Origin of the sequence: Cognatilysobacter tabacisoli, from assembly GCF_003586305.1 — a bacterium.
Taxonomy (GTDB): domain Bacteria; phylum Pseudomonadota; class Gammaproteobacteria; order Xanthomonadales; family Xanthomonadaceae; genus Cognatilysobacter_A; species Cognatilysobacter_A tabacisoli.
Map to the genome: position 1 here is coordinate 788,773 of NZ_KZ987400.1, position 114,928 is coordinate 903,700.

The following is a 114,928-nucleotide window of genomic DNA, read 5'->3' on the forward strand; positions in this document are numbered from 1 at the left end:
CGAACTCAGCGGCGCGCCGCGCAAGGCGCTGTACGGCGGGGAATGAGTGCTCCGGCCCTTGATCGCCGCGACTCCAGCCCGTCACCGCGTGGCCTAGGGGCTGGGAGCCCCCCTTGGTAAAGGGGGCGCCGCGACAGCGGGGGGGATCCGGAAGGTGCGGAGCGGGGCCCGAAGTTCGCGCCGCGAACTTTTGGGGGCAATTCTGCTGCGAAGCAGTAGAATTACCACGGCGGAGTCGGCCAGGCAGTCGCGTCATCCAGACCCACTTCGGTGGGAACGGATGCCGAGGAAAGTCCGGGCTCCACAGGGCACGGTGCCAGGTAACGCCTGGGCGGCGCGAGCCGACGGAAAGTGCAACAGAGAGCAGACCGCCGAACGGCGTCGCAAGACGCGCGTGGCAAGGGTGAAACGGTGCGGTAAGAGCGCACCGCGAGTCCGGCAACGGACCGGCACGGCAAACCCCACCGGGAGCAAGACCAAATAGGGAGGCAATGCCGCGGCCCGCGGTGTCTCCGGGTAGGTTGCTCGAGCGTACCGGTGACGGTGCGCCTAGAGGAATGACTGTCCACGACAGAACCCGGCTTATCGGCCGGCTCCGCCACCTCCTTCGCGCGATCGGCCAGCCGGCCGGCTGCCCCGTGGCCGTGCGCCGCTCATCGGTGTGCGCGGCTTAACGCGAGCGCCGGTGGCCCGGGTGCGGCGCCGCCCCGCTCGTGATGCCGTTTGCGGGCGCTGGAGTCGGACTCCGCTTCGGATCGACGGCTCCGGCCGCATCATGCTGCACCGCCGCATGGCGCGTACGGCGACCTGGGCCGGCGATGTGAGGAGGGCGTGACGAAGGCCTCAATCTCAAAATATGAGACGAAACAACAGTTAGTGGATAAGTCTTGAATAAGACTCTGAAGTATCTCTTAAGCCTTTGATGCCATTGGTGAAATTCCCCCTGCAAAGTTGTTGACAACCCTGTGGGCCGTGCCTAAGGTGGGCCTCGGAGGGAAAACCGGGATTTTTGTGGTTTTTCGTGGCCGAGGGCCCCCCGCAGGACGACCGTACCGGTCGGCCGGCGAGGGCGATTCCACGAGCAGGGCAGACCCGTCCGAAGAGACGGGCTGACACGGGTGCAGGATGTTCCAGGGCGAAACCGCCATCACGATCGACGACAAGGGCCGGCTGGCGGTGCCCACCGCCTACCGCGACGTCGTCGCGCGCGAGTGCGCCAACCGCCTCGTCGTCACCTACAGCCCGTTCGACGCCGGCTGCCTCTATCTCTACCCGCAGCACGTCTGGGAGCGCGTCCGCGACCAGGTCAACGCGCTGCCGAAGACCAAGAGCACCAGCCGCCTGATGCAGTTCAAGCTGGTCGGCGCGGCCGCCCACGTGGAGCTCGACGGCAACGGCCGCATCTCCATTCCGGTGAGCCAGCGCGCGGCGATCGGCATCGACAAGCGCGCCGTCCTGCTCGGCATGGGCGACAAATTCGAGTTGTGGAGCGAGCACGCGCATCACGAACAGGTCCGTCAGGTCTTGACCGACGGCGACCTGGGCGACGAGCTGCTCGGCCTGCAGCTGTGACGGCCGGTGGCAGCGGGCACGACGACGTGCCCGGCCACCTCCCGGTGCTGTACGCGCAGACCCTGGACGGCCTGCGGGTGACCGAGGACGGAACGTATCTGGACGGCACGTTCGGGCGCGGCGGCCATGCGCGCGGCGTGCTGGGGAAGCTGGGGGCCGGAGGCCGGCTGCTGCTGATGGACAAGGATCCCGAAGCGATCGCCGTCGCCGAACGCGAGTTCGGCGCCGATCCGCGCGTGTCGATCCGCCGCGGCAGCTTCGCCGGGATGGCCGACTGGGACGCGACCGCCGGCGGGCTCGACGGCGTGCTGCTCGACCTCGGGGTGTCGTCGCCGCAGCTCGACGTCGCCGCGCGCGGCTTCAGCTTCGGCAAGGACGGCCCGCTCGACATGCGCATGGACCCGGACGCCGGCGAAAGCGCCGCGCAGTGGCTCGCGCGCGCCGACGAGCGCGAGATCGCCGACGTGCTGTTCACCTACGGCGAGGAGCGCCAGAGCCGGCGCATCGCGCGCGCGATCGTCGCGCGCCGCGCTGAGCAGCCGCTGGTCCGCACCGCGCAGCTGGCCGAGCTGATCGGCTCGGTGATGCCGCGCGGCGACAGCAAGACGCACCCGGCCACGCGCAGCTTCCAGGCGATCCGCATTTTCATCAATCGCGAGCTCGGCGACCTCGAGGACGGCCTGCAGGCCGCCTATGCGCGCCTGAAGCCGGGCGGCCGGCTGGCCGTGATCAGCTTCCACTCGCTCGAAGACCGCATCGTCAAGCAGTTCATCGCGCGTTACGCCAAGGCGCCGCCGGGCAACCGCCGGACGCCGGTTGCGCAGGCGTTCACGCCAACGCTGCTGGCGGTGGGCGACGCGCAGAAGGCGACCGACGACGAGCTGGCCGCCAACCCGCGCGCCCGCAGCGCCGTGCTGCGCGTCGCCGAAAAGCTGGGAGCGGCCGCATGACGCTGCGCGTGCTGCTGACGGCGCTGCTAGTCGCCAACCTGGTCTCGGCGCTGGGTGTCGTGCACGCGCGCCACCAGCACCGCCAGCTGTTCGTGCAGGCGACGCGGCTGGAAGCGGCGCGCGACGAGCTCAACATCGAGTTCGGCCGGCTGCAGCTCGAGCAGGCCACGTGGGCCGAAAGCAATCGCATCGACCAGGTCGCGCGCGACCGGCTCGGCATGAAGTTCCCCGAAGGCGGCGAAACCGTCGTGGTGCGGCCATGATCGACCGCAAGCCGCCGTCGCGCCGCAACGCCCCCGCCGCCCGCACCGGCGCACCGGCGTGGCTGAAGTCGCTGTTCGCCGGCGACGGCGGGCGCTCGCGCAATCGCGTGCAGTACAACCCGCGCCAGCGCCTGCTGCTGGTCGGCGGCGCGCTCGGCCTGTGCGGGCTGGTGCTGGTCGGTCGCGCGTTCGCGCTGCAGATCGTCAACAAGGACTTCTACCGCCAGCAGGGCGACGCGCGCTTCCTGCGCGAGATCCCGATCCCGACCTCGCGCGGCATGATCACCGACCGCAACGGCGAGCCGCTGGCGGTGTCGACGCCGGTCGAGTCGGTGTGGGGCAACCCGCAGGAGCTGCTGAAGAACCCCGCGCGGATCCCGGAGCTGGCCAAGGCGCTCGGCGTGCCGAGCGACTACCTGACGCGCAAGCTCAGCCAGCGCGCCGGGAAGGAGTTCGTCTACCTCAAGCGCCGGATCAACCCGGACGAGGCGCGGCGGATCCTGGCGCACCAGATCCCCGGCGTGTTCAGCCAGCGCGAGTTCCGCCGCTTCTACCCGCAGGGCGAAGCGATCGCGCACGTGCTCGGCTTCACCAACATCGACGACCGCGGGCAGGAAGGGCTGGAGCTGGCGTTCGACGAGTGGCTGCGCGGCAAGCCCGGCGCCAAGCGCGTGATCCGCGACCGCCAGGGCCGCATCGTCGAGAACGTGGACCTGGTCCGCGCCGCCGAACCCGGCCAGGACCTGACGCTGACGATCGACCGGCGCATCCAGTACCTGACCTTCCGCGAGCTGCGCAGCGCGCTGCTGCGCACCGGCGCGAGCAGCGGCTCGGCCGTGGTCGTCGACGTCGCCACCGGCGAGGTGCTGGCGATGGCCAACCTGCCGGCGTACAACCCGAACGCCCTCGGCGCGGGCAACAGCGACACCCACCGCAACCGCGCGGTGACCGACGTGATCGAGCCGGGCTCGACGATGAAGCCGCTGACCGTGGCCGCCGCGCTCGAGGCCGGCGTGATCACCCCGACGACGCGCTTCGACACCAACCCCGGCTGGATTCCCAACGGCCGCTACCGCACCACCGACCACCACAACTACGGCGTGCTCGACACGACCGGCGTGATCACCAAGAGCTCGAACGTCGCGTCGGCGAAGATCGTCGCGCGGCTGCCGAACGACACGTTCTACGAGTTCCTGCACCGCTTCGGCTACGGCCAGAAGCCCGGCAGCGGCTTCCCGGGCGAGTCGTCCGGCGTGCTCGCGCCGCCGTCGCGCTGGAGCGGCACGACCAAGCAGACGATGTCGTACGGCTACGGCCTGTCGGCCACGCCGCTGCAGATTGCGATGGCCTACGCGGCGCTCGGCAACGGCGGCCGCCTGCTGACGCCGACGTTCGTCAAGGGCGGCGAGCGCGCCGAGGGCCGGCAGGTGCTCGACCCGGCGATCGCCGGCGAGATCATGCGGATGATGCAGACCGTGACCGAAGAGGGCGGCACCGCGACGCAGGGCGCGATCCTCGGCTACCACGTCGCCGGCAAGACCGGCACCGCGCGCAAGTTCAACGACACCGGCGGCTATTCGCGCCGCTACATCTCGTTCTTCGCCGGCGTGGTGCCGGTGCAGAACCCGCGCTTCTCGATGGTCGTCGTCGTCAACGATCCCGACCCGGCGAAGGGCTATTTCGGCGGCCTGGTGTCCGCGCCGGTGTTCAAAAACGTCATGGAGGGCGCGCTGCGCCTGATGGACGTCGCGCCGGACGACATCGACACGTGGCTGGCCGCGCAGGCCGACGCGCAGGCCAAGCGCGCCAAGGCGAACGGCGGCAAGCCGCCGGCCGACGCGCCGGTGCTGCCGTCGACGGCCGTCGCCGCGAGCACGACGGCGCCCGCGTCTGCGTCGGTGCAGCCGCCCGCCGGACCGCCGCTGCCGATGCCGGTCGGAGGTGCGCCGTGAGCCGCAACAAGCGCCTGGCCGAGCTGCTGCCCGACGTCGCCGGCATCCCCGGCGACCTGCGCATCGGCGGGCTGGTGATGGACAGCCGGGACGTGCGCCCGGGCGATGCGTTCGTCGCGATCGCCGGGTTCGGCGAGCACGGCCTCAAGTTCGCCGCGCAGGCGCGCGCCGCCGGGGCGGTCGCGGTGCTGTTCGAGCCGCCCGCGCCGGCCGCCATCCCCGCGCCGGCCGACGCGATTGCCGTGCCGGGGCTGCGCGCGCGCCTGGGCGAAATGGCCGACGCGTTCCATGACCGCGTCACCGACGCGATGACGGTCATCGGCGTCACCGGCACCAACGGCAAGACCTCGACCGTGCAGCTGCTCGCGCAGGCGCTGACGCTGCGCGGCACGCCTGCCGCGACGATCGGCACGCTCGGCGCGGGCCTGTACGGCGCGGCGGTGCCGACCGGCTTCACCACGCCGCTGGTGCTGCGCCTGCACGCGCTGCTGGCGCAGCTGCACGACGCCGGCGCGCAGGCGGTGGCGATGGAAGTCAGCTCGCACGCGCTCGACCAGGGCCGCGTCGACGGCGTGCACTTCGACGTCGGCGTGTTCACCAACCTCACCCGCGACCACCTCGACTACCACGGCGACATGGAGGCCTACGGCGCCGCCAAGGCGCGCCTGTTCGCGTGGCCTGGCCTGCGCGCAGCGGTGATCAACCGCGACGACGCCTATGGCGCGCGGATCGCCGCGGCGCTGCCGGCGGGCGTGCGCGCGATCGGCCTCAGCTCGCGCGGCGACGCCGCCGCCAGCGTCCGCGCCGACGCGCTGACGCTCGACGAGAGCGGGCTGCGTTTCGATCTCGCCATCGACGGCGCCGTCGAGCCGGTGCAGTCGCCGCTGCTCGGTCGTTTCAACGCCGACAACCTGCTCGCGGTCGCCGGCGCGCTGCACGCGCTCGACGTGCCGGTGGCGGAGATCGCCGACACCCTCGCGCGACTGCAGCCGATCCACGGTCGCATGAACCGGCTCGGCGGCGACCTCGCGCCGAGCGGCAACCGCCGCCCGCTGGTCGTGATCGACTACGCGCACACGCCCGATGCGCTCGAACAGGCGCTCGCGTCGCTGCGCGGCCACGCGCGTGCGCGGCTGGTCTGCGTGTTCGGCTGCGGCGGCGAGCGCGACCGCGGCAAGCGCCCGCAGATGGCCGCGATCGCCGAGGCCGGCGCCGACGTCGTGATCGTCACCGACGACAACCCGCGCGGCGAGAATGGCGACGCGATCGTCGCCGACATCGTCGCCGGTTTCGCCCGCCCCGCCGCGGCCGTCGTGCTGCGCGACCGCGCAGCCGCCATCGCCCGCGCGATCGGCGAGGCCGGCCCGCACGACATCGTGCTGGTGGCCGGCAAGGGCCACGAGCCGTACCAGGAAATCGACGGCGTCCAGCACCCGTTCGACGACACCCAGGTCGCGCGGGCCTGCCTGGAGGCACGAGCATGAACCCGCTGCTGCTCTCGGAGATCGCGCGGATGACCGGCGGCCGCCTGCACGGCGACGACCGGCTCGTCGACGCGGTCGCGACCGACACCCGCTCGCTCGGCGGGCTGGGTTCGGCGCTGTTCGTCGCGCTGAAGGGCGAGCGCTTCGACGGCCACGACCACGTCGCTGCGGCCGCGCATGCGGGAGTAACCGCCGCGCTGGTTTCGCGCCACGTCGACGCGCCGCTGCCGCAGGTCGTCGTCGCCGACACCGAGCGCGCGCTGGCGGCGATCGCGACCGCGGTGCAGCTCGGCCGCAGCGCGACGGTGGTGGCGATCACCGGCAGCAACGGCAAGACCAGCGTCAAGGCGCTGACCCAGTCCATCCTCGAGCGCGCCGGCCGCACGTACGCGACCCCCGGCAACCGCAACAACGAGATCGGCATGCCGCTGGCGGTGATCGACGCGCCCGAGGACGCGCGCTTCGCGATCTACGAGATGGGCACCGGCAAGCCCGGCGACATCGCCTACCTGACCGCGATCGCGCGTCCGGACATCGGACTGGTCAACAACGTGGCGCCGGCGCACATCGAGCGCATGGGCAGCCTGCTGGCGATCGCCGACACCAAGGCCGCGGTCTACGACGACCTCAGCAGCAACGGCGTCGCGGTGATCAACGCCGACGACGCCTTCGCCCCGTACTTCGCCGAGCGCGCGCACGGCCGCCGGCTGATCCGGTTCGGCCTCGATCACGGCGCCGACGTCAGCGCGCGCGACATCGAGCTCGCCGACGAGGGCTCGCGCTTCACGCTGGTGACGCCGCAGGGCGACGCGCCGGTCGCGCTGGCGATGCCCGGCCGACACAACGTGCGCAACGCGCTGGCCGCCGCGGCGATCGCGATCGGCGCCGGCGTACCGCTGGCGACCATCGCCGAGGGGCTGGCCGCCGCGCGCCCGGTCGCCGGTCGCTTGGTCACCCACGTGCTGCCCGGCGGCGCGCGGCTGATCGACGACAGCTACAACGCCAACCCCGGTTCGCTGGCCGCCGCCATCGACACGCTGGCCGAGTCCAGCCGCGGCGCCGGCGACGCGGCCTGGCTGGTGCTGGGCGACATGCGCGAGCTCGGCGCCGACGGCGCGGCGATGCATGCGGAGGTGGGTCGCCGCGCCAAGGCCGCCGGGCTCGCGCGGCTGTTCACGCTCGGCCCGCTCAGCGCCAGCGCTGCGCAGGCCTTCGGCGACGGCGCCGCGCATTTCGAATCGCACGACGCGCTCGCCGGCGCGCTGCGCGCGGCCATCGCCGACAGCGGCGGCGCGCTGCGGGTGCTGGTCAAGGGCTCGCGCGGCAGCGCGATGGATCGGATCGTGACCGCGCTGCTGCCCGACGGCGCGGCGCACGGGGGACACCATGCTGCTTGAACTGACCCGCTGGCTTGAACAACTGCAGAGCCTGTTCGGGCTTTTCAACTACCTGACCTTCCGCGGCATCCTGGCGGCGCTGACCTCGCTGATGCTGTCGCTGTGGTGGGGGCCGGCGGTGATCCGGCGCCTGGCCCAGCTCAAGGGCGGCCAGCCGATCCGCAAGGACGGGCCGCAGTCGCACTTCTCCAAGGCCGGCACGCCGACGATGGGCGGCGCGCTGATCCTGCTGACGGTGCTCGCCTCGGTGCTGCTGTGGGGCGACCTGCGCAACCGCTACGTCTGGCTGGTGCTGGCGATGATGGTCGCGTTCGGCTGGATCGGCTGGTGGGACGACTGGATCAAGATCGTCAAGCGCGATCCGAACGGCATGAAGTCGCGCTGGAAGTACCTGCTGCAGTCGCTGTTCGGCCTGGCCGCCGGCCTGTTCCTGTACTACACCGCCGACGCGCCGGCGGCGACGACGTTCTACATCCCGTTTTTCAAGTCGATCGCGCTGCCGCTGGTCGGCTTCAGCTTCGTCGCGATCGCCTACTTCTGGATCGTCGGCTTCTCCAACGCGGTCAACCTGACCGACGGCCTCGACGGGCTGGCGATCATGCCGACGGTGCTGGTGGCCTGCGCGCTCGGCGTGTTCGCCTACGCGTCCGGCAACGCGGTGTTCTCCGAGTACCTGCAGATCCCGCAGGTGCCGGGGGCCGGCGAGCTGGTGATCATCTGCGCGGCGATCGCCGGCGCGGGGCTCGGGTTCCTGTGGTTCAACACCTACCCGGCGATGGTGTTCATGGGCGACATCGGCGCGCTCGCGCTCGGCGCGGTGCTAGGCACCGTCGCGGTGATCGTCCGCCAGGAACTGGTGCTGGTCGTGATGGGCGGCATCTTCGTCATCGAGACGCTGTCGGTGATGATCCAGGTCGCGTCGTTCAAGCTGACCGGCAAGCGCGTGTTCCGGATGGCGCCGATCCACCACCACTTCGAGCTCAAGGGCTGGCCCGAGCCGCGGGTGATCGTGCGCTTCTGGATCATCTCGGTGATCCTCGTGCTCGTCGGCCTGGCGACCTTGAAGGTGCGCTGATGGCCGACTCCGCGCGCCAGGCGACACGACTCGATGCGATCGGCGGCCGGTTCGACCCGTGGCTGGCCGGCCTCGCGATCGCGCTCGCGTGCCTGGGCGTGGTGATGGTCGGCTCCAGCTCGATCGCGCAGGCGGCCGACCCGTTCCACTACCTGACGCGCCACGTGGTGTTCCTCGGCGCCGGCGCGGTGCTGGCCGTCTGGCTGATGCGCACCGAGCTCAAGGCCATCGAGCAGCGCAGCCAGTGGCTGATGCTCGGCTGCTTCGTGCTGCTGCTGCTGGTGTTCGTGCCGGGCATCGGCCACACCGTCAACGGCGCGCGCCGCTGGCTCAACCTCGGCGTGTCGAATTTCCAGGCGGTCGAGGCGGTCAAGCTGCTCTTCATTGTCTGGCTGGCCAGCTACCTCAAGCGCTACAGCGAGGAAGTCACCGCCACCTGGGGCGCGATGCTCAAGCCGCTGGGCGTGGCGTCTGCGCTGGTCGTGCTGCTGCTGCTGCAGCCGGACTTCGGCTCGTCGTCGCTGCTGCTGGCGATCACCGCCGGCATGCTGGTGCTGGGCGGCGTCAACATGCCGCGGATGTTCGGCCCGGTGCTGGTCGGCCTGCCGCTGCTGGCCATCGTGGCGATCGCCGAGCCGTACCGCATGCGCCGGCTGACCTCGTTCGTCGACCCGTTCGCCGATCCGTTCGGCTCCGGCTACCAGCTGGCCAACGCGCTGATGGCGGTCGGCCGCGGCGAGTGGTTCGGCGTCGGGCTAGGCTCGTCGATCCAGAAGCTTTCGTACCTGCCCGAGGCGCACACCGACTTCATTCTGGCGGTGATCGCCGAGGAGCTCGGCTTCTTCGGCGTGTGCCTGGTGATCGCGCTGTATGCCGGCCTGGTCGGGCGCGCGCTGTGGGTCGGGCTGAAGTGCGTCGAGATGCGCCGCCACTTTTCCGGCTACATCGCGTTCGGCATCGCGCTGTGGATGGCGCTGCAGAGCCTGGTGTCGATCGGCGTGAACCTCGGCCTGCTGCCGACCAAGGGGCTGACGCTGCCGCTGATTTCTTCCGGCGGCTCGAGCGTGCTGATGACCTGCGCCGCGCTGGGCCTGCTGCTGCGCGTGTCGTACGAACTCGACCGCGCCCAGCGCCAGGTCGCGCGCCTGCGCGGCGACGGCGCGCAGGCGTCGGCCGGGTTCATCCCGGCGACCGCGCAGCCGCTGCCGCCGACCTCGCCGTCGGCCAAGCCCGGCGACGCCGCGCGCGGCACCAGCCGCCTGCGCCAGCGCGTCGAACCGACGCTGGGGCGCACCGCATGAGGCCGTCGATGCCCGCCACCGACAGCGACCTGCACCCGGTGATGATCCTCGCCGGCGGCACCGGCGGGCACATCTTCCCGGGGCTCGCCGTCGCGCACGCGCTGCAGACGCGGGGCGTCCCGGTGTCGTGGCTCGGTGCCGACGGCGGCATGGAGACGCGCCTGGTGCCGCAGCACGGCGTGGCGATCGACACGATCGCGGTGCGCGGCGTGCGCGGCAAGGGCATCGCGTCGCTGCTGGCCGCGCCGTTCCGCCTCGTGGGCGCCGTGCGCGCCGCGGCGCAGACGCTGCGCCAGCGCCAGCCGCGCGCGGTGGTCAGCTTCGGCGGCTACGCGGCCGGGCCCGGCGGGCTGGCGGCGCGGCTGCTCGGCGTACCGCTGTTCGTGCACGAGCAGAACCGCGCGCCGGGCATGACCAATCGCGTGCTCGCGCGGTTCGCGCGCCAGGTGTTGACCGGCTTCCCGGACACCTTCCATACCGTGGCTGAAACCGTCGTCGGCAACCCGGTGCGCGCCGAGATCGCCGCGGTGGCGCCGCCGGCGCAGCGCTTCGCCGGCCGCGACGGCGCGCTGCGCGTGCTGGTGCTCGGCGGCAGCCAGGGCGCGCGCGCGTTGAACGCCGCGGTGCCGGCGGCGATCGCCGCGCTGCCGTCCCACATCCGTTGCGACGTGCGCCACCAGTGCGGCGAGAAGCTGCGCGACGACGCCGAGCGCGCATACGCGAAGGCCGGCGTACCGGTGTCGCTGGAGCCGTTCATCGCCGACATGGCCGCGGCCTACGCCTGGGCGGACCTCGTCGTCTGCCGCGCCGGCGCGCTGACGCTGGCCGAACTGTGCGCGGCCGGCGTCGGCAGCGTGCTGGTGCCGTTCCCGCAGGCGGTCGACGACCACCAGACCAAGAACGCGCGCTACCTGGTCGAGCGCGGCGCGGCGCAGCTGCTGCCGCAGGGCGACGGCAGCGACCTCGCGTCGCGGCTGTCGGCCACGATCGAAATCCTTGCCGAGCGGGGGCTGCTGCTGCAGATGGCCCAGTCCGCGCGGGCCCTTGCCAAACCCGACGCCGCCGAGCGCGTCGCCGACGCCGTGCTGGCCGCCGCGCACGCCGGGCCGGCGTCCCAGGAGACCCCACGATGATCATGGCCCTGCGCCGCCGCCTGCTGCACACCGGCGAGCTCGCCCGTGCCGGCTTCGACGAGTCGAGCACGCGCGTGCACTTCGTCGGCATCGGCGGCGTCGGCATGAGCGGCATCGCCGAGGTCATGTGCACGCTCGGCTACCAGGTGTCCGGCTCGGACAACGCCGACAACGCGGTCACCCGCCGGCTGGCCAAGCTCGGCATCGCCGTGCACCGCGGCCACGCGGCCGCGAACGTGCTCGGCGCCGACTGCGTGGTCGTTTCCAGCGCGATCAAGCCCGACAACCCGGAGCTGATGGAGGCGCGCTCGCAGCGCATCCCGGTGGTGCCGCGCGCGGAAATGCTCGCCGAGCTGATGCGCTTCAAGCGCGGCATCGCGGTCGCCGGCACCCACGGCAAGACCACGACCACCTCGCTGCTGGCCAGCGTGCTGGCCGAAGGCGGCATCGACCCGACCTTCGTCATCGGCGGGCAGCTCCTCGCCGCCGGCGCCAACGCGCGCCTGGGCAAGGGCGAGTGGCTGGTGGCCGAGGCCGACGAGAGCGACGGCAGTTTCCTGCGGCTCAACCCGCAGATCGCGATCGTCACCAACATCGACGCCGACCACCTCGAGAACTACGGCGGCGACTTCGCCCAGGTGCAGGCGGCGTTCGAGGAGTTCCTGCACCGGCTGCCGTTCTACGGGCTGGCGGTGCTGTGCATCGACGACCCGGAGGTCGCGCAGCTGGCCGCCGGCACGCCGCGGCACGTCATGACGTACGGCTTCCAGCCGGAGGCCGACGTGCGCGCCGACGACGTGACCCAGCAGGGCGGGCGCATGCGCTTCACCCTGTGCCTGCCGGAAGGCGCGCGCCAGCCGGTGACGCTGGCGCTGCCGGGCCGGCACAACGTGCTCAACGCGCTGGCCGCGTCCGCGGTGGCGTGGCAGCTGGGCGTGGCGCCGGACGCGATCGCGCGCGCGCTCGAGCAGTTCGCCGGCATCGGCCGCCGCTTCAACCTGCTGGCGCAGGTGCCGCTGCCGCGCGGCGGCATGGTCACCGTCGTCGACGACTACGGCCACCACCCGAAGGAGCTCGAGGCCGTGTTCGCCGCCGCGCGCGGCGGCTGGGCCGACAAGCGCCTGGTCGTGGCGTTCCAGCCGCACCGCTACAGCCGCACGCGGGACCTGTTCGACGAGTTCGCCGCGGTGCTGTCGAGCGTCGACGCGCTGGTGCTGACCGAGGTCTACCCGGCGGGCGAGGCGCCGATCGCCGGCGCCGACGCCAAGGCGCTGGCGCGTGCGATCCGCGCGCGCGGCCGCATCGACCCGGTCGTGGTCGGCGGCGCCGGCGAACTGTCGGGCGTGCTCGGCGACGTGCTTCGCGACGGCGACCTGCTGCTGATGATGGGCGCCGGCGACATCGGCGCCGCCGCGCAGGGCGTCGCGACCAAGGGATTCAAGGGAGACACCGCGTGAGCGCCGCCACCATCCAGCTCGATACTTCGATCGCCCCGCCGCGCGTCAGCGACCCGGCCGTGTTCGGCCGCGTCGCGGTGCTGATGGGCGGCACCAGCGCCGAGCGCGAGGTCTCGCTCGACTCCGGCCGCAACGTGCTCGACGCGCTGCGCGCGCGCGGCGTCGAGGCGTTCGCGGTCGACGGCATCCCGGCGCTGGTCGAGGCGGTGCAGGCCGGCCGCGTCGACCGCGTGTTCAACATCCTCCACGGCAACAAGGGCGGCGGCGAAGACGGCGTGCTGCAGGGGCTGTGCGAGGCGCTCGGCGTGCCCTACACCGGTTCGGGCGTGCTCGGCTCGGCGCTGAGCATGGACAAGATCCGCACCAAGCAGGTGTGGCTCAGCGTCGGCCTGCCGACGCCGCGCTACGCGCGCCTGTCGCCCGGCGACGACGTGCTCGCCGCCGCGCGCGGGATCGGCCTGCCGGTGTTCATCAAGCCGTCGAGCGAGGGCTCCAGCGTCGGCGTGTCGCGGGTGATGGGCGAGTCCGACCTCGCCGCCGCCGTCGAGCACGCCGCGCGCTACCCCGGCGAACTGCTGATGGAGCAGCTGATCGTCGGCGACGAGCTGACCGTGCCGGTGCTGGCCGGCCACGCGCTGCCGTCGATCCGGATCGTGCCGAAGGGCGAGTTCTACGACTACCACGCCAAGTACATGGCCGACGACACCCAGTACCTGTGCCCGGGGCTGGAAGGCGACGACGAGGCGCAGATCCGCCGGCTCGCGCTGGAGGCCTTCGTCGCGGCCGGCTGCCACGGCTGGGGCCGGGTCGACTTCATGCGCGACCGCGCCACCGGCGAGTTGACCCTGCTCGAGGTCAACACCGCCCCGGGCATGACCAGCCACTCGCTGGTGCCGAAGGCGGCGGCGCAGGTCGGCATCGGCTTCGAGGAACTGTGCTGGCGCGTGCTCGAGTCGAGCCTCGCCCCCGCCGCGGACGACGGAGGTGCGACCGCGTGAGCGCGATGCTGCGGCTCGTCGGTTGGCTGCTCGCGGTGGCGCTGGTCGCGCTGCCGGTCGTCGCCGTGCTCAACGGCTGGATCGGCGCGGGCCACTGGCCGCTGACCCGCCTGCGCGCGAGCGGAGAGTTCGAGCGGGTCGACGCGGCCGCGCTGCGCGAGACCCTCCTGCCGTACGCGCGCAGCGGTTTCTTCGCCGTCGACCTGGCCGCGGCGCAGGCCGCGGTGTCGACGTTGCCGTGGGTCGAAACGGCCGAAGTGCGCAAGCGCTGGCCGGACGTGCTCGAAGTGCGCGTCGTCGAGCACCGCCCGTTCGCGCACTGGGGCCGCGACCGCCTGCTGTCCGAGCACGGCCGCCTGTTCGCCGCGAAGGGCGCATCGGTGCCGGGCAACCTGCCGCAGTTCGACGGCCCGGACGCACGCGTCGGCGAAGTGGTCGCGCTCTACAACGAATCGCGCGCGCTGCTGGCGCCGGTCGGCATCGACGTGCGCGCGGTCGAGCTCGACCCGCGCGGCAGCTGGAGCCTGCGGCTCGACAACGGCGCGCAGGTCGTCGTCGGCCGCAGCGAGGCGCGCGCGCGTCTGGCCCGCTTCGTGCGGCTGATGCCGCAGCTGCTCGGCCAGCAGGAGCAGCGCCTCGTGCGCGCCGATCTTCGCTACACCAACGGTTTCGCGCTGTCGTGGACGGCCGCCCCGGCGCCGGCGACGGACAAGCAAGTGCAAGGACAGTCATGAATCGCAAGGGTGACAAATCGCTGATCGTCGGCCTCGACATCGGCACCTCGAAGGTGGTCGCGCTGGTCGGCGAGTACTCGCCGGGCAACCCGATCGAGGTGATCGGCATCGGCTCGCACGAATCGCGCGGCCTGCGCCGCGGCGTCGTCGTCGACATCGAATCGACCGTGCAGTCGATCCAGCGCGCGATCGAGGAGGCCGAGCTGATGGCCGGCTGCGAGATCCGCTCGGTCTACGCGTCGATCTCCGGCAACCACATCCAGTGCCGCAACTCGCAGGGCATCGCGCCGATCCGCGACGGCGAGGTCAGCTTCGCCGACCTCGACCGCGTGCTCGAGGCGGCCAAGGCCGTGGCGATCCCGGCCGACCAGAAGATCCTGCACGCGATCCCGCGCGACTACGTGCTCGACGACTCGCAGGAAGGCATCCGCAACCCGGTCGGCATGACCGGCGTGCGCCTGGAGGTGCACGCGCACCTGGTGATCTGCGCGCAGTCGGCGGCGGCCAACATCAGCAAGTGCGTGCAGAAGTGCGGGCTGCAGGTCGACGACCTGGTGCTCGGCGTGCTCGCGTCGAGCACCGCGGTGCTGACCGGCGACGAACGCGAGCTTGGCGTCGTCCTCGTCGACATCGGCGCCGGCACGACCGACATCGCGGTGTTCGTGCAGGGCGCCATCGCGCACACGGCGAGCCTGCCGATCGCCGGCGACAAGGTGACCGAGGACATCGCGCACATGCTGCGCACGCCGACCCCGGAGGCCGAGCAGATCAAGGTCCGCTACGCCTGCGCGCTGGCGCAGATGGCCACGGCCGAAGAGTCGATCCAGGTGCCGAGCGTCGGCGACCGGCCGCCGCGGCGCATGCCGCGCGCGTCGCTGGCGCAGGCGGTGCAGGCGCGCTACGAGGAAATCTTCGAGATGGTCCAGGCCGAGCTGCGCCGCAGCGGCTTCGAGCAGCACGTGCGCGCGGGCATGGTCCTGACCGGCGGCGCCGCGAAGATGGAAGGCGTGGTCGAGCTGGCCGAGGAAATGCTGCAGATGCCCGTGCGCGTGGGCATCCCGCAGCACGTGACCGGGCTGGGCGAGGTGGTCGGCAACCCGGTGCACGCGACCGGCGTCGGCCTGCTGCTGATGGGCAGCCAGATCGAGAACCCGCGGCGGCCGACGATCGCCGCCGGCCGCGCGGGCAGCTTCCTGAGCAAGCTCAAGAACTGGTACCGCGGCGAATTCTGATTACGAGGCGTGGCCGCGACGGCGCGGGCATGGGCGGGCAGGGCAGGCGACTCGAGCAATGCGGTGCGATTGGCGGTTTCCCGATTCGAACGACGAGCAACACATAACAACGGAGGACACGGACATGGCGCATTTCGAACTGGTTGAAAAGATGGCTCCCAACGCCGTCATCAAGGTCATTGGCGTGGGCGGCGGCGGCGGCAACGCCGTGGCGCACATGGTCAGCAGCAACGTCGACGGGGTGGAGTTCGTCACCGCGAACACCGACTCGCAGGCGATCAAGAACTGCGGCGCGAAGCTGCAGCTGCAGCTCGGCGGCAACGTCACCAAGGGCCTGGGCGCGGGCGCGAACCCGGAGGTCGGCCGCCAGGCCGCGCTCGAGGACCGCGAGCGGATCATGGACGCGCTGACCGGCGCCGACATGGTGTTCATCACCGCGGGCATGGGCGGCGGCACCGGCACCGGCGCCGCGCCGGTCGTGGCGCAGCTGGCCAAGGAGATGGGCATCCTGACCGTCGCCGTGGTCACCAAGCCGTTCCCGTTCGAGGGCCGTCGGCGCATGCAGGTCGCGCTGAAGGGCATCGAGGAGCTGAGCCACCACTGCGACTCGCTGATCACGATCCCGAACGAGAAGCTGATCACCGTGCTCGGCCGCAACGCGACGATGATCCAGGCGTTCCGCGCCGCCAACGACGTGCTGCTCGGCGCGGTGCAGGGCATCGCCGACCTGATCGTCCGCCCGGGCCTGATCAACGTCGACTTCGCCGACGTCCGCACCGTCATGTCCGAGATGGGCCTGGCGATGATGGGCACCGGCGCCGCCCGCGGCGACGACCGCGCCCAGGCCGCCGCCGAGGCCGCGATCCAGAACCCGCTGCTCGACGACGTCAACCTGTCCGGCGCCAACGGCATCCTGGTCAACATCACCGCCGGCCCGGACTTCACGATGGCCGAGTTCGACGAGGTCGGCCGCACCGTCGAGGGCTTCGCCTCCGAGGACGCGACCGTGGTCATCGGCACCGTGCTCGACCCGGACATGCAGGACGAGGTGCGCGTCACCGTCGTCGCCACCGGCCTGAACCGCGCGGTCGCGCGCCAGTCGGTGCGCGGCAGCGAGCGCGAGTTCCAGCGCCCGCCGGTCCAGCTGGTCCGCAACGCCACCACCGGCCAGCCGGAGTTCCCGGTCGACTACACGGCCCCGTCGGCCCCGAGCTTCGGCAGCGCGCTGCGCGGCAGCGCCTCGTCGTCGCGGGCGGCCGAGCCGGCCTCGACCCCGGCCGTGGCCGATTTCGGCGGCGACAGCTACCTGGACATCCCGGCGTTCCTGCGCCGCCAGGCGGACTGACCGCCAGAAGCGTCCCCACCACCGCGTCCGAAGTGTCCGTAAGCCACCTTGCCCCGGGCTCTGGCCCGGGGGTTTCGACCGGTCGGCCCCGTGCCGACCGGTCCTTTACCTGACGCCGACGGCGCCGGCAGGACGATGCGTCCTTTCCGTTAAGATTCAGCGAACTGCGTGCTAACCTGCCCTCCGCCCCGCGGCGGGGCATGCCGTGCACGCGCTGCGCGACGGGCCTGTCCCAGCGACCCGCCAGCGTGCCCGACTCCCGCCAGCCACCCCCTTACGGCCCGGTCCGACCAATCGCCCCGATGCTGCGCCAACGCACCCTCAAGAACGTGATCCGCGCGACCGGCGTGGGCCTGCACAGCGGGGAGAAGGTCTTCCTGACGCTGCGCCCGGCCCCGGTCGATGCCGGCATCGTGTTCCGGCGCGTCGACCTGGATCCGGTGGTCGAGATTCCCGCGAACGCCGAGCTCGTCACCGAAACCATCCTGTGCACCGGGCTGAGCTGCGGTCCGGCCAAGGTCCAGACCGTCGAGCACCTGCTGTCGGCGCTGGCCGGGCTCGGGATCGACAACTGCCTGATCGAGCTGTCCGCGGCCGAGGTGCCGATCATGGACGGCTCGGCCGGCCCGTTCGTGTTCCTGCTGCAGTCTGCCGGGATCGCCGAGCAGGACGCGCCCAAGCGCTTCATCCGGATCCGCCGGCCGATCGAGGTCCGCGACGGCGACAAGGTCGCCCGCTTCGAGCCGTACGAGGGGTTCCGCCTCGGCTTCACGGTGCAGTTCGACCACCCCGCCATCCCGTCGACGCAGTCGCGCGCCGAGGTCGAGTTCTCGACCGAGGCCTACGTCAAGGAAGTCAGCCGCGCGCGCACGTTCGGCTTCATGCGCGACCTGGAGTACATGCGCGAGCGCAACCTCGGCCTAGGCGGCTCGATGGACAACGCGATCGTGCTGGACGAGTTCCGGGTGCTGAACGAGGACGGCCTGCGCTACGCCGACGAGTTCGTCCGCCACAAGATCCTCGACGCCGTCGGCGACCTGTACCTCGCCGGCCGGCCGATCCTCGGCGCCTACGAGGGCTACAAGTCCGGCCACGCGCTCAACAACAAGCTCGTCCGCGCCGTGCTGGCCGAACGGTCGGCCTGGGACGAGGTCACCTTCCCGGACGCCACCGCCGACGCGCCGGTCGCCTACGGCACCCCGGTCGCCAGCTACTGACGCGACCCCGGCGGCACACCGCCGACCCGAACCTCCGCTCCGCGCGCGCCACGGCGACCGTCCGTCGGCCCGATCCCGCTCGCTGCGACCGCTTCCGGACCTGCGTCGGGCGGCCTTCGAGACGCGCTTCTGCGGCAACGGTGCCCCGTGTCACAGAGGTGAACGTTGGGTGACGAGTTAACGGATTCCTAACGGTTTTATTGCATAACGCTTCCCCCTTCTTAACAAATTCAGGGGGTTAGGCCGTTACGATGCCGGCCGGCCTGGGGTCCTGGCCGTCTGGCCAAGACATGTGCCAGCCGGGTTGGAGCTCAGGTGGCGTCGTCCGACCCGCAGGGGACGGGCGCCTCGAGCGACGCCAAGGCAGCCCGCAGCTCCCGCTGCGCGGCTTCCGATATCGGAGGCTGGGTCCGACGGTCCTGCGCTTGCAGCGCCATCGGAGCCAACGCGGTCTTCACGACCAGCTCCACTGCATCAAGCCCGATGGATCGGGCCGCGTCGAGGATTTCCGGGGCGGCAAACCGCAGTTTGGTTCGCCACACCGGGGCATCGACCACGAAAACGAGCCGGCCGCGCTCAACATTCGCCAGCTGCGCGTGCGCGGCAAGCGAGGGCGGCAGGTGGGGGCGTAACCGACGGTCCAGTTCTTCGAGCCAGACGGCACGACGAATCGGGTTGCCAGCCGGGTCCGCGAGCAGCGCATCGAGCGCGGCTTTCGGGGCAGGTGGGCGGCGCGGGGATCGGGAATCAGACATCGGACATATGACCTATCCAACCATCGTAAACAAATCGCTGCATCGGTCGCGTTCACGCGTGGCCACCGCCGTCGACCACGTCGCCCACCTCGGCAGCCGCCGCCCGGGACTGGTCATTGCCAGCCTGATCGGCGTCGGCCTGCTGCTCGGCGGCGGCGCCGGCATCGCCGCCACTGCCGGCCTGCGCGCCCAGGTCGCCAGCCAGCAGGCCGAACTCGCCACCGCCCGGCGCGATTCGCAGCGCGAACTCAACGCGCTGGCCGCCCGCCTCGGCGAACTGCAGGCCCAGGCCAACCGCCTCAACGCGCTCGGCGAGCGCCTGACCCGCATCGGCCAGCTGCAGGACGGCGAGTTCGATTTCGAGAAGCCGGTCGGCGTCGGTGGTGCCGGCCCGGTCCGCGACATCGAAAAGGACGAGGTCGAGGCGACCCTCAAGCACGTCCGCGACCAGTTCGTCAGCTCCGGCGAGCAGCTGTCGGTGCTCGAGTCGCTGCTGTTCAACCGCCAGCTCGACATGAACGCCGTCCCGTCGCGCGAGCCGATCGCCGGCAGCTACATCACGTCCGGCTTCGGCGGCCGCGCCGACCCGTTCGGCGGCGGCAGCCAGAACCACAAGGGCATCGACTTCGAGGCCGACGTCGGCGATCCGGTGCTCGCGGTGGCCGACGGAGTGGTCAGCTACGCCGCCGCGCGTTCGGGCTACGGCAACACCGTCGAGATCGACCACGGCAACGGCTACGTGACCCGCTATGCGCACAACTCGCGCCTGACCCGCAAGGTCGGCGAACTGGTCCGCGCGGGGCAGGAGATCGCCAAGGCCGGCTCGACCGGCCGCTCGACCGGCGCCCACGTTCACTTCGAGGTGTGGGAGCGCGGCCGCGTGGTGAACCCGCGCAAGTTCCTGAGCCAGCAGTCCCCGCTGAAGGGCTGATCGCGGCAAGGTTGTTGCGTAGCGAAGAAAGTGAACGGCGCGGCCTGCGGTCGCGCCGTTTTCGTTATGGGGGGGCCAGAGCGGCTCGAGTGCTGATTTCGCCCCGTCAACTCGTCCAGCGGAGGGCGGTTGAGGGGCATGCAACGCGGCGGGGCGCTGCGTTCCGGCCCTGCGCGGCACAGCCGCTCCGGGCGCTCAGGCGGCTACAAGCCAGCGGCTTGTGAGCAGCCGCCTTCGTTCCGGCCCTGCGCGGCACAGCCGCTCCGGGCGCTCGGAGGGGCACAAGCCAATGGCTTGTGAGCGCCCGTCCTCGCCCCCAGCTACAATCGGGGTTGCCAACAAGGGCGCCCCGCGCCCTTTTTTAATTGTCGGGAGCCGCTCCATGGACCGGTTCCGTTCCCACCCCTTTCCGGCCTGATCAATGCTCAACAGTTTGCTTACCCGCGTCTTCGGCAGCCGTAACGAACGCCTGCTGCGCCAGCTGCAACGCTCCGTGGTGAAGATCAACGCCCTCGAGCCGGAGATGGAGAAGCTCAGCGACGCGCAGCTGCAGGCCAAGACCCCCGAATTCCAGCAGCGCATCCGCGACGGCGAATCGCTCGACAAGCTCCTGCCAGAGGCCTTCGCGGTCTGCCGCGAGGCGTCGCGCCGCGTGCTGGGCATGCGCCACTACGACGTGCAGCTGATCGGCGGCATGGTCCTGCACCTGGGCAAGATCGCCGAGATGCGCACCGGCGAGGGCAAGACCCTGGTCGGCACCCTGCCGGTGTACCTGAACGCGCTCGAGGGCAAGGGCGTCCACGTCGTCACCGTCAACGACTACCTGGCGCGCCGCGACTCGGCGTGGATGGGCAAGCTGTACAGCTGGCTCGGACTGAGCGTCAGCGTCGTGTACCCGGGCATGCCGCATGCCGACAAGCACGCCGCGTACGCCGCCGACATCACCTACGCGACCAACAACGAGATCGGCTTCGACTACCTGCGCGACAACATGGCGCTGTCGAAGGACGATCGATTCCAGCGCGGCCTCAACTTCGCGATCATCGACGAGGTCGACTCGATCCTGATCGACGAGGCGCGCACCCCGCTGATCATCTCCGGCCCGGCCGACGAGTCGCCGGAGCTGTACATCAAGGTCAACCGGATCGTCCCGTCGCTGAAGCGCCAGGAAGTCGAGGACGGCATCGGCGACTACTGGGTCGACGAGAAGAGCAAGCAGGTGCACCTGTCCGAGGCCGGCCAGGAGCACGCCGAGGCGCTGCTGCGCCAGGCTGGGATCCTGCAGGGCGAGGACGACGGCCTGTACTCGGGCCAGAACATCGGCGTCGTTCACCACCTCGGCGCCGCGCTGCGCGCGCACGCGATCTACCAGCGAGACGTCGACTACATCGTCCGCGACGGCGAGGTCATCATCGTCGACGAGTTCACCGGCCGCACGCTCGCCGGCCGCCGCTGGTCCGACGGCCTGCACCAGGCGGTCGAGGCCAAGGAGGGCGTGCCGGTCCAGCGCGAGAACCAGACGCTGGCCAGCATCACCTTCCAGAACCTGTTCCGCATGTACGGCAAGCTCGCCGGCATGACCGGCACGGCCGACACCGAAGCCTACGAGTTCCAGAGCATCTACGGGCTCGAGGTCATCGTGATCCCGACCCACCGCCCGATGGTGCGCAAGGACCACCCGGATGCGGTGTTCCTCAACCGCGCCGGCAAGTACCGCGCGGTGATCAACGAGATCAAGGACGCCCACGCGCGGCAGCAGCCGGTGCTGGTCGGCACCACGTCGATCGAAGTCTCCGAGATGCTCAGCGAGCAGCTGCGCGAGGCCGGCATCACCCACGAGGTGCTCAACGCCAAGCAGCACGAGCGCGAGGCGCACATCGTCGCGCAGGCCGGCCGCCCGGGCGCGGTCACCATCGCCACCAACATGGCCGGCCGCGGCACCGACATCGTGCTCGGCGGCTCGCTAGAGGCCGAGCTGGCGCAGATCGAGGCCGACACCGGCGCCGAGGTCGATGAGGCCACCAAAGCGCGCCTGAAGGCCGAGTGGCAGGCCCGCCACGACGCGGTCAAGGCCGCCGGGGGCCTGCACATCATCGGCACCGAGCGCCACGAGAGCCGCCGCATCGACAACCAGCTGCGCGGCCGCGCCGGCCGCCAGGGCGACCCGGGCAGCTCGCGCTTCTACCTGTCGCTCGAAGACAACCTGATGCGGATCTTCGCCGCCGACTGGGTGCAGCGCGTCATGGCGCGCATGGGCCTGAAGGAAGACGACATCATCGAAAGCGCGATGGTGACCAAGCAGATCGCCAACGCGCAGCGCAAGGTCGAGGCCCACAACTTCGACATCCGGAAGAACCTGCTCGACTACGACGACGTCAACAACGACCAGCGCAAGGTGATCTACGGTCAGCGCGACGAGCTGCTCGAGGCCGAGTCCGTGCAGGACAACGTCGACGGCATCCGCGAGGACGTGGTGGCGGACGTGGTGGCCCGCTTCGTGCCGCCGAACTCGGTCGACGAGCAGTGGGACCTGCCGGGCCTCGAAGCGGCACTGGCCGAGGACTTCGGCGTGCAGCTGCCGCTGGTGCAGATGGCGCAGAGCGCCGAGGAGCTCGACGCCGAGGGCGTCGCCCAGCGCGTGACCGATGCGGTCAACGCGCACTTCGACGTGCGCGAGCAGCAGCTCGGCGCCGAGACGATGCGCATGCTCGAGAAGCACATCATGCTCAACGTGCTCGACGACAACTGGAAGCAGCACCTGGCGCGCATGGACTACCTGCGCCAGGGCATCCACCTGCGCGGCTACGCCCAGAAGCAGCCGAAGCAGGAGTACAAGAAGGAAGCGTTCGAGCTGTTCAGCGACATGCTCGACAAGGTCAAGCGCGAGGTCGTCACGATCCTGGCCCGCGTGCGCATCCGCAGCGAGGAAGAGATCGCGCAGATGGAGGCGGCCGAGCGTGCCCAGGCGCAGGCCCAGGCGCAGCAGATGCAGTTCCAGCACGCCGACGCCGGCGGCTTCGGCGCCGACGAGGAAGCCGAGGCCGTCAGCGAGGCGGCGTTTGCCAACGTCGGCCGCAACGACCCGTGCCCGTGCGGCAGCGGCAAGAAGTACAAGCACTGCCATGGGCAGCTCGCCTGACCGAAGTCGGCCCGTGCCGGTCGCGACGCGACCGGTCGGCCCGTGGCGCACGCGCCCGTGCTGACGCCGGTGCCAGCGCAGTCCGCTGCGCCTGACCGGGATCACCTCGGTCTGCGCCACGTCGAGGTCGTCGCCGGCGTCATCCGCGACGCGCGCGGGCGCATCCTGCTGGCCCGCCGCACCGAGGGCCGCGACCTCGCCGGCCTGTGGGAATTCCCCGGCGGCAAGCGCGAGCCCGGCGAGTCGGCCGAAGCCGCGCTGGTGCGCGAGCTGCACGAAGAGCTCGGCATCGACGTCGAGCCGGGCGATCCGCTGATCGCGGTCCCGCAGGCGTACCCCGACAAGCGCCTGACGCTGGACGTCCGCGAGATCCGCGCCTGGCGCGGCACCGCCCGCGGGCGCGAGGGGCAGGCGCTGATGTGGGTGCCGCTCGACAAGCTGGCGCGCTACTCGATGCCGCCGGCCGACCGCCCCGTCGTCGCCGCCCTGCAGCAGCCCGACGCCTACCTCGTGACCCCGATGCCCGGTGCCGACGACGCCGCGTGGCTCGACGCCCTGTCGAGCGCGCTCGCCGGCGGCATCCGCCGCGTGCAGCTGCGCGCGCCGGGTCTCGATGCGGCGCGCTGGCGGCGGCTGGTCGAGCAGGCCGTCGCGCGCTGCCGCGCCGTCGGCGCCCAGGTGCTGGTGAACGGCGACGCGTCACTTGCGGGCGAGTTCGGGATCGGCCTGCACCTGCGGGCATCGCAGCTCGCCGGCGCGACGCGCGACGCGCTTCCCCGAGACGTGGCCCTGGCCGCGTCGTGCCACACGGCCGACGAGCTGCAGCTGGCCGAGGCGCTGGCCTGCGACTTCGTGGTGCTCGGCACGGTGCGGCCCAGCGCCAGCCATCCGGGCGGCGCGACCCTCGGATGGGGCGGCTTCGCAGCGCTGCGCGAGGGCGTATCGCTGCCGCTGTACGCGATCGGCGGGCTGACGCCGGCCGACCTGCCTGCGGCGCGCCGGGCCGGCGCGCAGGGCGTGGCCGCGATCACCGGGCTGTGGCCCGCTCGCTAGCGCGCAGCCGACCCGTTATCCGAACGTGGCGTGCAGCCACTGCCCGAACAGGTAGCCGAGCACGGCGACCGCGATTCCCGCCAGCCCCAGCAGCAGCAGCGGCTTGCGAGCGCGGGCAGGGCGGGATTCGGGCGGCATCGGACGCTCCGTTGAGCCGGTGACGGCGACAGCGTGCCCGCCAGCGGCACGCCCCGCGCCTGCTTCAAGTCACGTGACCGCGGTCATGGCCAGCGCCCGATAGCGCCGGTCGAGCGCCGCGACGTGCGCGTCCAGCGCGTCCAGCGGGCCGTCGTTGACGATCACGTCGTCGGCGATGGCCAGGCGCTGCTCGCGGGTCGCCTGCGCGGCGATCATCCGCTCGGCGAGCGCGGCATCGATCGCGTCGCGGCGCATCACCCGCGCGCGCTGCACGTCGGGCGCGACGTCGACGACGAGGATGCGGTCCAGCCACGGGTAGTGCTCGCGGCCGCCGCTCTCGGCAAGCAGCGGGATCGCGGCGATCGCGTACGGCCCGGGCGCCGCGGCGCAGGCCTCGTGCAGGTGCGCGCGCACGCGCGGGTGGATGATCGCTTCGAGCTGCCGGCGCGCGGCGGGGTCGTCGAACACGCGCTGGCGCATCGCGGCCCGGTCGAGGCCGCCGTCGGGGAGCAGCACCGACGGGCCGAATGCCGCGACGACCTCGGCCAGGCCGGCGCTGTCCGGCGCGACCGCCTCCCGCGCCGCGACGTCCGCATCGACCACGACCGCACCGAGCGCCTCGAAGCGGCGGGTGACCTCGGACTTGCCCGAGGCGACGCCTCCGGTAACGCCGACGATGTAGTCGCTCATGGGGCCCGCGTCGCAATGGAAGTGGCGGTGATGCTACCGGGGCCGGCGCGCGGGCGCGCGAGACGCGCCGAAGCCATGGGCGATGGGCTCATCGGCCGTGCATGCAACGTGGTCATGCCCCACGCGCGGCCCGCGACCCGGGCGGTAAGGCGCTTCTGCGTGTGCGGGCCACGCTGGGCGCAAAGCTCAGCACGCCGCCGCGGTCAGGGCCCCGACAGCCCCGAGTAGCGCATGTACCCGTCGACGATCTGGTTGCCCCAGAAGAACGTGATCCAGCCGGCGATGGCCAGGTACGGGCCGAACGGGATCGGCGTGGCTTTGTCGCGGCCCTTCATCGCCAGCCAGATCGAACCGACGATCGCGCCGACCAGCGACGAGAACAGGATGGTCGGCAGCACGCCGCTGAGCCCGGCCCACGCGCCGATCGCGGCGAGCAGCTTGAAGTCGCCGTGGCCCATGCCTTCCTTGCCGGTCAGCTGCTTGAACACCCACCACACGATCCACAGGCTCAGGTAGCCGGCGACTGCGCCGAGCAGCGCGGGCTTCACGGGCATGTAGAGGTTGTCCGCCGCGGCGATCAGGCCGAGCCACATCAGCGGCAGCGTCAGCTGGTCGGGCAGCAGCTGGGTGCGCAGGTCGATGCCCGACAGCGCGATCAGGAACGCGGTGAACACCATCGCGCCGAAGCCCTGCCAGCCGAAGCCGAAGCGCCACACGCAGGCGACGAACAGCAGCATCGTCAGCAGTTCGACCAGCGGGTACTGCGGCGAGATCGGGGCACGGCAGTGCCGGCACTTGCCGCGCAGCGCCAGCCAGCTGAACAGCGGAATGTTCTCGTGCCAGCTCAGCTGCGCCTTGCAGTGCGGGCAGTGCGAGCGCTCGACGACGATGCCCGGCGGCGGCGGGTCGTAGTTGTCCGGCTCGCCGAGCATCTCCCGGCTGTCGCGCTTCCACTGCCACTCCAGCCGCTTGGGCAGGCGCAGGATCACCACGTTGAGGAAGCTGCCCACCAGCAGCCCGAAGCCCGCCGCCATCGGGAAGCCGATGGCGGGGTTCTGGTCGAGGAATGCCATGCGTCGTGCGGTCTGCGCTTAGATTGCGCCGGCGAGCTTGAAGATCGGCAGGTACATGCCGATCACCATGCCGCCGACGACCACGCCGAGGAAGATCATGATCAGCGGTTCCATGAGGCTCGCCAGCGCATCGACCGCGTTGTTGACCTCCTGCTCGTAGAAGTCAGCGACCTTGAACAGCATCGCGTCGAGCGCGCCGGCCTCTTCGCCGATGGACACCATCTGCGTGACCATGTGCGGGAACAGGTTGACCTGCTTCATCGCCATGTTCATCGAATAGCCGACCGCCACGTCGTCACGGATTCGGTAAACGGCCTTCTCGTACACGACATTGCCCGTCGCGCCAGCGACGCTGTCCAGCGCCTCGACCAGAGGCACGCCCGCCTTAAAGGTCACGGCGGTCGTCCGCGCAAAACGGGCAATAGCCGAGTTGTGCATCACCTGCCCGATCACCGGGATCTTCAGCATGGTGCGATCTAGAAAGTGAGCAAATGCCGGCGAGCGATTCTTCGCCATGATGAAAGCAATGATTGAGCCCACAACGATCAGCAGGATCAGCCACCACCAACGCAGCATGAAATCGCTCATCGCGACGATCATCTTGGTAAAGGCGGGCAAGTCCGCACCAAAGCTCTGGAAAACCTGTTCAAACTGAGGAACAACAAAGATGAGCAGGATGGAGCTAACGATGAGCGCCACGGCAACGACGGTCGCAGGATAGAAAAGGGCCTTCTTGATCTTGCCCTTTAGGGTTTCGATGTTCTCTTTATAGTTGGCGATCGTGTCCAGCACGGTTTCGAGTACGCCTGCTGATTCGCCGGCTTTCACAAGATTCCGGTACAGCTCATCGAACTGCACCGGGTACTTACTGATCGCTTCCGAGAGTGACGAGCCGCTCTCAATGTCGGCGCGCAGCGCGTTGACCATATCCCGCATCTTCGGGTTCTTCTGCCCGCCGCCCATGATTTCCAGCGCGGTGACGATTGGCACACCCGACTTCATCATGGTCGCCAGCATGCGACTGAACACTGCGATATCAAGCGGGGTGATGCGCTTGCCCGCGCCGCCGAACAGGGGTTTGGGCTTGGGCTTCACAACGCCGGGCGTTATCCCCTGTTTCCGCAGTTCGGCGCGGATCATGTTGGCGTTCTTGGCGGGCTGCTCGCCCTTCATCGTTACGCCGCGTTTGTCCTTGCCTTCCCACACAAAGACGGGCATGGCGTCCGGTCGGCGGACCGGCACTTTGGGCGCACTGGATTTCACGGAAGGGCGAGTAGCGGACATGGCTTAGTCCTTGGTGACACGGTTGATTTCGGCAAGGCTGGTCACGCCGTTGCGCACTTTCATCAGGGCGGAGGCGCGCAGGTCGTTGATGCCGGCCTTGCGTGCCGTCTCGGCGATCAGCATGGCGTTGCCGCCGGCGAGCACGATCTCCTGGATCTCCTCGGACATCGGCATGACCTGGTAGATGCCGGTGCGGCCCTTGTAGCCCTCGGTGCAGTCCGGGCAGCCGACGGCGTCGTAGATCTTCAGGCCCGCGGCAATCTCTTCGTGGGTAAAGCCCTCGGCCAGCAGCGCATGCTCGGGCAGGTGGACTTCCTTCTTGCAATCGTGCAGCCGGCGCGCCAAGCGCTGGGCGATGACAAGGGTGACCGACGAGGTGATGTTGTACGGCGCCACGCCCATGTTCATCAGGCGCGCGATCGTCTGCGGCGCGTCGTTGGTGTGCAGCGTCGACAGCACCATGTGGCCGGTCTGTGCCGCCTTGATCGCGATTTCGGCGGTCTCGAGGTCGCGGATTTCGCCGACCATGATCACGTCCGGGTCCTGGCGCAGGAAGCTGCGCAGCGCGGCGGCGAACGTCATGCCGCGCTTGACGTTCATCTGCACCTGGTTGATGCCCGGCACGCGGATTTCGACCGGGTCCTCGACGGTGGAGATATTGCGCGACTCGTCGTTGAGGATGTTCAGCGCGGTGTACAGCGACACGGTCTTGCCCGAGCCGGTCGGGCCTGTCACCAGCACCATGCCGTAGGGCTTGTCGATCGCGTCGACGAAAAGCTTCTTCTGTGCTTCTTCGTAGCCGAGCTTGTCGATGCCGAGCTTGGCCGCGCCGCCATCGAGGATACGCAGCACCACCTTTTCGCCGAACAAGGTCGGAAGGGTGCTGACGCGGAAGTCGATCTGCTTGCTCTTCGACAGGTTCAGCTTGATGCGGCCGTCCTGCGGCACGCGCTTCTCGGCGATGTCGAGCTGCGCCATGACCTTCAGGCGCGCAGCGATCCGCGCCTGCAGCTTGACCGGCACCTTCGCGACTTGCTTGAGGATGCCGTCGATGCGCACGCGCACGCGGTAGTCGGTCTCGTAGGGCTCGAAATGGATGTCCGAGCCGCCGCGGCGGATCGCATCGACCAGCACCTTGTTGATGAATTTGACGACCGGCGTGTCGTCGCCCTTCGCGTCGACGCCGCTGTCTCCGGCCGTGAGATCTTCCTCGCCCCCGCTGACCTCGAGGTTCTCCATCCCATCGCCGTCACCCATGGACTCATTGAGTGAGTCGGCGCTAGCGAGCCATTGGTCAATCGTGCGGTGGATGCGGTCCTCGTCGACCAGCACCGCCTCCACCGCGAGGTTGGTCGCGAACTTGATCTCGTCGAGCGCGCGGGTGTTCGTGGGGTCGGCGAGGCCGACGAACAGCTTGTTGCCGCGTCGGAACAGCGGCAGCGCGCTGTGCTTGCGCACCAGCTCCTCGCTGACCAGCTTGATGGCCGACTGGTTGGCATCGAGGGACGCGACGTCGAACAGCGGCACGCCGAATTCGATCGAGTTCGCCGCCGCCAGCTGCGCGGGGTTGACCAGCTTTTTCTCGATCAGGTAAGCGGCGAGCGGCTTGCGCTCGACGGTGGCCGCGGCCATCGCTTCGCGCGCCGGCTGCTCCTCCAGCGCTCCGTCCAGAACCAAACGCCGGGCGATGCCGGTGATGCCAACTAGATTGGCCGTAACTGCGCTCATGCGCCCCCCGTCAAAACGCCCCGCAAGACTGTACCCCAATACCCGGCAGCCGCGAACGTGATGAGGTCCGAGGATTGGCCCTGCAGCCTGCGCCGCTGGCTTCAACTCGGCCAAAAAAAAGACCCCGGCTCGTGGCCGGGGCTTTTCTACCACTTTGTCGCATTAAGCCTTAGCGGCACTCGGACGGCAGGTACTTGGCCGGAATCGTGCTCGCGCAGTCCCACTCCAGCTGACCCGTCGAGACGCCGACCGGGGTCGGGGTCAGCGTGATGGTACCGGCTGCGTCAGCCGGCAGGCCGGCGCCCGCCATCGTCACAGTGATGACACCCGTGGTATCCGTGATGGCGATGCCGGAGACGAAGTCGGTTGCACCCGGGAAGGTGTAGCCGCTGTTGGCGGCCGTCACGTTCGCGAGGCCGCCCTCCGACGATGCGGTTTCAGCAACGGCGAGCTTGGCCGGCGCGGCCATCGACACGCCCTCGGAGATCTTGGCGCGGGTGGTGTAGTCCTGGTACGCCGGGATGGCGATGGCGAGCAGGATGGCGATGATCGCGATGACGATCATCAGCTCGATCAGGGTAAAGCCCTTCTGGTTCTTCATGGTGTTTCCCCTAGGTGATTGGATTTTCACGTGCCTGCAGGGCCGGCTCCCCGGTCCGTCGGCTTGCCGTGCGAGCTGCACGTGCAGGAAGAGAGTACGCAACTCGCGTGCCAACGCCAGCCTCGTGGCGGCCTAGTGCGCAAAGTGAACACCCAGTCACGTTTGCAGGGTCGGCGTGCCGCAAGCTCTGCGGCAGTCGCCGGCGGAAGGGGTCCACAAAGTGACGCGTCGTGTCAGTCAGGCTGGGGATAACTGACGCGGCAATGGTTTCAGGTGCAACGGCGCGCTGCGTGCTGGGGTGAGGGCACGTTGTACGGAGCACGGCGCACCGGAGCGCCAACGTCTGTCTCGTCAGCATCCAAGTCCGCGCGGATGGCGGCATGACACGGCGAGGCCGCACCGCGTCAATCGATCCCGAGCTTCTTCAGCTTGTACCGCAGCGCGCGGAACGTGATGCCCAGCGCCGCGGCGGTCTTGGTCTTGTTGAAGCGGTTTTCCTGCAGGGCGTGCTGGATCGCCGCGCGCTCGATCTCCTCGATGTACGAGGGCAGGGCGCTGGTCGCGGTGTCGCGCGGGTTGATTGTGCGCGGGTCGATGCCGGCGGCGGCCGCGGCGGCGTGGGGCGGGTTCGACGTCACGCCGTGGTTGCCGCGGGGCGGCTCGACCGGGTCGAACGGCGAGGTCTCCGGCCACGCGCCGGGGGCGACGGCCGGCGGCGCGTTGCGCGGCAGGCTCAGGTCGTCGACGGTCAGGCGCTCGTCGTCGGCCAGCGCCAGCGCGCGCTCGAGGATGTTCTCCAGCTCGCGCACGTTGCCCGGGAACGGGTAGGCGCGCAGCGCGGCGAGGGCCTCGGCGTCCAGGTGCGGGGCGACGCGGCCCTGCTGGTCGGCCAGCCGCGCGAGGATCCGCTCGGACAGGCCGGGCAGGTCCTCGAGCCGCTCGCGCAGCGGCGGCACGCGCAGCTCGATGACGTTGATGCGGTAGTACAGGTCCTGGCGGAAGCGGCCGTCGGCGACCATCGGCGCCAGGTTTTTGTGGGTGGCCGACAGGATGCGCACGTCGACCGGCACCTCGGCGTTCGAGCCGACCGGGCGGATCGACTTCTCCTGGATCGCGCGCAGCAGCTTGACCTGCATCGCCAGCGGCAGCTCGGCGACCTCGTCGAGGAACAGGGTGCCGCCGTCGGCGGTCTGGAACAGGCCCGGCTTGTCGGCGTGGGCGCCGGTGAAGCTGCCCTTCTTGTGGCCGAAGAACTCGCTCTCCATCAGCTCGCTGGGGATCGCGCCGCAGTTGACCGGCACGAACGGCCCGCCGGCGCGGCCGCCTTCGGCGTGGATCGTGCGGGCGACCAGCTCCTTGCCGACGCCGGACTCGCCGGCGATGTAGACCGGCGCCTGGCTGCGGGCGACCTTGGCGATCGTCTGGCGCAGCGAAGCCATCGCCGGCGACACGCCGTACAGCCGCGACGACACGGTTTCGGCGGTGCTGCGGCGGGTCTCGCCGAGTTCGAGCGCGTGGCGGACCAGGTCGCGCAGCACCGGCAGGTCGACCGGCTTGGCGACGAAGTCGAACGCGCCGACCTTCAGCGCCTCGACGGCGGCCTCGACGTTGCCGAACGCGGTGATCATCGCCACCGGGGTGTTCGGGTACTTCTGGTTGATCTCGGCGACCAGGTCCATGCCCGAGCCGTCGGGCAGGCGCATGTCGGTCAGGCACAGGTCGAAGCGGCCACGCTGCAGCTGGGCCCGGGCGTCGGCCAGGCAGGAAGCGGTTTCACAGCGCAGCCCCATGCGCCCGAGGGTCATGACCAGCAGCTCGCGAATGTCGCGTTCGTCGTCGACTACCAGTGCGCTGCGCGTTTCGGTCATGTAATCCCCCAATGTCGCGCCACGATAGCGGATCGGCCGGGCCGGGGCCAAGGTTGACGCTCCGCGACCATCGTTCAATGGCGGCGGGGGCTGCAGCGCCGGCCGGGGACCCGTTCACGCCGCCAGCCGGAGCCCAAGCGGACCCCAGCCGGCGTTGCCCGGCGGTCCGCCGCGCGACCGGAGGGGCCGGGAGCGGGGTGTTCCGACCCGCGCGCGAGGCTCTGGGGTTCGCGCGCAAAGGTTTTTGCTCCGTGCGCGAGGCTTGTTACTCGGAGCTAGAGGCTTTTGGCTTCGTGCACGAAGGTTTTTGCCCCGAGCGCGAGGCTTTTTGCTCCGCGCGCGCAGGTTTTTGCTCCGCGCTCGAGGCTTCTTGCTCGGCGCCCGAGGCTTTTTGCTCCGTGCGCGGCGCGTTCTGCTCCGGGCTCGAGCGTTCTTGCCCCGCGCGCGGCCCTTTTTGCTTCGCGCGCGGAGCCTGGGGGCTTGCGCGCGAGGCGTTGTGCTCGGCGCGCGATGTTCCCCGCCTGGGGGGCGACGCTGTGATCGGCCGCGCCGGCGGGCTGGTCGCCGGATCGGCTGGGGGTGGAGCGGATCGCGAGGCCGGTGCGTCGGCCCGGCCGTCGACGGACCTCAGCGGCGCAGCAGCGCGTTCGGCATGGCCAGCCGGATGCGGAAGCAGCCGCCGCCGGCCGGGACCGGCACGTATTCGAGCGTCGCCTGGTTCGCCCGGCACAGCTCGCGGGCGATGTAGAGGCCCAGGCCCGTGCCGTGGCCGGAGGTGGTGAAGAACGGGCGGAACAGCTGCGAGGCGACCGAGTCTGGGATGCCGGGGCCCCGGTCGAGGATCTCGAGCACCGGCGTGTCGACCTCGTCGGCGTACACCTGCAGGGTCACCCGCGCCGGTTGGCCGGGCATGCGCCCGTACAGCAGCGCGTTGTGGACCAGCGCGGTGACGACCTGGTGCAGCTGGCGGGGGTCGACCAGCGCGTTGAGGGTCGGCCGCGCGCTGGTCGCGCGCAGGGTGTCGTTCTCCAGCGGGTGGCTGGCGGCGTAGTCCTCGATGAAGCGCTTGGCGAAGCCGACCAGTTCGACCAGTTCGGCCTTCGCCGGTTCGCGCCGGGCCAGCCCGAGCACGTTCTCGACGATGCCGTTCATCCGGTTGCCCTGCTGGTGGATGATCTCCAGCAGCCGGCGGTCAGCGGCGGCGATGTCGGTCGACTCCTCCAGCAGCTGCACGGCGTAGTTGATCGCCGCCAGCGGGTTGCGGATCTCGTGGGCGAGGCTGGCCGAGAAGCGGCCGAGCGTGGCCAGGGTCAGCGACTCGGCGTGGCGCGACAGCAGGCTGGTGTCGTCGAGGAACACCAGCACCTGCTCGCTGCCGGCCAGCAGCCGGTTGAAGCGCGGCACCACCTCGGGCATGCCGGCGCTGAGCTGCATCGGGGTGTTGTCGCTGCGGCCGGTCGCGCGCCAGTCGGCCAGCCGCTTGGCCAGCGCCGGCGAGGCGATCGCGAGGTTGCGGTGGTGCTGCTCGCCGACCGGGTCGCCGTCGTCGCCGAGCAGCAGCATCCCGGCCTCGTTGGCCAGCCGCAGGCGGTCCTGGCCGTCGACCACCAGCACCCCGGTCGGCAGGCGGCGGATGATCAGCTCGTTGAGCTCGGACAGCTGGGCGACGTCGGCGCCGCGCGCGCTGGCCAGTTCGTAGCTCTCGCGCATCTGCCGGCCGAGGGCCTGGGTCAGCGTCGCCGAGCCGGCGAAGGCGAGGGCGAACATCACCGGCTCGCCGAAGCGGCGCGGGTCGCCGGTGTCGACGTAGTGGCTGATCGCGAACTCGCCGATCACGCCGATCGCCGACAGCGCCGCGACGGCCATCGCCAGCCGGGTCGGCAGCAGCAGCGACGCGGCGGCGACGTTGAACACCAGCATCAGCGAGATGCCGGTGCCCGCGGACGGGATCGCGTGGATCGCGGTCAGCGCCAGCGCCAGGTCGACCAGCACGCCGACCAGCGCCTGCCGCTGCAGGTCGCTGCCGCGGCCCAGCGTGAACAGCAGCGTCGCGGCGAACAGGTAGGCCAGCGCCACGCCGGCGGCGAGGGTCGGGTGGCGCGGCTCGGCCGACAGCAGGTTGGCCGGGCCGAACATCAGCAGCGCCAGCAGCGCCGCTTCGAGCAGCCGGAACAGGGTCAGGAAATAAAGCTCGCGGCCCAGCGCGGCGTCGGCGTCCGAAGGCGTGGCGGCGCGGTGCGGCAAGCGGAAGTCCCCGTGGATGCTGGCGCGAGTATAGGCGGCGCCCCGCGCCGCCACGGGCGGGAAGCGGCGCGGCCGCGACCAAGGTCGGTTTTGCCCGGGCTGGGGCGATCGGCGACAATACGGCCCCCTCGCGCGGGGACCGGGTCACCGGCACCGCCCGCGCGGGGTTCTCTTTACTCCCCTCGGTGACGCATGAACTTTCACGAATACCAGGCAAAGCAGCTGTTTGCCGACTACGGCATCGCGGTGCCGGCCGGGCGCGTGGCGCGCACGCCGGACGAAGCCGTCGCGGCGGCCAAGGCCATCCCGGGCGACCTGTGGGTCGTCAAGGCGCAGATCCACGCCGGTGGCCGCGGCAAGGCCGGCGGCGTCAAGCTGGCGAAGTCGTACGACGAAGTGAAGCAGTACGCCGCCGCGATGCTCGGTACGAAGATGGCGACCTACCAGACGGCCGGCGTCGAGCTGCCGATCGACACGGTGCTGATCTCCGAGGGCACCGACATCGCCAAGGAGCTGTACCTGTCGGTGCTGGTCGACCGTTCGACCAAGTCGGTGACGTTCATCGCGTCGGCCGAGGGCGGCATGGACATCGAGCAGGTCGCCGCCGAGAAGCCCGAGGCGATCCAGTCGCTGCACGTCAACTACGTGCAGGGCCTGCAGCCGTACGAATGCCGCAACCTCGGCTTCGCGCTGGGCCTGGACGCCAAGCAGGTCGGCCAGCTGACCAAGATCATGCTCGGCCTCTACAAGCTGTTCATGGAGAAGGACCTGGCGCTGGTCGAGCTCAACCCGCTGGCGATCCTCACCAACGGCAGCCTCGCGGTGCTCGACGGCAAGATCGACTCCGACGACAACGCCTCGTTCCGCCACCCGGAGCTGGTCGCGCTGCGCGACATCCGCCAGGAGGACGAGACCGAGGTCATGGCCAGCCAGCACGACCTCAACTACGTGACGATGGACGGCAACATCGGCTGCATGGTCAACGGCGCGGGCCTGGCGATGGCGACGATGGACGTCATCAAGCTGGAAGGCGGCGAGCCGGCCAACTTCCTCGACGTCGGCGGCGGCGCCACCAAGGAGCGCGTGACCGAGGCGTTCAAGCTGATCCTTTCGAGCGACAAGGTGAAGGCGATCTTCGTCAACATCTTCGGCGGCATCGTCCGCTGCGACATGATCGCCGAGGGCATCATCGCCGCGGTCAAGGAAGTCGACGTCAAGGTGCCGGTGATCGTGCGCCTCGAGGGCACCAACGTCGAGGAAGGCAAGGCGCTGCTCAAGAACTCCGGGCTGGCCATCACGCCGGCGGACAACATCAACGACGGCGCGAAGAAGGCGGTTGCTGCCGTCGCCGGCAAGTAAGGAACGACCATGTCCGTCCTGATCAACAAGAACACCAAAGTCATCGTCCAGGGCTTCACCGGCTCGCAGGGCACCTTCCACGCGCAGCAGATGCTCGACTACGGCACCCAGGTCGTCGGCGGCGTGACCCCGGGCAAGGGCGGCAGCCAGCACCTGGGCCTGCCGGTCTTCAACACCGTCGCCGAAGCGGTCGAGCAGACCGGCGCCGACGCCTCGGTCATCTACGTGCCGCCGCCGTTCGCGGCCGACGCGATCCTCGAGGCGGCCGACGCCGGCATCAAGGTCATCGTGTGCATCACCGAGGGCATCCCGGTGCTGGACATGCTGCGCGTCAAGAACGTGCTCAACGGCTACGAGGACGTCGTGCTGGTCGGCCCGAACTGCCCCGGCGTGATCACCCCCGGCGAGTGCAAGATCGGCATCATGCCGGGCCACATCCACCTGCCGGGCAAGATCGGCATCGTGTCGCGCTCGGGCACGCTGACGTACGAAGCGGTCAAGCAGACCACCGACGTCGGCCTCGGCCAGTCGACCTGCATCGGCATCGGCGGCGACCCGATCAACGGCACCAACTTCATCGATGCGCTGAAGTGGTTCCAGGACGACCCGCAGACCGAGGGCATCATCATGGTCGGCGAGATCGGCGGTTCGGCCGAGGAAGAAGCGGCGGAGTTCATCGCCCAGTACGTGACCAAGCCGGTGGTCGGCTTCATCGCCGGCGCCAGCGCCCCGAAGGGCAAGCGCATGGGCCACGCCGGCGCGATCGCGTCGGGCGGCTCGGGCACGGCCGAGGGCAAGTTCGCGGCGATGGAAAAGGCCGGCGTCACCACGGTCAAGTCGCCCGGCGACCTCGGCGCGGCGATCGCCAAGCGCCTGGCCAAGTAAGCCTCGCGTCGCTGCACCAGAAGAAGGCCGCCTCCGGGCGGCCTTTTTCGTGGGCGAAGGGTCGGTTAGTTGCTTCCTCCTTCCGGCCAACCGTCGCTCTCCCTTCTCCCGCGGGCGGGAGAAGGTGCCCGCAGGGCGGATGAGGGGATCGCGCGCTTGCCGGCGCGGATGGGTCTTGCCAACCTGAGCACACTCACCCGGCAGGAGCGCAAGGATGCGCGACGGACACAAGCGCGACTTCGCTCGCCACCTCCGGCGGCAGATGACCGACGCCGAACGTGCGATCTGGTTCCACCTGCGCGACAGGCGCCTGCGAGGATGCAAGTTCAGGCGCCAGCATCCGGTGGGCCCCTACGTCGTCGATTTCGTCTGCATCGAGGCGCGCCTGGTCGTCGAGCTCGACGGCGGCCAGCATGTCGAGGCCCGCGGCGACGCTGTGCGCACGGGTTACTTGCGACGCTGCGGCTACCGGGTCCTTCGTTTCTGGAACAATGACGTATTGGCGCAGGCCGGCGCGGTACTTGAATCCATCCATCGGGCGCTGGCCGAAAGCCGCCCTCACCCCAGCCCTCTCCCGCACGCGGGAGAGGGGGAACAAGCAGGTGGCAGCGAATGACCCTCCGCATCGCGCTCGCACAGTTCGATTTTCCCGTCGGTGCCGTCGAGGCCAATGCCGAGCGCATCGCCGCGATGATCGCCGAGGCGCGCGACGAATACGGCGCGCAGGTGGTGCTGTTCCCCGAACTGACGGTCAGCGGCTACCCGCCGGAGGACCTGCTGCTGCGGCCGTCGTTCCTCGCCGACTGTGCCGCGGCGCTGGCGCGGATCGCCGCCGGCGTGCACGGCATCGTCGCGGTGGTCGGCTGGCCCGAGAGCGCCGGCTCGGTCGTCTACAACGCCGCCAGCGTGCTGCGCGACGGCGCGGTCGAGCGCACCTACCGCAAGCGCGAACTGCCGAACTACGCGGTGTTCGACGAGCGCCGCTATTTCGACGTCGACCCGGACCGCGAGGACTGCGTGTTCGAGGTCGACGGCGTCACCGTGGGCCTGGTCATCTGCGAGGACCTGTGGTTCGCCGAGCCGATCGCAAGCACGGTCGCGTCCGGCGCGTCGCTGGTGCTGGTGCCGAACGCGTCGCCGTTCGAGCGCGACAAGCACGCCCAGCGCGACGCGCTGCTCGAGCAGCGCGCGAAGGACACCGGCGCGGCGATCGCGTACCTCAACCTGGTCGGCGGGCAGGACGCGCTGGTATTCGACGGCGCGTCGGTGGTCTGCGATGGCGACGGACACGTGCACCCGGCCGCGGCGGCATTCACCGACCAGTGGCTGGTGGTCGACTTCGACCCGCACGCGCGCCGGTTCCAGCCGGTGCAGTGGACCGACGACGGCGACGAGAGCCGCGACGCGCTGGCGTGGCGCGCGGTCGTGCGCGGCACCCGCGACTACTGCGCCAAGAACGGCTTCGAGAAGGTCTGGCTCGGCCTGTCGGGCGGCATCGACTCGTCGCTGGTGATGGCGATCGCCGTCGACGCGCTCGGCGCGCACAACGTCACCGCGGTGCGGATGCCGTCGCGCTACACGGCCGACCTGTCGAACGACCTCGCCGCCGAACAGTGCGCCGCGCAGGGCGTGCGCATGGTTACCGTGCCGATCGAGCAGCCGTTCACCGGCTTCCTCGGCGCGCTCACGGAAGTGTTCGACGGCCACGCGGCCGACGTCACCGAGGAGAACCTGCAGTCGCGCACGCGCGGGGCGATCATGATGGCGCTGAGCAACAAGCTCGGCGGGCTGCTGCTGACCACCGGCAACAAGAGCGAGTACGCGGTCGGCTACGCGACGATCTACGGCGACATGTGCGGCGGCTACGCGCCGATCAAGGACCTGTACAAGACCGAGGTCTACGCGCTGGCGCGCTGGCGCAACACCGTCGGCGACCGGGTGATCCCGCAGGGCGTGATCGACCGCCCGCCGTCGGCCGAACTGCGCGAAAACCAGAAGGACCAGGACTCGCTGCCGCCGTACGACGTGCTCGACGCGATCCTGCTGCGCCACGTCGACCAGGAGCAGTCGCGCGCGGAGATCGTCGCCGCCGGATTCGACCCGGCCACGGTCGACCGCGTGCTGAAGCTGGTCCGCACCGGCGAGTGGAAGCGCCACCAGGCCGCGCCGGGGCCGAAGGTCTCGCGCCGCGCGTTCGGGCGCGAGCGCCGCTACCCGATCAGCAACGGCTACCGCGCCTAGGGCGTAGCACGGGCCCCAGCCCGCCGTCGCGCCCGCTGCAACGAAAAACGCCGCCCAAGGGGCGGCGTTTTCGTGTGCGGGTGGCGACGCGGCTTACTCGTCTTCGTCGTTGTCCAGCGCCGACTTCTCGCCCGCGAACGGGTTGAGCTTGCGCAGGTTGCCCGGGTAGTCCGGCCACTCGCCGGCCAGGTACGGGTGGTTCGGCGCCATCTGCTGCAGCTTGGCGCGGCTGTCGGCGGCGAGCGCCTCGTTGCCCAGGCCGGTGTAGGCGGCGGCCAGCGTGGCGACCGCGTCGTTCTCGTACTTCGACTGCGGGTAGGTGGCCAGCAGGTAGGTCGCACGATCGGCGGCGGCGACGTAGGCGGTGCGGCGCAGGTAGTACAGCGCGACGTCGAGCTCGTGGCGGGCGAACAGGTCGCGCAGCTCGTTCATGCGCTTCTTGGCGTCGTCGGCGTAGCGGCTGTTCGGGTAGCGCTCGACGACGATCGAGAAGTCGTTGAACGCCTGCTGCGGCGTGGCCAGGTCGCGGCGGCTGGCGTCGAGGCGCCAGACGCGCTGCAGGAACACCGTGTCGCGGCTGGAATTGGTCAGCCCGCGCAGGTAGTACAGGTAGGCGACGTTGCGGTGGGTCGGGTAGGTGCGGATGAAGCGGTCGATGCTGCTGATCGCGTCCTCGTGCTTGCCGGCCTTGTACTGGGCGTAGGCCGTCTCGATCAGCGCCTGCTCGGTGTACGGCCCGTACGGGTACTGGGCGACCAGCCGCTTGTAGGTGGTCTCGGCGCCGCTCCAGTTGCCGCCCTCCATCAGGGCGTGGCCCTTCTGGAACAGCTGCTCGACCGGCTGGCCCTCGTCGGCATCGTCGTCCTTGAACATCTTGCCGAGCCGGGCGCAGCCGCCGGCAACGAGGACGATCATCAGCACGGCCATCAGGCGCGGCAGCATCAAGCGTGGGGTCATGACAGATTCACGGGCGCCAGGGGCACGAAGCGCCGATAATAGCAGTCCGAGTCGACCTCCCCTGAATCCCTGCCTTCCGGATGAACACTGCCGTGCCCCCCACCGAAACGGTCTCCGCCACCGTGCCCGACCACGCCGCCGGGCGCCGTTTCGATGCCGTGCTGGCCGAGCTGTTCCCGGACTATTCGCGCTCGCGTCTGGCCGCGTGGATCAAGACCGGCGACGCCCGCCTCGACGGCCGCGAGGTCCGCCCGCGCGACCCGGTCCGCGGCGGCGAGCGGGTGACGCTGACCGCGATCGCCGAGATCCAGACCCACTCGGCGCCGGAGGACATCCCGCTCGACGTGCTGTACGAGGACGAGCACGTGTTCGTGATCGACAAGCCCGCCGGGCTGGTCGTGCACCCCGGGGCGGGCAACCCGACCGGCACCCTGGTCAACGCGCTGCTGCACCGCGATCCGCGGCTCAACGAGCTGCCGCGCGCCGGCATCGTGCACCGGCTCGACAAGGACACCTCCGGCGTCATGGTCGTGGCCCGCACGCTGCCGGCGCACACCTCGCTGGTCGCGCAGCTGGCCTCGCGCGGCGTGCACCGCCAGTACGTGGCGGTCGTGGTCGGCGCGCTGGTGTCCGGCGGCACCGCGAACCTGCCGATCGACCGCCACCCGCGCGACCGCCTGCGCATGGCGGTGCGCGACGACGGCCGCGACGCGGTCACCCACTTCCGCCTGCGCGAGCGCTTCCGCGCGCACACGCTGCTGGAGTGCCGGCTCGAGACCGGGCGCACCCACCAGATCCGCGTGCACATGGCGCACCTGAAGCACCCGATCGTCGGCGACCCGCTGTACGGCGGGCCGCTGAAGCTGCCCAAGGGCGCCAGCGCCGAATTGATCGAGCAGCTGCGCGGGTTCCGCCGGCAGGCGCTGCACGCCGAGACGCTGGAGTTCGCCCATCCGGTCAGCGGCGAGCCGGTGCGCTGCACCGCGCCGATCCCGGCCGACCTGCAGGCGCTGGTCCGCGCGCTGCACGACGACGCGCAGGCGCAAACGCCATGAGCCCGGCGCGCCCGCCCGGCAGCGAGATGACGGCCGCGCTGGCGCGGCTGCTCGACCGGCAGGTGCGCGACTCGGTCCTGCTGCATGCCGACTGGCCGGCGCCGCCGGGCGTGCACGGCTTCACCACGCTGCGCCGCGGCCGCGAGGTCGGCATCTCGCCGCCGCCGTTCGACACGTTCAACCTCGGCGGCTGGCACGGCGTCGACGGCGACGACCCGGCGCACATCGACACCAATCGCGAGGCGCTGCGCTGGATCGGCGAGCTGCCTAGCGCGCCGCACTGGCTGCGGCAGGTGCACGGCATCGACGCGCTGCGCTTCGAGTCGCCCGTCGAGGCACCGCTGCCGCCGGCGGACGAGCCGGTCGCCGATGCGTCGGTGACCTCGACGCCGGGCGTGGTGCTCGCGGTGCTGACCGCCGATTGCCTGCCGGTGCTGCTGTGCGCCGACGACGGCCGCGAGGTCGCGGCCGCGCACGCCGGCTGGCGCGGGCTCGCCGACGGCGTGCTCGAGGCGACCGTCGCGGCGATGCGCACGCCGCCGTCGCGGCTGCTCGCGTGGCTCGGCCCGGCCGCCGGTCCGCTGGCCTACGAGGTCGGGGCCGACGTGCACGACGCGTTCGTGCAGCGCGACGCCGGTGCAGAGCATGCGTTCACCGCGACCCGCGCCGGCCACTGGCGCGTCGACCTGTACGCGCTGGCGCGCCAGCGGCTCGCCGCGGCCGGCTTGGTGCCGGCGCACGTGCACGGCGGCGGGCGCTGCACGATCTCCGAGCCCGACGCGTTCTTCTCCCACCGCCGCGACCGCCGCACCGGGCGGATGGCGTCGCTGGTCTGGATCGACAGATTGTCCTGAGCCGGGTCGCGCCGAGCGCGCATCGCGCGCGGCCCACGCGCGCCAGGATCACGCGCGCTACCATCACGCGCCCGCCGCCGAGTGCCGGCCTGCCGTGAGCGCCTGCCGATGACGACCGTCCGTCCCGCCCCGCGCTGGTTCGTCGCCGGCGACCTCAACGGCTTCTTCGGCCTGGTCGTCGACAACCTGTCGATCCTCGGCTTCATCGCCGCGGCGCTGATCGGAATCTTCGGCTTCCCGGCCGACGTGGTGTTCCAGCGCATGTTCCCCGGCACCGCGTTCGGCGTGCTGGTCGGCAACCTGGCGTACACGGCGATGGCGCGGCGGCTGGCGGCGCGCAGCGGGCGCGACGACGTCACCGCGATGCCGCTGGGGTTGGACGCGCCGACCAGCATCGGCATGGCGCTGCTGGTGCTCGGGCCGGCGTTTGTCGGCTACAAGGCGACCGGCCTCGACCCGCAGGCCGCGGCGATCGCCACGTGGAAGCTCGGCATGGCGTCGCTGGTGGTGATGGGCGCGCTGAAGTTCGTGCTGTCGTTCGCCGGCGACGCGGTGACCCGGCTGATGCCGCGCGCCGCGCTGCTCGGCTCGATCGCCGGCATCGCGCTGGTGCTGATGGGCTTCCTGCCGCTGGTCGAGGCTCTGCGCTCGCCGATCGTCGGCTTCACCACGCTCGGGCTGCTGCTGTACGTGCTGGTCGCGAAGGGCCCGCTGCCGCTGCGGCTGCCGGGGGTGTTCGTCGCGTTCGTGTTCGGCACGGTCCTGTACTACGCGCTCGGCGCCGCCGGGCTCGGCGCGCCGGGCTTCGCGTGGCCGCAGGCGGGCGCGCTGCAGCCGGCGCTGCCGTGGCCGACGCTGGGCTTCGTCGACGGCCTGCCGGACACCGTCGCGTACCTGCCGCTGCTGCTGCCGTTCGGCCTGCTGATGGTGGTCGGCGGCATCAACGTCAGCGAGAGCGCGCGCGCCGCCGGCGACGACTACCGCACCCGCGACATCCTGCTGGTCGAGGCGTTCTCGACGCTGGTCGCCGGCGTCTGCGGCGGCGTGGCGCAGACCACGCCGTACATCGGCCAGCCGGCGTACAAGCACATGGGCGCGCGCAGCGGCTACACGCTGCTGACCGGGCTGTTCGTCGGCCTCGGCGGCATGCTCGGGCTGGTGTCCGGGCTGGTGCAGTGGCTGCCGCTGGCGGTGCTCGCGCCAATCATCGTCTACGTCGCGCTCGACATCACCACGCAGGCATTCGAGGCCACCCCGCGCCGGCACGCGACCGCGATGGTGCTCGGGTTCCTGCCGTCGGTTGCGTACCTGCTGGCGATCAAGGTCGGCAACCCGGCGTGGATCGCGCCGGAGCGCTTCGCCGCGCTGATGGCCGCCGACGCCGGGCACGGACTGCCGGAGCTGGCGGTGATCGTCACCCTCGGCAACGGCTTCATCATCACCGCGATGCTGTGGACGGCCGCGGTCGTGGCGATGATCGACGGCCAGCTGCGTCGCGCCAGCGCGTTCCTGCTGGCCGGCGCCGCGCTGGCGGCGTTCGGGGTGATCCATTCGGTCCAGCCGCAGGGCGGGATCTACCTGCCGTGGACGCTGGATGGCCTGCCGCGCCTGATCGCGTGGCAGTTCGTCGGCGCCTACCTCGCGCTGGCCGCGCTGATGGCGCTGCTGTCGTTGCAGCGGCGCGCCGTTCCGAACCCCGCGGCCACCGCGGCCGATTGATCGCGATCAAGGCGCGCGTCCGGCGTCGGTCCACACTGGCTGAACACCGCCAGCCCCACGCTTGAATCGCCGCGGCCACAGCCGCATCTGACGGTCATCGCGGCCGCACGCCGCCCCGTTGGACCTTGAAGTACTCGTTCCCGAGGAATCCCCCATGCGGATGGACAAGCTCACCTCGCGCTTCCAGCAGGCGCTCGCCGACGCGCAGTCGCTCGCGGTCGGCCGCGACCACAGCGTCATCGAACCGGTGCACCTGCTGGTCGCGCTGATCGACCAGCCCGGCGGCAGCACGCGCCCGCTGCTGTCGCAGGGCGGCGTCAACGTGCCGCTGCTGCGCGAGCGGCTCGGCGAGGCGCTGGAGAAGCTGCCGAAGGTGTCCGGCCAGGCCGGCAACGTCAGCATCGGCAACGACCTGGCGCGCCTGCTCAACGTCACCGACAAGCTGGCCCGGCAGCGTGGCGATGCCTTCATCGCCAGCGAGCTGTTCGTGCTGGCCGCGCTCGACGACGGCGGCGAGGTCGGCCGCGCGCTGAAGGCGGCGGGCGCGGCCAAGGCCAGGCTCGACGCGGCGATCGACAAGGTCCGCGGCGGCGAAAGCGTGCAGTCGGAAAACGCCGAGGAGCAGCGGCAGGCGCTGGAGAAGTACTGCATCGACCTGACCGCGCGCGCCGAGGGCGGCAAGCTCGATCCGGTGGTCGGCCGCGACGAGGAGATCCGCCGCACCATCCAGGTGCTGCAGCGTCGGACCAAGAACAACCCGGTGCTGATCGGCGAGCCCGGCGTCGGCAAGACCGCGATCGTCGAGGGCCTGGCCCAGCGCATCATCAACAACGAGGTGCCCGAAGGCCTGCGCGGCAAGCGCGTGCTGTCGCTCGACATGGGCGCGCTGATCGCCGGCGCGAAGTTCCGCGGCGAGTTCGAGGAGCGGCTCAAGGCCGTGCTCAACGACCTGTCGAAGAACGAAGGCCAGGTGATCCTGTTCATCGACGAGCTGCATACGATGGTCGGCGCCGGCAAGGCCGAAGGCAGCATGGACGCCGGCAACATGCTCAAGCCCGCGCTCGCCCGCGGCGAGCTGCACTGCATCGGCGCGACCACGCTCGACGAGTACCGCAAGTACGTCGAGAAGGACGCCGCGCTCGAGCGCCGCTTCCAGAAGGTGTTCGTCGGCGAGCCCAGCGTCGAGGACACGATCGCGATCCTGCGCGGCCTGAAGGAGCGCTACGCGGTGCACCACGGCGTCGAGATCACCGACCCGGCGATCGTCGCCGCGGCCACGCTGTCGCACCGCTACATCGCCGACCGCCAGCTGCCGGACAAGGCCATCGACCTGATGGACGAGGCCGCCAGCCGCATCCGCATGGAGATCGACTCCAAGCCCGAGGAGCTCGACCGCAAGGAGCGCCGGCTGATCCAGCTGAAGATCCAGCGCGAGGCGCTGAAGAAGGAGAAGGACGAGGCCTCCCGCCAGCGCCTGGCTGACCTCGAGAGCGAGATCGCCGTGCTCGAGCGCGAGTTCAACGACCTGGAAGAGGTGTGGAAGGCCGAGAAGGCGACGCTGCAGGGTGCGACCCGGATCAAGGAGCAGATCGAGGCGGCCAAGCTCGAGCTCGAGGCCGCGCAGCGCAAGCAGGACTTCGCGCGGATGAGCGAGATCCAGTACGGCACGCTGCCCGAACTCGACAAGCAGCTGCACGCGGCGCAGGAGGCCGAGACGAAGGGCTTCACCCTGCTGCAGGACAAGGTGACCGCCGAGGAGATCGCCGAGGTCGTGTCGCGCTGGACCGGCATCCCGGTGTCGAAGATGCTCGAAGGCGAGCGCGAGAAGCTGCTGAAGATGGAGGAGCAGCTGCACGCGCGCGTGGTCGGCCAGGACGAGGCGATCAAGGTCGTCTCCGACGCGGTGCGCCGCTCGCGCGCCGGCCTGAGCGACCCGAACCGGCCGTCCGGCTCGTTCCTGTTCCTCGGCCCGACCGGCGTCGGCAAGACCGAGCTGTGCAAGGCGCTGGCCGAGTTCCTGTTCGACTCGACCGACGCGATGGTGCGCATCGACATGAGCGAGTTCATGGAGAAGCACGCGGTCAGCCGGCTGGTCGGCGCGCCGCCGGGCTACGTCGGCTACGAGGAAGGCGGGTACCTGACCGAAGCGGTGCGCCGCCGGCCGTACAGCGTGATCCTGCTCGACGAAGTCGAAAAGGCGCACCCGGACGTGTTCAACATCCTGCTGCAGGTGCTCGACGACGGCCGCCTGACCGACGGACAGGGCCGCACGGTGGACTTCCGCAACACCGTGATCGTGATGACGTCGAACCTCGGCAGCCAGATGATCCAAGACATGTCGGAGCGGAGCGCGGCGGACGCCGATACGCCCGAGGCCTACACGCAGATGAAGGCGGCGGTGATGGGCGTGGTGCAGTCGCACTTCCGCCCGGAGTTCATCAACCGGCTCGACGACATCGTCGTGTTCCACCCGCTCGACAAGGCGCAGATCCGCGAGATCGCGAAGATCCAGCTCAAGGGCCTGGACAAGCGGCTGGCCGAGCGCGGGCTCAAGCTCAAGCTGTCCGACGACGCCCTCGCGCTGCTCGGCAACGTCGGCTTCGACCCGGTCTACGGCGCGCGGCCGCTGAAGCGCGCGATCCAGCAGCAGCTCGAGAACCCGCTGGCGCAGCGGATCCTGTCGGGCGAGTTCGCGCCCGGCGACACCGTGCAGGTCGACGCGGCCGGCGGACAACTCGTGTTCGGCAAGGGCTGATCGCGCAAGGCGGCCGCACGACGCCAGCGCGGCAAACGCGAACGGCCCGGGAATCCCGGGCCGTTCGTCGTTGCGCGGGGCCGTCGTGGCGGGCGCTTACCAGCGGTAGCCGATCCGCCCGTACACGAACGCGCCGTTGAAGCCGTTCGGCGACGACGCCGAGTACGGCAGCTGGCCATTGGTGGCGTTCTGGTAGATCACCTCGTCGGGGTACTCGTCGAGCACGTTGTCGGCGCCGAGCGTGAACGCCCAGCGGTCCAGCGTGTAGGTCGTCGACAGGTCCAGCGTCCACTGCGGATCGAAGGTCTGGTCGCGCGACGTGTCGGCCGGGTTGTTGCCGAACAGCACGCTGAACTCGCCGTAGCGGGTGGCGTTGGCGCCGAAGCGCCAGGCGCCGGTTTCGTAGGTGCCGCCAAGCTGGAACTTCTCGCGCGGCGCGCCGACGGTCAGCCGGCCCACCTCGACGCGGCCGATGCGCACTGCGGCCGGGTCGATCGCGGCCAGCACGGCCGGGTTCGGCGCGATCCGCTCGACGTCGGTCTTGTTGTAGTTGTAGCCCGCGGTCAGGTCGAGCGTGCCGCCGGCGAGGTCGAACCGGTACGTGCCGATCACGTCGACGCCGGTGGTCTTGGTGTCGATCGCGTTGGTGAAGTAGCGGCCGCCGCCGAGCGCGGGATCGACCGTGGCGTTGAGGAACAGCCGCACTGGCGTGGACGTCAGGTTCTCCGACAGCATGATCCGGTCGTCGATGTCGATCCGGTACGCGTCGACGGTGATGTACAGACGCTCGACCGGCTGCAGCACGACGCCGAGGCTGAGGTTCTTGGACTCCTCGGCCTTCAGCGGTTCGGCGCCGAGCGCGATCGCCGCCGGGTCGTTGACCCGGAACGTGCGGATGTCGAACGGCACGCCGCCGATGAAGTTGGTCGCCGTCGAGCGGAAGAACTGCTGCTGCAGCGACGGCGCACGGAAGCCTGTCGACGCGGTCGCGCGCACCGCGAACGCCTCGGTGAACGCGTAGCGCGCCGACAGCTTGCCGGACGTGGTGCTGCCGAAGTCGCTGTACTCCTCGGCACGCACGGCGAGGCCGGCCGACAGCTTGTCGGTCAGGTCGGCCTCCAGGCCGAGGTAGCCGGAGTAGCTCTCGCGGTTGAAGTCGCCGGCGTCGTCCGGGCGGAAGCCGGGGAACACCTGCGAGCCCGACGGTGCGGGCGTGCCGTTGGGCAGCCGCACGCCGCCGTTGACGTACGAGGCGAGCTCGCCCGGGCGCTGCTGGAACTCCTCGCCGCGCCACTCGGCGCCGAGCGACACGGTGACCGGGTACTCGAGGAAGCCGACGTCGAACGCGCGGCTGGTGTCGAAGTTCAGCACGTGCTGGGTGACCTCGAGCGCGCCGGCGTAGAAGTCGGTCTGCGAGGTCGGGCCGAGGCTGCGGTTGAGGCTGTTCTCGACGTCAAACGTCAGGTCGCTGTTGCCGTAGTTGTAGCTGAGGTCGACCTTCCAGCCCAGCGCGGTGTCGCCGCGCAGGCCGGCGACGAAGGCGCGGTCGTTGGCGATGTTGCGGATGTTCGGCAGGAAGCCGTTCGGGTAGATCTCGGGGATGTTGCGGGTGTCGAGCGCGGGGCGGAAGAAGCCGTTCGACAGCGCGTCGCGGCGGCTGGCGGTGCCGAACGCGTAGAACTCGACGCCGTCGGCGGGGCTGAATTCGGCATTGGCCGACACGCCCCACTGCTCGACTTCCGGGTCGCCGTAGCGCTGCACGACCTGCCCGAACGGCGGCGCGGTCGCCGGCCGCGACGTCGTGCCGGGGCCGAGGATGTACGGCCGCGCGCGGTCGGTCTGGTCCTGCTGGCCGGCCTGCGCGGCCATGCGCACGAAGCCGGTCTCGCCGAGGCCGAAACCGACGTCGCCGTCGAGCTGGGCCTGGCGGCCGTCGCCGGCGCTGTACTGGCCGCCGCGCAGCGAGACGCCGCCGCCGTCGGCGCCGCCCTTGAGCACCACGTTGATCACGCCGGCGATCGCGTCCGAGCCGTACTGCGCCGACGCGCCGTCGCGCAGCACCTCGACCCGCTCGATCGCGGCGATCGGGATCGCGTTGAGGTCGACCGGCGACGAGCCGCGGCCCTGGCTGCCGTTGAGGTTGATCAGCGCGGTCGTGTGCCGGCGCTTGCCGTTGACCAGCACGAGCACCTGGTCGGGGGCGAGGCCGCGCAGCTGCGCCGGGCGGACCGCATCGGTGCCGTCGGTGATCGCCGGCCGCGGGAAGTTCAGCGACGGCAGCGCGCGCGACAGCGCGGTCGCCAGTTCGGTCGTGCCGGTCGCCTCGAGCGCCTCGGGCGTGATGATGTCGATCGGCGAGGCCGATTCGGCCACCGTGCGGTCGCTGACCCGCGTGCCGGTGACGATGACCTGGTCGAGCGTGGTCGGGTCGCGCGGCGCGTCCTGGGCGAGGGCGAGCGGCGAGGCGAGGGCGGCGAGGACGGCGAGACTGAGCGCGGTGCGGGTCATGGGGGCCTTCCGAGCGTTGGTGTCCTGCCTGCTTAACGCACTCTTCACGCAAAATCCAGCGCCATCCGGATGGAGCGATATAGACCTTTGGCTATGTCGACCCCCGCGCGGGTGCCGGCGGGCCGGCGCGGTGCACCTGCTAGACTCCGCCCCGCCTGAGGTGACCGCTGGCGAGTCCGGCGGTTGAAACGGGAATCCGGTGCCGCCCCGTCGCGATCGACGCGGGCCATTCCGGAGCTGCCCCCGCAACGGTGGGCGATGGGGCCAGGAAGGCCCGGACGCGGCGAACGCCACTGTGCCCAGCGCACGGGAAGGCGCCGGGTCTGGACGCAGGCGCGTCCGATCGCGAGCCCGGAGACCGGCCTGAGGCTTCGTCGTGACACGCGGTGGGCGTGGCCATGGAACCTCGCGCCCGTGGGCGCGAGCGACCGTGCTCCCGTCGCCGCCTGTCGCCTTTGCCATTGCCATCCGCGCGGGCAGGCGCGGTCCAAGGAGCCACTCCGTGACATCCCGTTTCGTTTCCAACCGCCGGCGCGTGCTGGCGGTGGCGCTGTCGTCCGCGTTCGCGGCCACCGCCTCTCCGCTCCTCGCACAGGACGCGGCCACCGACCTCGACAGCGTCGTCGTCACCGCCGCGCGCACCGCGCAGACCCAGGACGCCACGCTCGCGGCCGTCACCGTCATCACCCGCGCGCAGATCGAAGCGCTGCAGCCGGCCTCGCTGCCGGAGCTGCTGCGCGGCACGCCGGGCGCGGCGATCGCCAACAACGGCGGCGCCGGCAAGGAGAGCTCGCTGTTCCTGCGCGGCACCGAATCCGACCACACCCTAGTGCTGGTCGACGGCATCAAGGTCGGCTCGGCCACCGCCGGCAAGGCGGCGCTGCAGGACATCCCGGTCGAGCAGATCGAGCGGATCGAGATCGTGCGCGGGCCGTTCTCAAGCCTGTACGGCTCCGAGGCGATCGGCGGCGTGGTCCAGATCTTCACCCGCAAGCCGCGCGGGGCGTTCAACCCGAACTTCAGCTTCGGCGTCGGCAGCTTCGACACCGTCAAGCTGTCCGCCGGCCTGTCCGGCCGCGGCGAGCGCGGCTGGTACGCGGTCAACGCCGCGCACGAGGAGACCGACGGCATCGATGCCTGCCGCGGGTTCGGCTTCCCGGTGTTCGCCGGCTGCTTCACCGACGAGCCCGACCTCGACGGCTACCGCAACCGCTCGCTGTCGCTGTCCGGCGGCGTCACCCTGGCGCAGGACTGGGACCTGGAAGCGCGCGCGCTGCGCGGCGAAGGCCGCAACGAGTACGACGGCGGCTTCGCCAACGAATCCGACACCGTGCAGCAGGTGGCCTCGACGCGGCTGCGCTGGCGCGCCAGCGACGCGCTGACGCTGACCGCCACTGCCGGGCGCAGCGACGACCAGAGCGACGACTTCAAGGACCGAGTCGCCACCGGCTACTTCGAGACCCGGCGCGACCAGGGATCGCTGCAGGCCGACCTGCGCGCCGGCGGCGCGCTGCTGACGGCCGGGTTCGACTGGCTGCGCGACGCGGTCGACAGCAGCGAGCCGTACGACATCGGCCAGCGCATCAACCGCGGCGCGTTCGCGCAGTGGCAGCAGGCGTTCGGTGCCCATTCGCTACAGGCCAGCGTGCGCCGCGACGAGGACAACCAGTTCGGCGGGCAGACCACCGGCAGCGCGCTGTGGGGCTGGAACGCCAGCGATGCGCTGCGCGTGACCGCCAGCGCCGGCACCGCGTACAAAGCGCCGTCGTTCAACGAGCTGTACTACCCGTTCTTCGGCAATCCGGACCTGGTGCCGGAAACCTCGCGCAGCGTCGAACTCGGCGTGCGCGGCAGCCACGGCTGGGGTGGCTGGACGCTCAACGCGTTCGACACCCGGATCGACGACCTGATCGCGTACGACTCGACGCCGGCGCCCGGTCGGCCGTTCGGACGGCCGAACAATATTGAGCGCGCGCGCATCCGCGGCGTCGAGGCGACCGCGTCGACGACCCTCGCCGGCTGGACGCTCGCCGGCCACGCGACGTGGCTCGACCCGCGCAACGACAGCGGCGTGAACCGCGACCGGCTGCTGCCGCGCCGCGCGCGCGTCGGCGGGCGCGTCGACGTCGACCGCCGCTTCGGCGCCGTCAGCGTCGGCGCCAGCGTCACCGGCAGCGGCGATCGCTTCGACAACCCGGGCAACAACGTGCGCCTGGGCGGCTATGCGACCACCGACCTGCGCGTCGGCTATGCGCTGAGTCCGGCGTGGCGCCTGCAGCTCAGCGCCAACAACGTGTTCGACCGCGACTACGAGACCGCGGCGTACTACCGCCAGCCGGGCCGCAACTACCTGGTCACGCTGCGCTACAGCGCGGTCGAGTGAGGATTGCTGCGTCATCCCCGCCTGCGCGGGGATGACGACGCGACTGCCGCGAGGGGCGCGACCACCCGCGAAAACGAAGAATGAAGTGCCGTCGCCCCCGGCCATCGGGCGCAGCGCGATGGCATCCATCGACGCGCGAGCCAGCGGCTCGCACGCGGCGCCGCCTCAGCCCGCGGCAGGCGGCAGGTGGCGATCCCCGCGGAACGTGGGCATCGCCATCACCATCTCGGCGAAGCTGTGCGCCAGCTCGCGCTCGGCCATCACCGCCGCATCGGCGCCCTGCTCGAGCAGGTGCTTGACCTCGCCGTCGCTGTGCGCGCGCGACACCACCGTCAGCGTCGGGTTGATCTCGCGCAGCCGGGCGATGATCTCGCCGGCCTCCAGCGCGTTCGGGATCGCGATCATCGCGGTGTTCGCGCGCTCCGGCGCGGCCTCGCGCAGCACGCGTTCGGCGGCAGCGTTGCCGCGGATCGCCGGGAAGCCGGCCGCGCGGGCGCGGTCGATCCGATCGGACTCGTCGTCGACCACCAGCACGGTCACGTCGCGCGCGGCGAGCAGCCGCGCCAGCTCGCTGCCGACCCGGCCGAAGCCGATCACGATCACGTGGTCGTGCAGGTCGTCCGGGATCGGCGGGCTCATGTGTTCGACATCCGCCGCGGCGGTCTCCAACCGCTTGGCGCGGCGATCGAGCCAGCCGAACAGCAGCGGGTTCACGACGATCGACAGCAGCGCGCCGGCCAGCACCAGGTCGTGACCGTCCTGCGGCAGCACGTTCAGCTGCAGGCCGAGGCCGGCGAGGATGAACGAGAACTCGCCGATCTGCGCCAGGCTCGCGGAGATCAGCAGCGCGGTCGAATTCGACTTGCCGAACGCGCGGACGATCGCGTACGCGGCGATCGACTTGCCGAGCACGATGATCAGGAACGTCAGCAGCACGTCGACCGGACGCTGGACCAGGATCGACGGGTCGAACAGCATGCCGACGGACACGAAGAACAGCACCGCGAACGCGTCGCGCAGCGGCAGGGTCTCGTTCGCGGCCTGGTGGCTGAACTCCGACTCGTTGAGCATCATCCCGGCGAAGAACGCGCCCAGCGCGAACGACACGCCGAACAACTCGGCCGAGCCGAACGCCGTGCCGAGCGCGATCGCCAGCACGCAAAGGGTGAACAGTTCGCGCGAGCCGGTGCCGGCCACGCGCGCGAGGATCCACGGGATCAGCCGTCGGCCCACCACCAGCATCACCGCGAGGAATGCGCCGACCTTGAACACGGTCGTGAAGATCGCCGTCCACACCGACGCCGCGTCGCCGGCTTCGCCGGACAGCAGGCCCGACAGCGCCGGCAGCAGCACCAGCGCCAGCACCATCGCCAGGTCCTCGACGATCAGCCAGCCGACCGCGATCTTGCCCTTGCTGGTGTCGACCAGCCGCCGCTCCTCGAGCGCGCGCAGCAGCACCACGGTGCTGGCGACCGACAGCGACAGGCCGAACACGAACGAGGCGCCGTGCGACCACCCGAGCCACCGGCCCATCGCCCAGCCCAGCAGCGTCGCGACCGCGATCTGCACGACGGCGCCCGGCAGCGCGATCGCTTTGACGTCGAGTAGGTCGCGCAGCGAGAAGTGCAGGCCGACGCCGAACATCAGCAGGATCACGCCGATCTCGGCCAGCTGCGGCGCGAGCGTCTGGTCGCCGACGAATCCGGGGGTGAAGGGGCCGGCGATGACGCCGGCGATCAGGTAGCCCACCAGCGGCGACAGCCGCAGCCGCTGCGCGATCGCGCCAAAAATGAACGCCAGCACGAAGCCGGCGACGAGGATGGCGATCAGCGAGGTGTGGTGCATCCGGACTCCTGGCGGGCCGTCCCCAGGTAGGACGGCGTGGGGACGGCGCGTCCGGCCACCGGCGCCGGGCCGGGTGCGGGAAGACGCGCGGGCAGGGCGCGCGTCGCTGCGTGGGAGGCGCCGCCTGAGCCCTTCACCGTACAATATCCGGATGATCGCCTTCCGTGATTTCGCCCTTCGTCGCGGCGAACGCCTGCTGCTGTCCAAAGTCGACCTGACCCTGCAGGCGGGGTGGCGCGTGGGCGTCATCGGCCGCAACGGCACCGGCAAGTCGTCGCTGTTCGCGGCGATCCAGGGCGAGCTCGAATCCGACCTCGGCAATCTCGACATGCCCGGCAAGGTCCGCATGGCCGCGGTCGCGCAGGAGACGCCGGCGCTGGACGACGCGGCGCTCGATTTCGTGCTGTCCGGCGATGCCCAGGTGCATGCGGTGCTGGTCGCCGAGCGCGAGGCGGTCGAGCGCGAGGACTGGGAGGCCGTGGCCGAGTGCCACCACCGGCTCGAGGAGCTCAACGGCTACGACGCCACCGCGCGCGCCGGCAAGCTGCTGCACGGGCTGGGCTTCACCCCGGACACGCATTCGCGCGCGGTCAAGGAGTTTTCCGGCGGCTGGCGCGTGCGCCTGAACCTGGCGCGCGCGCTGATGACGCCGTCGGACCTGCTGCTGCTCGACGAGCCGACCAACCACCTCGACCTCGACGCGGTGCTGTGGCTGGAGCAGTGGCTGCTGAAGTACCCGGGCACGCTGATGCTGATCTCGCACGACCGCGAGTTCCTCGACGAGGTCACCACCCACACGCTGCACCTGCACGACGGGCGCGCCAAGCTGTACGTCGGCGACTTCACCGCGTTCGAGCGCCAGCGCGCCGAGCACCTGCGCCTGCAGCAGATCACCCACGAGAAGGCGCAGGCCGAGCGCGCGCACCTGCAGAGCTTCATCGACCGCTTCAGCGCCAGCGCCGCCAAGGCCAAGCAGGCGCAGTCGCGGGTCAAGCGGCTGGCGAAGATGGCCGGCACCGAGGCGGTGCGCGCCGAGCGCGCGCTGCGCATCGACTTCCCTGCGCCGGCGCGGCTGCCGCACGCGCTGCTGCGCGTGGTCGACGCCGACTGCGGCTACGGCAACCACGTGGTCCTGCACGACGTCGGCTTCATCCTGCAGGCCGGCGACCGCGTCGCCCTGCTCGGGCCGAACGGCGCCGGCAAGTCGACGCTGGTCAAGTCGCTGGTCGGCGAGCTCGACCTGCTCAGTGGCGAGCGCAGCGGCCACCCGGACCTGCGCATCGGCTACTTCGCCCAGCACACGGTCGAATCGCTGCGCGAGGGCGCCTCGCCGATCGAGCACCTGCAGGACCTCGCGCCGGGCGTGTCGAACCAGCAGCTGCGCGACTTCCTCGGCAAGTGGAATTTCCCCGGCGACCGCGCGTTCGAGTCGGTGGACGGTTTCTCCGGCGGCGAGCGCGCGCGGCTGGCGCTGGCGCTGATCGCGTGGCGGCAGCCGAACGTGCTGCTGCTCGACGAGCCGACCAACCACCTCGACCTCGACATGCGCGAGGCGCTGGCCGAGGCGCTGGCCGAGTTCAGCGGCGCGATCGTGCTGGTCTCGCACGACCGGCACCTCATCGGCCTGGTCTGCGACACGTTCTGGCGCGTCGCCGACGGCGTCGCCCAGCCGTTCGACGGCGACCTCGACGCCTACGCCGCGTGGCTGCGCAGCCGCGACGCCAGCGCAGGTAAGCCGCCGGTGGCCGCGGTGCCGGCCGCAGCCGCGCCGGCTGCCGCAGCGAAGCCCGCCGCCAAGCCGGCGTCGAAGATCAACCCGCACAAGCTCGCGCAGGCCGAGGGCCGCGTCGCCGAGCTCGAGTCGACGCTGCACGCGATCGACATGGACCTGGCCGACCCCGACGCGTACAGCGGCGGCGGCACCAGCGCCGCCGAGCTGTCGCGCCGCCGCGACGAGGTCGCCGCGCAGCTGGCCGACGCCGAGTCCGCGCTGCTGGCGCTGTACGAGGCGGCCTGACCGCCCGCGCGGTCAGTCGCGCAGGAAGTACTCGACCGTCGTCACCACCCGCACCTTCTTCACGTGCGGGCTGCCGCGGTCGCGCGCCTCGATCGAAACGACGCCCTGGTTGGCGGTGCGGATGCCGCCCAGGCGCGCGCCGGAGTCCTGCGCGAACTGCTCGGCCGAGCGCCGCGCGTTGGCGGTCGCCTCGGCGATCAGCGCCGGCTTGATGTCGTTGAGCTTGGTGTAGTCGAACTCCGGGCCGCCGGCGGGGTCGCCCTCGCTGCCGAGCATCACCCCGGCGCTGACCAGCTCGCCGCTGCGGCGCAGCGCCGCCAGCGCCTCGCCGACCTTGTGGGTGCGCAGGGTCACCGTGGTCGCGTAGCGGTAGCGCTCCGGCGGGCGGTTCTCGCCGTAGGCCCAGGCCCAGCGGTCCTCGAGCCGCGGCGGCGAGGCGACGATCTCGTCGGGCTTGAAGCCCGCGCGGGCGAAGAAGTCGCGGATCGTCTTCGAGTTCGCGTCAAGCCGGCGCTGCACGTCGGCCAGGTCGTTGCCGCCGACCGTGTGCGCCAGCGGCCACACGACGAGGTCGGCGTCGACGACCTTCTCGGCCGAGCCCTTGACCGTGACGAAGCGGTCCTGCGTGCGCAGCCGGGCCATGCCGTCGGCGGCGAACCAGCCGGCGCCGACCAGGCCGAGTGCGATCACGGCGGCGGCCACCACGTTGCGGGCGGTGCGGGGGCGAGCGTCGTTCATCGGACAGGCTCCGGCAGGCGGTGGGCGGCGGACGTGCGCGCAGCATAAGTCGCGTCGCGGGCTTGAAACCGCCGGGCCCGCGCCCCAAGGTTGGCGCCCGTTCAAACCCCACGGCCTGCCCACGATGCCGATCTACGCCTTCGAGTGCGCCGCCTGCGGCCACGCCTTCGACCGTCTGCAGAAGCTGTCCGACGCCGATCCGACCCAGTGCCCGGCCTGTGGCGAGCCGCAGGTGCGCCGGCAGCTGACCGCGCCGCAGTTCCGCCTCGCCGGCGGCGGCTGGTACGAGACCGACTTCAAGAAGGACGGCGACAAGAAGCGCAACCTGGCCGGCGACGGCGGGCAGGCCGCGCCGGCCGCGTCGAGCGGCAGCGAGGGCGGCGGCGCGGCGTCGGGCGCGACCAAGGCCGCCGAGCCCAAGCCCGCCGCGTCCGCGCCGGCGCCGAAGAGCGGCGACGCCGGCTGAAGCCGGCGCGCCGGCCGCGTTGCCGCCACCGCAACAAAAAAAGCGGCGCCGTCTCCGGCGCCGCCTTGCTGTGCAGCGGTGCGAGGCTCAGTACGTGCCGAACCGGCCGCGGCAGCCGCCGCTGACCCAGATCGCGCTGCGGCCCTGGCGGCCCCAGGTGCGGCCTTCGACGCACGCCGCCCGCGACAGCTGCTGGATCAGTCGCGGCTGGCCGTAGCGCGCATTCCATGCGCACGTCACGGTGCGGCCCTCGACGCTCGAGCAGGTCACCGAATAGTCGTTGGCGTTGCCGCCGCCGCCCCAGCCGCCGCGGCCGGGCGCGAACTCGGCGCGGCAACCCTTCCAGACCGTGATCAGGCCCGGCTGCGAGTTCCAGGTCTGGCCCTCGATGCACGGGCTCTTCGACAGCTGGCGCACCAGCCGGGCAGGGGCTTGCCACTGGGTCGGGCAGCGGCGCGCGTCGCCGTCCTTGCTCTCGCAGCGGACCACCTGGCCGCCACCGGGGTAGCCCGGTCCGCCGGGATAGCCAGGGTAGTTGCCGCCGCCGCCGCTGCCGCCGAGCGAGCGGGCGATGTCGGACTTGATCTGGCTGAAGCCCCAGTTCGAGCGGTTGACCTGGTCGAGGTAGAAGCGCAGCTGGTCGTCGGGAATGCGGCGGCCGTTCGACTGCTCCTGGTATTCGAGGCTGATCACGCGGACCTGGTCGTTGTACGCCAGCCCGCGCAGGTCTTCGGGCGCGTACGCGCGCTCGGCGCGCTGCGCGCCGGCGGGCAGGGCGAGCGTGGCCAGGCACAGGGCGGCGAGCAGGGATTTCCACGAGGTGTTCATGACGGCTCCTTGGTCGGTTCGGCAGTGCGCGGGACACACGGAAGGTCGACTCCCAACGGGATGGCGGCCGTGGACCGATGGCGGCCCGGGCGCGATGCCGGCGGGGCTTACGGTCGCGCGCCCGTCGCGTGCCGGCAAGGGGGCGCCCGCCGGCCGTGCGCCGGCGATTCAGCCAGCCGGCGCGGCCGCCCGCCGGTGGTTGCGCGCTAAACTTGCCGGTTTCGGCGACCGGCCGATGCGACCCCCGGAGCTTTCCCCCATGCGGACCCATTTCTGCGGCCTGATCGACGAGTCGATGATCGGCCAGACCGTCACCCTGTGCGGCTGGGCCGACGTCGCCCGCGACCTGGGCGGGCTGTGCTTCATCGACCTGCGCGACCACGAGGGCATCGTGCAGATCGTCGCCGAGCCGGACGCGGGCGCGGCCGGCAATGCCCAGGTGATCGCCGCCGCGGCGCAGGTCGGCTACGAGGACTGCCTGCGCATCACCGGCACCGTCCGCGCGCGCCACGCGGTCAACGACAAGATCCGCACCGGCAAGGTCGAAGTGGTCGCGACGAAGATCGAGCTGCTCAACAAGGCCGAGCCGCTGCCGTTCCACGCGCACGAGAACCCGGGCGAGGACATCCGCCTCAAGTACCGCTACCTCGACCTGCGCACGCCGGACATGCAGCGCAAGATGCGCACCCGGACGAAGCTGGTGGCCGCGCTGCGCCGCTACCTCGACGAACGCGGCTTCCAGGACCTCGAGACGCCGATCCTGACCAAGGCCACGCCGGAAGGCGCCCGCGACTTCCTGGTGCCGGCGCGCATGCACCCGGGCGAGTTCTACGCGCTGCCGCAGTCCCCGCAGCTGTTCAAGCAGATCCTGATGATGGCGGGCTTCGACCGCTACTACCAGATCGCGCGCTGCTTCCGCGACGAGGCGCTGCGCGCCGACCGCCAGCTCGAGTTCACCCAGCTCGACATGGAGTTCGCGTGGGTCGGCGAGCGCGACGTGCAGGACCTCACCGAGGACATGGTCCGCCACGTGTTCCGTGAAGTGATGGACGTGGAGTTGGCCAGCCAGTTCCCGCGCATGACCTACGCCGAGGCGATGCGCCGCTATGGCTCGGACAAGCCGGACCTGCGCATCGCGCTGGAGTTCGTCGACGTGGCCGAGCTGGTGAAGGGCTGCGAGTTCAAGGTGTTCACCGACGCCGCCAGCGATCCGGACGGCCGCGTCGTCGCGCTGCGCATCCCGGGCGGTGCGTCGCTGTCGCGCAAGCAGATCGACGAGTACGCCGCGCACGCCGCGAAGTACGGCGCCAAGGGGCTGGCCTACGTGAAGCTCGACGAGGCCGGCGCGGTCAATTCGCCGATCGCGAAGTTCTTCGCCGACGACGCGTTCAAGGCCCTGCTCGAGGCGATCGGCCTGCGCAACGGCGACATCGCGTTCTTCGGCGCCGGCGCCTACAAGACCGCCAGCGACTTCATGGGCGCGCTGCGGCTCAAGGCCGGCAAGGACTTCGGTCTGGTCGAGGACCGGTGGGCGCCGCTGTGGGTCACCGACTTCCCGATGTTCGAGTGGGACGACGAAAGCGGTCGCTACGTCGCGTTGCACCACCCGTTCACGGCGCCGGCGGTCGATTCGATCGACGACCTGCGCGCGAACGCGAAGACCGCGGTCAGCCGCGGCTACGACATGGTGCTCAACGGCAACGAGATCGGCGGCGGTTCGATCCGCATCCACAACTCGGCGATGCAGTCGGCGGTGTTCGAGCTGCTCGGCATCGGCAAGGACGAGGCCGAGCTGAAGTTCGGCTTCCTGCTCGACGCGCTGAAGTACGGCGCGCCGCCGCACGGAGGCATCGCGTTCGGCATCGACCGCATCGCCGCGCTGATGGCCGGCACCGAGTCGATCCGCGACGTCATCGCGTTCCCGAAGACCACCACCGCGCAGTGCCTGATGACCGGCGCGCCGTCGCCGATCCCCGACGCGCAGCTGGCCGAGGTGCACGTGGCGGTGCGACCGGTCGCGCCGAAGGCCTGACGCGCGGCGATGCCGGAGCCGCGCGCCCCGCTGGCGATCCGCCGCGCCACCGTCGCCGACGCCGCGACGCTGTCGCGGCTGGCGGCGCGCACCTTCACCGAGACCTTCGGCCACCTGTACCCGGCCGAGGACCTGCGCGCCTTCCTCGACGAAGCCTACGCGGTCGACAAGCAGGAGGTGATCCTGGGCCACCCGGACTACGCGGTGTGGCTGCTCGAGGACGCCGACGGCGAGGCGGTCGGCCACGCCGCGGCGGGCCCGTGCGGCCTGCCGCACCCGGACGTGCAGCCGGGCGACGGCGAGCTCAAGCGCCTGTACGTGCTGGCCGGTGCGCAGAACGGCGGCTGGGGCGGGCGACTGTTCGACGCGGCGCTGCAGTGGCTCGAGCGCGACGGCCCGCGCACGCTGTGGATCGGCGTGTGGAGCGGCAACCTCGGCGCACAGCGCTTCTACGCGCGCCACGGCTTCGTCCACGTCGGCGACTACGAGTTCCCGGTCGGCCGGGTCCGCGACCACGAGTTCATCCTGCGCCGCGCGCCGCGCGGCGCCTGACCGCGACGGGCCTCCGTCCGCGTAGGCTGTCGGCATGACCCGACGCGTCGTCCTGCTGCACGGCCTGTGGATGCCCCGCGCCTCGATGCGCTGGATGGCCGCGCGCCTGCGCGACGCCGGCTACGCGCCGTCGCTCTTCAGCTACGCGACGGTCAGCGGCGGCCCCGAAGCCGCGGTGCCGGCGCTGGTCGCGACGCTGCGGCGCGAGCCGTGCCACGTCCTCGCGCACAGCCTCGGCGGGCTGGTCACGCTGCGCGCGCTGCAGGACGCGCCGCAGCTGCCGGTCGAACGCGTCGTGTGCCTGGGCTCGCCGCTGTGCGGCAGCGCCGCCGCGACCGGCCTGGCGCGGCTGCCGCTGGCGGCGGCGTCGCTCGGGCGCAGCGCCGAGCTGCTGCGCTCGGGCTGCGGCGCGTGGACCGGCCGCGCCGAGGTCGGCGTCGTCGCCGGGCGCACGCCGCTCGGCCTCGGCCAGCTGTTCGGGCGCTTCCGCGGCGACAACGACGGCACCGTCGGCGTCGACGAGACCCGCATCGACGGCCTCGCCGGCCACGCGGTGATCCCGACCAGCCACACCGGGCTGCTGTTCTCGCCGGAAGCGGCGCGGCTGGCGGTGGGCTTCCTGCAGGACGGGCGCTTCCCGGCCTGAGCGGCCTGCGCTGGCGGGATGCCCGCACGCCGGGTCGAGTAGAATTCGCCCCCCGTACCGGACGCCGAAGAACACGCCATGGGTCGAGGCCCTTCGATCGAAGCCCGCAAGAACGCCGTCGACGCGCAGCGCGGCAAGATCTTCACCAAGGTCATCCGCGAGATCGGCGTGGCGGCTCGCGCCGGCGGCGGCGACCCCTCGGGCAACCCGCGCCTGCGCGCGGCGATCGACAAGGGCCTGGCGGTCAACATGTCCAAGGACGTGATCGAGCGCGCGATCAAGAAGGCCACCGGCGAGCTGGAAGGCGTCGAGTACGAGGAAATCCGCTACGAGGGCTACGCCCCGGGCGGCGTCGCGGTGATCGTCGACTGCCTGACCGACAACAAGGTCCGCACCGTCGCCGACGTGCGCCACGCGTTCGGCAAGTTCGGCGGCAACCTCGGCACCGACGGCTCGGTCGCCTTCATGTTCCGCAAGCTCGGGGTCCTGTCGTACGCGCCCGGTGCCGACGAAGACCGGGTCACCGAGGCCGCGATCGACGCCGGCGCCGACGACGTCGTGGTGTATCCGGAGGACGGCGCGATCGACGTGCTGACCGCGCCGGACGCGTTCGAGGCCGTCCGGGCGGCGATGGCGGCCGCCGGGCTGGCGCCGGACCTGGCCGAGGTGACCCTGCGCGCCGACAACGACATCTCCGTCGAAGGCGAGACCGCCGAGCAGGTGCGCAAGCTGCTGCGCTGGCTCGAGGACCTCGACGACGTGCAGAACGTCTACTCCAACGCCGACCTCGGCGATGCCTGAGTCGCGTGCCCGGCCCGCGGTCCTCCGCCGCATCCGGGCGCACCCCGCCATGACCCGCACCCGCCACGGCGCGTCCGCGTGATGCGCATCCTCGGCATCGACCCGGGCTCGCAGCGCACCGGCATCGGCGTCATCGACGTCGCCGCCGACGGCCGCTGCAGCTACGTGCACGCCCAGGCGATCAAGCTGCTCGACGCGGCCGATTTCCCGTCGCGGCTCGGCCTGCTGTGCGAGGTGCTCGAATCCGTGCTCGACCAGTGGCAGCCGCAGCAGGTCGCGATCGAGACGGTGTTCATGGACAAGTCGGCGACGTCGGCGCTGAAGCTCGGCCATGCGCGCGGCGCGGCGCTGGCGACGGTCGTGCGCCGCCACCTGCCGATCAGCGAGTACGCCCCGCGCGTGATCAAGCAGTCGCTGGTCGGCCGCGGCGCCGCCGACAAGGACCAGGTCCAGCACATGGTCCGCCTGCTGCTGAGCCTGCCGGAAGTGAAGCTGCAGGCCGACGCGGCCGACGCGCTGGCCGTCGCGCTGACCCATGCGCACATGAGCGCGACCGCGTCGCGCACCGGCATCAGCACCCAGCTGCTGCGCCGGCGCTAGCGCTTGCCCGCAATGACCACCGCAACCACCACCGCCAGCACCGAAGGGGCATCGTCGTGATTGGACGCCTGAAAGGCATCGTCGTGCACAAGCAGCCACCGTGGCTCGTCGTCGACGTGCACGGCGTCGGCTACGAGCTCGAGGCGCCGATGAGCACGTTCTACGACCTGCCCGAGCTGGGCCGGGAAGTCGCGCTGTTCACCCACTACGCGCAGAAGGAGGACAGCGTCTCGCTGTACGGCTTCCTCCGCGAGTCCGAGCGCCGGCTGTTCCGCGACGTGCAGCGGGTCACCGGCATCGGCGCCAAGATCGCGCTGGCGGTCCTGTCGGGCGTGTCGGTCGACGATTTCGCGCGGATGGTGCAGGCCGGCGACGTGACCTCGCTGACCCGCATCCCCGGCATCGGCAAGAAGACCGCCGAGCGCATGGTCGTCGAACTGCGCGATCGCGCGGCCGACCTGGCCGGCACCGGCGCCACGCTGCCGTCCGGCGGCGTGGCCCACGACCCGCAGTCCGAGGCGGTGATCGCCCTGCAGCAGCTGGGCTACAAGCCGGCCGAGGCCGCGCGCATGGCGCGCGACGCGATGGCCGACGGCGACGACGCCGCCACGATCATCCGCAAGGCGCTAAAGTCCGCGCTTCGCTGACGCCCCCAACGTCCCGCACAGGCAGGCCCATGGCCAGTTCGACCCCGGATTCCAGCAGCGCCGCACCCGTCGGCGGGCACGGCCACGCGCAGGCGGGGCTGGCGGCCCTGATCGTCGGCGCGGTCGGCGTGGTGTTCGGCGACATCGGCACCAGCCCGCTGTACACCATCAAGGAGATGTTCCACCCGCACTTCGGCCTCACGCCCGACGCCGAGACGGTCAAGGGTCTGCTCTCGCTCGGATTCTGGTCGCTGCTGCTGGTCGTGACGCTGAAGTACGTCATCGTCATCATGCGCGCCGACAACGAAGGCGAGGGCGGCATCATGGCGCTGACCGCGCTGGCCCAGCGCAGCCTGCAGAAGGGCTCGCGGCTCAGCTACGTGGTCGGCATCCTCGGCATCTTCGGCGCGGCGCTGTTCTTCGGCGACGGCATGATCACCCCGCCGATCACGGTGCTCGGCGCGGTGGAAGGCCTGGAGGTGATCTCGCCGGTGTTCGGCCAGGCGGTGGTGCCGATCAGCCTGGTGATCCTGTTCGGCCTGTTCGCGTTCCAGCGCTTCGGCACGGCGAAGGTCGGCAGGGCGTTCGGACCGATCATGATCGCGTGGTTCGTCGTCATCGCCGCGTTCGGCGCGTACAACATCGTGCAGAACCCGCTGGTGCTGCGCGCGCTGAATCCGTACTGGGCCTGGCATTTCTTCGCCACGCACGAGTGGCACGCGGTCCTGATCCTCGGCGCGGTGGTGCTGACCGTCACCGGTGGCGAGGCGCTGTACGCCGACATGGGGCACTTCGGCAAGCGGCCGATCCGCTGGGGCTGGTTCGGCTTCGTCCTGCCCGCCCTGACGCTGAACTACTACGGCCAGGGCGCGGTGCTGCTGCGCTCGCCGGAGGCGGTCGCCAATCCGTTCTACATGTCGATCCCCGACTGGGCGCAGATACCCATGCTGGTGCTGGCGACCACCGCCGCGGCCGTGGCGTCGCAGGCGGTCATCACCGGCGCGTTCTCGGTGACCCGCCAGGCGATCCAGCTCGGCTACCTGCCGCGGCTGGCCATCAAGTACACCTCGCGCGACACGATCGGGCAGATCTACGTGCCGTCGATCAACTGGATGCTGCTGGGCGCGGTCGTGCTGCTGGTCCTGACCTTCCGCAGCTCCGGCGCGCTGGCAACCGCATACGGCCTGTCCGTCACCGGCACGATGCTGATCGACACGTTGCTGCTGGCCGTGGTCGCGTACACGCGCTGGCCGGACTCGCGCAAGTGGGTGCTGCCGCTGTGCGCGCTGTTCCTGCTGATCGACCTGGCGTTCCTGTTCGCCAACGGCGCCAAGCTGCTGAGTGGCATCGGGGCGTGGGTACCGCTGTTCATCGGCATCTTCGCCTTCACGATGATGCGCACCTGGCGTCGCGGCCGCGAACTGCTCCACGGGGAAATCCGCAAGGAAGGCATCCAGCTCGACGTGTTCCTGCCCGGGCTGATGCTGGCCCCGCCGGTGCGGGTGCCCGGCACCGCGGTGTTCCTGACCGCCGACAAGACCGTCGTACCGCACGCGATGCTGCATAACCTCAAGCACAACAAGGTGCTGCACGAGCGCAACGTGTTCCTGACGGTGGACACCTTGAACGTGCCCTACGCGGCGAAGGACAAGCGTTTGAAGATCGAATCGATCGGCGATGATTTCTATCGCGTCGTCATCAAGTTCGGTTTCATGGAGACCCCGGACGTTCCGCTGGCCCTGATGCGTTCGTGCGACGCGGGGGGCATCTACTTCGATCCGATGGAAACGACCTACTTCACCAGTCGCGAGACGGTTGTCGCCGGCCGCCACCGCGGCATGCCGATCTGGCGTGACAAGGTGTTCGCGCTGATGCACCGCAACGCCGCGCCGGCGACCGGATTCTTCCGCATCCCGGGCAACCGGCTGGTCGAGTTGGGCGCGCAGATCGAGATCTAGCAGGCATCCGTCGCCGGCCGCCGGCTCGCGCATAATCCCCGCATGACAGACGACCGCCTGATCGCCGCCGGCGCCACCCGCGAGGACGACGCCGTCGACGCCTCGATCCGCCCGAAGCGGCTGGACGAGTACCTCGGCCAGCAGCCCGTGCGCGAGCAGATGAAGATCTACATCGACGCGGCCAAGGGCCGCGGCGAGGCGCTCGACCACGTGCTGATCTTCGGCCCGCCCGGCCTGGGCAAGACCACGCTGAGCCACGTGATCGCCAACGAACTAGGCGTGAATCTGCGCCAGACCTCGGGCCCGGTGATCGAGAAGGCCGGCGACCTCGCCGCGCTGCTGACCAACCTGCAGCCGCACGACGTGCTGTTCGTCGACGAGATCCACCGACTCTCGCCCGTGGTCGAGGAAATCCTCTACCCGGCGATGGAGGACTACCAGATCGACATCATGATCGGCGAGGGCCCTGCCGCGCGCTCGATCAAGCTCGACCTGCCGCCGTTCACCCTGATCGGCGCCACCACCCGCGCCGGTCTGCTGACCGCGCCGCTGCGCGACCGCTTCGGCATCGTCCAGCGGCTGGAGTTCTATAGCGCCGAGGAGCTCACGCGCATCGTGCGACGCTCGGCGCAGATCCTCGGCATTGCGTGCGCGCCGGAAGGCGCGGCGGAGATCGCGCGGCGGTCGCGCGGCACCCCGCGCATCGCCAACCGGCTGCTGCGGCGCGTGCGCGATTTCGCCCAGGTGCGCGCCGACGGCACGATCACCGCCGAGACCGCCGACGCGGCGATGCTGATGCTGAAGGTCGACCCGGAAGGCTTCGACGACCTCGACCGGCGGCTGCTGCGCACCATCGTCGAGTCGTTCGACGGCGGACCGGTCGGCGTCGAGTCGCTGGCTGCGGCGCTGAGCGAGGAGCGCGGCACGCTCGAGGACGTGATCGAGCCGTACCTGATCCAGCAGGGCTACCTGGTGCGCACCGCGCGCGGCCGCATGGCCACGCCGAAGGCCTACCGCCACATCGGCCTGGCGCCGCGCGCGCGCGACGGCGGGCTGTTCGACGCGGCCGCCGTCGCGCCGGGCGACTAGCGATGCGACGCGCCGCAAAGGCGCGCCCTGTCACCGTTTGCGGGGATTCTTAACGGATGTTCAGCCTACCCGTCCGCATTTATTGGGAAGATACCGACGCAGGCGGCGTGGTCTACCACGCGCAGTACCTCGCCTTCCTCGAACGCGCGCGCAGCGACTGGATGCGCGCGCAGGGCCACGGCCAGGAGCGGCTGCGGGTCGAGCACGGGCTGGTGTTCGCGGTGCGTGCGATGACGCTGGATTTCCTCAAGCCGGCGCGTCTGGACGACGTGCTGGCGGTCACCGCGGCGCTGTCGGACTGCCGGCGCGCGAGCGCGGTGTTCGCCCAGCGCATCGTCCGCGACGGCGAGCTGCTGCTGACCGCGCAGGTCCGCGTGGCGGCGCTGGACGCGGCGACGTTCCGCCCGACGGCCATCCCGCCGGCGCTGTACGAACAACTCAAAGCCCTCGAACACAGCGCGCCGGCCCCCCGGCCCGCGCGCACGGAGAACCCAGCATGACCCCACTGTTGACCGCGATGCAGGCCACCGCCGTCGAGCCGCTGCCCGAGGAAGCCGCCGCGTCGACCGTCGACGCGCTGGCCGCCGCCGCGACCGCGCCGGCGAACAGCCTCGACCTGCTCGATCTGGTGCTCAAGGCCAGCATTCCCGTGCAGCTGATCATGCTGCTGCTGGTGGTCGCGTCGGTGGCGTCGTGGGTCATCATCTTCCGCAAGCGCAGCGTGATCCGCCGCGCCGCGCGCGAGGCCGAGCAGTTCGAGGAGCGGTTCTGGTCCGGCGCCGAGCTGACCAAGCTGTATTCCGCCGCGACCGAGCGCAATCGGGACATCGGCGGGCTCGAGGCGATCTTCGAGGCCGGCTTCCGCGAGTTCGGCCGGCTGCGCCAGCGCCGCGGCGCCGACGGCCGCATGCAGCTCGAGGGCGCGCAGCGCTCGATGCGCGCGACCGCCTCGCGCGAGCTCGACGGGCTCGAGCACAACCTCGAGCTGCTCGCCAACATCGGCTCGACCTCGCCGTACATCGGCCTGGTCGGCACCGTGTTCGGGATCATGGTGACGATGCATTCGCTGCTCGCCAGCAGCCAGCAGGTCGGCATCAAGGACGTCGCGCCGGGCATCTCCGAGGCGCTGCTGGCCACGGCGATGGGCCTGTTCGTCGCGATCCCGGCGGTCTGGGCCTACAACCGCTTCGCTACCGCGGTCGAGCGGCTCGCGGTGCGCTACGACACGTTCGCCGAGGAGTTCTCCTCGATCCTGCAGCGCCAGGCCCACGTCGACGAGACCTGACGCGCGCCGGCGAGGGCGAGTGCGCGCACTGCCGCGCAACCCCGTCCCGCCGGTCCGTGCGTTCGTCCCCCCGCACACGAGAGCCCCGCCATGTCCGTCCTGTCCGCGCGCCGCCAGCGCAAGCGCAAGCTCAAGTCCGAGATCAACGTCGTGCCGTACATCGACGTGATGCTGGTGCTGCTGATCATCTTCATGATCACCGCGCCGCTGCTGAACGTCGCGACCGAGATCAACCTGCCGCAGTCGAAGGCGCGCTCCCTGCAGCAGAAGCAGGACCCGGTGGTCGTAAGCGTAGACGCGCAGGGCAACTACTTCCTCGCCGTCACCGCCGGCAAGAACGAGAGCGTGACCGCGGCCGACCTGCGCGCGCGCGTCGGCGGGATCGTCGCGCAGAACAAGGACGTGCAGGTGCTGGTCGGCGGTGACGCCACCGCCAGCTACCAGACCATCACCGACGCGATCGACCTGCTGAAAGAGGCGGGCGTCGACAAGGTCAGCCTGATCAGCGCGCCGAAGCAGGATCCGGCTCGATGAGGGAAAAGCCGGCCGACACCGCCCGGGCGATCGTGCTGGCGCTGCTGGTGCACCTGGCGCTGGCGCTGGTGCTGTTCGCCGGGCTGTGGTGGACGCGCGCCGCCGCGCCCGCGGCGGCGGCCGGCGCGATGTCGGCCGAGGTTGTCGAGTCCAGTTCGCTGTCGAGCGCGATGCGCCGCACGATCGCCGACCGCCCCGAGCCCATCGTCGCGCCCGAGCCCGAGGAGGTCGACAGCGACCCGCTGCCGCAGCCCGAGCCGGAGCCGCGCCCCGAGGACCAGCCGACGCCGGTGCAGCGCGAAGCGCAGGACTTCATCCCGCAGCCGGACGACGTCAACCAGGAGGCCGTGGTCGACGCGCCGACCCCGACGCCGGCGGAGGAGGCGAAGGTGCAGGAGGCCAAGCGCCGGCAGGAGCAGGTCGACCTGACCGAGCAGCAGCGCCAGCAGGACGCCGAACGCCAGCGTCGGCTGTCCGAGATGGAGCAGCAGCGCCAGCAGCAGCTGGCCGAAATCCGCCGCCGCCGCGCGCTTGCCGCGCGCGACGCCAAGGTCGCCGAAGCGCAACTGCGGCAGATCGCCGAGGCCCGCGCCGCGAGCGCGTCGGAAGAAGCCGCCCGTTCCGACGCCGCCGCCAGCCAGCCGGCCGGCGCCGGCGGCACCGACACCGGATTGCAGGCGCGGTATGCCGAGGCGCTGCGCCAGGCGATCGTGTCGAAGTGGACCCGCCCCGAGACCGTGCCGATCGGCGCGCCGTGCCGGCTGGTGATCCGCCAGCTGCCCGGCGGCGAGGTCATGGACGTGCAGGTGGCCTCGCCGTGCTCGTACGACGAGCAGGGCCAGGAATCGATCAAGCGCGCGGTGCTGAAGGCGCAGCCGCTGCCGTACGCCGGCTTCGAGCCGGTGTTCCAGCGCACGCTGACGCTGAACTTCAAGGCGGCGGACCGTTGATTCCCCGGGCCCCGTCGCCCGGTTCAGCTTTGAGCAAGCGTTCACGACCATCCTGTTAAACCTTCGAAGCTGAACGGTTTGCTTTCGCTGCCGTCCCGCGTCCCCCACCGGAGTGCCGATGAACCGACCCCTGCGCTGGCTGCTCGCCGCCCTTGCCTTCACCTTCCCGCTGGCCGCCTCCGCGCAGGCGCAGGGCCTGGAAATCGACATCGTCGGCGGCAACGCCGCGGCCACGCCGATCGCGGTGGTGCCGATGCCGTACCAGGGGAGCGGGGCGGCACCGGCCACCGACGTCGCCGCCGTGGTCAAGGCCGATCTCGAGCGCTCGGGCCAGTTTCGCGGCCTGCCCGACGCGCAGATGGCCGAGCGCCCGACCCGCGGCAGCGAGGTCAACTACCCGACGTGGCGCGCGCTGAACCAGGATTTCCTCGTCGTCGGCCGCGTCGTCGATGCCGGCGGCGGCAGCTACCGGGTCGAGTACGAACTGTTCGACGTGGCCAAGCAGGAGCGGCTGCTCGGCTTCGCCCTGACCGCGCGCAGCAGCGCGCTGCGCGACGTCGCCCACCAGGTCGCCGATGCGATCTACGAGAAGATCACCGGCGTGCGCGGCGCGTTCTTCACCCGCATCGCCTACGTGACCGCCACAGGCACCGGTCGCGCCAGCCGCTACGCGCTGATGGTCGCCGACTCCGACGGCTTCAATCCGCAGACCGTGGTCCGCTCGCCCGAGCCGCTGCTGTCGCCGTCGTGGAGCCCGGACGGCGGCCGCCTGGCCTACGTCAGCTTCGAGGGCGGCAACTCGTCGATCTACATCCAGACCATCGCCACCGGCGCGCGCGAGCTGGTGGCCAAGTTCCGTGGCATCAACGGCGCGCCGTCGTTCTCGCCGGACGGCCGGCGCCTGGCGCTGACGCTGTCGCGCAGCGGCAACCCCGAGATCTACGTGATGGACCTCGGCAGCCGCGCGCTGACCCAGCTGACCAACCATTTCGGCATCGACACCGAGCCGACCTGGAGCGCCGACGGCAGCCGCGTGTATTTCACCTCCGACCGCGGCGGTCGCCCGCAGATCTACCAGGTCGCCGCCAGCGGCGGCGGCGCTACGCGCGTCACGTTCCAGGGCACCTACAACGCCAGCGCCGACGTTTCGGCCGACGGCAAGAAGGTCGTCACCGCGCAGGGTTCGGGCAACACGTACCGCATCGCGATGATGGACAGCAGCCTCGGGAATGCGCGCTGGAGCACGCTTTCGCCGGGCTCGCTGGACGAGTCCCCGAGCTTTGCCCCGAATGGCGTGATGATCCTCTATGCTGCCCGTGAAGGCCGCCGGGGGGTCCTCTACGCCGTTTCCGCCGACGCGCGGGTGCGCCAGCGCCTGGTGCTGGCCGACGGCGACGTGCGCGAGCCGGCCTGGGGTCCGTACCGGACCCCGCGCTGAGCCGCGCCCCGTCCCTCGCGCCCTCTCGCATCCCCCGTAGCCACCTGTCCCACTCCGTAGACAAGGAACCACGATGAACAACTCTGCCCGCATCCTGCTCGCCGCCGTGCTCTGCACCGTCGCCGTGGCGTGCTCCAAGAAGGTCAAGGAAGCGCCGCCGGCCGACACCGCGACCGACACCGCGCCGGTCACCGACACCGGTCCGGTCGCGCCGGGCGCGTACGGCCCGGGCGACCTCGACACCGACGCCTGCCTGCGCCAGCGCGTGGTGTACTTCGACCTCGACCAGGACACCCTGCGTCCGGAGTTCCAGAACATCGTCGCCTGCCACGCCAAGTACCTGCGCGACCGTCCGTCTTCGCGCATGACGATGGAAGGCAACGCCGACGAGCGCGGCAGCCGCGAGTACAACCTCGGCCTGGGCGAGCGCCGCGGCAACGCCGTGTCGTCGGCCGTGCAGGCCAACGGCGGCTCGGGCGGCCAGATCACCGTGACCAGCTACGGCGAAGAGCGCCCGGTCTGCACCGACTCGAACGAGGACTGCTGGGCCAAGAACCGCCGCGTCGAGATCGTCTACACCGCGAAGTAAGCGGCTCCCGCCCGGGTGCGCGCTCGCGCGCCCGACGCGACCCGGCATGGCCCCCGCTCGCGGGGGCCATGCCGTTTCTGGGCTCCATGCGCGCGGCGACGAATGCGCATGCCTGCCGCGAGCGGGCTCATGGTCCGTCCATTCCGCCCGCGGTATGTTGGCGCCCGGCGATGCCCCGGCATCGCGACCGAACCGATCGCCGTCGACGCGGTCCCATGTATCCCCGATGCATCGGACGCGGCGCCCGCCGCCCCGTTCCCAGGAAAATCGCACCGATGAAGACCTTTTCCCTGTCCGTCTCCGCATCCGCACTCGCCGCCCCGCTGCTCGCCCTGTCGCTCGCCGCCGCGCCCGCGCAGGCGCAGCGCGCGAGCCTGGCCGACCGCGTGGCGGTGCTCGAGCAGCGCGCCGGCGACAACCAGGCCACCGTCGACCTGCTGAACCAGGTCAACCAGCTGAAGTCCGAGGTACAGGCCCTGCGCGCCCAGATCGAGGAGCAGCAGCAGCAGCTCGAGCAGCTGCAGTCGACCTCGCGGGCGCAGTACCTGGACCTCGACGGCCGCCTCGAGCGGCTCGAAGGGGGCACGGCGCCGGTGATCCCGCCGGGGGCCGCACCTCCGTCGGCGGCCGTGCCCGCGGCCCGCACGCCCACGGCCCGTCCGGCGGCCGCCGCGCCCGCCGAGCGCGCACCGTCGGTCTACGGCGATGCCGGCACGCTGGCCCAGGGCGCCGGCGAGCGCGGCGCCTACGACGCGGCGTTCGCGGTGCTGCGCGCCGGCCAGTACGCCGACGCCGCGCGCCAGTTCCAGGCCTTCCTCGACCAGTACCCGAGCGGCGCCTACGCGCCGAACGCGCTGTACTGGCTCGGCGAGAGCTACTACGTGACGCAGAACTACCAGCTCGCGCAGGCGCAGTTCCAGGCGCTGCTCGACCGCTACCCGACCCACGACAAGACCCCCGGCGCGATGCTGAAGCTCGGCCTGAGCCAGTGGGGCCTGAAGGAGGTCGACGCCGCCGAGCGCACGCTGGCCGACGTCGTCGCGCGCTTCCCCGGCACCGACGCCGCGCGCACGGCCAGCGACCGCCTGTCCGCGATCCAGCTCGGCCGCCTGCGCTGACCGAGCGCGCCGGCGCGTCCGGCGCATCGCCCGGGTCGATTAAAATGGCGGCATGAACGCCGTCGTCCCCGATGCGGCCGCCGCTGCCGCGGACCGGCTCAAGCTCACCGAGATCTTCCTGTCGCTGCAGGGCGAGTCGAACAGCATCGGCTGGCCGACCGTGTTCGTGCGGCTGACCGGCTGCCCGCTGCGCTGCCAGTACTGCGACACCGCGTACGCGTTCCACGGCGGGCAGTGGTGGGACATCGACGCGATCCTCGCCGAGGTCGCCACCCACGGCGCCCGCCACGTCTGCGTCACCGGGGGCGAGCCGCTGGCGCAGAAGCGCTGCATCGGCCTGCTGCAGCGGCTGTGCGATGCCGGCTACGACGTGTCGCTGGAAACCTCCGGCGCGATCGACATCGCCGACGTCGACCCGCGCGTATCGCGCGTGCTGGACATCAAGACGCCCGGCTCGGCCGAAGCCCACCGCAACCTGTGGTCGAATCTGCCGCTGCTGACGCCGCGCGACCAGGTCAAGTTCGTGATCTGCTCGCGCGAGGACTACGACTGGTCGAAGGCCGTCGTCGCCGAGCACGGGCTGACCGGGGTGTGCGACGTGCTGTTCTCGCCGAGCTTCACCCAGGTGCGCCCGCGCGACCTGGCCGACTGGATCGTCGCCGACCGCCTGCCGGTGCGCTTCCAGCTGCAGCTGCACAAGATCCTGTGGGACGACGAACCCGGCCGCTGATGCGCCGGCCGTCCCGCGAACGACCCCACGAGTAGAGCCGCGCATGAAGAACGCCGTCGTCCTGGTTTCCGGAGGCATGGACTCCGCCGTCGTGCTGGCGATCGCCCGCGAGCAGGGCTTCGCGGTGCACGCCCTGAGCGTGCGCTACGGCCAGCGGCACACCTCCGAGCTCGACGCCGCCGACCGCGTATCGAACGCGCTCGGCGCGGTCGCGCACAAGACGGTCAACGTCGACCTGCGCAGCATCGGCGGCTCGGCGCTGACCGACGCGGCGATCGCGGTGCCGACGGACGACGACGGCCACGCGGTCGGCGTCGACGCGGCGACCAACGCCATCCCGGTGACCTACGTACCGGCGCGCAACACGATCATGCTGTCGGTCGCGCTCGGCTGGGCCGAGGTGCTCGGCGCGGCGGACATCTTCTGCGGCGTCAACGCGGTCGACTATTCCGGCTACCCGGACTGCCGCCCGGAGTTCATCGCCGCGTTCCAGTCGCTGGCGAACCTGGCGACCAAGGCGGGCGTCGAAGGCGCCGGCCTGCGCGTGCACGCGCCGCTGCAGTTCATGAGCAAGGCCGACATCGTCCGCGAGGGCATGCGCCTGGGCGTCGACTTCGCCCAGACCGTGTCGTGCTACCAGGCCGACGCCGACGGCCGCGCGTGCGGCCACTGCGACGCCTGCCGCCTGCGCGCCGACGGCTTCGCCGCCGCCGGCGTCGCCGACCCGACCCGCTACGCCTGAATCGCCGCGCCCGCGTTCGCCTGCATGGCGCGCAGGCGCTGCGCTAGAATGCCCGCCCCGGCGCAACGCCGGCGGCGCAACCGCGCATCTCTCGTGGGCCGTTAGCTCAGTCGGTAGAGCATCGGACTTTTAATCCGCTGGTCGATGGTTCGAATCCATCACGGCCCACCATTCCCCCGCTGACCGTCCGCGCGCGCTCGCGCAGCGCCGTCGCGCCCGTGCGCGCTCAGTCCGCGTCGAACAGGTGCTGCAGCACGTCCTCGCCGTAGCGGTCGAGCTTGCTGGCGCCGATCCCGGGGATGCGCGAGAGGTCGTCCAGATCGGCCGGCGCCGCCTCGGCGATCGCGCGCAGCGTGCTGTCGTGGAAGATCACGTAGGCCGGGACGTTCTGCTCCTTGGCCATCGTCGCGCGCCAGTCGCGCAGCGCGTCGAAGCGCAGCTGCGCGTCCGGGGCGAGGTCAGGCAGGGCGGCCGCGGTGCCGCGCCGGCGGTCGCGGCCGCGCGCGGCCGCGCGTTCGGGTTCGCGGCGGAAGCGCAGTTCCTGTTCGCCGCGCAGCACCGGGGTGCTGAGCGGGGTCAGGCGCAGCGCGCCGTGGCGTTCGACGTCGGCGTCGAGCAGGCCGCCGGCCACCAGCTGGCGGAACACGCCGCGCCACGCGCGTTCGTCGAGGTCGCGGCCGATGCCCCAGGTGCTCAACTGGTCGTGACCGTACTGGCGCACCTTGTCGGTCGGCTTGCCCATCAGCACGTCCATCACGTGGACCACGCCGAAGCGCTGGCCGGTGCGGTACACGCAGCTCAGCGCCTTGCGCGCGGCCTCGGTGCCGTCCCAGCTCTCCGGCGGCTCCAGGCAGTTGTCGCAGTTGCCGCACGCGCCGGGGTGCGGCTCGCCGAACCAGCCCAGCAGCGACTGCCGCCGGCACGCGGTCGATTCGCAGTAGCCGAGCAGCGCGTCGAGCTTGCGCAGTTCGAGCCGCTTGCGCTCCTCGCCGGCCTCGCCCTGGGTGATCAGCTGGCGCAGGTTGACCACGTCGCCGAGGCCGTAGGCGAGCCACGCGTCGGCCGGGTCGCCGTCGCGGCCGGCGCGGCCGGTCTCCTGGTAGTAGCCCTCGATCGACTTGGGCAGGTCGACGTGGGCGACGAAGCGCACGTCCGGCTTGTCGATGCCCATGCCGAACGCGATCGTGGCGACCATCACCACGCCGTCCTCCTGCAGGAAGCGGCGCTGGTTGGCGGCGCGCACGGCCGAGTCCATGCCGGCGTGGTAGGCCAGCGCCTTGATCCCGGCGGCCTGCAGCTGCTCGGCCACGCCCTCGACGCGCTTGCGCGAGAACGCGTAGACGATGCCGCTGCTGCCGCGGTGCGCGGCCAGGAAATCGATCAGCTGGCGCGCGCCGCTGCCGTCCTTGTGCACGATCCGGTAGCGCAGGTTGGGCCGGTCGAACGAGCTGACGAACTCGCGCGCGTCCTCGAGGGCGAGGCGCTCGGCGATCTCGCGCCGGGTCGGGGCGTCGGCGGTCGCGGTCAGCGCGATGCGCGGAATCTCCGGCCAGCGCTCGTGCAGCACGGTCAGCTGCCGGTACTCGGGGCGGAAATCGTGGCCCCACTGCGACACGCAGTGCGCCTCGTCGATCGCGAACAGGGCGATACGCGCGCGCTCGAGCAGCGACAGGAACCGTCCGGTCAGCAGCCGCTCGGGCGCCACGTACAGCAGGTCGAGCTCGCCGGCGAGCAGCTGGCGCTCGACCTCGGCCGCGCCGGCCGCGTCGAGCGTCGAATTGAGGAACGCGGCGCGCACGCCGAGCTGGCGCAGCGCCTCGACCTGGTCCTGCATCAGCGCGATCAGCGGCGACACCACCAGCCCGCAGCCGTCGCGCAGCAGCGCCGGCAACTGGTAGCACAGCGACTTGCCGCCGCCGGTGGGCATCAGGACGAGGGCATCGCCGCCGTCGATCACGTGCTGGACGATCTGCGCCTGCTCGCCGCGGAAGTCGTTGTGGCCGAAGGTGCGGCGGAGCAGGTCGAGCGCGGCGTCAGGCATGCGCGCAGTTTACCGGGCGGGCGTCGCCGGTTCCGGCGGGATCGACGCAGGCATTTGCCGGGCCGCGGCGTCCAGCGCAGAGCGATGGCCGGGCGCGGAGGTCGGGCCCGGTCGCGCGGGTGCCGGAAACGCACGGGGCCGCGATCGACGCGGCCCCGTGGCGAAGCGTCAGTTCGAACGGATCACTGCAGCAGCGAGCGCAGCATCCAGGCGTACTTTTCGTGGGTCTGCAGGCGCTGGGTCATCAGGTCGACGGTCGGGTCGTCGCCGGCGTCGTCGGCGGTCTTCAGCACCTTGCGCGCGGTGCGGCACACCGCCTCGTTGCCGACGGTCAGCTGGCGCACCATCTCGCGCCAATCGGCGGCCTCCGTCAGGCCGGGCTCCTCCGGGATCGACGTCAGCCGGATGAACTCGGCGTACGAGCCCGGCGCATTGAACCCCAGTGCGCGGATGCGCTCGGCCACGTCGTCCAGCGCGTTCCACTGCTCGGTGTACTGGGTCTCGAACATCACGTGCAGGGCATTGAACATCGGCCCGGTGACGTTCCAGTGGAAGTTGTGGGTCTTCAGGTACAGCGTGAACGCATCGGCCTGGTAGCGCGACAGGTGCTCGGCGATCTTCTTGCGATCGCCCGGGCTGATCCCGATATCGATGGCCGGCGCGCTGTGCGCCGTTGGCGACGGAGAGGCCGCCGGGGTCAGCGTGGCGGCCCGCATCCCGGCGGGACTCGACTTCGCGCTCTTGGACTTTTCGGGCTTGTTCTTGGCCATGCAGGGTCTCCGTGGGTGGGGGTCAACGGCGACAATACGCCGCGGCCGTTGCCGTTTGAACCGAACAGCGAAGGTGGTCGTCCCGGATGAATGCTAGCGATGCCGCCGCAAAGAACGCGTTAGCCCAGGCCCGCGCCGCGATCGACGGCGCGCTGAGCCGCGACCGCGGGCGGCTGCTCGGGCTGTGGTCGCGCTGGTCCGCGCAGCCGGGCGACGCGGCCGCGCGCGACGCGTTCGCGACCGCGCTGGCCGCGTCGGTGGGCAAGCGCGAGGCGCGCGCGGCCTCGCTGCCGCACGCCCCGGCCGACCCGTCGCTGCCGATCGGCGCGGAGGCCGAGCGCATCGTCGAGCTGATCCGCGCGCACCCGGTCGTGGTGATCGCCGGCGAGACCGGCTCCGGCAAGACCACCCAGCTGCCTAAGCTGTGCCTGGCGGCCGGCCGCGGCGCCGCGGGGATGATCGGTTGCACCCAGCCGCGCCGGATCGCGGCGCGCGCCGTCGCGCGGCGCGTGGCCGAGGAGCTCGGCGTGCCGCTCGGCGGCGCGGTTGGCTACCAGGTGCGCTTCAGCGAGCACGTCGGCGAGTCGACCGCGGTGAAGTTCATGACCGACGGCATCCTGCTGGCCGAGATCCAGTCCGACCGCTGGCTGTCGGCCTACGACACGATCCTGATCGACGAGGCACACGAACGCAGTCTCAACATCGACTTCCTGCTCGGCTACCTGAAGCAGCTGCTGCAGCGGCGCAGCGACCTCAAGGTGATCGTGACGTCGGCGACGATCGACACCGCGCGCTTCGCCGCGCATTTCGACGACGCGCCGGTGGTGCAGGTCGAAGGGCGCAGCTACCCGGTCTCGGTGCGCTACCGCCCACTCGAGGGCGGCGAGGACGAATCCGGCGACGAACGCGGCGGCGAGCGCAGCGTGGTCGACGGCATCGTCGCCGCGTGCGACGAGATCACCCGCGAGGACCCGCGCGGCGACGTTCTGGTGTTCCTGCCGGGCGAGCGCGAGATCCGCGATGCGCACGCGGCGCTTGAACGGCGCAAGTACCGCGAGACCGAGGTGCTGCCGCTGTACGCGCGGCTGTCGGTGCGCGACCAGGACCGGGTGTTCAACCCCGGGCCGAAGCGCCGCATCGTGCTGGCGACCAACGTCGCCGAAACATCGCTGACGGTGCCGCGGATCCGCTACGTCGTCGATCCCGGCCTGGCGCGGGTCAAGCGCTACAGCCCGCGCGGCAAGCTCGACCGCCTGCACATCGAGCCGATCAGCCAGGCCAGCGCCGACCAGCGCAAGGGCCGCTGCGGCCGCGTCAGCGAGGGCACCTGCTACCGGCTCTATTCCGAGGCCGACTTCCTGTCGCGCCCCGCGTACACCGACCCGGAGATCCGCCGCGCCGCGCTGGCCGGCGTGATCCTGCGCATGCTGTCGCTGGGCTTGGGCCGCATCGATCATCGCGCGGCCGGCGCCGGCCGGCGCGGCGCGCGGCAGGCGCCGGCCGACGACACCCGGATCATCGAGAACTTCCCGTTCCTCGAGCCGCCGGACCCGCGCGCGATCGCCGACGGCTGGCAGCAGCTGGCCGAGCTCGGCGCGATCGACGAGCACCGCCGCCTGACCGCGACCGGCCGGCTGATGGCGCGCATGCCGGTCGACGTGAAGCTGGCGCGGATGCTGGTCGCGGCCAACGACCACGGCGTGCTGCGCGAGATGCTGGCGATCGCGTCGTTCCTCGGCATCCAGGACCCGCGCGAGCGCCCGGCCGACCAGCGCGGCGCGGCCGACGCGGCGCACGCCGAGTTCGCCGACCCGAAGTCCGAGTTCGTCGGCATCGTCAAACTGTGGGACGCCTACCACGAGGCCAGCGAGGCGATGACCCAGTCGCAGCTTCGCAAGTGGGCCGACAAGCACTTCCTCGGCTTCCTGCGGCTGCGCGAATGGCGCGAGTTGCACCGCCAGCTGAAGCTGATGAGCGAGGAACTCGGCTGGTCGATCGATCGCGGCGGCGAGGCGATGGCACGCGGGGCCGCGAGCGCCGGGCCCGGGACGGCGACACTGGCCCCCGCGGACCGGCGCCACCGACGCCGCGGACGGGAGCAGAAGCCAAGCGGGCGCGACGCGCATGACACTGGTGCGCCGCCCCCGTCCCGCGCCAGCGCCGCGCCATCCGCCGCCGTAGCCGCGCCGTCCGCGCCGCCGCGCGGCGGCGACCACCACTACGCCGACCTGCACCGCGCGCTGATCGCCGGGCTGCCGACCCAGATCGGCCTGCGCGGCGACCGCGGCGTCTACGACGGGCCGCGCGGGCGCAAGTTCCAGCTGTTTCCCGGCTCACCGCTGGCGAAGAAGCCGCCGCCGTGGGTGCTATCGGCGACGCTGCTCGACACCGAGCGCGTGTGGTCGATGACCAACGCGGCGATCGAGCCGGAGTGGGCGATCGACGAGCTGCCGCACCTGCTGGCGCGACGGCACTTCGACCCGCACTGGGCGCGCTCGCAGGGGCGCGTGGTCGGCGCCGAGCAGATCAGCCTGTTCGGGCTGGTGCTCGCGCCCAAGCGCCCGGTGCACTACGGCGCGCTGTTCCCCGAGGAGAGCCGGGCGATCTTCGCGCGCGACGCGCTGGTCACCGGCGAGATCAACACGCGCAGCGCGTTCGTCGCGCGCAACCGGGCGACGCTGGCGAAGGCGCTGGAGGAAGAGGCCAAGCAGCGCCGCGCCGGGCTGGTCGTCGACGAGGAGTGGATGGCGCAGTGGTACCTCGACCGGCTGCCCGACCACGTGCACAACGCGCAGGCGCTCGACGCCTGGGTCGCGAAGCTGCCGGCCGAGCAGAAGGCGGCGCTGGAATGGTCGCTCGACGACCTGCTGGTGGCCGACGAGACCGACGCCGCGCGCTTCCCGGCGTTCATCGCGCTCGGCGAGGCGCGGCTCGCGGTCACCTACCGCTTCGAGCCGGGTGCGCCCGACGACGGCATGACCGTGACGGTGCCGCTGCACCTGCTCAACGCGCTCGACGCCCAGCGGCTCGGCTGGCTGGCGCCGGGCTTCATCGCCGACAAGGCCGCCGCGCTGATCAAGTCGCTGCCGAAGGCATTGCGCCGCAACTTCGTGCCGGCGCCGGACTTCGCCCGCGCGTTCGCGCAGGCGCATCCGCAGCCGAGCGGCGACGCGATCACCGGCGAGCTCGCGCGGTTCCTGCACAAGCTGACCGGCGTGGCGATCACCGGCGCGGACTTCGACGAGTCCGCGCTGGAGCCGCACCTGCGCGCGAACCTGCGGCTGCTCGACGCGCCCGGCCGCGACGGCAGGTCGCGCGCGGTGCTCGGCGAATCGCGCGACCTCGACGACCTGCGCGCCCGCTTCGGCGCGCGCGCCGCGCAGGCGTTCGCGGCCAAGGCCGCCGACGGGCTGGCGCGGCAGGGGCTGGTGGCGTTCCCGGAAGCGCGCGTGCCCGAGTCGGTGCCGGGCGTCGGCGGCGTGCCGGCCTACCCCGCGCTGCACGACGACGGCGATTCGGTCTCGCTGCGCGTGCATGCCGAACGCGAGGTGGCGCAGCGCGAGCACCCGCGCGGCGTGCGCCGGCTGCTGCAGCTCGCGCTCGCCGACAAGCTGCGGCAGGCGCGCAAGCAGCTGCCGATCGGGCCGAAGACGGGCCTGCTGTACGCGGCGATCGAGTCGCATGCGCCGCGCGCCGACGGGCTCAAGGACGGCGACCGGCTGCGCGCCGACCTGGTCGACGGCGCGTTCGACGCGCTCACGCGCGAGGGGCTGGACGGGATCCGCGACGCGGACGCGTTCGCGGCGCGGCGTGAGGCGGTCGGCAAGGGGCTGTTCCCCGAGGCGACGGTCCGGCTTCGGCAGGCCGAGGCGATCCTCGCGGCCGTGGCCGAGGCCCGGGCGAAGCTCGACTCGCCGCTGATGGGTTGGGCCAGCGGCAACCTCGACGACCTGCGTGCGCACCTGGCGACGCTGACGCCGCCGGGGTTCCTGCGCGACGTGCCGGCCGACGCGCTGCGCGACTACCCGCGCTACCTGAAGGCCCTGGCGCTGCGCGGCGAGCGCGCGCTGCGCGACCCGACCCGCGACCAGGCGCGGATGCTCGAGCTCAAGCCGTTCGCCGACGCGCTGTCGGAAGCCACCGCGTCGGGCGCGGCCAACGATCCGGAGTGGCAGGCGCTGCGCTGGGACCTCGAGGAGCTGCGCGTGCAGCTGTTCGCGCAGGAGCTCGGCGCCCGCGCGGGCATCTCGCCGAAGAAGCTGGCGACGCGGCTGGCGCAGCTGCGCCAGCGCGCTACTTGACCCGGCGCACCTTCGCGCGGTTGGTCTGGCCGTCGACCTTCAGGTACCAGGCCCCGAGCAGGCCCGGCTCGATGCGCACCGCCGGCGACTCGACGCGGTCGGTGTAGAGGCTGCCGTCGATCACGCGCCACACCTGGCCGTCGTCGAGCTCGAGGTTCGTGCCCGGCGTCCAGCCGCTGAAGCTGCCCTTGAGCCGGGCGGTGATCGCCTCGCGCGGCGGCGACTTGCGCTCGACCGCGGCCGGATCCGTCGCCGCGGCGGCCACCGCCGCCGAACGCTCGCCGCGCAGCAGTGCGTTGAGCGCCGCCAGTTCGTCGGCCGACAGCTTGTGCAGGCCCGCGGCCTGGCGCTGCTCGGCGGTGATGCGCTGCTCGATCGGGACGTAGGCGGTCTGCGCGGACGCATCCGCGCCCACGACGAGCACGGCGGCGAGGGTCAGCGACAGGGGCAGCAGGCGGCTCGACATCGGCATGTTCTCCACGGAAAGAAGGGGCTCTACTTGACGCGCTGCACGCGGGCGCGCGTGTTGTAGCCCTCGATCGACAGGTACCAGGTCTTGCCGATCACGCTGGGCTTGATCGACACGGTCGGGTTGCTCTTGCGCACGCCGGCCAGCGTCGCGCTGTCGACCTGGGTCCATACCTGGCCGTTCTCGAGCGTGTACGTGCGTCCGTTGCCGAAGCCGCGGAACTCGCCGGCGATGCGCGAGACGATCGGTTCGCTGGAGCCGAACAGCTCGAGGCCGCGGTTCTCCTCGATCACGGTCGCCTTCGCGACCTCCGCCGCCTTCGCGGTCTCGACATCGAGCTTGCGGTTCAGCCACGCGTTCAGTGCGGCCAGCTGCGCGGGCGACAGCGTGTCGACGCCGGTCGCGGCGCGCTCGGCGGCGCTCATCTGCTGCTCGATCGGCGGCGAGTCAGGCGACTGCGCCGAAGCGGCGAGGGCCGCGCCGAGCAGGGCGCAGGCAACGGCGGCGCGGAGCACGCGGAGCGTGGCGGAACGGGGCTGGGCGGACGGCATGTGCTGTTCCTCCAATCGGATGCGGGCTAGTGTAGACGCAACGCGCGCCGCGTCCCGCCGTTCACCTCCGACCCTGTCGCCCCCGCGATGAGCGCCCCCGCCGCCACCGACGTTCCACCGCCGCTGCAGCACGCCGCCGCGGCCGCGATCGCGCCGCCGCTGCGCGCGCTGCTGGGCGACGCGCTGGCGCGCCCCGGTGCGCTCGGCGATGCGCGCGATCCGCCCGACGTCGTCGCGGCGACGCTCGATGCGCTGGTCACGCTCGAAGCCGATGGCGACACCGTCGCCGCCGCGATCGTGCATGCCTACCCGGCCGTGCACGCGGCGGTGGCCGCGGCGCTCGAGCGCACCCACCCGGCCGTGGCCGCGCTCGTAGACGGCCAGCGCGCCGCGTCGCAGGTGTGGTCGCTGCATGCCGAGCAGCGCACCCAGTCCGGCAGCGAGGGCCTGCGCCGGCTGCTGCTGGCGATCGTGCGCGACCTGCGCGTGGTGCCGATCCTGCTGGCCCGGCAGCTCGCGCGCATGCGCCACGCCGACCGGCTCGACGACGACGCGCGCCGCGCGCTGGCCCGGCTCACGCGCGACATCCACGCGCCGCTCGCCAACCGGCTCGGCATCTGGCAGCTGAAGTGGGAGCTCGAGGACCTCGCGTTCCGCTACCTCGAACCGGGCACCTACCAGCAGATCGCGCGCCTGCTCGACGAGAAGCGCGGCGACCGCGAGCGCTACATCGAAGCGGTCAAGCGCACGCTGCGCGAGGCGCTGGCCGCGCAGGGGCTGCACGCGGACGTGGCCGGGCGGCCGAAGCACATCTACAGCATCTGGAAGAAGATGCAGCGCAAGGACGTGCCGATCGGCGAGCTCTACGACCTGCGCGCGGTGCGCGTGCTGGTCGACGACGTCGCCGCCTGCTACGCCGCCTTGGGCGTGGTCCACGCCACGTGGGTGCCGATCCCGAGCGAGTTCGACGACTACATCGCCCGGCCCAAGCGCAACGACTACCGCTCGCTGCACACCGCGGTGATCGGGCCGGAAGGCAAGACCCTCGAGGTGCAGATCCGCACCGCCGAGATGCACCGCCAGGCCGAACTCGGCGTCGCCGCGCACTGGAAGTACAAGGAAGGCAGCGCGCAGGCGTCGGCGGCGTTCGACCGCAAGATCGCGTGGATGCGCCGGCTGCTCGAGTCGCACGGCGAGCCCGGCCCGGGCGGCGAGGCGCAGGCGCTGGCCGGCGAGTTCGACACCGAGCTGGTCGAGGACCGCGTGTACGCGCTGACGCCGAAGGGCGAAGTGATCGACCTGCCAGCCGGCGCGACGCCGCTGGACTTCGCCTACCACGTGCACACCGAAGTCGGGCACCGCTGCCGCGGCGCCAAGGTCGACGGGCGCATCGTGCCACTCGACCACAAGCTGCGCAGCGGCGACCGCGTCGAGATCATGACGGCAAAGGTCGGCGAGCCGCGCCGCGACTGGCTGATCGCCGCGAACGGCTTCCTCGCCAGCAGCCGCTCGCGCGACAAGGTGCGCGCCTGGTTCCACAAGCTCGACCGGGCGCGCAACGAGGCCGCCGGCAAGGAGCTGCTCGACAAGGAGCTGCGCCGCCTCGGCCTGCTCGGCGCCGACCTCGCGCCGGTGCGCGAGCGCTTCAACGCCGGCAGCGACGGCGAGCTGTACGTGCTGGTCGCGCTCGGCGACGTCGGCCCGCACCAGGTCGGCCGCGCGCTGCTCGAACACGAGCGCGCGCTGACCGCGCCGGCGGTCGGCGCGCCGCTGATTCCGCTGTCGCGGCGCGCGCCGCCGCGCAAGGCCAGCGACTTCACCGTCGAGGGCGTCGGCAATTTGCTGGTGCAGCTGGCGCGCTGCTGCCAGCCGCTGCCGGGCGAACCGATCGCGGGGTACCTCACGCGCACGCGCGGGGTCAGCGTGCACCGGCCGACCTGCGCGGCGTTCCAGCGGCTTGCCGCGATCGACCCGCAGCGGGTGCTGCCGGTCGAGTGGGGGCGCAAGGGCAGCGCGTACGAGGTCGACGTCGAGGTCGTCGCGCTCGACCGCAAGTGGCTGCTGAAGGAAGTGACCAACCTGATCGCGCAGAACAACGTGCACGTCGGCAGCATCCGCAGCGAGCACGAGCGCAACGGCGCGCGGGTGCGCCTGCAGCTGGGGCTGCGCGTGTCGGATTACGGGCAGCTGTCGACCGTGCTCGGCAAGCTGGCGGGGCTGCCGGGCGTCGAGAGCGCCCAGCGCAGCCGCTGAGCCCGCACACGCCGGCGTCGTGCGCGCGCGGCGTATCCTTTCGGCAATGACGCGCCCGCCCGACACCACGCCCGACCCGCCGCCGCCACGCCGCGGCGCGCCGGCGTCCGACGGTCGCGTGGAGCCCGGCGGGGTCGACTGGGGCGACGTCGCGTTCTCTGCCTCGTCGCCCGCACGCGCGCGGCTGCGGCGCCTGCCGGCGCTCGCGTGGTCGGCCCGTGCGATCGCGATCGCGGTGCTGGTCGGGGTGCTGTTGCTGCTGGTGCTGCGCCAGCCGCTGTCGGACTGGCTGTGGCCGGACACGCGCGGCCAGCAGCTGCGCGCCGACGCGGCGCAGGCGCTGGCCGAAGGGCGGCTCACGGCGCTCGACGGCCGCGGGGCGCGGGAGCTGTACGAGGCCGCGCTGGCGCTCGATCCGGACCGTCCCGACGCGCGCGAGGGCCTGGCCCGCGTCGGCGAGGCCGCGCTCGCCAAGGCCCGCGCCGACCTCGCCGCGCGCCGCTACGCCGACGCGCACGCCGCGCTGGCGCTGGCGCGCGAGCTCGCGGTGCCGCGCGCGCGCACCGACGCACTCGCCCGCGAACTGCGCGAGCGCGAAGCCGCCGACGCGGGCATCGACGAGCTGCTGGCGAAGGCCGGTGCTGCGCGCGCGGCCGGGCGCTACGACGGCGCGCCCGACAGTGCGCTGGCGCTGTACCAGCGCGTCCTCGAACTGCAGCCGGCGCGGAACGAGGCGCTCGAAGGGCGCGAGGACACGCTGGCGGACCTGCTGCAGCTGGCGCGCGCCGACCTCGAACGTGGCGAGCTCGCCGCCGCCGCCGCGATCGTGCGGCGCGCGCAGGCGGTCGATGCCGGCCACGTGGACCTGCCGGACACGCTCGACGCGCTGGCGCGCGCGGTCGAACGGCGGCGCGCGAACGCCGACGCCGCCCTGCGCCGCAGCCGCCTCGCCGCCGCGCTCGCCGGCTACCGCGCCGTGCTGGCCGCCGCCCCGGACGATGCGGACGCCGCGCGCGGGATCCTGCGCGTCGGCGGCGCCTACGCGCGGCGCAGCGAGCGGCTGTCGTCCGATTTCGATTTCGACGGCGCGGCCGCGGCGCTGCGGATCGCCGAGTCGCTCGCGCCGGACGCATCGGCCACCTCTGCGGCGCGCCAGCACCTGCAGCGCGCCCGTCGCGCGCAGGCGCGCCTGGGCGGGGAGTTGCCGACCGCCGAACGCCGGCGTCGACTGGCGGAGCTGCTGCGAGATGCCGCCGAGGCGGAGTCGCGCGGCGACCTGCTGTCACCGCCGGGCGAGAGCGCCTACGACCGGCTGCGCGCGGCCCGCGCGATCGCCCCGCAGGACCGGCGCGTGCGCGCCGCCTCGGCGCGACTGCTGCCGGCCGCGCGCGCGTGCTTCGACCGCGAGCTGCGCGGCAACCGGCTGCAGCGCGCGCGCGAGTGCCTCGACGCGCGGCAGGTGCTGGAAGGCGAGAGTGCCGGCTGGCGCGAGGACCGCCGCCGGCTCGCGCAGCGCTGGATGGCGGTCGGCGACGAGCGCCTCGGCGCCGGCGAGGTGGCTGCCGCGCAGGCCGCGCTCGCGTCGGCGCGGGCCCTGGACCCGGATGCCCCGGGGCTGGACGAGTTCGCCGAGCGGCTGCGCGCGGCGCGTTCGGCGGCCGAGCCCTAGCGCTCGTCCCCGCGCATCAGCACGCGGCGCACCACGTCCCGCGCCGCATCGAACGAGAAGTGCTCGGCGACGTTCCTCAGCCCGTTGGCGGCCAGCCGCTGCCACCGCGCCTCGTCGCCGTAAAGCGCGACGACGGCGTCGGCGAAGGCCTCCGGAGCGTCGGCGACCGCCACGTCGACGCCATCGCGCAGGTGCATGCCCTCGATCGCGCACGATGTCGCCACGACCGGCTGCCCGTGCGCCATGCTCAGGTTGACCTTGCCCTTGACCCCGGCGCCGAAGCGCAATGGCGCGACGGCGACGCGCGCCCCGTCCATGTACGGCGCCAGGTCGGGTACGTGGCCGTGCATGTGCACGCCGGGCGACGCGGCCAGCGCGGCGACCTCGGCCGGCACGTCGCCGCCGATGCAGTGGAAGCGCGCGTCCGGCAGGCGCGCGCGCACGCGCGGCCAGATCTCCGCGACGAACCAGCGCACCGCGTCGACGTTCGGCGGGTGGCGGAAGCCGCCGACGAAGACCACGTCCGCGCGCTCGGCGAAGGGTCGCCCCGGGCCGCTGACGCGGTGCAGGTTCGACAGCACCTCGACGCGCGCGCCCGGCGCGTCCGCGGCGAGCAGCTCGCGCTCGGCCGCGCTGACGACCAGCGTCGCGTCGCTGCGCGCGATCACGTCGAGCTCCGCCGCGCGGGTGCGCTCGGCCGCGCGCCGGGCCGCGGCGTCGCCGGCCAGTTCGGCCGCGCGTCGTTCGCGCAGGTAGTGCAGATCGACGCTGTCGAACACCACGCGCGCCTGCGGCGCGTGCCGGCGCAGCAGCGGCAGCAGTCCGCGCAGCAGGTGGTGGCGGCTGACGACGACGGTGTCGAAGCGCGAACCGTGCGCGTGCAGCCAGGCCGGCAGCGACGCCAGGTAAGGCGCGTACCACGCTTCGACTCCGAGCCGCTGCAGCGCGGCGGTGGCCTCGCCGGCGTGGGCGCAATCGGCGGGCACGAACGTCACCTGCGCGCCTTCGTCGACCAGCAGCGCGAGCAGGTGGTGCAGCCGCAGCGACGCCGAATCGCGGTCCGGGCGCGGCGCCTCGGCGTCGATCAGCAGCACGCGCGGCGCGGGCCGGCGCGCCAAGGCGTCGAGCGGGTCGCTGCCGGGGGCCGCGTGGCCGGCCAGCAGCGCCGCCCACTTGTCGGCGAACACTGCGCGGTTGCGCACCTGGGAGGCCTTGGGGCCGGTGCGGGTGTCGGTGCCGCCGCTGGTGCCCTCGTCGTGGACGACGCGCGCGGCCGGCTGCACCAGCGTGCGCAGCCCGCGAGCGCGGATCGCGAAGGCCAGGTCGGTGTCCTCGTAGTACGCCGGCGCGTAGCGCGTGTCGAAGCCGCCCAGCTCCAGGAACAGGGCGCGCGGCACCGCGATCGCCGCGCCGGACGCGTAGTCGACGTCGCGCAGGCAGGCGAAGCGCGGGTCGTCCGGCGCCTCGAACCGTCCGACGTTGGCGGCGCTGCCGTCGCGGAACACGACGCCGCCGGCCTCCTGCAGCCGTCCGTCGGGGTACAGCAGCTGCGCGCCGACCAGGCCGGCGTTCCGGTGCGCTTCGAACGTCGCCAGCAGCGCGTCGAGCCAGCCCGGCTGCGGCACGGTGTCGTTGTTGAGCAGCACCAGGAACTCGCCGCGGGCGAGCGCGGCGCCGTCGTTGCACGCGGCGATGAAGCCGCCGTTGGCCGCGCGCCGGTGGTAGCGCAGCCCGTTGACCTGCGCCATCCACGCCGCCGTGTCGTCGCTCGAGCCGTCGTCGACGACGATCGTTTCGATCGCGGCGGCCGGCGGGTGCGCGGCGAGCGCGCGCAGGCACGCCAGCGTGTGCGCGACGTGGTTGAACACCGGGATCACGACGCTGGCGCGCGGCGCCGCCGAGTGCGGCAGCGCGAACGGCGCGAACGGGGCGTGGGCGGGCAGGTAGAGCGACGGGCGCCGCGAGGCGGGCACCGGGCGGAACTGCCGCAGCACGCGTCGCCACGTGGACCCGAGCCCGCGGGTGCGCAGGCTGGTCAAGCCGCGGTGGAACAGGCCCGTGCTCCGGTCGATCAGGAAGCGGACCTCGCTCCAGGACAATCGCATCGAGTCACGCTCCGGCTGGGGCTGGGCGCGGCGGTGCTGAACCCCGCGCGAATTCGGTGTGGTGCCGCGGCAGGCGCCGCGGGCGCCTGCGCTAGACTCGCGGGCACTCGGGCAACGCCCGGCCATTGTCGCACCCCGTGGCCCGCATCGATTACGACGAAGACGACTCCGCCGACGATTCCTCCGCGCCGCAGTGGCGCCGCCGCGTCGTCACGTGGGCGCTCGCCGCGATCGGCCTCGGCCTGGGTTTCCTGATCCCGTACACGCTGTACCTCAACCACGAGGTCGGCGAGCGCTTCGGCCAGCTGCGCTGGCAGATCCCGACCCGCGTCTACGCGCGGCCGCTGGAGCTCGCGCCCGGCGTCGCGCTGGACGCCTCGACGCTGAAGACCGAACTCGACGCGGCGTCCTACCACCCCGGCGACGGCGTCCGCGAAGGCACCTACTCGCGTGACGGCGGCCGCTGGCGGATCTCCAGCCGCGGGTACAACGACGTCGACGGCCGCGTGGCCCCGCGCCGGATCGAGGTGGTGCTGTCCGGCGGCCGCGTCGCCGGCCTGCGCGACGCCGGCCGCCGCCAGGCGATCAAGACCGCGCGGCTCGATCCGGCGCGCATCGCCACGCTCTACGGCCAGAAGCAGGAAGAACGGCGGCTGGTGCGCATCGAGGAAGTGCCGGAGCTGCTGGTCACCGGCCTGCAGGCGGTCGAGGACCGCGACTTCAACCGGCACATGGGCATCGACCTGGGCGGCATGCTGCGCGCGGCGTGGGTCAACCTGCGCTCGGGCGAGGCGCGCCAGGGCGCCAGCACGCTGACCCAGCAGCTCGCGCGCAGCGGCCTGCTCGGCATCGGCCGCGAGCAGACGCTGCGGCGCAAGGGCAACGAGATCCTCTACGCGATGCTGATCGAGGCGCGCTACGACAAGCGCACGATCCTCGAGGCCTATCTCAACCAGGTCTACCTGGGCCAGCGCGGCGCGCAGGCGATCCACGGCGTCGCCGCGGCCGCCGAGTTCTGGTTCGGCCGCGACCTGCGCGACCTCAACACCGAGCAGGTCGCGCTGCTGGTCGGCATCGTCCGTGGCCCATCGCACTACGACCCGCGCCGCAACCCGGAGCGCGCGCTGGAGCGCCGCAACTTCGCGCTCGGCGAGTTCCACGAGACCGGGCTGATCGACGACAAGGAGTACCAGCGCGCGTTGAAGGCGCCGCTGGGCGTGACCAAGAACCCCGGCAGCAACGCGGCCAACCGCTTCCCGGCGTACGTCGACCTGGTGCGCCGCCAGCTGGCCCGCGACTACCCGGCCGACGCGCTGGCCGGCGCCGGGCTCAGCGTCATGAGCGGCATGTCGCCGGCGGCGCAGGGCCAGGCCGAAGGCGCCGTCGCGCGTACGCTCAAGAGCCTCGACGGCCGCCGCCGCCCGCCGCTGCAGGCCGGCGTGGTCGTCACCGACGTCGACAACGGCGAGGTCGTGGCCGTCGTCGGCAGCCGCAACGCCAGCGAGCATGGCTTCAACCGCGCGGTCGAGGCGCAGCGCCCCGTCGGCTCGCTGGTCAAGCCGTTCGTCTATCTGCTGGCGCTCGCGCAGCCGGATCGCTACTCGCTGGCGAGCTGGGTCGACGACAGCCCGGTGACGGTCAAGCTCGGCGACGGCAAGAGCTGGAAGCCGGGCAACTCCGACGGCCGCAGCCACGGCACCGTGCGCCTGATCGACGCGCTCGCGCAGTCTTACAACCAGTCGACGGTGCGGGTCGGCATGCAGGTCGCGCCCGAGCGCATCGCCGACTTGATGCGCACCCTGTCGGGCATCGAGGCCGAGGCCAACCCGTCGCTGATCCTCGGCGCGGTCGACCAGAGCCCGTACGCGATGGCGCAGCTGTACCAGTTCCTCGCGTCCGGCGGGCAGATCCAGCCGCTGCACGCCGTGCGCGGCGTGCTCGACGCCGACGGCAAGGCGGTCAAGCGCTACGACACGGCGCCCGCGCCGGCGCAGGAGGGCGACGCGATCGCCGCGCGCCTGATCACGATCGCGCTGCAGCAGGCCGTCACCGGCGGCACCGCGCGCCAGCTGGTCGGCGACGGGCTCGGCCGGCTGCAGCCGGCCGGCAAGACCGGTACCAGCAACGACGGCCGCGACAGCTGGTTCGCCGGCTGGACCGGGGACCACCTCGCGGTGGTGTGGGTCGGCAACGACCAGAACCAGTCGACCGGCCTGTACGGCGCCACCGGCGCGATGCGGGTGTGGTCGTCGCTGTTCGCCCGGCTGCCGAGCGCGCCGCTCGAGGTCGGCGACGACGGCCTCGACTGGCAGTGGGTGATCGGCTCCAACACCACCAACGCCGACTGCGCCGGCGCGCGCCGCTTCGCGTTCGTCGCCGGCTTCGCGCCCGACTACGCGCCGTGCCCGCAGCCGCAGCCGGTGGCGCCGCGCGACGACGAGGACGGCGGCTGGCGCGACTGGTTCGGCTTCGGCGACCGCGAGGCGCCGCGCGATCCGGCCACCGAGCCGCCGCCGGCGGACGAGCAGCCGTGATCCGCGCGCTGGTCGCCACCGCGATGGCCGCTGCGCTCGCGGCGTGCGCGACTGCGCCGCCCGCGTCGACCGCGCGCACGGCGCTTGCGGACGGCACTACGCCGGCGCAGATGGTCGCGATCATCCGCGGCACCGCGGTGGCGGCGGCCGATGAGCTGGACGTGCAGCCGATCCGCGACCCCGAGGTCGAGGACCTGCGCCAGCAGGCGATCGCGAAGGAGCGGGCCGGCGACATGGAGGCCGCGGCCGCCGCGCTCGACGCCGCGCTGGCCATCGTTCCCGACGACCCGGCGGTGCTGCAGGAGCGGGCCGAGGCGGCCCTGCTGCTATGGGATTTCGACGGCGCGCAGTCGCGCGCCGAACGTGCGCTGGCACTGGGCGGCAAGGTCGGCCCGCTGTGCCGCCGCCACTGGGCGACGGTCGAGCAGGTCGGCAATGCCCGCCTGGCCGATGCGCTTGCCGCGGCCACCGCGCCGCGGGCGAAGGCCGATGCGCTCGCCGCTGCGCAGGCCGCAGCAACGCAGGCCCGCGCGCTGGTGGCGCGCGCGCTGCGCGAACGCGACGCCTGCACCGTCGGCGCCGCCCCGCGGTACTGAGCGATGACCGCCAGCCGATTGGCCGACGCCAGCCGCGCCGCGCTGGGCGCGGACGGCGAGCTTGCGCGCGCGCTGCCCGGCTTCGCGGTGCGCGAGGCGCAGCAGGACCTGACCGCGGCGATCGCTGACGCCTTCGACGCGCGCGGGTCGCTGCTGGCCGAGGCCGGCACCGGCACCGGCAAGACCTATGCGTACCTGGTGCCGGCGCTGCTGTCGGGCCGCAAGACCATCATCTCGACCGGCACGCGCGCGCTGCAGGACCAGCTGTTCCACCGCGACCTGCCGCGCGTGCGCGACGCGCTCGGCGTGGGCCTGAAGTCGGCGCTGCTGAAGGGCCGGGCCAACTACCTGTGCCTGTACCGGATGAAGCAGGCGCAGGGCGAGGCGCGCTTCCCGACCCGCGACCATGCCGCGCAGTTCCAGCGCATCGTCGCGTGGTCCGGCCGCACGCGGATGGGCGACCTGGCCGAGCTCGAGGCGCTGCCCGACGACTCGCCGCTGGTGCCGATGGTCACCAGCACCGCCGAGAACTGCCTCGGCAGCGAGTGCCCGTTCTTCGGCGACTGCTTCGTCGTCCAGGCGCGCCAGCGCGCGCAGGCGGCCGACATCGTGGTCGTCAACCACCACCTGCTGCTCGCCGACCTGGCGCTGAAGCAGGAGGGTTTCGGCGAGATCCTGCCGGGTGCGCAGGCCTTCGTCGTCGACGAGGCCCACCAGCTGCCGGACCTGGCGGCGCAGTTCTTCGGCGAGAACCTCAGCGCGCGCCCGCTGGTGGAGCTGGCCCGCGACGCGCTGACCGAGTGCCGGCAGGTGCCGTCCGCGCTGGCCAGCGTGCAGGAGCCGGCGCGCGAGCTCGAGCACTGCGTGCGCGCGCTGCGTGCGGCAATGGACCCGCTGCCGCTGCGCGGGACGCGCCAGCGCGCCGGCGAGCTGCCCGAGGTCGAGGACGCGTTCGATGCGATCGCGTCGGCGCTGCAGCGGCTGCAGGCCGTGCTCGCGCCGCTGGCGCCGGCGGCGCCGGGGTTCGACGGCTGTCTGGCGCGCGCGCGCGAGTTCGAGGCGCGCCTGCAGCGCTGGCGCGGCGACGGCACCGACGCGCCTTCCGATGCCGCATCCACCGACGGGCCCGAAGCGCACCGGGATTCCGCTGCGACGGCGGACGCGCACGGCGGCCTCGACGGCCGTTCCGCCGGCGACCGCGCGGCGCGCCGCGACGCCGGCAGCGTGCTCTGGTACGAGCTGACCGCGCGCGGCTTCCGCCTCAGCCGCACGCCGCTCGACGTGTCGACGCCGCTGGCCGAGCACCGCGCGCGCTCGCAGGCGGCCTGGGTGTTCACGTCGGCGACGCTGGCGGTCAACGGCCGGTTCGAGCACTACGCGATCAAGCTCGGCCTGCCGCTGGGCGGCGCGTCGCCGACGCGGACGCTGCTGGTGCCGAGCCCGTTCGACTGGCCGTCGCAGGCGCTGTGCTACCTGCCGCGCGGCCTGCCGGACCCGACCGTGCGCCACTACAACGAGAGCATGGTCGACAAGGTGCGGCCGGTGCTCGAGGCGTCGGGCGGGCGCGCGTTCGTGCTGTTCGCTTCGCACCGCGCCCTGCGCGAAGCCGCCGAGCTGCTGCGCGATGGCCCGTGGCCGCTGTTCGTGCAGGGCGAAGCGCCGCGCTCGGTGCTGCTCGAGCGCTTCCGCGCGTCGGGCAACGGCGTGCTGCTCGGCGCGGCGAGCTTCCGCGAGGGCGTCGACGTCGCCGGCGACGCGCTCAGCGTCGTCGTCATCGACAAGCTGCCGTTCGGCGCGCCCGACGACCCGGTGTTCGAAGCGCGGCTGGACGCGATCCGGCGCGCCGGCGGCAACCCGTTCCGCGACGAGCAGCTGCCGCAGGCGGTGATCGCGCTGAAGCAGGGCGCCGGGCGGCTGATCCGCAGCGTCGGCGACCGCGGCGTGCTCGTGCTGTGCGACCCGCGGCTGGTGTCGAAGAGCTACGGCAGCGTGTTCCTCAACTCGCTGCCACCGCTGCCCCGCAGCCGTCAGCTCGGCGACGTCGCGGCGTTCTTCGCGGCGCCGGGGGCGCCCGCGTCGCTAGAATTTGCCGGCGACGCCGCGCCGGCGGCGACCCCGGAGACTTCGGCATGAGCGAGCCTAAACCCCGCGTCCACGGCCTCGGCGGCGTGTTCTTCAAGGCCGACGATCCGGCCGCGCTGGCGGCGTGGTACCAGCGCCACCTCGGCGTCGGTGTGGAAGGCTGGGGCGGGGCGATGTTCCCGTGGCGGCGCGACGACACCGGCGAGCGCGCCTACACCGTGTGGTCGCCGTTCAAGGCCGAGACCAAGTATTTCGAGCCGAGCGACAAGCCCTACATGCTGAACTTCCGCGTCGACGACCTCGATGCCGTGCTGGCGGCGCTGCGCGAGGAAGGCTGCCGCGTGCTCGACCGACGCGAGGACGGCGAGCAGGGCCGGTTCGGCTACGTCGTCGACCCCGAAGGCATGCTGGTCGAGCTGTGGCAGCCGAACCCGAACGACCCCGCCGTGGTCGCGGCCGAATGAAGCTGCTCGCGTTCGAGACCGCCACCGAGGCCTGCTCGGTCGCGCTGTGGATCGATGGCGAGGTGCGCGAGCGCTTCGAGCTCGCCCCGCGCCGCCACGCCGAACTGTCGCTGCCGTGGGCCGAGGCGCTGCTGGCCGAGGCCGGCGTCGCGCGGCGCCAGCTCGACGTCATCGCGGTCGGGCGCGGGCCCGGCGCGTTCACCGGCGTGCGGCTGGCGATCGCGCTGGCGCAGGGCATCGCGCTGGCGCTCGATCGGCCGGTGGTCGCGGTCTCGACGCTGGCCGCGCTCGCGCAGCCCGGGACCGCGCCGCGGGTACTCGCGGCAATCGACGCGCGGATGGGCGAGGTCTACGCCGGCGCGTTCGAGCGCGTCGACGGCGCGTTGCGCCCGCTCGGGGCGGAAACCGTGGCGGCGCCCGACGCGGTCGCGCTGCCCGACGGCGTCGACTGGACCGGCGTCGGCACCGGCTTCGGCGCGGTCGACGGTGCGCTGGCGACGCGGCTGCGCGATCGGCTGGCGTCGATCGATGCGGCCGCGCTGCCGCACGCGGCCGACGTGGCGCGGCTCGCGGTCCAGGCGCACGCGCGCGGCGAGTCGGTGTCCGCCGACCGGCTCGAGCCGGCGTACCTGCGCAACCACGTGGCGCTGACCCTGGCCGAGCAGCAGGCCCTGCGCGCCAGCAAGCGCTGACGAACGCGCCGTCGGCTAGTCGTCGACCAGCCCGCCCTCGGGCAGGAACTGCCAGGTGCGGGTGACGTGCAGGATGTCGGGGTCGTCCTCGGTCCGCGGCAGCGGCGGGTACGGCTCGGCCAGCCGCGCGATGCGCAGCGCGGAGTCGTCGAGCAGGCGCACGCCGCTGGACTGGATGATGTCGGCGCGCTCGACGCTTCCGTTTCGCCGCACCGCCACGCTGATCACCACCTGCCCCTGCAGGCGGCGCCGGCGCGCCTCGTCGGGGTAGTTGAGGTTGCCGACCCGCTCGACCCGGTCGACCCAGTCGCGCAGGTAGGCCGCCCACGCGTATTCCTGGGTGCTGGCGGAGACGAACTTGCGCTTCGGCCGCTTGGCGTAGCGCTCGGAGCGCATGTGGATCTCGGCCGCGAGCCGCGCCATCTGCATGTCGCGTTCGATTTTCTCGCGCCCGACCGGAAGCGGCCGCTCGGCCGGCGTCTGGGTCGCGCGCGCGCTGTCGGTCACGGCCTGGCCGCGGGTGCTGCTGACGACGCGCGCCTGCGGCGGAGGCTGCCTGGCCGGCGCCTGCGCCTGCAGCGCGCGCGGCGCGATGCCGGGGGTCGGCAGCGGCGCTTCGCCGGACTGCGCTTCGCGCGGGCGGGTGCTCTTGTCGTGCTCGCCGCCGCCCTGGTTGCTGGCCTGGGCGAGGAAGTCGGCCTGGGCCGGCGTCAGCGGGGACGAGGTCTCGGTCAGGATGACGTCCAGCGTCGGCAGCACCGGCGCCGCGCTCTCGATCGCGTAGCCGACGCCGAGCACGAAGATGCCGTGCACCAGCACCGACAGCACCATCGTGGCGCTGAAGCGCTGGTTCTCGCTGACGGATGGAGCGGGGGGCGCGACTGCGCTCATGCGGTGCCGGAAATGCGTGCCTCGATCGCGTCGAACAGTGTGCCGGCGATGTTCAGGCCGAACTGTGCGTCCAGTTCCCGGATGCAGGTCGGGCTGGTGACGTTGACCTCGGTCAGGTAGTCGCCGATCACGTCCAGGCCAACGAACAGCATGCCGCGGCGGACCATGTCGGGGCCGACCTGCGCGGCGATCCAGCGGTCGCGGTCGGTCAGCGGCCGGCCCTCGCCGCGCCCGCCGGCGGCGAGGTTGCCGCGGAACTCGTCGCCCTGCGGGATCCGCGCCAGGCAGTAGTCGACGGGCTGGCCATCGACCAGCAGGATGCGCTTGTCGCCCTCGGTGATCTCGGGCAGGTAGCGCTGGGCCATCGCCAGGTGCACGCCGTTGCCGGTGAGGGTCTCGAGGATCACGTTGGTGTTCGGGTCGCCGGCGCGGGCGCGGAAGATCGACCGTCCGCCCATGCCGTCGAGGGTCTTCAGCACCGCATCGCCGTGCTCGGCGACGAAAGCCTTGAGCTCGCCGGCGTCGCGGCTGACCAGCGTCGGCGGGCAGCACTGCGGAAACTCGAGCGCGGCGAGCTTCTCGTTCATGTCGCGCAGGCCCTGCGGGTCGTTGACGACCAGCGCGCCGGCGCGCTGCGCCAGGCCCAGCACCTGCGTGTCGTGCACGTAGTTCGGGTCGACCGGCGGGTCGATCCGCATCAGCACCACCTGGCCCGGTCCGAACTCGAGCGAACGCCACGCGCCGAGGGTGAACCACGACGCCTTGGCATCGCGCACCGACAGGTCGGCCACTTGCGCGCGGGCGCGTCCTCCGGCGACGGAGAGGCCGCCGGGACGCACGTAATGGAGGCGGTGGCCGCGGCGCTGGGCCTCCAGCAGCATGGCGAAGGTCGAGTCCTTGACGATCTTGATCGACTCGATCGGGTCCATCACGACGACGACGTCGAACGGCATGGGCGACTCGCGCGGAAAGGTGGCGCGATGGTAGCAGCCGGACCCCTCGCAGCCGTTGCGCCAAAACGCATTCAGCTTTCCGCGCCGGACATCGCGAGCTTGACAGTGCGCGCCCGGCTTGGAATAAAGGACGCCTTACGCGATGCGTCGCGACAGCGCGGCGCTCGCCCGGGGGAAAGAACGAATGATCGACGAGGGTCGCAACGGCAGCCTCGACGGGTTGAAGGTCATGGTCATCGATGACTCCAAGACCATCCGTCGAACCGCCGAAACCTTGCTCAAGCGCGAAGGGTGTGACGTGGTGACGGCGACCGACGGGTTCGAGGCGCTGGCCAAGATCGCCGACCAGCACCCGCAGATCATCTTCGTCGACATCATGATGCCGCGGCTGGACGGGTACCAGACCTGCGCATTGATCAAGAACAACCAGCTTTTCAAGGGCACGCCCGTCATCATGCTGTCGTCCAAGGACGGCCTGTTCGACAAGGCCCGCGGCCGTATCGTCGGGTCCGAGCAGTACCTGACCAAGCCGTTCACCCGTGAAGAACTACTGGACGCCATTCGCAAGCACGTCAACGCCTGACCGGGGGGTAAGGCATCCATGGCACGCATTCTCCTGATCGAGGACTCGCCGACTGATACGGCGGTCCTCACCCAGCTGCTCGAACGTCACGGCCACCAGGTCCTGGCGTCCGGCAGCGCCGAAGACGGCATCGATGCGTGCAAGCGCGAGCGACCGGACCTGGTCCTGATGGACGTGGTCCTGCCCGGCATGAACGGCTTCCAGGCCACCCGCGCGCTGTCGCGGGACGAGGCGACCAAGGCCATCCCGGTGCTGATCGTCAGCACCAAGGGTATGGACGCCGACAAGGCCTGGGGCATGCGCCAGGGCGCCCGCGACTACATCGTCAAGCCGCCGCGCGAGGACGAACTGATCGCGCGCATCAACGCGCTGCTCGGCCACTGAGCGCAGTCGCATGAGCACGACCCCGTTCGAGGTGCTGGCCGATTACGAACGCCGCAGCCTCGCGCACGTGGCCGGCCTGCCCGAGCAGCTCGACGCGCCCGGCCTGTGGCGCGGCGTCGGCTTCCGCATCGGCGCACACCGGCTGGCGTCGGGCTTCGGCGAGGTCGTCGAGATCCTGCCGATGCCGACCGTCACCGCCGTGCCCGGCGCGCAGCCGTGGATGCTCGGCGTGGCCAACGTCCGCGGCAACCTGCTGCCGATCGTCGACCTCAAGCAGTTCCTGCAGGGCGAGCGCACGGTGCTGCACGAGAGCCAGCGCGTGCTGCTGGTGCGCCAGCCCGGCGGCGACGTCGCCGTGCTGGTCGACGAGCTGTTCGGCCAGCGCAGCTTCCACGAGGAGCAGCTGACCGGCACCGAGGCCATGGCCGAAGGCCGTTTCGCGCATTTCATCGACCGGGCGTATCGCCTGGACGACCACACGTGGGGGATCTTCAGCCTCGAACGGCTGGCCCGCACGCCCGAATTCCGTCAAGCCGCAGCGTAGGCGGCACCGCAGCGCACCCTGAGGTCGAACCATGAGCACTATCCAGAACTCCGTCGCCGGCAAGGCCCGCTCCCTCGGCGTCAACACGTGGTTGATCGTGCTGGGCATCGCGGTGGTCATCTTCGGCCTGAACACCGGCTACGCGACGTGGAAGGCCGCGCGCCTCGGCGGCGCCGGCTCGGCGGCGGCGAACCTGCAGGTGAACTCGCAGCGGCTGGCGGTGCAGGCCGGCGAGGCGGTCGGCGGCGACAAGGAGGCGTTCGAGGTCTTCAAGGCCACCAAGGCCGAGATCGACGGCGACATCGCCCAGCTCAACAGCAACTTCGGCACCACCACCGGCGTGTCCGGCCCGATCAAGACCGTCAGCGACACCTGGGCGCCGCTGAAGACCAGCGCCGAGCAGGTCGCGGCGAGCGAGGCCGCGGTCGTCGGCCTGGCCGCGAACGCCGACAGCTTCTCCGGCCGCGTGCCGCAGCTGCAGGCGCGCCTGGACGAACTGGTGCGCGCGATGTCGACCAGCGGGTCGCCGTCGTCGCAGGTCTACATCGCCCTGCGCCAGGTCGTGCTGTCGGGAACGATGGCCCGCCGCATCACCGAAATCCGCGCCGGCGGCAGCGGCGCGCCGCTCGCCGGTGAAGCCCTCGGCCGCGACGCGGCGGTGTTCGGCAACGTGCTGACCGGCCTGCGCAAGGGCGACGCCGCGTTCGGCGTCACCCCGCTGACCAACGGCAGCGCGCTGGCGGCACTCGGCCAGGCCGAGACGCTGTGGCTGGAGATGAAGAAGGACCTCGACGCGATCTCGGCCAGCTCGCAGAACCTGTTCCGCGCGCAGTCGTCGGCCGAGTCGATCACCGCCGGCTCGGGCAAGCTGCTCAACGACAGCAAGGAGCTGTTCGAGGCGTTCACCGCCTTCGGCTCGCTGAAGGACACCAGCATCCTCGGCAACCTGTGGATCTCGATCCTGTCCGGTATCGCCGCGCTGATCGCGATCGCCGGCCTGCTGTTCTCGCTGAACCGCGCGCAGCAGGCTCGCTACCAGACCACCAAGGAACTCAACGACCGCAACCAGGAGGCGATCATGCGCCTGCTGGACGAGATGGGCTCGCTCGCAGAAGGCGACCTCACCGTGAAGGCGACGGTGACCGAGGACATGACCGGCGCGATCGCCGACTCGATCAACTTCGCCGTCGAGCAGCTGCGCAGCCTGGTGCAGACGATCACCGACACCTCGGTACAGGTCGCCGCCAGCGCGCAGGAAACGCAGGCCACCGCGATGCAGCTGGCCGAGGCCGCGCAGCACCAGGCCGCCGAGATCAACACCGCGTCCGACCGCATCAGCGAGATGGCGGCCAGCATCAACCAGGTGTCGCGCAACTCGGCCGAATCGGCGGACGTGGCGCAGCGCTCGGTGCAGATCGCGACCAAGGGCGCCGGCGTCGTGCGCCAGACGATCCAGGGCATGGACAGCATCCGCGACCAGATCCAGGAAACCTCGAAGCGAATCAAGCGGCTGGGCGAGTCGTCGCAGGAAATCGGCTCGATCGTCGAACTGATCAACGACATCTCCGAGCAGACCAACATCCTGGCGCTGAACGCGGCCATCCAGGCGGCGTCCGCCGGCGAGGCGGGCCGCGGGTTCGCGGTCGTGGCCGACGAAGTGCAGCGACTGGCAGAGCGCGCGTCGAACGCGACCAAGCGAATCGAAACGCTGGTCCAGACGATTCAGTCCGACACCAACGAGGCGGTGAGTTCGATGGAGCAGACGACCTCGGAAGTGGTCGCCGGTGCGCGACTGGCCGAGGACGCCGGCACGGCACTGGGCGAGATCGAAAAGGTGTCGTCCGACCTGTCGCACCTCATCCAGGGCATCTCGGCGGCGGCGCAGCAGCAGACCAGCGCGGCGTCGGGCATCACCGAGACGATGAACACCATCCAGTCGATCACCGCGCAGACCTCGCAGGGCGCGAGCCAGACGGCGCAGTCGATCGGAAACCTCGCGCAACTGGCGGCCGACCTGCGCCGCTCGGTGGCCGACTTCAAGCTGCCGGCCTGAGGCCGGGGACACGAGCACGATGGAAAGGCTGAGCACCCCCGGCACCACCGCTCCCGTCGCCGCACGGCGCGGGCGCGATGACGCGCGGGGTGCGCGATGACCGTGATGCGCGACGCGATCGACACGACCACGCTCGGCTGGATCAAGCCCGAGCTCGACGAGACCCTGCGCCAGGCACGGCACGAGATCGAGGCCTTCGCCGAGAATCCGTCCGACGCCGGCACGATGCGGGTCTGCGCCAGCCACCTGCACCAGGTGCACGGCACCCTGCGGATGATCGAGCTGTACGCCCCGGCGATGGTCGCCGAGGAAATGGAGCGGCTCGCGATCGCGCTGCACCGCGGTGACGTCGGCGACCGCGACGACGCCTGCGCGGCGCTGATGCGCGGCGTGGTCCAGCTCCCCGACTACCTCGAGCGCCTGCAGGGCGGCCACCGCGACATTCCGATCGTGCTGCTGCCGCTGCTCAACGAGCTGCGCGCCACGCGCGGCGAGCCCGGCCTCAGCGAAAGCGTGCTGTTCGCGCCGAACCTCGACCGCCCGCTGCCGGAGGAACTGGTCGCGCCGTCGCCGACCCCGGCCGCCGCACCGACCCGCGCGGACGTGTCCTCGCGGCTCTCGTCGCTGCGCGCCGCACTGGCGGCGTGGCCCGAAGACGGCGTGCCGAGCGATCCCACCCAGCTGTCGAGTGCGATCGACGCGCTTCTGGCCGATGCCGAACTCGAGCCGCTGCGGCGGATGCTGTGGGTCTCGTCGTCGGTCGCCGGCGCGCTGCGCGACGGCGCGCTACCGCCGACCCGCGCGCTGCGCCAGGCGTTCGCCGGCGTCGAGCGCGAGGCCCGGCAGATGCTCGTCGACGACGAGTTCGCTGCGCCGCGCATCGACCTGGCCGACGAGCCCACCCGCCAGCTGCTGTTCCATGTCGCCCACAGCGACAACCGCCACCAGGCGCTCGAGACGCTGCGCAGCACCTTCCAGCTGGAAGCGCAGCAGCCGAGCGAATCGGAGATCGCGCACGCGCGCGGCAGCCTGAGCGGCCGCAACCGCGCGCTGCTCGACACTGTCTCGGCGGCGATCAAGGAAGACCTGCTGCGCGTCAAGGACGCGCTCGACCTGCATCTGCGCACCGGACGCACCGACATCAGCGAGCTGCGCCCGCAGGTCGACGCGCTCGGCCGCGTCGGCGACACGCTCGGCATGATGGGGCTGGGCGTCGCCCGCAACGTCGTGCTGCAGCAGCGCGACGCCATGCGCGAGATCGTCGGCGGCGATCGCGCGGCCGACGAGGGCGCCCTGCTCGACGTCGCCGGCGCCCTGCTGTACGTCGACGCTTCGCTCGACGACCAGGTCGCGCGCCTCGGCCTGCCGGACGGGCAGGGCGACGACGACCTGCTTGCCGGCGAATCGCGCAAGGTGCTCGACATCGTCGTGCGCGAAGCGATCGCCAACTTCGGCGACGCGCGCCAGTCGTTCGTCGCATTCGTCGAAACCAGCTGGGACCATGCCGAGCTGGCCGAAATCCCGCGCCTGCTCGACGAAGTGGCCGGCGCGCTGCGCATCCTCGAACTGCCGATGCCGGCCGACTACCTCGTCGCGGTCAAGCACTACGTCGAAGTCGAGCTGATCGGCCGCAAGCGCGTGCCGAACGGCCAGCAGCTCGACACCATGGCCGACGCGCTCGCCAGCCTCGAGTACTACCTCGAGGCGCTGCGCGACCAGCGGCCGAACCGCGACGACATCCTCGAGATCGCCCGCCACGCGCTGGAGCGCCTGCGCTACTGGCCGCTGCTCGATCCTTCCGCGCTGCGCCCCTCGTCCGACGCCAGCGACGCCGCGGCCAGCGCGGGCCTCGATCTGTCCGAGGCGTTGGATTTCGATGCCTCGGCCGCGTTCGCCGACGCGACGCTGTCGGAGCCCGCGGCCCCGGCCCCGGCGGCCGTTGCGCCCGAGCCGATCGCCGCCACGCCGGCGGCGCCGGCCATGGTGCTGACCGCCGAAGCGGGCGGTTTCGAACACAGCGACGATATTGACGACGAGATCCGCGAGGTGTTCCTCGAGGAACTCGACGAGGAGATCGCCAACCTCACGGCGATGCTGCCGATCTGGCGCTCCGCGCCCGAAGAGTCCGAACACCTGCGCCCGATCCGCCGCGTCTTCCACACGCTCAAGGGCAGCGGTCGCCTCGTCGGGGCCAAGACCCTCGGCGAGTTCAGCTGGAAGGTCGAGAACATGCTCAACCGCGTGCTCGACGGCACCCGGCCGGCGTCGCCGGCCGTGGTCGCGATGGTCGAGCTCGCCCACGAAACGCTGCCGCAGCTGCACGCCGCCCTGCGCGGCGAGTCCCCGGTCACCGCGGACCTGGCCGGCATGCAGGACGTGGCCGACCGCCTCGCCGCGGGCGAGGAAGCGCGCTACGAGGCGCCCGTGGCCGTCGAGGCCGTGGCAGACGCGGCCGACACGCCCGAATCGGACGCGGCGACCGACTTGGACATCGAAGTGGCGCTGCCCGAGCTCGACGCCGTGGCGTCGCTCGACGATGCGGCGCTGGCCGCGGCGTCTGCCGCGCCTGCCGAACCCGAGCCCGTCGTCGCGCCCGCTGCGCCGATCGAAGAGCCCGGCGTCGTCGCGTCCGTCGATGCCGTCCTGCTCGAAATCCTCGGTACCGAAGTCACCGGCCACCTGGTCACGATCGAGGAGTGGCTCGCCGACGCGCGCGAGGCGCCGCAGCCGGCGACCGACGCCCTGCAGCGCGCGATCCACACGTTGAACGGCGCATTCGCGATGACCGAAGTGCCGGTCATCACCGAGATCACCGGGCCGACCGAGGCCTACGTCAAGCGCCTGCTCGTTGCCGGAACGCCGCCGACCGCGGAAGGCCTGGCCGGGCTGGGCGACGTCGCCCACGCGATCCAGCGCACGCTGGCCGCGCTGCAGGCGGAGACGCAGCGCGTGCCGCTGTTCGACGGGCTCGCCGCGCGCATGGCCGCGCTTCGCGACAGCCTGCCGGAAGCCCGCGCGCCGCTGGCGCCGGTCGACGACGACGTGGCCGAATTCGGCAGCGTCGACCTCAGCGAGTTCATCGACCTCGGTGCGACCGCGGTGCCCAGCGCGGCGTTCGCCAGTACCGGCGCGTCCGACCTCGCGGCGCACGACGTGGTCCGTCTGGACGCCGAGCGTGCCGAACGCGAGCAGGCCGAAGCAGAGCGCATCGAGCTCGAGCGCGTCGAGGCCGAGCGCCTCGAAAGCGAACGGCTCGAGAATGAGCGCCTGGCCGCCGAGCAGGCTGAGCTCGAGCGACTCGACGCCGAGCGCCTAGAAGCGGAGCGAGCCGAGGCCGAACGCCTCGCCGCGGAGGCCGCCGAGGCCGAGCGCATCGAAGCCGAGCGAATCGCCGCGGAGCACGCCGAAGCCGAGCGCATCGAAGCCGAACGCGTCGAAACCGAACGCGCCGAAGCCGAACGCGTCGAGGCGGAGCGGCTTGCCGCCGAAGCGGCAGAGAACGAACGGGTCGAATCTGAACGGCTCGAAGCCGAGCGACTCGAAGCCGAGCGTGCGGAGAGCGAGCGCGTTGCCGCTGAGCGTCTGGAGGCCGAGCAGGCCGCCGCGCGTGAGCAGGCACGGATCGAAGCCGAACTGCTCGAGGCCGAGCGCCTCGCCGCCGAAGAGGCCGAGGAGTACGCCCAGCTTGAAGCCGAGTACGCCCAGGCTGCGCTGGCAGCCGCGGCCGCGGCAGCTGCCGCCGCAGCGGGCTCGAGCGACAGCGAAACCATGGTGGCCGAGGACGCGACGGCGGAAGACGTGCATGTCGAGTTGCCGATCGACGGCGTGGAGTCCGTTGCCGAGACCGCCGCGGACGAACACGCCGCCGAACTGGCCGAAGCCGGCGCCGAATCCGCCCTCGACGTGTCCCTCGCCGAGCCGGCCGAAGCCGACGCGGTTGCGCTGGATGCGGGCGAGACGACACCGGTCGAGGCTACCGCCGAAGACGCTGCCGACGAAGCATCCGAACCGGCCACCGATCCGGCCGTGGCCGAGCTGCTGGCGCGTGCGAGCGCAAGCGCCGACGACCCGGACGAGCCGCTCGACCTCACCGGGCTCGACCCGGAGCTCGTCGACATCTTTGTCGAAGAGGCTGGCGACCTGCTGGACCACTCCGACGGCCTGCTGGCCAAGCTGCGCGAGATGCCCGGCGAGCGCGAGACGCTGGCCGGACTGCAGCGCGATCTGCACACGATCAAGGGCGGCGCCCGCATGGCGGGCATCAACCCCGTCGGCGAACTCGGCCACGCGATGGAATCGCTGCTCGAGGCGGTGGTCGAACAGCGCAGCGAGCTCGGTCGCGACGGCGTGCCGCTGCTCGAGCGCGGCTTTGACCGCCTGCACGCGATGGTCATGCGCGTGCAGGCCCGACGTGCCGTGGCGATGCCGGAAGCCCTGATCCACGAGTTCGACGCGCGTTCGCGCGGCGAGATCGTCCTGCACGCAGCCGTAGACACCGCGGCAGACGCCGTCGAAGCGGCGCCGGCACCGAAGATCGAACTCAAGCCGCTGTCCGAGCCGATCTTCGAGGAAGTGGCGGGCGACGACGACGACATCGGCGTGCGCGCGCCGCAGGAGCAGGTGCGCATCCGCGCCGACCTGCTCGACCGGCTGGTCAACTACGCGGGCGAGGTGGCGATCTACCGCGCTCGACTCGAGCAGCAGCTCGGTGCGTTCCGCGGCGCGATCGCCGAAATGGAGCAGACCAACACGCGCGTTCGCGACCAGCTGCGCCGGCTGGAGATCGAAACGGAGGCGCAGATCATCGCGCGCTTCCAGCGCGAGCAGGACGTCGGCGACGCCACGTTCGACCCGCTCGAGCTCGACCGCTTCTCGACCCTGCAGCAGCTGTCCCGCGCGCTGTCCGAATCGGCGGCCGACCAGACCAGCCTGCAGACCACGCTCGACGACCTGACCCGCCAGTACGAAACGCTGCTGCTGCAGCAGTCGCGGGTCAGCTCCGACCTGCAGGAAGGCCTCATGCGCACGCGCATGGTGCCGTTCGACACGCTGCTGCCGCGCCTGCGCCGCGTGGTGCGCCAGGCCTCGTCCGAACTCGGCAAGCAGGTCCAGCTCAAGCTCGACGGCGCGCAGGGCGAACTCGACCGCAACGTGCTCGAGCGCATGACCGCGCCGCTGGAGCACATGCTTCGCAACTCGGTCGCCCACGGGCTCGAGGCCCCGGCCAAGCGCAAGCAGGCGAACAAGCCGGAAGAGGGCACGATCCACATCGCGGTCCGTCGCGAGGGGTCGGAAGTCGTGCTCGAGGTCGGCGACGACGGCGCCGGCCTCGACCGCGCGGCAATTCGCCGCCGCGGCGAGCAGCGCGGGCTGGTCCGCAGCGACGCGGTGCTCAGCGACAGCGACCTCGACATGCTGATCCTCGAGCCGGGCTTCTCGACGGCCGACGAGGTCAGCCGGCTGGCCGGCCGCGGCGTAGGCATGGACATCGTCGCCAGCGAAGTCCGCCAGCTCGGCGGCACGCTCGACATCCAGTCGTCGCCCGGCAAGGGCGTGCGCTTCACGCTGCGCCTGCCGCAGACGCTCGCGGTCACCCAGGCGGTGTTCGTGCGCATCGGCGAGACCTCGTTCGCGGTGCCGATCGCCTCGGTGCGCGGCGTCGGCCGCATCGCACGCGACCAGCTCGGCACCGATGCGACCTACCGCTACGGCGGCGAGGACTACGTGGTCCACGACCTCGGCGAGCTGGTCGGCCACGCGCCGGCTAAGGCCGAGGGCCAGCTGCAAATGCCGGTGCTGCTGATCCGCGCCGGTGAGCTGCGCGCGGCGGTCTGCGTCGACCAGGTCATCGGCAACCGCGAAATCGTGGTCAAGCCGGTCGGACCGCAGGTGGCCTCGCTGCCGGGCATCTTCGGCGCGACGATCATGGGCGACGGCCGCGTGGTCGTGATCCTCGACGTCGCCCCGCTGGTGCGCCGCCAGATGCTGCTGCCGCGCGACCACGTGCCGGCGCCGGTCGTCGTGGTGGAGCAGCGCCGCGTGCCGCTGGTGATGGTCGTCGACGACTCGGTGACGATGCGCAAGGTCACCGGCCGCGTGCTCGAGCGCCACAACTTCGAGGTGCTGACCGCGAAGGACGGCCTCGACGCGCTGGAGCGCATGGTCGACGTGGTCCCGGACCTGATGCTGCTCGACATCGAGATGCCGCGGATGGACGGCTACGAGCTGGCGACGGCGATGAAGTCCGACGCGCGCCTGCGCGGCGTGCCGATCATGATGATCACCTCGCGTACCGGCGACAAACACCGCCAGCGCGCCCTCGACATCGGCGTCGAGCGCTACCTGGGCAAGCCGTACCAGGAGCCCGAGCTGGTGCGTAACGTCTACGAGCTGCTGGGAATCACCGCCCGCCATGACTGACGCCCGCCGGGTCGTATTGCTGGCCCGCCCAGGCCCCGCCTGCGAACGCATGCGCGAGGCGCTGATCGAGGCCGGCGCGCTGCTGGTGCTCGAAGCCGATCCGGTCGAGCTGGCGCACGAGACCCTGGTGGCCGCCGCGCCGCACGTGGTGCTGGTGGTGCTCGACGCGGCCACCGAGGACGTCATCGACCGCTTCGATGCGGTGCTGGCCGACCCGGCGATCGAAGTGATCTTCGAGGAGGCCGAACTCGCGGCCAGCCGCGAGGGTTGGGACGCGGCGCGCTGGGTGCGCCACCTGTCGGCGAAGTTGAACCGCCACGACAACGTGCTGCCGCCGGGCCGAGAGGCCGACGGCGACGACGCGACGGCGGCCGGCGACGCGCTGGATCAGGCGCCCGAATCCGCACGCGCGCCGGCATTCGAGTCGACGTTCGACATCGATCCGCAACCGCCGGCCGCGCCTGCCACGGTGCGGTCCACGCTGGCGCTGGTCGACGACGACGCCTTCGCGGCCGCCGTCGCCGCGCCGGCCGCCGCAGCGCTGGCAGAAGCGCCGTCGCCGGTCCCTGTGCAGGCCGTGCCGCCGCCGCTGCCGTGGGAGCTCGACGCCGCGCCGTTTGCTGCGCCGTCGAACGGCATCGACAGCGGGTCGACGGCGACCGCGGCTGCGCCGGTGTCCGTCGCGTCGGCACCGTCGACGTTCTCGCTGTCGCTGGTCGATGACGATGACGCGCCGCGCGCGCCTGCCGGTGATGCCGCGGCCGACGCGGAGGCCGACCAGCGTTTCAAGCGCGACCTCGCCGATCTCGATTCTCGTATCGCCGAAATGGGGCTGGTCGAACCGGTCGCCGCGCCTGCCGCGGCCCCGGCCGGCGCCGTGCTCGTGCTCGCCGGCATCGGCGGTCCCGACGCCGTGCGCCAGCTGCTCGGCGCGCTTCCGCCCGGCTTCACCCGGCCGGTTCTCGTGCAGCAGCGCCTCGATGGCGGACGCTACGACAAGCTCGTCGCGCAGATGCAGCGCGCGACGACGCTGCCGGTGCGCCTTGCCGAATCCGGCGCCGCGGTTGCCGCGGGCGCGATCTACATCGTGCCGCCGGCGATCGGCGTCACCGGTGCCCCCAATGGCCTGGCGTTCAACGACGACGCGTCCGAACTGCTCGCGACCGTGCCGGCCGGGGACAGCGCGGTGCTGATGCTCAGCGGCAGCGACCCGGCGCTGGTGGACGCCGCGATGAACCTCTCCTGGAGCGGCGCACTGGTCGCCGCGCAGGCGCTCGACGGCTGCTATGACGCGGCCGCCCCTTCCGAACTGATCGCGCGCGGCGCCCTGTCCGGGACGCCGACCGAGCTTGCCCGACGCTTGGCCGAGCGCTGGCCGTCCTGAGAACACCGCGATGACCGACTCCCAGACCGCACAGGAAATCCGTGGCGTCCTGATCCAGGTCGGCGGCGGCCGTCTGCTGCTGCCGAACGCGACCATCTCCGAGGTGCTGTCGTTCGCCGATCCCGAACCGATCGCCGATGCCCCGGCGTGGCTGCTCGGGCGCATCCGCTGGCGCGGCTGGCAGCTGCCGCTGGTGGCGTTCGGCACGCTGGCCGGCATCGCCGACGAGCGCGGCGGCCTCGGCAGCAAGGTGATCGTGCTCAAGTCGCTGGCCGGCACCGGCCAGCTGCCGTACTTCGCGCTGCTGACGCAGGGCTTCCCGCGCCTGGTGACGGTCTCGCAGCAGAGTCTGCAGGTGGCCGACAGCCAGGACGACCTGCCGCCGGGCGTGCACTCGCGGGTGCGGCTCGGCGAGGACGACGCGCTGCTGCCCGACCTCGCCGCGCTCGAGGCGATGATCGACGAGGCGCTGGCCCAGGCCGCCTGAGCGGCCGCGCCGAGTCCCGAACTTCAGGGCCGCCCGAGCGGCGGCGCAGCCGTCGTCAGCCGAGGTCGCCGAGCCGCGCCTGCAGCGCGGCGATCGCCGCCAGTCCCGCCGTTTCCGTCCGCAGCACCCGCGGCCCCAGTCGCAGCCCCCGGAAGCCGTGGCCGCGCAGCGTCTCGCGGTCCTGCGGCGACCAGCCGCCCTCCGGCCCGACCGCCAGCACGAGCGGCATGCCCGGGTCGATGTCCAACGTCGACAGGCGGTATTCGCCGTCCGGGTCGAGGATCAGCCGCAGCCCCGGCTCCGGGAGCGCGCGCAGCGCGTCGCCCAGCGGCAGCGGCGCGGCCACCCCGGGCACGCGCGCGCGCCCGCTCTGCTCGCACGCCGCCGCGACGACACCGCGCCAGTGCGCCAGCCGCTTGGCGCCGCGCGCCTCGTCGAGCTTGACCTCGCTGCGCTGCGACCACAGCGGCACCACGGCGCTGACCCCGAGCTCGGTCGCCTTCTGCAGGATCAGATCCATCTTCTCGCCGCGCGCGACACCCTGCAGCAGGGTGATCGTGCGCGGCGATTCGTTGTCGACCGCCATGCCGTCGCCAACCGCGACGCGCAGCTCGCGCTTGCCGAGCGCGACGATCCGCGCGGGGTAGTCGCGGCCGTCGCCGTTGAACACGACGAACGCGTCGCCGACGCCAAGCCGCAGCACGCGGCTCAGGTGCACGGCCGGCCCTTCCGGCAGGACCAGCTCGGCGCCGGGCACCAGCGCGGCGTCGACGTGGACGCGGGTGGTCCTCATGCGCGCGCCTCCGCGGTGGCGATCGCGATCGCGTCGCGCGTGGTGCGCGCGAGCAGGTCGAGTGCTTCGTCGTCGATGCAGTACGGCGGCATCCAGTACAGGACGTCGCCGAGCGGGCGCAGCAGCACGCCGCGCGCGAGCGCGGCGCGGTAGGCGCGCAGGCCGACGCGCGCGCGCCCGGGGAACGGCCGCCGCCGGTCGCCGCCGTCGGTCAACTCGAACGCAACCACCATCCCGGCCTGGCGCACGTCGGCGACGTCGGCGTGCTCGCCGATCGGCGCGGCCAGCGCGGCCATGCGTGCGGACGTGTCGCGATTGCGCGCGAGGATCGCGTCGCCGTCGAAGATGTCGAGCGAGGCCAACGCCGCGGCGCACGCGAGCGGATTGCCGGTGTAGCTGTGCGAATGCAGGAAAGCCCGCTCGCGCGAGTCGTCGAGGAAGCCGTCGTAGATCGCCTGCGTCGCCAGCACCGCCGCCAGCGGCAGCGCGCCGCCGGTCAGGCCCTTCGACAGGCACATCAGGTCCGGCTGGATGCCGGCCGGGGCGCCGGTCACCCGCGGCGGCGCCTGTTCGCACGCGAAGCGCGTGCCGGTGCGGCCGAAGCCGGTGGCGATCTCGTCGGCGATCATCAGCACGCCGAACTCGTCGCACAGGTCGCGCGCCAGCCGCAGGTACAGCGGGTCGTGCATGCGCATGCCGCCGGCGCACTGCAGCCGCGGCTCCAGGATCAGTGCGCAGACTTCGTCGGCGTGGCGCTCGAAGAGCGCGCGCAGCGCCGCGGCGGCGCGGCGGGCGCGGTCGGCGGCGCTCTCGCCGGGCTCGCACAAGTAGGCGTCCGGCGACGGCGCGAACAGCGCCTCGGCCAGCAGCGGGGCGTACACGCGGCGGTACAGCGGGATGTCGCCGACCGCGAGCGCACCGAGCGTTTCGCCGTGGTAGCCGCCCTCGAGCGCGATGAACTTGGTCCGGCCCTCGATGCCGCGGTTGCGGAACCAGTGGAACGCCATCTTCAGCGCGACCTCGACGCCGGCCGAGCCGTTGTCGGCGTAGAACACCTTCGCCAGCGGCGCGCGGTCTGCCTCGCGAGGGGCGATCGCCAGCAGGCGCTCGGCCAGCTCGACGGCGGGCGCGTGCGACACACCGGCGAGGATCACGTGCTCGAGGGTGCGCGCCTGCCGGGCGATCGCGTCGGCGATGCGCGGCTCGGCGTGGCCGAACAGGTTGGTCCACCAGCTCGAGATCGCGTCGAGCGTGCGCGAGCCGTCGTGTCCGATCAGCCACGGGCCCTCGCCGCGGGCGACCGGCAGCAGCGGCATCGTGTCGGGGTGCTCGCGCATCTGCGTGCACGGGTGCCACAGCACCGCTAGGTCCCGGTCGTGCCAGCGCTGGGCGTCGCCGGCCTCTGCTAGCATCGGGTCATCAGGGTTCGTCGTCCGCATCCGGCCATTATCGCGCGCCGCGACGCCCCCGGCCGCCCGCGTCCGGCATCCCCCATGACCAAGACCCTTCCGATCATCCACGGCATCACCGAGCACGACGCCGGCCCGTACCACATGGAGCGGCTCGACCTGGAGTTCTCCAACGGCGAGCGCCGCCAGTACCAGCGGCTGCACGGCCGCGGCCACGGCGCCGTCGTGGTGGTGCCGATGCTCGACGCCGACACCGTGCTGCTGGTGCGCGAATACGCCGCCGGCGTGCACCGCTACGAGCTCGGGCTGGTCAAGGGCCGCATCGACGCCGGCGAGACGCCGCTGCAGGCGGCCGACCGCGAGTTGAAGGAAGAGGCCGGCTACGGCGCGCGCGAGCTGACCGTGCTGCGCACGCTGACCCTGGCGCCGACGTACATGAGCCACACCGCGCACCTGGTCCTGGCCCGCGATCTCTATCCCGAGCGGCTGGTCGGCGACGAGCCGGAGGAGCTCGAGGTGGTGCCGTGGAGGCTCGACGCGCTGCACGAGCTGATCCTGCGCGAGGATTTCTCCGAGGGCCGGACGATCGCCGCGCTGTTCATCGCACGCGAGTGGCTGCGCACCGGCGGGCAGCCGTCGTGATCGGCCGCGAGGTTCGCGAGGCGGCCATCGCAATCGCGCAGGACGCCGCGTCGGCGATCCTCGGCATCTACGACAGCGAGTTCGCGGTCCAGCACAAGGACGACGACTCCCCGCTGACCGCCGCCGACCTCGCCGCGCACCGGTGCATCGTCGACGGGCTGGCACGCCTGACGCCCGACATCCCGGTGCTGTCGGAGGAAAACGCGCACGAAGTGTCGACCGCGATGCGCCGCGGCTGGCCGAGGCTCTGGGTCGTCGACCCGCTCGACGGCACCCGTGAGTTCGTCAAGCGCAACGGCGAGTTCACCGTCAACATCGCCCTGGTCGAGGACGGCGTCGCGGTGTTCGGCATCGTGCAGGCGCCGGTCACGGGCGCGCTGTGGCACGGCGGCGCCACGCTCGGCGCGTTCCGCCGCGAGGGCGAGCGTGAGGTCCAGCTGCGCGCACGCGCGCCGGCGACGGTGCCGCTGCGCGTGGCCGCCAGCCGGTCGCATCGCGACGGCCGCACCGAGGCGTTCCTGTCGCGCATGGGCGAGGTCGAACCGATCGGGCTGGGCTCGTCGCTGAAGTTCTGCCGCATCGCCGACGGCCTGCTCGACGTCTACCCGCGCTTCGGCCCGACCAGCGAGTGGGACACCGCCGCCGCGCAGTGCGTGCTCGAGGGCGCCGGCGGCGCGGTGCTCGACACCGACGGCCGCCCGTTCCGATACAACCAGCGCGTGCGGCTGCTCAACGGCGACTTTATCGCCCTCGGCGACACCGCCTTGCCGTGGCGGCAGTGGCTGGACGCATGAGCGACGGCGCCATGAGTGGCCACGGGTCCTTCGACGCGTGCGACCTGCGCGACGTCGCCACGCTGCTCGCGGTGATGGCGCGGCTGCGCGACCCCGACGGGGGCTGCCCGTGGGACCTGCAGCAGGACTTCGCGACGATCGCGCCGTACACGGTCGAGGAGGCGTACGAAGTCGCCGATGCGATCGACCGCGGCGACCTGGCCGACCTCAAGGACGAACTTGGCGACCTGCTGCTGCAGGTGGTGTTCCACGCGCAGATGGCCAGTGAGCAGGGCGCGTTCGGCTTCGCCGACGTGGTCGCGTCGATCAACGACAAGATGATCCGCCGCCACCCGCACGTGTTCGCCGACGCGAGCGTCGAGGACGCGGAGGCCCAGACGCGGGAGTGGGAGCAGACCAAGCGGCGCGAGCGCGAGGCCAGGGGCGATGCCGACACCTCCGCGCTGGCCGGCGTCGCCCGCGGCCTGCCCGAGTGGCAGCGCGCGGTGAAGCTGCAGAAGCGCGCCGCCGCGGTCGGCTTCGACTGGCCCGATCCGGCGCCGGTGATCGACAAGCTGCACGAGGAAATCGAGGAGGTGCGGGTGGAATTCGCCGCGCGCGCCGCCGCGCCGGGCGACGCCGCCGCGCAGGACCGGCTCGAGGAAGAGCTCGGCGACCTGCTGTTTGTCGCTGCGAACCTGGCGCGCCATGCAAGGGTCGACGTCGGCACCGCGATGCGCCGCGCGAACCTGAAGTTCGAGCGCCGCTTCCGCGCGATGGAGGCGATGGCGGCCGCCGCCGGCACGCGGCTTGCCGACCTCACGCTGGCGGAGCAGGATCGCCTCTGGGACCGGGCCAAGGCCGACGAGCGCGGGTCAGCGGCGTCGACGCCGATCCCGCCGACCGACACCCCGGAGTGACGCCATGCCGCGCTTCGCCAGCTTCCGCGAGTTCTACCCGTTCTACCTCGGCGAGCACGCCCATCGCACCAGCCGGCGGCTGCACTTCGTCGGCAGCTGCGGCGTGCTGGCGCTGGTCGCGGTCGCGATCGCCACGCGCAACCCGTGGTGGCTGCTCGGGGCGCTGCTGTGCGGCTATGGCTTCGCCTGGATCGGCCACTTCTTCTTCGAGAAGAACCGGCCGGCGACGTTCAAGCACCCGTTCTACTCGTTCGCCGGTGACTGGGTGATGTTCGTCGACATCCTGCGCGGCCGGGTCAAGCTGTAGCGCGGGCCCCGGCCCGTCGAGGCACCCGCATCACCGGATGCCGTGTCGGCGGGCGCAATCGCGAGCCGCGGCATCCGGACCTCACTCGAGGAAGATCAGCCACGCAGCCACCGCGATCAGCGCGAAGCCGGCCCAGTGGTTCCACTTCAGCGGCTGCTCCAGGTACCAGCTGGAGAACCATGCGAACACCAGCAGGGTGATGACCTCCTGCATGCCCTTGAGCTGCGGGGCGGAATAGACCTGGCTGCCGATCCGGTTGGCGGGAACCATCAGCGAGTACTCGAACAGCGCGATGCCCCAGCTGGCGAGGATCGCCACCAGCAGCGGCGTCGTCTTGTACTTGAGGTGCCCGTACCACGCGAACGTCATGAACACGTTCGAGCCGAGCAGAAGGGCGATGGGGAGCAGGCGTTCGTACATGGCCGGCGGAGTCCGTCAGTCAGGAAGTGGACAGCCTATCGCGCCGGCCTTCACGGACCCTGCACCTGCGGGACGCCACCTTTCACAAAACTGAAGGAGCCGGAGGCGGCATGCAGAACACCCGTGACGGCGGTTTGGTCCTGATCGTCGAGGACAACCGCAACATTTCCGAGATGGTCGGCGAATACCTGGAGGGGCGCGGCTTCGAGGTCGACTATGCGGCCGACGGGCTCGACGGCTACCGCCTGGCCGCCGAGAACAGCTACGACGTCATCGTGCTCGACCTGATGCTGCCGCGGCTGGACGGCATCGAGGTGTGCAAGCGCCTGCGCGAGGAAGCGCGCAAGTCCACGCCGGTGCTGATGCTGACCGCGCGCGACACCCTCGACGAGAAGCTGACCGGCCTGTCGGCCGGCGCCGACGACTACCTGACCAAGCCGTTCGCGATCCAGGAGCTGGAAGCGCGCCTGCGCGCGCTGATCCGCCGCGAGCGCCGCCAGGTCGGCGGCGAGGTGCTGAAGGTCGCCGACCTCGTGCTCGACCCGGCCAGCCTGCGGGTGACGCGCGGCGGCACCGAACTGCAGCTGTCGCCGATCGGCCTGCGCCTGCTGACGATCCTGATGCGCGAATCGCCGCGCGTGGTCAGCCGCCAGGAAATCGAGCGCGAGATCTGGGGTAACGGCCTGCCGGACTCCGACACGCTGCGCAGCCACCTGTACAACCTGCGCAAGACGATCGACAAGCCGTTCGACAAGCAGCTGCTGCACACCGTGCAGAGCGCCGGCTACCGCATCGCCGACATCTCGCAGTCTCCGGAATGACGGGGCGATAGGGCAGGACGGACACGTGCCACAGGGGCTTCCACGCCGGATCAAGCTGGCGTTCGTGCTGCAGGCGCTCGTCGGCAGCATCGTCATCTCGCTCGGCATCGTGCTGGGCGGGCTGTTCGTGCACGACTACCTCGTGGACAACCGCGTGCAAGCCGAGGCCCGGGCATTCTGGTCGCGGCCGGGCCCGAGTGCGCTGCCGCGGTCGCAAACCATCCGCGGCCACTTCGAGCCGGCCGCGGGGCCGTCGGACAGCGTGCCCGATGGGCTGCGCCGTTTTCCGGCAGGCATCCACACGGTGCCTGGCACGTCGGAGTCGGTCTACGTCGAGCGCCGCGACCAAGGCACGCTGTACCTGATATTCGACTCCAGCCTGCTCGGCCGCGCGGTGATATGGACCGGGGCGCTCGCACTCGCGCTCTCGCTGCTGACGATGTACCTGCTGTCGTGGCTGACCTACCGCACGTCGAAGCGGCTGGTCCTGCCGGTCAACTGGCTGGCCGGGGTCGTGTCGCGCTGGGACCCGCGCGCGCCTGACCTCGAGGCGATCGCGCCGTCGCGGCTGCCGCCGGATTCGGGCTCCGAGGTGCTCGCCCTCTCGCGTGCGCTGGCCGGCCTCGGCCACCGGGTGGCGCGCTTCGTCCAGCGCGAACGCGACTTCACCCGCGACGCCAGCCACGAACTGCGCACGCCGCTGACGGTGATCCGCGTCGCCACCGACCTGATGATGGCCGAGCCCGACGTCGGCGCCCGCGCGCACCGCTCGCTGGCCCGCGTCCAGCGCGCCGGCCGCGACATGGAGTCGGTGATCGACGCGTTCCTGATCCTCGCCCGCGAGGCCGACGTCGCGCCGCAGACCGAGGAGTTCGACGTCCGCGAAGTCGTCGAGGAGGAGGTCGAGCGGGTGCGCCCGCTGCTCGCCGGCAAGGACGTCGAACTCGACATCGTGCAGGAGGGCGAGTCGCGCCTGGTCGCACCGCCGCGCGTGCTGCACGTCATCGTCGGCAACCTGCTGAGCAATGCCGCGCGTTTCACCGACGCCGGCCGCATTGCCGTGCACGTCTATCCGGGCCACGTCGAAGTGCGCGACACCGGCATCGGCATGGCGCCGGACGCGCTGTCGCGCGCGTTCGACCCGTTCTACCGCGCCGACCCCGACACCCCGAACGGGAAGGGCATGGGGCTGTCGATCGTGCGCCGTCTCGGCGAGCGCTTCGGCTGGCCGGTCGAGCTGTACAGCGCCGAGGGCCGCGGCACGACCGCGATCGTGCGGTTCGGCGCCTCGGCGCTGCGCCCCGCCTGAGCGTTCCGGCCCGCGCGGGCGCCCGCGCCCTGTGGCCCCCCGCAGCATCTAAGCTGAACCCCGGCGAGCGCGGGCGGTCAACGCGGCGCCCGCCTGCGCGTTGACACCGTGCCTCCATCGCCGGCGCGACGCCGTAGCTGCGCCCCGATCCCCACGCCCGCCCTCCTTCCTGCCCGTGCCGAGCCCGATGACCCCTGCCCGAACTTCTGCCGCATCCCCCTGGATCCGTCGCGCCATCGTCGCCGCGGTCGTGATCGCCGTCGGCTACGGCGGCTACGTGCTGTTCAAGCAGCGCGGGCAGGCGGCCGACGCCGGCGCGTACCGCACCGCCAAGGTCGAGCGCGGGGACATACGCGTCGCGATTTCGGCGACCGGGTCGCTGAGCGCGATCTCCACCGTCGACGTCGGCAGCCAGATCTCCGGCCAGGTCACCGACGTACTCGTCGACTTCAACGACCGCGTCACCGAAGGCCAGGTGATCGCGCGGATCGATCCCAGCACGTTCCAGGCGCAGATCGCGCAGGGCTCGGCGGCCGTCGCCAGCGCGCGCGCCAATCTCGCCACCGCGCAGGCCACGCTGCGCAACGCCGAGGCCGACTTCCGCCGCAAGTCCGAGCTGGCCGGCACCCAGCTGATCGCGCGCAGCGACCTGGACCTGGCCCGCGCGGCGCTCGACCAGGCGCGCGCGCAGGTCAACGCGGCGCAGGCGCAGATCACCCAGCAGCAGGCGTCGACGCAGACGTCGCGGCTGAACCTTCAGCGCGCGGTGATCCGCTCGCCGGTCGACGGCGTGGTGCTGACCCGCACGGTCGAGCCGGGCCAGACCGTCGCCGCGAGCCTGCAGGCGCCGGTGCTGTTCCAGATCGCCGAGGACCTGTCGAAGATGGAGATCGTGCTGGCGATCGACGAGGCCGACATCGGCCAGGTCAAGCCGGGCCTGCCGGTCACGTTCACCGTGGACGCGTTCGCCGACCGCCGCTTCCGCGGCCAGGTGCAGCAGGTGCGCCTGTCGGCGACCAACACGAACAACGTGATCACCTACCCGGTGGTCGTCGCGGTCGACAACGCCGACGCGACGCTGCTGCCGGGCATGACCGCCAATGCCGAGATCGAAGTCAGCCGCCGCGACGACGTGCTGCGCGTGCCCAACGCGGCGTTGCGCTTCAAGCCGGCCGACGAGGACGCGGCGACGGCCGGCGCGCCGGCGGCCGCGGGCGGCGCGCGTGGCGGGTTTGCCGAGGAGCTGCCGGCGATCGCCGCGGCGCTGAAGCTGACCGATGCGCAGCAGACGCAGTTCGACGCCGCGCTGGCGCAGCTGCGCGAGCGCGCGGCCGCGCGCGTCGCGGCCGCGCCGCAGGGCGGCGGCAGCGTGC

General features: G+C 71.8%; 91 protein-coding genes, 1 tRNA gene, 1 other RNA gene, 2 pseudogenes and 1 riboswitch (2 of these 96 running past the window's edge). Of the genes and pseudogenes, 71 read left to right on the forward strand and 24 right to left on the reverse strand.

What is annotated here, in order from left to right:
* The 17 genes and pseudogenes from rsmI to lpxC all read left to right on the forward strand — a co-directional run.
* Positions 1-46, forward strand: partial view of a 16S rRNA (cytidine(1402)-2'-O)-methyltransferase gene (gene rsmI / locus D3A60_RS03545; RefSeq protein ID WP_119717301.1) — the end only. 779 nt of this gene lie to the left of the window's left edge; 46 of the gene's 825 nt are visible here — the last part of the coding sequence; the start codon falls outside the window, past its left edge; the stop codon is at positions 44-46.
* Between the two features lie 185 nt (positions 47-231).
* An RNA gene (gene rnpB / locus D3A60_RS03550) (RNase P RNA component class A) lies at positions 232-601 on the forward strand.
* A gap of 524 nt (positions 602-1,125) precedes the next feature.
* Positions 1,126-1,572 (forward strand): division/cell wall cluster transcriptional repressor MraZ, encoded by a 447-nt coding sequence (gene mraZ, locus D3A60_RS03555; protein WP_119717302.1) that lies wholly within the window; start codon positions 1,126-1,128, stop codon positions 1,570-1,572.
* A pseudogene (rsmH, locus tag D3A60_RS03560) lies at positions 1,569-2,510 on the forward strand (16S rRNA (cytosine(1402)-N(4))-methyltransferase RsmH); the annotation flags it as partial. The gene mraZ and the pseudogene rsmH, both read left to right, overlap by 4 nt.
* An 8-nt stretch (positions 2,511-2,518) precedes the next feature.
* Positions 2,519-2,785, forward strand: coding sequence for a cell division protein FtsL (ftsL, locus tag D3A60_RS03565; RefSeq protein WP_119717304.1), 267 nt, complete (start codon positions 2,519-2,521; stop codon positions 2,783-2,785).
* Entirely contained in the window at positions 2,782-4,737 is a 1,956-nt protein-coding gene (locus D3A60_RS03570) for a peptidoglycan D,D-transpeptidase FtsI family protein (RefSeq protein ID WP_119717305.1), read from the forward strand. Before ftsL ends, D3A60_RS03570 begins: the two co-directional genes overlap by 4 nt.
* On the forward strand, positions 4,734-6,221 hold the full coding sequence (locus tag D3A60_RS03575; protein ID WP_119717306.1) for a UDP-N-acetylmuramoyl-L-alanyl-D-glutamate--2,6-diaminopimelate ligase: 1,488 nt from the start codon (positions 4,734-4,736) through the stop codon (positions 6,219-6,221). The genes D3A60_RS03570 and D3A60_RS03575 overlap by 4 nt, the downstream gene beginning before the upstream one ends.
* Positions 6,218-7,618, forward strand: a complete 1,401-nt coding sequence (locus tag D3A60_RS03580) for a UDP-N-acetylmuramoyl-tripeptide--D-alanyl-D-alanine ligase (protein ID WP_119717307.1) — start codon at positions 6,218-6,220, stop codon at positions 7,616-7,618. Before D3A60_RS03575 ends, D3A60_RS03580 begins: the two co-directional genes overlap by 4 nt.
* Positions 7,608-8,693 (forward strand): phospho-N-acetylmuramoyl-pentapeptide-transferase, encoded by a 1,086-nt coding sequence (mraY, locus tag D3A60_RS03585; RefSeq protein ID WP_119717308.1) that lies wholly within the window; start codon positions 7,608-7,610, stop codon positions 8,691-8,693. The genes D3A60_RS03580 and mraY overlap by 11 nt, the downstream gene beginning before the upstream one ends.
* Positions 8,693-9,994: a putative lipid II flippase FtsW gene (gene ftsW / locus D3A60_RS03590; RefSeq protein WP_119717309.1), complete on the forward strand. Its 1,302-nt coding sequence runs from the start codon at positions 8,693-8,695 to the stop codon at positions 9,992-9,994. Before mraY ends, ftsW begins: the two co-directional genes overlap by 1 nt.
* Positions 9,995-10,002: 8 nt before the next feature.
* The gene (gene murG, locus D3A60_RS03595) at positions 10,003-11,127 is read left to right on the forward strand and encodes an undecaprenyldiphospho-muramoylpentapeptide beta-N-acetylglucosaminyltransferase (RefSeq protein ID WP_231120377.1); all 1,125 of its coding nucleotides are present in this window, start codon (positions 10,003-10,005) and stop codon (positions 11,125-11,127) included.
* A gap of 8 nt (positions 11,128-11,135) precedes the next feature.
* Positions 11,136-12,584: a UDP-N-acetylmuramate--L-alanine ligase gene (gene murC / locus D3A60_RS03600; RefSeq protein ID WP_119717538.1), complete on the forward strand. Its 1,449-nt coding sequence runs from the start codon at positions 11,136-11,138 to the stop codon at positions 12,582-12,584.
* Between the two features lie 29 nt (positions 12,585-12,613).
* Entirely contained in the window at positions 12,614-13,582 is a 969-nt protein-coding gene (locus tag D3A60_RS03605; RefSeq protein WP_269203657.1) for a D-alanine--D-alanine ligase, read from the forward strand.
* Positions 13,579-14,316, forward strand: coding sequence for a cell division protein FtsQ/DivIB (locus tag D3A60_RS03610; RefSeq protein WP_119717310.1), 738 nt, complete (start codon positions 13,579-13,581; stop codon positions 14,314-14,316). The genes D3A60_RS03605 and D3A60_RS03610 overlap by 4 nt, the downstream gene beginning before the upstream one ends.
* Positions 14,313-15,548, forward strand: a complete 1,236-nt coding sequence (gene ftsA / locus D3A60_RS03615; RefSeq protein WP_119717311.1) for a cell division protein FtsA — start codon at positions 14,313-14,315, stop codon at positions 15,546-15,548. Before D3A60_RS03610 ends, ftsA begins: the two co-directional genes overlap by 4 nt.
* Before the next feature lie 124 nt (positions 15,549-15,672).
* Entirely contained in the window at positions 15,673-16,893 is a 1,221-nt protein-coding gene (ftsZ, locus tag D3A60_RS03620; protein WP_119717312.1) for a cell division protein FtsZ, read from the forward strand.
* Positions 16,894-17,195: 302 nt separating this feature from the next.
* Positions 17,196-18,110: a UDP-3-O-acyl-N-acetylglucosamine deacetylase gene (gene lpxC / locus D3A60_RS03625; protein WP_119717313.1), complete on the forward strand. Its 915-nt coding sequence runs from the start codon at positions 17,196-17,198 to the stop codon at positions 18,108-18,110.
* A gap of 311 nt (positions 18,111-18,421) precedes the next feature.
* Here the strand turns inward: lpxC and D3A60_RS03630 are convergent, their stop codons facing one another.
* On the reverse strand, positions 18,422-18,865 hold the full coding sequence (locus D3A60_RS03630) for a DciA family protein (RefSeq protein WP_119717314.1): 444 nt from the start codon (positions 18,863-18,865) through the stop codon (positions 18,422-18,424).
* 7 nt (positions 18,866-18,872) lie between these two features.
* On the opposite strand from D3A60_RS03630, the gene D3A60_RS03635 reads away from it, so the two are divergent.
* From D3A60_RS03635 to D3A60_RS03645, 3 genes are all read left to right on the forward strand, one after another.
* Complete coding sequence (locus tag D3A60_RS03635) at positions 18,873-19,796, forward strand: M23 family metallopeptidase (protein ID WP_119717315.1); 924 nt, start codon at positions 18,873-18,875, stop codon at positions 19,794-19,796.
* Positions 19,797-20,217: 421 nt separating this feature from the next.
* Positions 20,218-22,935, forward strand: a complete 2,718-nt coding sequence (gene secA / locus D3A60_RS03640; protein WP_119717316.1) for a preprotein translocase subunit SecA — start codon at positions 20,218-20,220, stop codon at positions 22,933-22,935.
* A 111-nt stretch (positions 22,936-23,046) separates the two neighbouring features.
* Positions 23,047-23,988, forward strand: coding sequence for a Nudix family hydrolase (locus D3A60_RS03645; RefSeq protein WP_119717540.1), 942 nt, complete (start codon positions 23,047-23,049; stop codon positions 23,986-23,988).
* 15 nt (positions 23,989-24,003) lie between these two features.
* Here D3A60_RS03645 and D3A60_RS14755 read toward each other — a convergent pair whose 3' ends face one another.
* The 8 genes from D3A60_RS14755 to D3A60_RS03680 all read right to left on the reverse strand — a co-directional run bounded on the left by D3A60_RS14755 (position 24,004) and on the right by D3A60_RS03680 (position 33,614).
* Positions 24,004-24,126, reverse strand: a complete 123-nt coding sequence (locus tag D3A60_RS14755; RefSeq protein ID WP_269203656.1) for a hypothetical protein — start codon at positions 24,124-24,126, stop codon at positions 24,004-24,006.
* A 69-nt stretch (positions 24,127-24,195) separates the two neighbouring features.
* Positions 24,196-24,816 (reverse strand): dephospho-CoA kinase, encoded by a 621-nt coding sequence (gene coaE, locus D3A60_RS03650; RefSeq protein ID WP_119717317.1) that lies wholly within the window; start codon positions 24,814-24,816, stop codon positions 24,196-24,198.
* A 203-nt stretch (positions 24,817-25,019) separates the two neighbouring features.
* Positions 25,020-25,889, reverse strand: a complete 870-nt coding sequence (locus D3A60_RS03655) for a prepilin peptidase (RefSeq protein WP_119717318.1) — start codon at positions 25,887-25,889, stop codon at positions 25,020-25,022.
* A gap of 18 nt (positions 25,890-25,907) precedes the next feature.
* Positions 25,908-27,107, reverse strand: coding sequence for a type II secretion system F family protein (locus D3A60_RS03660; RefSeq protein WP_407062758.1), 1,200 nt, complete (start codon positions 27,105-27,107; stop codon positions 25,908-25,910).
* A 69-nt stretch (positions 27,108-27,176) separates the two neighbouring features.
* Complete coding sequence (pilB, locus tag D3A60_RS03665) at positions 27,177-28,901, reverse strand: type IV-A pilus assembly ATPase PilB (protein WP_119717320.1); 1,725 nt, start codon at positions 28,899-28,901, stop codon at positions 27,177-27,179.
* A 169-nt stretch (positions 28,902-29,070) separates the two neighbouring features.
* Positions 29,071-29,502 carry a pilin gene (locus D3A60_RS03670; protein ID WP_119717321.1) on the reverse strand — a complete coding sequence of 144 codons (432 nt, stop codon included), beginning with the start codon at positions 29,500-29,502 and terminating at the stop codon, positions 29,071-29,073.
* A gap of 404 nt (positions 29,503-29,906) precedes the next feature.
* A complete protein-coding gene (locus D3A60_RS03675; protein ID WP_119717322.1) occupies positions 29,907-31,370 on the reverse strand; it encodes a sigma-54-dependent transcriptional regulator in 1,464 nt (487 codons plus the stop codon).
* 627 nt (positions 31,371-31,997) lie between these two features.
* Positions 31,998-33,614 (reverse strand): sensor histidine kinase, encoded by a 1,617-nt coding sequence (locus D3A60_RS03680; protein ID WP_231120379.1) that lies wholly within the window; start codon positions 33,612-33,614, stop codon positions 31,998-32,000.
* A gap of 192 nt (positions 33,615-33,806) precedes the next feature.
* Between D3A60_RS03680 and sucC the strand changes: the two genes are divergently transcribed.
* The 4 genes from sucC to D3A60_RS03700 all read left to right on the forward strand — a co-directional run bounded on the left by sucC (position 33,807) and on the right by D3A60_RS03700 (position 38,099).
* On the forward strand, positions 33,807-34,973 hold the full coding sequence (gene sucC, locus D3A60_RS03685) for an ADP-forming succinate--CoA ligase subunit beta (protein WP_119717323.1): 1,167 nt from the start codon (positions 33,807-33,809) through the stop codon (positions 34,971-34,973).
* A gap of 9 nt (positions 34,974-34,982) precedes the next feature.
* Positions 34,983-35,858, forward strand: coding sequence for a succinate--CoA ligase subunit alpha (sucD, locus tag D3A60_RS03690; protein WP_119717324.1), 876 nt, complete (start codon positions 34,983-34,985; stop codon positions 35,856-35,858).
* Positions 35,859-36,072: 214 nt separating this feature from the next.
* Positions 36,073-36,474, forward strand: coding sequence for an endonuclease domain-containing protein (locus D3A60_RS03695; RefSeq protein ID WP_119717325.1), 402 nt, complete (start codon positions 36,073-36,075; stop codon positions 36,472-36,474).
* Complete coding sequence (locus D3A60_RS03700; RefSeq protein ID WP_119717326.1) at positions 36,471-38,099, forward strand: NAD+ synthase; 1,629 nt, start codon at positions 36,471-36,473, stop codon at positions 38,097-38,099. Before D3A60_RS03695 ends, D3A60_RS03700 begins: the two co-directional genes overlap by 4 nt.
* 93 nt (positions 38,100-38,192) lie before the next feature.
* Here the strand turns inward: D3A60_RS03700 and D3A60_RS03705 are convergent, their stop codons facing one another.
* Positions 38,193-39,056, reverse strand: coding sequence for an outer membrane protein assembly factor BamD (locus D3A60_RS03705; protein ID WP_119717327.1), 864 nt, complete (start codon positions 39,054-39,056; stop codon positions 38,193-38,195).
* A 92-nt stretch (positions 39,057-39,148) separates the two neighbouring features.
* Between D3A60_RS03705 and rluD the strand changes: the two genes are divergently transcribed.
* The 4 genes from rluD to clpB all read left to right on the forward strand — a co-directional run bounded on the left by rluD (position 39,149) and on the right by clpB (position 45,439).
* Positions 39,149-40,111: a 23S rRNA pseudouridine(1911/1915/1917) synthase RluD gene (gene rluD / locus D3A60_RS03710; RefSeq protein WP_231120380.1), complete on the forward strand. Its 963-nt coding sequence runs from the start codon at positions 39,149-39,151 to the stop codon at positions 40,109-40,111.
* 26 nt (positions 40,112-40,137) lie between these two features.
* Positions 40,138-40,965 (forward strand): peptidoglycan editing factor PgeF, encoded by an 828-nt coding sequence (gene pgeF / locus D3A60_RS03715; RefSeq protein WP_119717542.1) that lies wholly within the window; start codon positions 40,138-40,140, stop codon positions 40,963-40,965.
* 108 nt (positions 40,966-41,073) lie between these two features.
* On the forward strand, positions 41,074-42,684 hold the full coding sequence (locus D3A60_RS03720; protein WP_119717543.1) for a SulP family inorganic anion transporter: 1,611 nt from the start codon (positions 41,074-41,076) through the stop codon (positions 42,682-42,684).
* A gap of 154 nt (positions 42,685-42,838) precedes the next feature.
* Positions 42,839-45,439: an ATP-dependent chaperone ClpB gene (gene clpB, locus D3A60_RS03725; RefSeq protein ID WP_119717329.1), complete on the forward strand. Its 2,601-nt coding sequence runs from the start codon at positions 42,839-42,841 to the stop codon at positions 45,437-45,439.
* A 96-nt stretch (positions 45,440-45,535) separates the two neighbouring features.
* Here clpB and D3A60_RS03730 read toward each other — a convergent pair whose 3' ends face one another.
* Positions 45,536-47,947 carry a TonB-dependent receptor plug domain-containing protein gene (locus D3A60_RS03730; protein ID WP_119717330.1) on the reverse strand — a complete coding sequence of 804 codons (2,412 nt, stop codon included), beginning with the start codon at positions 47,945-47,947 and terminating at the stop codon, positions 45,536-45,538.
* Between the two features lie 141 nt (positions 47,948-48,088).
* A riboswitch (cobalamin riboswitch) is annotated at positions 48,089-48,328 on the forward strand.
* 121 nt (positions 48,329-48,449) lie between these two features.
* Between D3A60_RS03730 and btuB the strand changes: the two genes are divergently transcribed.
* Positions 48,450-50,330 carry a TonB-dependent vitamin B12 receptor gene (gene btuB, locus D3A60_RS03735; RefSeq protein ID WP_196778629.1) on the forward strand — a complete coding sequence of 627 codons (1,881 nt, stop codon included), beginning with the start codon at positions 48,450-48,452 and terminating at the stop codon, positions 50,328-50,330.
* A gap of 165 nt (positions 50,331-50,495) precedes the next feature.
* On the opposite strand, the gene ybaL is transcribed toward btuB, so the two are convergent.
* Positions 50,496-52,175: a YbaL family putative K(+) efflux transporter gene (gene ybaL / locus D3A60_RS03740; protein WP_119717332.1), complete on the reverse strand. Its 1,680-nt coding sequence runs from the start codon at positions 52,173-52,175 to the stop codon at positions 50,496-50,498.
* A 151-nt stretch (positions 52,176-52,326) separates the two neighbouring features.
* Here ybaL and D3A60_RS03745 point away from each other — a divergent pair, with 151 nt between their 5' ends.
* Complete coding sequence (locus D3A60_RS03745) at positions 52,327-54,192, forward strand: ABC-F family ATP-binding cassette domain-containing protein (RefSeq protein ID WP_119717333.1); 1,866 nt, start codon at positions 52,327-52,329, stop codon at positions 54,190-54,192.
* Between the two features lie 12 nt (positions 54,193-54,204).
* Here D3A60_RS03745 and D3A60_RS03750 read toward each other — a convergent pair whose 3' ends face one another.
* Positions 54,205-54,930 carry an SIMPL domain-containing protein gene (locus tag D3A60_RS03750; RefSeq protein WP_119717334.1) on the reverse strand — a complete coding sequence of 242 codons (726 nt, stop codon included), beginning with the start codon at positions 54,928-54,930 and terminating at the stop codon, positions 54,205-54,207.
* A gap of 124 nt (positions 54,931-55,054) precedes the next feature.
* Between D3A60_RS03750 and D3A60_RS03755 the strand changes: the two genes are divergently transcribed.
* A complete protein-coding gene (locus D3A60_RS03755; RefSeq protein ID WP_119717335.1) occupies positions 55,055-55,396 on the forward strand; it encodes an FmdB family zinc ribbon protein in 342 nt (113 codons plus the stop codon).
* An 87-nt stretch (positions 55,397-55,483) separates the two neighbouring features.
* Here D3A60_RS03755 and D3A60_RS03760 read toward each other — a convergent pair whose 3' ends face one another.
* On the reverse strand, positions 55,484-56,224 hold the full coding sequence (locus tag D3A60_RS03760) for a DUF3011 domain-containing protein (protein ID WP_119717336.1): 741 nt from the start codon (positions 56,222-56,224) through the stop codon (positions 55,484-55,486).
* A gap of 259 nt (positions 56,225-56,483) precedes the next feature.
* On the opposite strand from D3A60_RS03760, the gene aspS reads away from it, so the two are divergent.
* The 18 genes from aspS to D3A60_RS03850 all read left to right on the forward strand — a co-directional run bounded on the left by aspS (position 56,484) and on the right by D3A60_RS03850 (position 72,106).
* Positions 56,484-58,256 (forward strand): aspartate--tRNA ligase, encoded by a 1,773-nt coding sequence (gene aspS, locus D3A60_RS03765; protein WP_119717337.1) that lies wholly within the window; start codon positions 56,484-56,486, stop codon positions 58,254-58,256.
* A 9-nt stretch (positions 58,257-58,265) separates the two neighbouring features.
* Positions 58,266-58,808 carry a GNAT family N-acetyltransferase gene (locus D3A60_RS03770; protein WP_119717338.1) on the forward strand — a complete coding sequence of 181 codons (543 nt, stop codon included), beginning with the start codon at positions 58,266-58,268 and terminating at the stop codon, positions 58,806-58,808.
* A gap of 34 nt (positions 58,809-58,842) precedes the next feature.
* Positions 58,843-59,454: an esterase/lipase family protein gene (locus D3A60_RS03775; protein WP_119717339.1), complete on the forward strand. Its 612-nt coding sequence runs from the start codon at positions 58,843-58,845 to the stop codon at positions 59,452-59,454.
* Positions 59,455-59,532: 78 nt separating this feature from the next.
* On the forward strand, positions 59,533-60,255 hold the full coding sequence (locus D3A60_RS03780; RefSeq protein WP_119717340.1) for a YebC/PmpR family DNA-binding transcriptional regulator: 723 nt from the start codon (positions 59,533-59,535) through the stop codon (positions 60,253-60,255).
* A gap of 78 nt (positions 60,256-60,333) precedes the next feature.
* On the forward strand, positions 60,334-60,855 hold the full coding sequence (gene ruvC / locus D3A60_RS03785; RefSeq protein WP_119717341.1) for a crossover junction endodeoxyribonuclease RuvC: 522 nt from the start codon (positions 60,334-60,336) through the stop codon (positions 60,853-60,855).
* A 56-nt stretch (positions 60,856-60,911) separates the two neighbouring features.
* On the forward strand, positions 60,912-61,502 hold the full coding sequence (gene ruvA / locus D3A60_RS03790) for a Holliday junction branch migration protein RuvA (protein ID WP_119717342.1): 591 nt from the start codon (positions 60,912-60,914) through the stop codon (positions 61,500-61,502).
* Between the two features lie 29 nt (positions 61,503-61,531).
* On the forward strand, positions 61,532-63,460 hold the full coding sequence (locus tag D3A60_RS03795; RefSeq protein WP_119717343.1) for a potassium transporter Kup: 1,929 nt from the start codon (positions 61,532-61,534) through the stop codon (positions 63,458-63,460).
* A gap of 42 nt (positions 63,461-63,502) precedes the next feature.
* Positions 63,503-64,549 carry a Holliday junction branch migration DNA helicase RuvB gene (ruvB, locus tag D3A60_RS03800; protein WP_119717344.1) on the forward strand — a complete coding sequence of 349 codons (1,047 nt, stop codon included), beginning with the start codon at positions 63,503-63,505 and terminating at the stop codon, positions 64,547-64,549.
* 56 nt (positions 64,550-64,605) lie between these two features.
* Positions 64,606-65,049, forward strand: coding sequence for a tol-pal system-associated acyl-CoA thioesterase (gene ybgC, locus D3A60_RS03805; RefSeq protein WP_119717345.1), 444 nt, complete (start codon positions 64,606-64,608; stop codon positions 65,047-65,049).
* Positions 65,046-65,834: a protein TolQ gene (gene tolQ / locus D3A60_RS03810; RefSeq protein ID WP_119717346.1), complete on the forward strand. Its 789-nt coding sequence runs from the start codon at positions 65,046-65,048 to the stop codon at positions 65,832-65,834. The genes ybgC and tolQ overlap by 4 nt, the downstream gene beginning before the upstream one ends.
* 90 nt (positions 65,835-65,924) lie before the next feature.
* Positions 65,925-66,368, forward strand: coding sequence for a protein TolR (gene tolR, locus D3A60_RS03815; protein ID WP_119717347.1), 444 nt, complete (start codon positions 65,925-65,927; stop codon positions 66,366-66,368).
* Positions 66,365-67,318, forward strand: coding sequence for a TonB C-terminal domain-containing protein (locus D3A60_RS03820; protein ID WP_119717348.1), 954 nt, complete (start codon positions 66,365-66,367; stop codon positions 67,316-67,318). Before tolR ends, D3A60_RS03820 begins: the two co-directional genes overlap by 4 nt.
* A 118-nt stretch (positions 67,319-67,436) precedes the next feature.
* Complete coding sequence (tolB, locus tag D3A60_RS03825) at positions 67,437-68,756, forward strand: Tol-Pal system beta propeller repeat protein TolB (protein WP_119717349.1); 1,320 nt, start codon at positions 67,437-67,439, stop codon at positions 68,754-68,756.
* Between the two features lie 73 nt (positions 68,757-68,829).
* Positions 68,830-69,345: a peptidoglycan-associated lipoprotein Pal gene (gene pal / locus D3A60_RS03830; protein ID WP_119717350.1), complete on the forward strand. Its 516-nt coding sequence runs from the start codon at positions 68,830-68,832 to the stop codon at positions 69,343-69,345.
* A gap of 275 nt (positions 69,346-69,620) precedes the next feature.
* Positions 69,621-70,463 (forward strand): tol-pal system protein YbgF, encoded by an 843-nt coding sequence (gene ybgF / locus D3A60_RS03835; protein ID WP_119717351.1) that lies wholly within the window; start codon positions 69,621-69,623, stop codon positions 70,461-70,463.
* 52 nt (positions 70,464-70,515) lie between these two features.
* Positions 70,516-71,193 carry a 7-carboxy-7-deazaguanine synthase QueE gene (queE, locus tag D3A60_RS03840; protein WP_119717352.1) on the forward strand — a complete coding sequence of 226 codons (678 nt, stop codon included), beginning with the start codon at positions 70,516-70,518 and terminating at the stop codon, positions 71,191-71,193.
* Positions 71,194-71,236: 43 nt separating this feature from the next.
* Positions 71,237-71,935, forward strand: coding sequence for a 7-cyano-7-deazaguanine synthase QueC (gene queC, locus D3A60_RS03845; RefSeq protein ID WP_119717353.1), 699 nt, complete (start codon positions 71,237-71,239; stop codon positions 71,933-71,935).
* Between the two features lie 95 nt (positions 71,936-72,030).
* A tRNA-Lys gene (locus tag D3A60_RS03850) sits at positions 72,031-72,106 on the forward strand.
* 55 nt (positions 72,107-72,161) lie between these two features.
* Here D3A60_RS03850 and recQ read toward each other — a convergent pair.
* Both recQ and D3A60_RS03860 read right to left on the reverse strand, forming a co-directional pair.
* The gene (gene recQ / locus D3A60_RS03855; RefSeq protein ID WP_119717354.1) at positions 72,162-73,976 is read right to left on the reverse strand and encodes a DNA helicase RecQ; all 1,815 of its coding nucleotides are present in this window, start codon (positions 73,974-73,976) and stop codon (positions 72,162-72,164) included.
* A 182-nt stretch (positions 73,977-74,158) separates the two neighbouring features.
* On the reverse strand, positions 74,159-74,692 hold the full coding sequence (locus tag D3A60_RS03860; protein ID WP_231120409.1) for a Dps family protein: 534 nt from the start codon (positions 74,690-74,692) through the stop codon (positions 74,159-74,161).
* 140 nt (positions 74,693-74,832) lie between these two features.
* Here D3A60_RS03860 and D3A60_RS03865 point away from each other — a divergent pair, with 140 nt between their 5' ends.
* Positions 74,833-79,047 (forward strand): DUF3418 domain-containing protein, encoded by a 4,215-nt coding sequence (locus D3A60_RS03865; protein WP_119717356.1) that lies wholly within the window; start codon positions 74,833-74,835, stop codon positions 79,045-79,047.
* On the opposite strand, the gene D3A60_RS03870 is transcribed toward D3A60_RS03865, so the two are convergent.
* Together D3A60_RS03870 and D3A60_RS03875 are read right to left on the reverse strand one after the other, a co-directional pair.
* Positions 79,040-79,513: a hypothetical protein gene (locus tag D3A60_RS03870; RefSeq protein WP_157981394.1), complete on the reverse strand. Its 474-nt coding sequence runs from the start codon at positions 79,511-79,513 to the stop codon at positions 79,040-79,042. The two genes, D3A60_RS03865 and D3A60_RS03870, sit on opposite strands and share 8 nt — an antisense overlap.
* A 29-nt stretch (positions 79,514-79,542) precedes the next feature.
* Entirely contained in the window at positions 79,543-80,067 is a 525-nt protein-coding gene (locus D3A60_RS03875) for a hypothetical protein (RefSeq protein WP_231120381.1), read from the reverse strand.
* 87 nt (positions 80,068-80,154) lie between these two features.
* On the opposite strand from D3A60_RS03875, the gene D3A60_RS03880 reads away from it, so the two are divergent.
* The gene (locus tag D3A60_RS03880) at positions 80,155-82,320 is read left to right on the forward strand and encodes a RelA/SpoT family protein (RefSeq protein ID WP_119717358.1); all 2,166 of its coding nucleotides are present in this window, start codon (positions 80,155-80,157) and stop codon (positions 82,318-82,320) included.
* A 223-nt stretch (positions 82,321-82,543) separates the two neighbouring features.
* On the forward strand, positions 82,544-83,989 hold the full coding sequence (locus D3A60_RS03885) for a hypothetical protein (RefSeq protein ID WP_119717545.1): 1,446 nt from the start codon (positions 82,544-82,546) through the stop codon (positions 83,987-83,989).
* On the opposite strand, the gene D3A60_RS03890 is transcribed toward D3A60_RS03885, so the two are convergent.
* Positions 83,986-86,094 (reverse strand): glycosyltransferase, encoded by a 2,109-nt coding sequence (locus D3A60_RS03890; protein ID WP_119717359.1) that lies wholly within the window; start codon positions 86,092-86,094, stop codon positions 83,986-83,988. The two genes, D3A60_RS03885 and D3A60_RS03890, sit on opposite strands and share 4 nt — an antisense overlap.
* Before the next feature lie 137 nt (positions 86,095-86,231).
* Here D3A60_RS03890 and mrcB point away from each other — a divergent pair, with 137 nt between their 5' ends.
* Genes mrcB through tsaB form a run of 5 tightly spaced genes read left to right on the forward strand, consistent with a single transcriptional unit; the run spans position 86,232 to position 92,462 of the window.
* Complete coding sequence (gene mrcB, locus D3A60_RS03895; RefSeq protein WP_231120383.1) at positions 86,232-88,628, forward strand: penicillin-binding protein 1B; 2,397 nt, start codon at positions 86,232-86,234, stop codon at positions 88,626-88,628.
* The gene (locus D3A60_RS03900) at positions 88,625-89,224 is read left to right on the forward strand and encodes a hypothetical protein (RefSeq protein ID WP_119717361.1); all 600 of its coding nucleotides are present in this window, start codon (positions 88,625-88,627) and stop codon (positions 89,222-89,224) included. Before mrcB ends, D3A60_RS03900 begins: the two co-directional genes overlap by 4 nt.
* A gap of 3 nt (positions 89,225-89,227) precedes the next feature.
* Positions 89,228-91,357, forward strand: coding sequence for a DNA repair helicase YoaA (locus D3A60_RS03905; RefSeq protein WP_119717362.1), 2,130 nt, complete (start codon positions 89,228-89,230; stop codon positions 91,355-91,357).
* Complete coding sequence (locus D3A60_RS03910) at positions 91,354-91,770, forward strand: VOC family protein (RefSeq protein ID WP_119717363.1); 417 nt, start codon at positions 91,354-91,356, stop codon at positions 91,768-91,770. Before D3A60_RS03905 ends, D3A60_RS03910 begins: the two co-directional genes overlap by 4 nt.
* A complete protein-coding gene (tsaB, locus tag D3A60_RS03915; RefSeq protein WP_119717364.1) occupies positions 91,767-92,462 on the forward strand; it encodes a tRNA (adenosine(37)-N6)-threonylcarbamoyltransferase complex dimerization subunit type 1 TsaB in 696 nt (231 codons plus the stop codon). The genes D3A60_RS03910 and tsaB overlap by 4 nt, the downstream gene beginning before the upstream one ends.
* 15 nt (positions 92,463-92,477) lie before the next feature.
* Here tsaB and D3A60_RS03920 read toward each other — a convergent pair whose 3' ends face one another.
* Both D3A60_RS03920 and gshB read right to left on the reverse strand, forming a co-directional pair.
* The gene (locus D3A60_RS03920) at positions 92,478-93,353 is read right to left on the reverse strand and encodes an energy transducer TonB (protein ID WP_119717365.1); all 876 of its coding nucleotides are present in this window, start codon (positions 93,351-93,353) and stop codon (positions 92,478-92,480) included.
* Positions 93,350-94,306, reverse strand: coding sequence for a glutathione synthase (gene gshB, locus D3A60_RS03925; protein ID WP_119717366.1), 957 nt, complete (start codon positions 94,304-94,306; stop codon positions 93,350-93,352). The genes D3A60_RS03920 and gshB overlap by 4 nt, the downstream gene beginning before the upstream one ends.
* Before the next feature lie 184 nt (positions 94,307-94,490).
* Between gshB and pilG the strand changes: the two genes are divergently transcribed.
* The 7 genes from pilG (at position 94,491) to D3A60_RS03960 (ending at position 106,161) form a co-directional block, all read left to right on the forward strand.
* A complete protein-coding gene (gene pilG, locus D3A60_RS03930; RefSeq protein WP_119717367.1) occupies positions 94,491-94,889 on the forward strand; it encodes a twitching motility response regulator PilG in 399 nt (132 codons plus the stop codon).
* A gap of 18 nt (positions 94,890-94,907) precedes the next feature.
* On the forward strand, positions 94,908-95,273 hold the full coding sequence (locus D3A60_RS03935) for a response regulator (protein ID WP_119717368.1): 366 nt from the start codon (positions 94,908-94,910) through the stop codon (positions 95,271-95,273).
* Between the two features lie 10 nt (positions 95,274-95,283).
* Entirely contained in the window at positions 95,284-95,817 is a 534-nt protein-coding gene (locus D3A60_RS03940) for a chemotaxis protein CheW (RefSeq protein ID WP_119717369.1), read from the forward strand.
* 31 nt (positions 95,818-95,848) lie between these two features.
* Complete coding sequence (locus D3A60_RS03945) at positions 95,849-97,870, forward strand: methyl-accepting chemotaxis protein (RefSeq protein ID WP_119717370.1); 2,022 nt, start codon at positions 95,849-95,851, stop codon at positions 97,868-97,870.
* A gap of 96 nt (positions 97,871-97,966) precedes the next feature.
* Positions 97,967-104,290 carry an Hpt domain-containing protein gene (locus D3A60_RS03950; protein ID WP_119717371.1) on the forward strand — a complete coding sequence of 2,108 codons (6,324 nt, stop codon included), beginning with the start codon at positions 97,967-97,969 and terminating at the stop codon, positions 104,288-104,290.
* The gene (locus tag D3A60_RS03955) at positions 104,283-105,674 is read left to right on the forward strand and encodes a chemotaxis protein CheB (RefSeq protein ID WP_119717372.1); all 1,392 of its coding nucleotides are present in this window, start codon (positions 104,283-104,285) and stop codon (positions 105,672-105,674) included. The genes D3A60_RS03950 and D3A60_RS03955 overlap by 8 nt, the downstream gene beginning before the upstream one ends.
* A gap of 10 nt (positions 105,675-105,684) precedes the next feature.
* Positions 105,685-106,161: a chemotaxis protein CheW gene (locus D3A60_RS03960; protein ID WP_119717373.1), complete on the forward strand. Its 477-nt coding sequence runs from the start codon at positions 105,685-105,687 to the stop codon at positions 106,159-106,161.
* Between the two features lie 55 nt (positions 106,162-106,216).
* On the opposite strand, the gene D3A60_RS03965 is transcribed toward D3A60_RS03960, so the two are convergent.
* Both D3A60_RS03965 and bioA read right to left on the reverse strand, forming a co-directional pair.
* A complete protein-coding gene (locus D3A60_RS03965; RefSeq protein ID WP_119717374.1) occupies positions 106,217-106,954 on the reverse strand; it encodes a 16S rRNA (uracil(1498)-N(3))-methyltransferase in 738 nt (245 codons plus the stop codon).
* Positions 106,951-108,366, reverse strand: coding sequence for an adenosylmethionine--8-amino-7-oxononanoate transaminase (gene bioA, locus D3A60_RS03970; protein ID WP_119717375.1), 1,416 nt, complete (start codon positions 108,364-108,366; stop codon positions 106,951-106,953). Before bioA ends, D3A60_RS03965 begins: the two co-directional genes overlap by 4 nt.
* Before the next feature lie 81 nt (positions 108,367-108,447).
* On the opposite strand from bioA, the gene nudE reads away from it, so the two are divergent.
* The 4 genes and pseudogenes from nudE to D3A60_RS03990 all read left to right on the forward strand — a co-directional run bounded on the left by nudE (position 108,448) and on the right by D3A60_RS03990 (position 111,005).
* Entirely contained in the window at positions 108,448-109,005 is a 558-nt protein-coding gene (gene nudE / locus D3A60_RS03975) for an ADP compounds hydrolase NudE (protein WP_119717376.1), read from the forward strand.
* The gene (gene cysQ, locus D3A60_RS03980; protein WP_119717546.1) at positions 109,002-109,799 is read left to right on the forward strand and encodes a 3'(2'),5'-bisphosphate nucleotidase CysQ; all 798 of its coding nucleotides are present in this window, start codon (positions 109,002-109,004) and stop codon (positions 109,797-109,799) included. Before nudE ends, cysQ begins: the two co-directional genes overlap by 4 nt.
* 11 nt (positions 109,800-109,810) lie before the next feature.
* Positions 109,811-110,680, forward strand: a pseudogene (mazG, locus tag D3A60_RS03985) (nucleoside triphosphate pyrophosphohydrolase); the annotation flags it as partial.
* 22 nt (positions 110,681-110,702) lie between these two features.
* Positions 110,703-111,005: an Mpo1-like protein gene (locus D3A60_RS03990; protein ID WP_119717377.1), complete on the forward strand. Its 303-nt coding sequence runs from the start codon at positions 110,703-110,705 to the stop codon at positions 111,003-111,005.
* Between the two features lie 81 nt (positions 111,006-111,086).
* On the opposite strand, the gene D3A60_RS03995 is transcribed toward D3A60_RS03990, so the two are convergent.
* Complete coding sequence (locus D3A60_RS03995) at positions 111,087-111,425, reverse strand: DMT family protein (protein WP_119717378.1); 339 nt, start codon at positions 111,423-111,425, stop codon at positions 111,087-111,089.
* Between the two features lie 110 nt (positions 111,426-111,535).
* Here D3A60_RS03995 and D3A60_RS04000 point away from each other — a divergent pair, with 110 nt between their 5' ends.
* The 3 genes from D3A60_RS04000 to D3A60_RS04010 all read left to right on the forward strand — a co-directional run.
* Complete coding sequence (locus D3A60_RS04000; RefSeq protein ID WP_119717379.1) at positions 111,536-112,246, forward strand: response regulator transcription factor; 711 nt, start codon at positions 111,536-111,538, stop codon at positions 112,244-112,246.
* Positions 112,247-112,271: 25 nt separating this feature from the next.
* The gene (locus D3A60_RS04005) at positions 112,272-113,555 is read left to right on the forward strand and encodes a sensor histidine kinase (protein WP_119717380.1); all 1,284 of its coding nucleotides are present in this window, start codon (positions 112,272-112,274) and stop codon (positions 113,553-113,555) included.
* A 187-nt stretch (positions 113,556-113,742) separates the two neighbouring features.
* Positions 113,743-114,928, forward strand: partial view of an efflux RND transporter periplasmic adaptor subunit gene (locus tag D3A60_RS04010; protein WP_119717381.1) — the 5' portion only. Its footprint extends 338 nt past the window's final position; the window shows 1,186 of its 1,524 coding nt (coding positions 1-1,186); the start codon lies at positions 113,743-113,745; the stop codon falls past the right edge of the window.

What these genes read in the sequence shown, in the direction of transcription:
- D3A60_RS03695 (WP_119717325.1), top strand. Translation starts at nt 36,073, where the DNA reads ATGCGCGACGGACACAAGCGCGACTTCGCTCGCCACCTCCGGCGGCAG.
- secA (WP_119717316.1), top strand. Translation starts at nt 20,218, where the DNA reads ATGCTCAACAGTTTGCTTACCCGCGTCTTCGGCAGCCGTAACGAACGC.
- D3A60_RS03750 (WP_119717334.1), bottom strand. Translation starts at nt 54,930, where the DNA reads ATGAACGACGCTCGCCCCCGCACCGCCCGCAACGTGGTGGCCGCCGCC.
- clpB (WP_119717329.1), top strand. Translation starts at nt 42,839, where the DNA reads ATGCGGATGGACAAGCTCACCTCGCGCTTCCAGCAGGCGCTCGCCGAC.
- ybaL (WP_119717332.1), bottom strand. Translation starts at nt 52,175, where the DNA reads ATGCACCACACCTCGCTGATCGCCATCCTCGTCGCCGGCTTCGTGCTG.
- D3A60_RS03655 (WP_119717318.1), bottom strand. Translation starts at nt 25,889, where the DNA reads ATGGCATTCCTCGACCAGAACCCCGCCATCGGCTTCCCGATGGCGGCG.
- D3A60_RS03955 (WP_119717372.1), top strand. Translation starts at nt 104,283, where the DNA reads ATGACTGACGCCCGCCGGGTCGTATTGCTGGCCCGCCCAGGCCCCGCC.
- D3A60_RS03660 (WP_407062758.1), bottom strand. Translation starts at nt 27,107, where the DNA reads ATGCCCGTCTTTGTGTGGGAAGGCAAGGACAAACGCGGCGTAACGATG.
- D3A60_RS03945 (WP_119717370.1), top strand. Translation starts at nt 95,849, where the DNA reads ATGAGCACTATCCAGAACTCCGTCGCCGGCAAGGCCCGCTCCCTCGGC.
- ftsA (WP_119717311.1), top strand. Translation starts at nt 14,313, where the DNA reads ATGAATCGCAAGGGTGACAAATCGCTGATCGTCGGCCTCGACATCGGC.
- pilB (WP_119717320.1), bottom strand. Translation starts at nt 28,901, where the DNA reads ATGAGCGCAGTTACGGCCAATCTAGTTGGCATCACCGGCATCGCCCGG.
- D3A60_RS03865 (WP_119717356.1), top strand. Translation starts at nt 74,833, where the DNA reads ATGAATGCTAGCGATGCCGCCGCAAAGAACGCGTTAGCCCAGGCCCGC.
- queE (WP_119717352.1), top strand. Translation starts at nt 70,516, where the DNA reads ATGAACGCCGTCGTCCCCGATGCGGCCGCCGCTGCCGCGGACCGGCTC.
- gshB (WP_119717366.1), bottom strand. Translation starts at nt 94,306, where the DNA reads ATGCCGTTCGACGTCGTCGTCGTGATGGACCCGATCGAGTCGATCAAG.
- sucD (WP_119717324.1), top strand. Translation starts at nt 34,983, where the DNA reads ATGTCCGTCCTGATCAACAAGAACACCAAAGTCATCGTCCAGGGCTTC.
- D3A60_RS03860 (WP_231120409.1), bottom strand. Translation starts at nt 74,692, where the DNA reads ATGCGGGCCGCCACGCTGACCCCGGCGGCCTCTCCGTCGCCAACGGCG.
- D3A60_RS03875 (WP_231120381.1), bottom strand. Translation starts at nt 80,067, where the DNA reads ATGCCGTCCGCCCAGCCCCGTTCCGCCACGCTCCGCGTGCTCCGCGCC.
- D3A60_RS03905 (WP_119717362.1), top strand. Translation starts at nt 89,228, where the DNA reads ATGACCGCCAGCCGATTGGCCGACGCCAGCCGCGCCGCGCTGGGCGCG.
- D3A60_RS03570 (WP_119717305.1), top strand. Translation starts at nt 2,782, where the DNA reads ATGATCGACCGCAAGCCGCCGTCGCGCCGCAACGCCCCCGCCGCCCGC.
- D3A60_RS03705 (WP_119717327.1), bottom strand. Translation starts at nt 39,056, where the DNA reads ATGACCCCACGCTTGATGCTGCCGCGCCTGATGGCCGTGCTGATGATC.
- D3A60_RS03720 (WP_119717543.1), top strand. Translation starts at nt 41,074, where the DNA reads ATGACGACCGTCCGTCCCGCCCCGCGCTGGTTCGTCGCCGGCGACCTC.
- murG (WP_231120377.1), top strand. Translation starts at nt 10,003, where the DNA reads ATGCCCGCCACCGACAGCGACCTGCACCCGGTGATGATCCTCGCCGGC.
- tolR (WP_119717347.1), top strand. Translation starts at nt 65,925, where the DNA reads ATGTCCGTCCTGTCCGCGCGCCGCCAGCGCAAGCGCAAGCTCAAGTCC.
- coaE (WP_119717317.1), bottom strand. Translation starts at nt 24,816, where the DNA reads ATGAGCGACTACATCGTCGGCGTTACCGGAGGCGTCGCCTCGGGCAAG.
- recQ (WP_119717354.1), bottom strand. Translation starts at nt 73,976, where the DNA reads ATGCCTGACGCCGCGCTCGACCTGCTCCGCCGCACCTTCGGCCACAAC.
- mraY (WP_119717308.1), top strand. Translation starts at nt 7,608, where the DNA reads ATGCTGCTTGAACTGACCCGCTGGCTTGAACAACTGCAGAGCCTGTTC.
- D3A60_RS03580 (WP_119717307.1), top strand. Translation starts at nt 6,218, where the DNA reads ATGAACCCGCTGCTGCTCTCGGAGATCGCGCGGATGACCGGCGGCCGC.
- aspS (WP_119717337.1), top strand. Translation starts at nt 56,484, where the DNA reads ATGCGGACCCATTTCTGCGGCCTGATCGACGAGTCGATGATCGGCCAG.
- mraZ (WP_119717302.1), top strand. Translation starts at nt 1,126, where the DNA reads ATGTTCCAGGGCGAAACCGCCATCACGATCGACGACAAGGGCCGGCTG.
- D3A60_RS03940 (WP_119717369.1), top strand. Translation starts at nt 95,284, where the DNA reads ATGAGCACGACCCCGTTCGAGGTGCTGGCCGATTACGAACGCCGCAGC.
- queC (WP_119717353.1), top strand. Translation starts at nt 71,237, where the DNA reads ATGAAGAACGCCGTCGTCCTGGTTTCCGGAGGCATGGACTCCGCCGTC.
- tolB (WP_119717349.1), top strand. Translation starts at nt 67,437, where the DNA reads ATGAACCGACCCCTGCGCTGGCTGCTCGCCGCCCTTGCCTTCACCTTC.
- D3A60_RS04000 (WP_119717379.1), top strand. Translation starts at nt 111,536, where the DNA reads ATGCAGAACACCCGTGACGGCGGTTTGGTCCTGATCGTCGAGGACAAC.
- D3A60_RS03730 (WP_119717330.1), bottom strand. Translation starts at nt 47,947, where the DNA reads ATGACCCGCACCGCGCTCAGTCTCGCCGTCCTCGCCGCCCTCGCCTCG.
- D3A60_RS03630 (WP_119717314.1), bottom strand. Translation starts at nt 18,865, where the DNA reads ATGTCTGATTCCCGATCCCCGCGCCGCCCACCTGCCCCGAAAGCCGCG.
- tsaB (WP_119717364.1), top strand. Translation starts at nt 91,767, where the DNA reads ATGAAGCTGCTCGCGTTCGAGACCGCCACCGAGGCCTGCTCGGTCGCG.
- D3A60_RS03870 (WP_157981394.1), bottom strand. Translation starts at nt 79,513, where the DNA reads ATGTCGAGCCGCCTGCTGCCCCTGTCGCTGACCCTCGCCGCCGTGCTC.
- D3A60_RS03920 (WP_119717365.1), bottom strand. Translation starts at nt 93,353, where the DNA reads ATGAGCGCAGTCGCGCCCCCCGCTCCATCCGTCAGCGAGAACCAGCGC.
- ftsZ (WP_119717312.1), top strand. Translation starts at nt 15,673, where the DNA reads ATGGCGCATTTCGAACTGGTTGAAAAGATGGCTCCCAACGCCGTCATC.
- D3A60_RS03960 (WP_119717373.1), top strand. Translation starts at nt 105,685, where the DNA reads ATGACCGACTCCCAGACCGCACAGGAAATCCGTGGCGTCCTGATCCAG.
- bioA (WP_119717375.1), bottom strand. Translation starts at nt 108,366, where the DNA reads ATGCTAGCAGAGGCCGGCGACGCCCAGCGCTGGCACGACCGGGACCTA.
- D3A60_RS03675 (WP_119717322.1), bottom strand. Translation starts at nt 31,370, where the DNA reads ATGACCGAAACGCGCAGCGCACTGGTAGTCGACGACGAACGCGACATT.
- D3A60_RS03795 (WP_119717343.1), top strand. Translation starts at nt 61,532, where the DNA reads ATGGCCAGTTCGACCCCGGATTCCAGCAGCGCCGCACCCGTCGGCGGG.
- D3A60_RS03755 (WP_119717335.1), top strand. Translation starts at nt 55,055, where the DNA reads ATGCCGATCTACGCCTTCGAGTGCGCCGCCTGCGGCCACGCCTTCGAC.
- D3A60_RS03635 (WP_119717315.1), top strand. Translation starts at nt 18,873, where the DNA reads ATGACCTATCCAACCATCGTAAACAAATCGCTGCATCGGTCGCGTTCA.
- D3A60_RS03775 (WP_119717339.1), top strand. Translation starts at nt 58,843, where the DNA reads ATGACCCGACGCGTCGTCCTGCTGCACGGCCTGTGGATGCCCCGCGCC.
- D3A60_RS03820 (WP_119717348.1), top strand. Translation starts at nt 66,365, where the DNA reads ATGAGGGAAAAGCCGGCCGACACCGCCCGGGCGATCGTGCTGGCGCTG.
- D3A60_RS03760 (WP_119717336.1), bottom strand. Translation starts at nt 56,224, where the DNA reads ATGAACACCTCGTGGAAATCCCTGCTCGCCGCCCTGTGCCTGGCCACG.
- D3A60_RS03670 (WP_119717321.1), bottom strand. Translation starts at nt 29,502, where the DNA reads ATGAAGAACCAGAAGGGCTTTACCCTGATCGAGCTGATGATCGTCATC.
- D3A60_RS03990 (WP_119717377.1), top strand. Translation starts at nt 110,703, where the DNA reads ATGCCGCGCTTCGCCAGCTTCCGCGAGTTCTACCCGTTCTACCTCGGC.
- ybgC (WP_119717345.1), top strand. Translation starts at nt 64,606, where the DNA reads ATGTTCAGCCTACCCGTCCGCATTTATTGGGAAGATACCGACGCAGGC.
- D3A60_RS03770 (WP_119717338.1), top strand. Translation starts at nt 58,266, where the DNA reads ATGCCGGAGCCGCGCGCCCCGCTGGCGATCCGCCGCGCCACCGTCGCC.
- pgeF (WP_119717542.1), top strand. Translation starts at nt 40,138, where the DNA reads ATGACGGCCGCGCTGGCGCGGCTGCTCGACCGGCAGGTGCGCGACTCG.
- D3A60_RS03935 (WP_119717368.1), top strand. Translation starts at nt 94,908, where the DNA reads ATGGCACGCATTCTCCTGATCGAGGACTCGCCGACTGATACGGCGGTC.
- tolQ (WP_119717346.1), top strand. Translation starts at nt 65,046, where the DNA reads ATGACCCCACTGTTGACCGCGATGCAGGCCACCGCCGTCGAGCCGCTG.
- D3A60_RS03880 (WP_119717358.1), top strand. Translation starts at nt 80,155, where the DNA reads ATGAGCGCCCCCGCCGCCACCGACGTTCCACCGCCGCTGCAGCACGCC.
- ftsW (WP_119717309.1), top strand. Translation starts at nt 8,693, where the DNA reads ATGGCCGACTCCGCGCGCCAGGCGACACGACTCGATGCGATCGGCGGC.
- ruvB (WP_119717344.1), top strand. Translation starts at nt 63,503, where the DNA reads ATGACAGACGACCGCCTGATCGCCGCCGGCGCCACCCGCGAGGACGAC.
- D3A60_RS03745 (WP_119717333.1), top strand. Translation starts at nt 52,327, where the DNA reads ATGATCGCCTTCCGTGATTTCGCCCTTCGTCGCGGCGAACGCCTGCTG.
- nudE (WP_119717376.1), top strand. Translation starts at nt 108,448, where the DNA reads ATGACCAAGACCCTTCCGATCATCCACGGCATCACCGAGCACGACGCC.
- ftsL (WP_119717304.1), top strand. Translation starts at nt 2,519, where the DNA reads ATGACGCTGCGCGTGCTGCTGACGGCGCTGCTAGTCGCCAACCTGGTC.
- D3A60_RS14755 (WP_269203656.1), bottom strand. Translation starts at nt 24,126, where the DNA reads ATGCCGCCCGAATCCCGCCCTGCCCGCGCTCGCAAGCCGCTGCTGCTG.
- D3A60_RS03910 (WP_119717363.1), top strand. Translation starts at nt 91,354, where the DNA reads ATGAGCGAGCCTAAACCCCGCGTCCACGGCCTCGGCGGCGTGTTCTTC.
- D3A60_RS03950 (WP_119717371.1), top strand. Translation starts at nt 97,967, where the DNA reads ATGACCGTGATGCGCGACGCGATCGACACGACCACGCTCGGCTGGATC.
- D3A60_RS03965 (WP_119717374.1), bottom strand. Translation starts at nt 106,954, where the DNA reads ATGAGGACCACCCGCGTCCACGTCGACGCCGCGCTGGTGCCCGGCGCC.
- lpxC (WP_119717313.1), top strand. Translation starts at nt 17,196, where the DNA reads ATGCTGCGCCAACGCACCCTCAAGAACGTGATCCGCGCGACCGGCGTG.
- D3A60_RS03780 (WP_119717340.1), top strand. Translation starts at nt 59,533, where the DNA reads ATGGGTCGAGGCCCTTCGATCGAAGCCCGCAAGAACGCCGTCGACGCG.
- D3A60_RS03700 (WP_119717326.1), top strand. Translation starts at nt 36,471, where the DNA reads ATGACCCTCCGCATCGCGCTCGCACAGTTCGATTTTCCCGTCGGTGCC.
- ybgF (WP_119717351.1), top strand. Translation starts at nt 69,621, where the DNA reads ATGAAGACCTTTTCCCTGTCCGTCTCCGCATCCGCACTCGCCGCCCCG.
- D3A60_RS03890 (WP_119717359.1), bottom strand. Translation starts at nt 86,094, where the DNA reads ATGCGATTGTCCTGGAGCGAGGTCCGCTTCCTGATCGACCGGAGCACG.
- pal (WP_119717350.1), top strand. Translation starts at nt 68,830, where the DNA reads ATGAACAACTCTGCCCGCATCCTGCTCGCCGCCGTGCTCTGCACCGTC.
- pilG (WP_119717367.1), top strand. Translation starts at nt 94,491, where the DNA reads ATGATCGACGAGGGTCGCAACGGCAGCCTCGACGGGTTGAAGGTCATG.
- D3A60_RS03995 (WP_119717378.1), bottom strand. Translation starts at nt 111,425, where the DNA reads ATGTACGAACGCCTGCTCCCCATCGCCCTTCTGCTCGGCTCGAACGTG.
- sucC (WP_119717323.1), top strand. Translation starts at nt 33,807, where the DNA reads ATGAACTTTCACGAATACCAGGCAAAGCAGCTGTTTGCCGACTACGGC.